The organism is Enterobacter sp. ENT03 (assembly GCF_019218745.1).
Classification (GTDB): domain Bacteria; phylum Pseudomonadota; class Gammaproteobacteria; order Enterobacterales; family Enterobacteriaceae; genus Enterobacter_D.
Genome location: NZ_JAHUXA010000007.1, coordinates 56,251 through 171,593 on the forward strand (window position 1 = coordinate 56,251; position 115,343 = coordinate 171,593).

Sequence of the window (115,343 nt, forward strand, 5' to 3'; positions counted from 1 at the left end):
GTATGGTGCAAACCGTTCGCGGCACGGGTTACCGTTTTTCGACCCGTTTCTAACATATGAAGGGAGTGTGACGCGTGCTGGAACGGCTGTCATGGAAAAGGCTGGTGCTGGAGCTGGTGCTCTGTTGCCTCCCGGCGTTGATTCTCGGTGCCCTGTTTGGTTATCTGCCGTGGTTTTTACTGGCGGCCGTTACCGGATTGCTGGTCTGGCATTTCTGGAACTTACTGCAACTCTCCTGGTGGCTGTGGGTGGACAGAAGCATGACGCCACCGCCGGGACACGGTAGCTGGGAGCCGCTGTTATACGGCCTGCACCAGATGCAGATGCGCAATAAAAAGCGCCGTCGTGAACTGGGCAGTCTGATCAAACGCTTTCGCAGCGGGGCAGAGTCACTGCCGGATGCGGTGGTGCTGACCACCGCGGAAGGTATGATCTTCTGGTGTAACGGGCTGGCCCAGCAACTGCTCGGCTTGCGCTGGCCGGACGATAACGGCCAGAACATCCTTAACCTGCTGCGTTATCCCGAATTTACCCAGTACCTGAAAGGTCAGGAGTTTCTTAAGCCCCTCAATCTGGTGCTCAATAATGGCCGTCATCTGGAAATTCGCGTCATGCCCTACAGCGAGCAGCAACTGCTGATGGTGGCGCGCGATGTGACCCAGATGCACCAGCTGGAGGGCGCGCGCCGTAACTTCTTTGCCAACGTCAGCCATGAACTGCGCACGCCGTTAACGGTGTTGCAGGGCTATCTGGAAATGATGCAGGAGCAGGCGCTGGAAGGCGCGCTGCGTGAAAAGGCGCTGCACACCATGCGCGAGCAGACCTCACGTATGGAAGGGCTGGTGCGCCAGCTGTTGACGCTGTCAAAAATCGAAGCCTCGCCGGTGCAACTGCTGAACGAAACCATTGATGTGCCGATGATGCTGCGGGTGGTAGAGCGGGAAGCGCAAACCCTCAGCCAGCAAAAACAGACTATCGAATTCCATATCGACAGCTCGCTAAAAGTGCTGGGTAGCGAAGATCAGCTGCGCAGCGCGATTTCTAACCTGGTCTATAACGCGGTCAACCATACGCCGCCCGCCACGCATATTGTGGTGAGCTGGAAGCGCGTGCCTCACGGCGCAGAATTTAGCGTCGAGGATAACGGGCCGGGTATTGCGGCGGAGCATATTCCGCGTCTGACGGAGCGTTTCTACCGGGTGGATAAAGCGCGCTCCCGGCAGACGGGCGGCAGCGGGCTGGGGCTGGCGATCGTCAAGCATGCGGTCAATCACCATGACAGCCGCCTGAACATTACCAGCACGCCAGGGCAGGGTACGCGTTTTAGCTTTATTCTCCCGGAACGTTTGATCGCCAAAAGCAGCGCCTGAATCCGGCGCTGTCAGCTTATCTTTCCGCAGGCCAGCATTCGCTGGCCTGTTTACGTTCCGGTTCACGCTTTTCCGACCGATTATTGTACGGCTGATTATTTTTTGTTCGCATGATAAGCGGGGTGTTTTTCTTATACATAGATTTTTGCGCTAGTAAATTTATTTGGGCTAGCATAACCATCTGGTTTTACGATCCCGTCTTGCCTTTAAACGTTATAAGCGTTTAAATTGCGCCCCTGATACTGTCATACCGACTGTATTTGCGTGGTAAATCGAAAAACTATTCTTCGCCACGTCATGCGGGAAGCATATCCCGCTGAAATTGAGAGAAATTGCCGTCGTATTGTTCCAAAGGCATTGTTCCAAAGGCACTGGCGAACATTTCATCGTTTCCAACACCACATCCACAGGCAGCACACGTTTATGACCTATCGTTTAAAACCACGAGACATCATGGCTCTGGGCTTTATGACTTTCGCCCTTTTTGTCGGCGCAGGTAACATCATTTTCCCGCCAATGGTCGGTTTGCAGGCCGGTGAACATGTCTGGACGGCCGCGTTCGGCTTTCTGATCACCGCCGTTGGCCTGCCGGTGCTGACCGTGGTCGCGCTGGCAAAAGTGGGCGGCGGTATTGACAGTCTCAGCACGCCAATCGGCAAAGGGGCTGGGGTATTACTGGCCACCGTCTGCTATCTGGCAGTCGGACCGCTGTTCGCTATCCCGCGTACTACCACCGTCTCCTTTGAAGTGGGTATCGCCCCGCTGACCGGCGATGGCGCGCTGCCGCTGATGATCTACAGCCTGATCTATTTTGCGCTGGTGATCCTGGTGTCGCTCTATCCGGGCAAACTGCTGGATACCGTGGGTAACTTCCTTGCGCCGATGAAAATTATCGCCCTGACGGTGCTGTCTGTTGCCGCGCTCGTCTGGCCGGCTGGCCCGATCAGCAGTGCGATGGATGCTTATGAGAATGCCGCGTTCTCTAACGGTTTTGTAAACGGCTATCTCACCATGGATACGCTGGGCGCGATGGTCTTCGGTATCGTCATCGTTAACGCCGCCCGTTCGCGCGGTGTGACTGATTCCCGCCTGCTGACCCGCTACACCATCTGGGCGGGTTTGATTGCCGGTGTTGGCCTGACGCTGCTCTATCTGGCGCTGTTCCGCCTCGGCTCTGACAGCAGCATCCTGGTAGAACAGTCTGCCAACGGCGCGGCCATTCTTCACGCTTACGTACAGCACACCTTTGGCGGGGCGGGTAGCCTGCTGCTGGCGGCGCTGATTTTCCTCGCCTGTCTGGTGACGGCGGTCGGCCTGACCTGCGCCTGTGCGGAGTTCTTCGCTCAATATTTGCCGTTCTCTTACCGCACGCTGGCGTTTATCCTCGGCGGCTTCTCCATGCTGGTGTCCAACCTCGGCCTGAGCCACCTGATCCAGATTTCCATTCCGGTGCTGACCGCGATTTATCCGCCCTGTATCGCACTGGTTGTATTAAGCTTTACCCGTTCATGGTGGCATAATTCGTCGCGCATTATTGCCCCCGCGATGTTCATCAGCCTGGCCTTTGGCATTCTGGACGGTATCAAAGCCTCCGCCATTGGCGGTATGTTACCGGCCTGGACCCAGCGTTTACCGCTGGCAGAGCAGGGGCTGGCGTGGCTGATGCCAACCGTCGTGATCGTGGTGCTGGCCGTGGTCTGGGATCGTGCCGCAGGGCGTCAGGTGACTTCCCGCGCACATTGATCAACGGTTGCTTGTCATAACCACGGGGCTTACCATCCCGTGGTTTTTTTATTTTTGTTATGGCACGAGAAACAATGGAAAGTACTAACAAGCTAAAGCGGGGGTTAAGCACCCGGCACATCCGCTTTATGGCGCTCGGCTCGGCGATTGGCACGGGCCTGTTCTATGGTTCGGCGGACGCCATCAAAATGGCCGGGCCGAGCGTGCTGCTGGCCTATATTATCGGCGGCGCGGCAGCCTATATCATCATGCGCGCGTTGGGCGAGATGTCGGTACATAACCCGGCGGCCAGCTCCTTCTCGCGTTATGCCCAGGAAAACCTCGGCCCGCTGGCAGGTTACATCACCGGCTGGACCTACTGTTTTGAGATCCTGATTGTCGCCATTGCCGATGTCACCGCATTCGGCATCTATATGGGCGTCTGGTTCCCGACGGTGCCGCACTGGATCTGGGTGCTGAGCGTGGTGATGATCATCTGCGCCGTGAACCTGATGAGCGTCAAGGTGTTCGGCGAGCTGGAGTTCTGGTTCTCGTTCTTCAAAGTCGCCACCATTATCGTGATGATCGCGGCGGGCTTCGGCATCATCATCTGGGGCATTGGTAATGGCGGCGAACCGACTGGCATCCATAATTTGTGGAGCAACGGCGGCTTCTTCAGCAACGGCTGGCTCGGCATGGTGATGTCATTGCAGATGGTGATGTTTGCCTACGGCGGCATCGAAATCATCGGCATTACCGCCGGGGAAGCGAAAGATCCGCAGACCTCAATTCCGCGCGCCATCAACTCCGTGCCGATGCGAATCCTGGTGTTTTATGTCGGCACGCTGTTTGTGATCATGTCCATCTACCCGTGGAACCAGGTGGGCACCAATGGCAGCCCGTTCGTGCTGACCTTCCAGCATCTGGGCATCACTTTTGCTGCCAGCATCCTTAATTTTGTGGTGCTGACCGCGTCGCTGTCAGCGATTAACAGCGACGTGTTTGGCGTCGGGCGTATGCTGCACGGCATGGCCGAGCAGGGCAGTGCGCCGAAGATGTTTGCGAAAACCTCGCGCAACGGCATTCCGTGGGTGACGGTGGTGGTGATGACGGTGGCGCTGCTGTTTGCCGCCTGGCTGAACTACATCATGCCGGAAAACGTCTTCCTGGTGATCGCCTCGCTGGCGACCTTCGCCACCGTGTGGGTGTGGATAATGATTTTGCTGTCGCAGATCGCTTTCCGTCGCCGCCTGCCGCCGGAAGAGGTCGCGGCGCTGAAGTTTAAAGTACCGGGCGGCGTGCCGACCACGGTGGCCGGTCTGATCTTCCTGGTGTTTATCATTGCGCTGATTGGCTGGCACCCGGAAACCCGCATTTCGCTGTACGTCGGTTTTGCGTGGATCGCGCTGCTGCTGGTGGGCTGGATGTTCAAACGCCGTTACGATCGCAAAACGGCCTGATCTCCTGCACCTTTGCCGGGTGAGCATCACGCCGCCCGGCACTGCGTTGATTTTCCTCCTCCCCCATGCTCCTCCCCCAATTATCAGCAGTATGATGAGTGAACTTTCACCTTGCTGTGGCAAGGTGGCGTCATTTTTCAGCAAGGGGTAAAACGATGTTGAACGCCTGGCATCTTCCGGTAGCGCCGTTTGTAAAACTCAATAAAGATCAGCTTTTTATAACCTTGTGGCTGGCGGGCAACGATCTGCCTGCGCAGGTTAAACTGCGCACGGAAAAGGACAACGAAGAGACGTCTATTACGATGCACCCGCTGCGTCGCGCGCCCTGTCCTGGCGTGACCGCCTGGCGCGTCGCAATCGACGTCTCTGAAGGGCAACCGCGCCGTCGCTACAGCTTTAAACTGCTGTGGGCGGATCGCCAGCGCTGGTTTACGCCGCAGGGCTTTAGCGATTTTCCACCTGCACGGCTGGAACAGTTTGCCATCGACTGCCCGGATAGCGGCCCGCAGTGGGTGGCGGATCAGGTGTTTTATCAGATCTTCCCCGATCGCTTTGCCCGCAGCCAGCCGCGCACCCCGCAGCAGGACAACGTTTATTACCATCACGCCGCCGGGCAGGAGATCGTGCTGCGCGACTGGAATGAACCCCTCACCGGCGAGGCGGGGGGATCGACCTTTTACGGCGGCGATCTGGACGGCATCAGCGAAAAGCTGCCCTACCTGAAAAAGCTTGGCGTCACGGCGCTCTACCTGAATCCGGTATTTGTCGCCCCCAGCGTACACAAATACGACACCGAAGATTATCGCCACGTCGATCCGCAGTTTGGCGGCGATCAGGCGCTTTTGCGGCTGCGCGCGAACACGCAGCGCGAGGGGATCCGGCTGGTGCTCGACGGCGTGTTCAACCACAGCGGCGACTCCCATGCCTGGTTTGACCGGCATAATCGCGGCACCACCGGCGCGTGCCATAACCCGGCGTCCGACTGGCGGGAATGGTACAGCTTTTCCGATGACGGCCACGCCCTCGACTGGCTTGGCTACGCCAGCCTGCCGAAGCTGGATTATCAGTCTGCCTCGCTGGTCGAGGAGATTTATAAGGGGGAAGACAGCATTGTGCGCCACTGGCTGAAAGCGCCGTGGAATATGGACGGCTGGCGGCTGGATGTGGTGCATATGCTGGGCGAGGCAGGCGGCGCGCGTAATAACCTGCTGCACATCAGTGGCATCAGTCAGGCGGCGAAAGAGACGCAGCCGGAAGCCTATATCGTGGGCGAGCATTTTGGCGATGCGCGGCAGTGGTTGCAGGCGGATGCCGAAGACGCGGCGATGAACTATCGGGGCTTTACCATTCCGCTGTGGGGCTTCCTCGCCAACACCGATATTTCCTACGATCCGCAGCATATCGATGCCGCCACCTGCATGGCGTGGATGGATAACTACCGTGCCGGGCTGTCGCATCAACAACAGCTGCGCATGTTTAACCAGCTCGACAGCCACGACACTTCGCGTTTTAAAACGTTGCTTGGCAAGGACATTGCGCGAATGCCGCTGGCGGTGGTCTGGCTGTTCAGCTGGCCCGGTGTGCCCTGTATCTATTACGGCGATGAAGTGGGGCTGGATGGCAACAACGATCCCTTCTGCCGTAAGCCATTCCCTTGGGACAAAGAAAAACAGGATGCCACGCTGTTCGCGCTTTATCAGCAGATGGCGACGCTGCGCAAGAAAAGCCGCGCTTTGCGTCACGGCGGCTGTCAGGTACTGCATGCGGAAGGCGATGTGGTGGTGTTTGTGCGCGTTTTCCAGCATGAACGCGTGCTGGTGGCGATCAACCGCGGCAGAGCCTGCGAGGTGGTGCTGACCGATTTGCCGCTGGTGGATGTTCCGGCCTGGCAGTGCAAAGTGGGTACCGGCACCATCGAGGACAATGTGCTGTCGCTGCCGGCGATCTCCGCCACGTTGTGGCGCAACCGCTGAATCTTTCGCAACATTTTTATCAGGGTTGAAAAGAAATGTAATATCCTTTCGGGAGTGATCACCGAACCGAAGGTAAAACCATGGATGAGCTTTTGCTGGTTGCCGGTCTTGTTCTCTTTTTCGCGATGATTGTCGCCCCTGCGCTGGCGATCAGAGCGTGGCGAAAAAGCAGCGATACGCAGCGGGAACTGGGCATACTGCGTGAACGGCTGACGGCGCTGGAGCAGCAGCTGGCGGGACAGGCAAATGTGCCTGTGCCGCAACCGCTGCCTGAACGGATAGCGGAGCCGGAGCCGGAACCTGTTCCTGCGCCGGTCATTGTGCCGGCGTCCCCCCCTCCAACCATCGATCCCTGGGCTGCGCAACCGGCGTTGCCTGAGCCGGTCGCCGTCACGCCGCTGGCGGCCAGCAAACCCGTATCCGATGAACCGCAAGGCGGCATGATCACCTCGCTGGTGAGCTGGTTTATGCGCGGCAACCCGCTGGCAAAACTCGGCATTCTGCTGCTGTTCTTCGGACTGGCGTTTTTATTCCGCTATTCCGTCGAGCGCGATCTGTTCCCCCTGGAACTGCGCCTGTGCGTGGCGGCGCTGGCGGCCGTGGTGCTGCTGGCGCTCGGCTGGCGACTGCGTCACAAACAACCGGTCTATGCGCTGATTTTGCAGGGCGGTGCCACCGGCGTGCTCTACCTGACGGTATTCGGCGCGTTCCGCCTCTGGCAGATGCTGCCTGTGACGCTGGCGTTTGCTTTGCTGCTGCTGATCTGCGCGGTGAGCGTCGGGCTGGCGGTGTTGCAGCGCGCGTTAAGTCTGGCGATGCTCGCCAGCCTCGGCGGGTATCTCGCGCCGCTGCTGCTCTCTACTGGCGGCGGCAGCCATATCGGGCTGTTCTCGTTCTATCTGCTGCTCTCCTGCGGCATTCTTGCTATCAGCGTCTGGCAGCACTGGCGGGTGCTCAATCTGCTTGGTCTGCTGTTTACCTTTGGCGTGAGCGGCGTGTGGGGACTGTATGGCTACCGACCTGAGTTTTACTTCAGCTGCCAGCTTTTCCTGATCGCCAATATTGTGCTGTTCGGCGTGCTGAGCGTCGGGCTGTCGCTGCGTGCGCAGGGCGGCGGTAAACGTATCATTGACGGCGTGCTGCTGTTCGCGCCGCCGCTGATCGGTTTTGGCATGCAGTACGCGCTTACTCAGGATTTCACCTTTGGTCCGGCGTTTTCTGCGCTCGGGTTTGGCGCGTTTTATCTGCTGCTGGCGTGGCTGGTGCTGCGGCGTAAACCTGAACTTGGGCGACCGCTGGTGCTGGCGGCGCTGGCGCTGGGCGGCGCGTTTGTCACACTGGCGATCCCGCTGGCGCTTTCTGCGCGCTGGACGTCGATGGCCTGGGCGCTGGAAGGGCTGGGCATTCTGTGGCTGGGCGTTCAGCAACAGCAGCGGCGAATGAGTTACAGCGGCACCGGTTTACTGCTGCTGGCCGTAGGCAGCGCGCTGTGGGCGGTGCAGGATCTGCTTCCGGCGCTGTCGCAACTGATGATTTTTGCGGTGCTGAGCCTGACGTGGATCGCCGCTGCCTGGCTGTGGCGCGGCCTGAACACGCAGGGCAGCTATGGCCTGCTGGCAGGAGGCATTATCTTCTGGCTGCTGGCCCTGCACGGGCTGTCGGCGTTGACCTTAAGCCGCTGGATGAACGATCTGCCGGGTCTGCTGGCGCTCATCGCCCTGAGCGTTCATGGCTGGCGGTGGGCCGCGCAACGGCTGCGCTGGCGCGCGCTCAGCTATAGCGTCTGGCTGCTGTGGCCTTTGATGCTGGCGACGCTGATCTGGCAGATCGCCGCCCAGGGCGCGATCTTCAGCGCTGGCTGGCAGAATCTCGCCTGGTGCATCGCGCTACCGTCCGCGTTCTGGCTGTTGCATCAACAGCGCACGCCGCCTGTGCCTTATCTTTCACAGGGACTGCACCTGTCGCTGTTCTGGATGATTATCACCGCGCTGGCGGCAGAGTTGTGGTGGTATCTGGATGCGCTGTCGTGGGGGATGTTCCCGTGGCAGGCGGGGCTGGCGATGACCGCGGCGGCAGCGGTCATCCTGCTGGTGCGCGCCGGTCTGAAACGCTCGCTGTGGCCGCTGCGCGTCTGGCCGCAGTGGTACGGCACGCTGGCGCTGGCCCCTATGGGCTTCTTCCTGCTGGTGATGCTGCTGCTGACCAATATTGATGATGGCGTGGTGATGGCGCAGGGCTACCGGCCATTGCTCAATCCGCTGGAAGAGGGCGCGGCTTTTGCCTTGCTGGCGCTACTCGCGCTGGCGCAACTGTGCGCCCGCTATTTCCCGGAGCAGGGACGAGAAATCCACAAACGTGTGCCGCTGCTGCTGGCGGGGCTTGCCTTCTGGTGGCTGAACGGCCTGCTGTTGCGCAGCCTGGCGTGGTACGGCGCGATCGACTGGTCGGTAAGCGCGCTGTGGTCGTCCCGCCTGGTGCAGACCTGCTTCGCGCTGTTCTGGATGCTGGTGGCGCTGCTGGTGATGCTGCGCGCCGCCCGGCAGGCATCGCGGCGTGAATGGCTGTGCGGTGCGGCGCTGCTTGGCGTGGTGATTGTGAAACTGATGCTGGTGGACAGCGCAGGCGGCGGCGGGCTGGCCCGTGCGGTCGCCTTTATCGGCGTGGCGGTACTGGTGCTGATCGTGGGCTATTTCTCACCGTTGCCGCCCCGGGTACAACAGACGCATAACGAGGAACAAGGATAATGACGATCATCAGACGGATACTTTTTTGTGCGTTGCTCGGCGCGGCGCTGCCGGGCTGGAGTCAGGACGCCACGCCGGAAACGCCGCAGGATTATGCCTGGGGCGCGGCGCTGGAGACAACGCCACCCTCACCGCTGTATCAGGTGACGCTGCCGGGGCGTATTTATACCGACAGCGTTGCGCCCGATCTGCGCGATGTGCGCGTCTTCAACCAGCAGGGGCACGCGGTGCCCTTTACGCTGATCCCGGCGGTGCAGAAACAGACGCCGCCGCGCACGCTACCGCTGCGCCTGTTCGCGCTCGATCCGGTGCCTGAAAACAAGGCCGCGTCAGAAACGCTGTGGCTGCGCTCGCAGGACGGCATTGAAATCCGCCTCGAGGGCGAAGGCAAAAAGACAGCGGGCAAAAGCTACCTGTTAACCCTGCCTGAAACACAAAAGGACGAATTTCCGTTATCGCAGCTGAAGCTGTCATGGAACGCTGCCCCCGCGAACTGGCAAGGGCAGGTGGATGTGTATGTCAGCAGCGATCTGAAAAACTGGACGCTGTATGGACGCGAGATGCCACTGATGGATCTGGCCTCCGGCAACGATCGTCTGTTGCTGGATACGCTGGATTTCACCAGCACGGTGTATCCGACGGAGATGCGGTATGTGCTGGTGGTGTTCAATGACGCCGCGCGTGCGCCGACGCTGACCGGCGCGACAGCAGTGGAGCAGATTTACAGTGATACCGCGGTAAACATCCCCCTTAACGCGGTGGCGAAAACCGTCTCCTCGTCGGTGCAGGAGTTCTCCTGGCAACGGCCACAGCCGCTGGTGTCAGTGATGATCGAGGCCCGTGAAGGGCGCGTACTGCCGCTGGCGATCGAGTATCGCAGTGAGGCAAAGGCCGCGTGGCAACCGCTGGCGAAAAGCGTGGTTTATCAGCTGAACGGTAAGGCTTCGGAACCGCTGATGACCAGCGGGCTGGTGCAGGCGATCCGTGTGACGGCGGTGAACGGCCAACTGGAGGACGGTATCGCCCAGGTGACCGGCGAGCGCGCCAGCCAGACGGTGATTTTTAACGCGCAGGGCAAAGGGCCGTTTTTACTGGCGTGGGGTAATGGTGCCGCGCAGCCGCAGGCTATGGAAGTTGATATGCTGGTGCCCGCCGCGCTGCGTCAGGAGAATGCGCAGATCCCGGAAGCGCAGGTGATGGATCGTATTGTGCTGGGTGGTGACGCACGGCTGACGGCGGTGGATCCGGCGCAGCAGGAAAGCCAGTGGAAGAAGATGCTGGTGTGGGCGGCGCTGGTGCTGGGCGTGCTGGTGCTGGTCTGGGTAGGGCTGGGCATCTGGCGCGAGGTACGGCAGAAGTCGGTATAAAAATGCCGGGTGGCGCTGACGCTTACCCGGCCTACGATCTGTGGAGCAATTGCAGGGCCGTGTAGGCCCGGCAAGCAAAGCGCCGCCGGGCATTACGTCATCAGAACCCTGTAGGCCCGGTAAACTCAGCGCCACCGGGCAAAACCGCTTACAGGCTGGTGAGGTTTTCGCTCAGGTATTTCGCCACGCCGTCCGGAGACGCGTTCATACCTTCTTTGCCTTTTTCCCACTGCGCCGGGCACACTTCGCCGTGCTCTTCGTGGAATTGCAGGGCATCCACCATACGCAGCATTTCGTCGATGTTACGTCCCAGCGGCAGATCGTTCACGACCTGGTGGCGCACGATACCGTTAGCGTCGATCAGGAAGGAGCCGCGCAGCGCCACGCCTGCGTCCGGATGTTCAATGCCGTACGCTTTCTGCACTTCGCGCTTGATGTCAGCCACCATCGCGTATTTCACCGGGCCAATGCCGCCTTTGTCGACCGGGGTGTTACGCCAGGCGTTGTGAACAAATTCAGAGTCAAAAGAAACGCCGACCACTTCCACGCCGCGCTTCTGGAATTCTTCGTAACGCTTGTCAAAGGCGATCAGCTCTGACGGGCAGACGAAGGTGAAGTCCATCGGCCAGAAAAACAGAACGGTCGCTTTGCCCTGGGTATGCTGTTTGAAGTTGAAATTCTCAACAATTTCACCACTGCCAAGCACGGCTGCGGCGGTAAAGTCTGGAGCCGGACGAGTGACCAGTACCATAATATTTCTCCTGTGTAATTGTAGGGATAGCGTCGCTAACAAGATAATCACCTGCCACTAAAGCGCAAGCATTAAAGTTCTTTGTTTTTCGCCTGCGCCATCATGCGGGGATAGAACTGAAAGAACCGCTTTTCCAGCGCGGTATAGTGCGTATCCAGATCCTGCCATGAGTCGCGCAGCGCATCGAGTTTAGGGCGGCGTGTCGCCATGCCGTTGAGTACCTGCTGAATAAAATCCATATCCCGATAGCGCTCCAGCCATTTCTCTGACCACAAATAGTCATTCAGATTGACGAAGCGCGCCGGCGATGAGGGCAAAATGGTGGCGACCTGCGCGTGGGCATAGCTGACAAACGCGGTCAGCGGCATCTCGGGCGACATCTGCGCCCAGTGGCGCGACAGGAAATGATCCCACATCACGTCGAGCGTAATCGGCGCGACCCGGCGTGTCTGCGGGCGAAACCACTCCCGCGCCTCGCGGACTTCCGGCAGATTATCGGTCAGCACGTCGATACGACGGTGCATGCGAATGCCATCAACGATCTCGGTCGGATACGCATCCTGCGGGTTGCCGCGAACAAAATCCCCCAGCAAATTACCGGGAAGCGAGCTTTCTGCGAGGTGTGCAAGATGCAGGTGTGCGAGGAAGTTCATTGTTTAGTTAATCCATAAAAGAGGCGTAGCTGTTGCAGCGGAAGCACCGTAGCACTAGACTATCCCGCCTGTTTTTCAGTCTGAGTGTAAGTCATGCGCGTTGCCGATTTTTCCTTTGAATTACCCGAATCCCTGATCGCCCATTATCCTGTGCCTGCGCGTAGCAGCTGCCGCCTGTTATCGCTGGACGGGCCGACGGGCGCGCTGACGCATGGTACTTTCACCGATCTGCTCGATAAGCTCAACCCTGGCGATCTGCTGGTCTTTAACAATACCCGCGTGATCCCGGCGCGCCTGTTTGGCCGTAAAGCCAGCGGCGGCAAGATCGAAGTGCTGGTTGAGCGCATGCTGGATGATAAACGTATTCTGGCACATATTCGCGCCTCTAAAGCGCCGAAGCCGGGTGCCGAGCTGCTGTTAGGCGACGATGACAGTGTTAAAGCCACCATGGTGGCGCGTCACGATGCGCTGTTTGAAGTGGAGTTCAACGATGAACGCCCGGTGCTGGATATTCTTAACGCCATCGGCCATATGCCGCTGCCGCCGTATATCGATCGCCCGGATGAAGATGCCGACCGTGAACTCTACCAGACCGTCTACAGCCAGAAGCCAGGTGCCGTAGCCGCGCCGACCGCGGGCCTGCACTTTGATGAGCCGCTGCTGGCGCGCCTGCGTGAAAAAGGCGTGGAGATGGCGTTCGTAACGCTGCACGTTGGCGCGGGGACTTTCCAGCCGGTGCGCGTGGACAGCATTGAAGATCACATCATGCACTCTGAATACGCCGAAGTGCCGCAGGAGGTGGTTGACGCGGTGCTGGCGGCGAAAGCGCGCGGTAATCGCGTGGTGGCGGTCGGCACGACCTCGGTACGCTCGCTCGAAAGCGCGGCGAAAGCGGCGAAAAACGATCTTATCGAACCCTTCTTTGGCGATACGCAGATCTTTATTTACCCCGGCTATCAATACAGCGTGATCGACGCGCTGGTGACCAATTTCCACCTGCCGGAATCGACGCTGATCATGCTGGTATCAGCCTTTGCCGGTTATAAAGCCACCATGCACGCCTATGAAGAAGCGGTAAAAGCGGAATATCGCTTTTTTAGTTACGGGGATGCGATGTTTATCACGTACAATCCGCAGGCAATTTCTGAGCGCGTCGGGGAATAGTTCCGCGGCGCTGTGATTGACGCGTTGGACTGTTTTTCCGGCGTATGGAGAAAAAATGAAATTCGAATTAGATACGACAGACGGACGCGCCCGCCGCGGCCGCCTGGTGTTTGATCGCGGCGTCGTTGAAACGCCCGCCTTTATGCCCGTGGGTACTTACGGCACCGTAAAAGGCATGACGCCGGAAGAAGTGCAGGACACTGGCGCGCAGATTATCCTCGGCAACACTTTCCACCTGTGGCTGCGTCCGGGCCAGGAGATCATGAAGCTGCACGGCGATCTGCATGACTTTATGCAGTGGAAAGGCCCAATCCTCACCGACTCCGGTGGTTTCCAGGTCTTCAGCCTCGGGGATATTCGTAAGATCACCGAAGCGGGCGTGCATTTCCGCAACCCAATCAACGGCGATCCGATTTTCCTCGATCCGGAAAAATCCATGGAGATCCAGTACGATCTCGGTTCCGACATCGTGATGATCTTCGACGAATGTACGCCGTATCCGGCAGACTGGGACTACGCTAAGCGTTCCATGGAGATGTCCTTACGCTGGGCTAAGCGCAGCCGCGACCGTTTTGACTCGCTGCAAAACAAAAATGCGCTGTTCGGTATTATCCAGGGCAGCGTTTACGAAGATTTACGTGATATCTCCGTCAAAGGTCTGGTAGAGATTGGCTTTGATGGCTACGCTGTCGGCGGTCTGGCTGTGGGTGAACCTAAAGCAGACATGCACCGTATTCTTGAGCATGTGTGCCCGCAGATCCCGGCAGACAAACCACGATACCTGATGGGTGTGGGTAAACCAGAAGACCTGGTTGAAGGCGTTCGTCGCGGCATTGATATGTTTGACTGCGTGATGCCGACGCGTAATGCGCGTAACGGCCATCTGTTTGTCACCAATGGCGTGGTGAAAATTCGTAACGCGAAGTACAAAAGTGACACCAGCCCGCTTGATGAAGAGTGTGATTGCTATACATGTCGCAATTATTCACTCGCTTACTTGCATCATCTCGATCGTTGCAACGAAATACTGGGCGCGCGTCTCAATACCATTCATAACCTGCGTTATTACCAGCGCTTAATGGCTGGTTTACGCAAGGCTATCGAAGAGGGTAAATTAGAGAGCTTCGTGACCGATTTTTACCAGCGTCAGGGTCGTGATGTTCCACCTTTGAACGTTGACTAATTTTAATAATGAGGGAATTTGAATGAGCTTTTTTATTTCTGATGCTGTAGCAGCAACGGGCGCACCGGCGCAGGGCAGCCCGATGTCTTTGATCCTGATGCTGGTTGTGTTTGGCCTGATCTTCTATTTCATGATCCTGCGCCCACAGCAGAAACGCACCAAAGAGCACAAAAATCTGATGAGCTCTATCGCCAAAGGTGATGAAGTGCTGACCAACGGTGGCCTGGTGGGTCGCGTGACCAAAGTAGCGGAAACTGGCTACATTGCTATCGCCCTGAATGACACCACTGAAGTGGTTATCAAACGTGACTTCGTAGCTGCCGTTCTGCCGAAAGGCACGATGAAGGCGCTGTAATCTTTCGTTTTCCCAAAGGGAAGTGCCGTGTTAAACCGTTATCCTTTGTGGAAGTACATTATGTTGGTCGTCGTGATTATCGTCGGCCTGCTTTACGCACTTCCCAACCTGTATGGTGAGGATCCGGCAGTTCAGATCACTGGTGCGCGCGGCGTCGCCGCCAGTGAGCAAACGCTGATCCAGGTCCAGAACACCTTAAAACAAGAAAAAATCATCGCTAAGTCTGTGGCACTGGAAGAGGGCGCTATTCTTGCGCGTTTCGACTCCACCGATACGCAGCTGCGCGCGCGTGAAGCGCTGCTCAGCCTGTTGGGTGACAAATATGTCGTGGCGCTGAACCTCGCACCTGCTACACCACGCTGGTTATCCTCCATCAAAGCAGAGCCGATGAAACTCGGTCTTGATCTGCGTGGTGGTGTGCACTTCCTGATGGAAGTGGATATGGATACCGCGCTCGGCAAACTGCAGGAACAAAATACCGACAGCCTGCGCAGCGATTTGCGCGAAAAAGGCATTCCTTACACCAACGTGCGTAAGGAAGATAACTATGGCGTGAGCATTGTGTTCCGCGACAGCGCAGCGCGCGATCAGGCGATCACTTACCTGACTGCCCGTCACCGCGACATGGTGATCACCAGCCAAAGCGGCAACGCTCTGCGTGCGGTGATGACCGATGCGCGTCTGAGCGAAGCACGTGAATACGCGGTACAGCAGAACATCAACATCCTGCGTAACCGTGTCAACCAACTGGGTGTTGCCGAGCCGCTGGTACAGCGTCAGGGTGCAGACCGCATCGTGGTTGAACTGCCGGGTATTCAGGATACTGCGCGTGCGAAGGAAATCCTTGGCGCAACCGCCACGCTGGAATTCCGTCTGGTGAACACTAATGTCGATCAGTCGGCTGCGGCTTCTGGCCGTGTACCGGGTGATTCGGAAGTGAAACAGATGCGCGAAGGCCAGCCGGTTGTGCTGTACAAACGTGTGATCCTGACCGGTGACCATATCACCGACTCCACTTCCAGCCAGGATGAGTACAACCAGCCGCAGGTTAACATCTCGCTCGACAGCGCAGGTGGCAACATCATGTCTAACTTCACCAAGGACAACATCGGCAAACCGATGGCGACCCTGTTTGTGGAGTACAAAGACAGCGGTAAAAAAGATGCGAATGGCCGTTCCGTACTGGTGAAACAGGAAGAGGTGATTAACGTCGCGAATATCCAGTCTCGCCTTGGCAACAGCTTCCGTATCACTGGGATTAATAATCCGAACGAAGCGCGTCAGCTGTCGCTGCTGCTGCGTGCGGGTGCGTTGATCGCGCCGATTCAGATCGTGGAAGAACGTACCATTGGCCCAACCTTAGGGATGCAGAACATCACTCAGGGTCTGGAAGCCTGTCTGGCCGGTCTGGCGGTGTCCATCATCTTCATGCTGTTCTTCTATAAGAAGTTTGGCCTGATTGCCACCACAGCGCTGATTGCCAACCTGGTGCTGATTGTCGGCATTATGTCCCTGCTGCCAGGGGCGACGCTGACTATGCCGGGTATCGCGGGGATCGTCTTAACCCTTGCGGTGGCGGTGGATGCGAACGTGCTGATAAACGAACGTATCAAAGAAGAGCTGAGTAACGGGCGTAGTGTCCAGCAGGCGATTGACGAAGGTTATCGCGGCGCGTTCAGTTCCATTTTTGACGCCAACGTTACGACGCTTATTAAGGTCATCATCCTGTATGCCGTAGGCACCGGGGCCATTAAAGGCTTCGCCATTACCACCGGTATCGGTGTGGCGACGTCAATGTTTACCGCGATCGTCGGCACCCGTGCCATCGTAAACCTGTTGTACGGCGGCAAACGCATCAACAAGCTGTCTATCTGAGGAGTGCGTTGTGGCACAGGAATATACTGTTGAACAATTGAACCACGGCCGTAGAGTCTATGACTTTATGCGCTGGGATTACTGGGCTTTCGGCATCTCCGGTTTTCTGCTGATCCTGTCACTGATTGTTATTGGCGTGAAAGGCTTTAACTGGGGTCTGGATTTTACCGGCGGTACGGTCATCGAAATCTCGCTGGAAAAACCAGCCGATATGGATCTGATGCGTGAAGCGCTGGAAAAAGCGGGCTTTGCCGATCCGTTGTTGCAGAACTTTGGCAGCAGCCGCGACATCATGGTGCGTATGCCGCCTGCCGAAGGGGAAACCGGTGGTCAGGTGCTGGGCAGCAAGGTCGTGAACGTGATTAACGAAGCGACCAGTCAGAATGCTGCGGTAAAACGTATCGAGTTTGTCGGACCAAGCGTGGGCGCAGACCTGGCGCAGACCGGTGCGATGGCGCTGATGGTGGCGCTGATTTCCATTCTGGTTTACGTCGGATTCCGCTTTGAGTGGCGTCTGGCGGCTGGTGTGGTTATCTCGCTGGCACACGACGTTATCATCACCATGGGCGTATTGTCGCTGTTCCATATTGAAGTGGACCTGACGATTGTCGCCTCGCTGATGTCGGTAATCGGCTATTCGCTTAACGACAGCATCGTGGTATCGGACCGTATTCGTGAAAACTTCCGCAAGATCCGCCGCGGAACGCCGTACGAAATCTTTAACGTGTCCCTGACCCAGACGCTGCACAGGACGTTGATCACCTCGGGAACCACCTTAGTGGTGATCCTGATGCTCTACCTCTTTGGCGGTGCCATGCTCCAGGGCTTCTCGCTGACCATGCTGATCGGTGTTTCCATCGGTACCGCATCGTCGATTTATGTCGCATCAGCGCTGGCGCTGAAACTGGGCATGAAGCGTGAACACCTGCTGGTGCAGAAAGTCGAGAAAGAAGGCGCGGATCAACCGTCAATCCTTCCGTAACGTCTGCTCTGCTGTAAATAAGATCCCGGTCATCTGATCGGGATTTTTTTATTTCACCTGCCGCTATATTTCGCTTTTTAAATAAAAGTAATATGCTGACCGATGTGTACATTGGATAGTTACACTTATTTATTTAATGAATTAATAAAAGGAGTAATTCAGTGCGTATAATTTATCGGTTGGCTTTTATATTTTTAATGCCCGCGGCGCTGAGTGGATGCAGTGCCGCGGCTGATGCTTTTTTTAAGGCGGGTGATTCATTGTTCCAGCCCGGCGCAACTGAGACAGCATCAATGCGGACCTATTCAGTAAGTGAATTTATTAAGCCTTACAGCGAAAACCCGGTCAAAGCGAATAAAGCATTACTGGGTAAGTGGGTGAAGGTGAAAGGGGTTGTGACCGACATCAGCAAGGTTAGCGGGGTCGCAGAAAGCTACTCTTTTATCGTCAGCCTTAAAGATGAAAGTAAGAATAATGTCATCATGTTCCAGTTTGGCTCGCATAATACGGCAGATGTCGAACAGCTAAGGATCGGCAGTAGCGCGACAATAGTAGGTCAGGTTCATAATTCAAATAATGCAATGTTGCCCGTACTTCAGAATCCCTCGGTCGTTAAATAATTCACGCGTTGGCTTCTGTTATTAATCCCTTGAGTAGGGAAAGGCATAAGGTATAAAAAAGCCAGTCGGATGACTGGCTTTACTGTTCTGACGTTCATCCGTCAGAAGCTGACCTTCTTGAGAAACGAAGGATCAGAAGTTATAACCTGCCACCAGGTAACCACCCCAGCCGGTAGAACGGACGCTAAAGTCGCCGTTGCCAAAGTTCAGGCTGGCATCATCATTCCACTGACCACCGTTGTGCCAGTAACGCGCCACCACTGAGTAGTGCCAGTGATCGTAGCTCAGAGACAGAATGTGACTGGACGCGATGGAATCGTTGGTACGTGCTTTACGACCATTGTTATCGCGGAAGCCGTTGTCGCCAAGATCGGAACCCCAGTCAAAGTTGGTGAAGCCGATGTAGCTCAGATTACCGCCCCACAGTTCAGTGATCGGTACAAAGTATTTCACTTTGAAACGGTAGCCATCCCACTCGTTTTCGTTCTCCGCCAGGTAGTTCTGCCACTGGTATTTCGCATACACGTTCAGTGACAGGCTCATCGGCAGGCCGGTATCAATGTCGGTACCCAGACCCATGTACCAGGTGCTCTGACGACCGGACTTGTTACGGCCCATGTCGTAGATGTAGTTGTTTGCGACGTACCACTCTTTGAACGGACCAAAGCTCAGGTCAGCACCGGTCAGCTTATCGATAGAGAAGCGCGGTTCGATTTCCATAAACAGCGGGGAACCGTGGTTCCAGATACCCTTGGCGTCGGTGTTACCGCCGAAGAATACTGGTGCATCCAGGTAACCATAAAAATCAAACCAGTCTTTTTTGGCAAACGCTTCATATTCCAGATAGGTATCGTTACGGATCTGCGGTCCAAAACGCGTGTGGTAACTGCCTACCACGTTCACGCTCTGGTGCCACCAGTCGGAAACGAACTCCGGCTTGTCATTTTCTGCCGCGTTGACGGCGAATGAAGAGGAGAGAGCCAGTGCAGCACCGGCGACGAGTAATGTTTTTTTCATAGTTTAGCCACTGATTAAGTTCCCCTGCGGGAGCGAAAGAACGCGCGTATTGAGTTTCTAAATGTTTCGTATTTCAGCGAGCCTATTATAAGTATCCATGCTCACAAAAATATGTGTTGTTTCACATATCTATTACGCACGTAATCGATTGCGTTCACGTTTGCGTATATAAAACGCAGGGATTGTACTGAGATTCATCTGTCTTGCAAATATTTCGCAGAAAAAGGGGTAGGGGAATGAAAAGGGCGAGAGGCTCGCCCTGGGGCCGGTTACGGGTTGGTGGCTGGCTGAATATCGTGCACGCGAACAAAGCCCAGCTGATCTGGCGTAATGCCGTTAAGCTGCAACGGCAGGTCAACGTCGCTCGGTGCCAGGGTACTGGCCGGGGCGTTAATCAACTGATTTTGCACGTTAACTTCCTGGTAGTTATCGGTGGTGCCCTGGATCTGACCCCATTCTACCGTACCGCTGAAAGCGGGAAGGGGATCGTTCGATTCACCCTGAATGCGCAGCGTTACGCGCGTGCCGTCGGCATTCGGCGCAATGTTCACCAGCGACATTTTCAGCATACCGATCTGACTGTGCAGAAGGGCAGGGGTATTCGCGCCAGGTAACAGATACACGCCGCTGCTGGATTTAGCATTCAGCGAATTTTGCTGGGTGATTTTCACCGTCTCCTGATTCAGTTTGCTCATCTCTTTATTGAGCGTACTGACGCTTTGATGCAGCTGTCGGACTTCGCTTTGCGGTGCGCAGGCGCTGAGGGGGAACAGGCTGCCGACCAGCAAAACCTTCAGGTAACGTCTTGTCATTGTTTTGGTTTCCTTGCAACGAACATTGCCTGTAATAGTAGCGCGCGCAACGCGGGTTGCCATCGATCCTTTATCTCAAAAGCGGTCTTACCTTTGTTGTCTCGGCAGATCAGGTTAAAATAGATTTCAGCTAATTTTAACGTCAGGACGCCGTATGCATTGCCCATTCTGTTTAGCCGTGGATACCAAAGTAATTGACTCCCGCCTGGTCGGTGAAGGGTCGTCCGTGCGCCGCCGTCGTCAGTGTCTGGTATGTAATGAACGCTTCACCACCTTTGAGGTGGCAGAGCTGGTGATGCCGCGCGTGGTGAAAAGCAACGAGATCCGCGAGCCGTTTAACGAAGAAAAACTGCGTAACGGCATGCTGCGCGCGCTGGAAAAACGTCCGGTGAGCGCCGATGACGTTGAAATGGCGCTGAATCATATCAAATCCCAGCTGCGCGCTACTGGCGAGCGTGAAGTGCCGAGCAAAATGATCGGCAATCTGGTGATGGAACAGCTGAAAAAGCTCGATAAAGTTGCCTATATCCGCTTCGCCTCGGTTTACCGCAGCTTTGAAGACATCCGCGAATTTGGCGAAGAGATCGCCCGCTTACAGGATTAAGCTCATGCACGACGAGAAGTACATGGCACGAGCGCTGAAACTGGCGCAACGCGGGCGTTTTACCACCCATCCTAATCCCAACGTTGGCTGTGTGATCGTCAAAGACGGCAAGATCGTTGGCGAAGGCTATCACCAGCGGGCCGGTGAGCCGCACGCCGAAGTCCATGCCCTGCGCATGGCGGGTGAAAAGGCACGTGGTGCGACCGCCTATGTCACCCTTGAACCCTGTAGTCATCACGGACGCACACCACCGTGCTGTGAAGCGTTGATTAACGCGGGCGTGTCTCGTGTGGTGGCGGCGATGCAGGATCCCAATCCGCAGGTTGCCGGGCGCGGGTTGTACCGCCTGCAACAGGAAGGTATTGAAGTCAGCCACGGGCTGATGATGAGCGAGGCGGAAAACCTCAATAAAGGTTTCCTGAAACGGATGCGCACCGGCTTTCCCTGGGTGCAGCTAAAACTGGGCGCGTCACTGGATGGCCGTACCGCCATGGCCAGCGGTGAAAGCCAGTGGATCACCTCACCTCAGGCAAGGCGCGATGTGCAACGTCTGCGCGCGCAGAGTCATGCTATTCTCACCAGCAGCGCGACGGTGCTGGCCGATGATCCGCAGCTTAACGTCCGTTGGAACGAGCTGTCTGCAGACGTGCAGGCGCAGTATCCGCAGGCGCAGTTACGCCAGCCGCTGCGTATTGTGGTCGACAGCCAGAACCGCGTGACGCCGGAACATCGCCTGATCCAGCAAGCGGGCGAAACCTGGTTTGCCCGCATACAGCCGGACGCGCGGACCTGGCCGGATAACGTGCGTCACATTCAGGTGCCTGAGCACAACGGCCATCTCGATCTGGTGTCGATGATGATGCTGCTGGGTCGCCAGCAGGTCAACAGCATCTGGGTGGAAGCCGGGGCATCCCTGGCGGGGGCGCTGATCCAGGCGGGGCTGGTGGATGAGCTGGTGGTTTATCTTGCGCCAAAACTATTAGGCAGCGATGCACGCGGGTTGTGCGTTCTGCCGGGCCTTGAGTCGTTAGCCGACGCGCCGCAATTTGCATTCAACGAAATACGGCAGGTTGGCCCTGATATTTGCCTGCATTTGACCACTGCGTAATGTCCTCGTAAAAGGGAAGCAGTGCGTGAAGTATTATGATAAAATCCGCCCCCCTGCGGGGCTAAATGAACCCGTAAAGGAAGAGTATGAACATTATTGAAGCTACCGTTGCTGCCCCGGACGCTCGCGTCGCCATCACCATTGCGCGTTTCAACAACTTCATCAATGACAGCCTGCTGGACGGTGCTATCGACGCACTGAAACGTATCGGTCAGGTTAAAGATGAAAACATCACCGTGGTTTGGGTTCCAGGTGCTTATGAGCTGCCTCTGGCGGCTGGCGCACTGGCAAAAACCGGTAAATATGATGCGATTATCGCGCTCGGCACGGTTATCCGTGGCGGTACCGCCCATTTCGAATATGTGGCGGGTGGCGCAAGCAATGGTCTGGCACACGTCGCTGAACAGAGCGAAATCCCGGTAGCCTTTGGTGTGCTGACTACTGAAAGTATTGAACAAGCCATCGAACGCGCCGGTACTAAAGCCGGTAACAAAGGTGCAGAAGCTGCCCTGACCGCGCTTGAGATGATTAATGTATTGAAGGCCATTAAAGCCTGATTTTTTTGTAAGGGGAATTTCCGTGAAACCTGCTGCTCGTCGCCGCGCCCGTGAGTGTGCCGTCCAGGCGCTTTACTCCTGGCAGTTGTCCCAGAACGACATCGCCGATGTTGAATACCAGTTCCTGTCTGAACAGGATGTCAAAGATGTCGACATCGCGTATTTCCGCGAACTGCTGTCCGGGGTGGCGACTAACAGCGCATATCTCGATGGACTGATGAAGCCCTACCTGTCTCGTCTGCTCGAAGAGCTGGGCCAGGTCGAGAAAGCGGTACTGCGTATCGCGCTGTTTGAACTGTCTAAACGTGCTGATGTGCCGTATAAAGTGGCCATCAACGAAGCTATTGAACTGGCAAAAACGTTTGGCGCAGAAGACAGCCACAAATTTGTTAACGGCGTGCTGGATAAAGCCGCACCCGCGATCCGCCCCCACAAAAAGTAATCTGCTGGTCCGCGCGGCGAAGTGCAGTTGCCATTTCGCCGCCTTCCCAGTCTCCTGTTTATCATTCTGCTGAGGCATAGCGTATGGCATGCGGCGAGTTTTCCCTTATTGCCCGTTATTTTGACCGCGTACGACGCGCGCGTCTGGATGTCGAAACCGGCATTGGTGACGATTGCGCACTGCTCAATATTCCTGACAAGCAAACGCTGGCAATCAGCACCGATACCCTGGTTTCGGGCAACCATTTTCTTCCTGATATTTCACCTGTCGATCTGGCGCACAAAGCGCTGGCTTCCAACCTGAGCGATCTCGCCGCCATGGGCGCAGATCCGGCGTGGCTGACGCTGGCGATCACGCTGCCGGAGGTGGATGAGTCCTGGCTTGAAGCCTTTAGCGACAGCCTGTTCGAACAGATTAATTACTACGATATGCAGTTGATTGGCGGCGACACCACCCGTGGGCCGTTGTCGATGACACTGGGTATTTACGGCTATGTGCCTGTGGGCCGCGCCCTTAAACGCTCCGGCGCGAAGCCTGGCGACTGGATCTACGTTACCGGCACGCCAGGCGACAGCGCTGCGGGGCTGGCGATCCTGCAAAACCGCCTGCGGGTTGAGAATGAGCAGGACGCGCAAGGGTTGCTGAAACGCCATCTGCGTCCGACGGCGCGCATTCTGCATGGCCAGGCGCTGCGCGATCTGGCGAGCGCGGCGATCGATTTATCCGACGGACTGAGTTCCGATCTCGGGCATATCGTGAAGGCCAGCAACTGCGGCGCAATACTGGACATGGACGCCATGCCGTTCTCCGACGCCATGCGCCGTCACGTTGAGCCAGAGCAGGCGCTACGCTGGGCGCTGGCGGGTGGCGAAGATTATGAACTCTGCTTTACCGTGCCTGAACGTAATCGGGGGGCGCTGGACGTGGCCATCGGTCATCTCGGCGTGCCCTTCACCTGCGTCGGGCAGATGAGCGCCGATGTCGAAGGCATCCAGTTTTCCCGCGACGGAAAACCGGTATCGTTTGATTTAAAAGGATACGATCACTTTGCAAACTCGTAAGGATAGTGCGAAAAGCCGCCTGAGCATGCGCAATCCCTGGCATCTGCTGGCCACCGGTTTTGGCAGTGGCTTAAGTCCGATTATGCCAGGCACGGCGGGATCGATTGCCGCGATCCCGTTCTGGTATCTGATGACGTTTCTGCCGTGGCAGCTCTATTCGCTGGTGATCATGCTGTCGATCAGCATTGGCGTTTACCTGTGCCACCAGACGGCGAAAGACATGGGCGTGCACGATCACGGCAGCATCGTCTGGGATGAGTTTATCGGTATGTGGATCACGCTGATGGCGCTGCCGACCCATGACTGGCAGTGGGTGGTGGCCGGTTTTGTGCTGTTCCGCTTTTTCGATATCTGGAAGCCGTGGCCGATCCGCTGGTTTGACCGCAACGTGCACGGCGGGATGGGGATCATCGTCGACGATATTATTGCCGGCATCATCGCGGCGGCGGTGCTGTATGTGATCGGCCATCACTGGCCGATTGGCATTATTTAACGGTTCGCCCTCTCCCTGGGGAGAGGGCGGGGCAGTGGGATTACTTAAATCCCACCACCGCATGCTGTTTATACGGCATTTCCATTTCGGCGATCTGTTCCGGCGTCAGTTCCAGATCGACCGCCTGCAATAACTCATCCAGTTGCTCTTCCCGTGAGGTGCCGATAATCGGCGCGGCCACGCCAGGCTTACTCAGCAACCATGCCAGCGCCACCTGCGCCCGTGTTGCGCCCACTTCTTCAGCGACCGCAGCCAGACGTTCCGCGATCTGCGCATCACTCTGCTCACTGTCGTCATACAGCTTTTTACCCACCTCATCGGACACCAGGCGCGCGGTGGTTTCACCCCAGGGGCGCGTCAGACGGCCTCGTGCCAGCGGGCTCCACGGGATCACCGCAATGCCTTCCTGATAACACAGCGGCAGCATGGTGCGCTCTTCTTCGCGATAAATCATATTGTAATGGTTCTGCATGGTGGTGAAACGCGCCCAGCCGTGCTGCTTTTGCAGTTCCAGCGCCTGAGCGAACTGTTCGGTGTGCATCGACGACGCGCCGATGTAGCGTGCTTTACCGGCCTTCACCACATCGTTCAGCGCTTCCAGCGTTTCTTCAATCGGTGTGTTGTAATCCCAGCGGTGGATTTGCAGCAGATCGACATATTCCATGCCGAGGCGGCGCAGGCTGTCATCAATGGAACGCAGGATCTGCGCGCGGGACAGGCCTTCGGTGAGATCGCCGGACGGGTAATACACTTTGGTGGCGACCACCACCTCATCGCGACGGGCGAAATCTTTCAGCGCGCGGCCAACAATTTCCTCGCTGCTGCCATCGGAGTAGCTGTTTGCCGTATCGAAAAAGTTGATGCCGCCTTCCAGGGCGCGCTGAATAATCGGGCGGCTGCTCTCTTCGGGCAGGGTCCAGGCGTGATTGCCCCGATCCGGCTCGCCAAAGGTCATACAGCCCAGACAAAGACGGGAAACCTTAAGGTCCGTTTTTCCTAATGTATTGTATTGCATGGTTCCACTCCTGCTACGGGTACGAGATTACCTAAGCATAGCAGGAGCGGAAGGGGGAGTTAGGCCAGCCAGCGTTTGATGCTGGCTTCGATACCGGCAGCATCCAGACCGATGGCGGCGCGCGCCTCGTCCTGCGTGCCCTGTGGAATGAAATGATCCGGCAGGCCGAGATTAAGTACCGGCACCAGCGTGCGGTTTGCCATCAGCACCTCGTTCACACCGCTGCCTGCACCGCCAATGATGGCGTTCTCTTCCAGCGTCACCAGTACCTCATGACTGCGGGCCATCGACAGGATCAGCGACTCGTCCAGCGGCTTCACAAAACGCATATCCACCAGTGTGGCATTGAGCGATTCCGCGACTTTTGCCGCATCCGCCAGCAGGGTGCCGAAGTTTAAAATCGCCACTTTTTCGCCCTGACGTTTCACCACGCCTTTACCCAGCGGCAGCTTTTGCAGCGGCGTCAGCTCGACGCCCAGCGCATTACCGCGCGGATAACGCACCGCGCTTGGGCCATCGTTGTAGTGGTAGCCGGTAAACAACATCTGGCGACATTCGTTTTCATCGCTCGGCGTCATGATCACCATTTCCGGGATGCAGCGCAGGAACGAGATGTCGAAGGCACCCTGATGCGTCTGCCCGTCAGCCCCGACGATGCCCGCGCGGTCAATGGCGAACAGCACCGGCAGCTTCTGGATGGCGACGTCGTGGATCACCTGATCGTAAGCGCGTTGCAGGAAGGTGGAGTAGATCGCCACCACCGGCTTATAGCCGCCAATCGCCAGACCCGCCGCAAACGTCACGGCGTGCTGCTCGGCGATAGCCACGTCAAAATAGCGATCCGGGAACTTACGGGAAAATTCCACCATCCCGGAACCTTCGCGCATCGCCGGGGTGATCGCCATCAGTTTGCTGTCTTTCGCCGCTGTTTCGCACAGCCAGTCGCCAAAGATTTTCGAGTAGGACGGCATTCCTCCGACGCTTTTCGGCAGCGTCCCTTTTGCCGGATCAAATTTCGGGACCGCGTGGAAGGTAATGGGATCTTTTTCCGCCGGTTCATAGCCACGGCCTTTTTTGGTCATGATATGCAGGAACTGCGGGCCTTTCAGATCGCGCATGTTTTTCAGCGTTGTGACCAGGCCCAGCACATCGTGACCGTCTACCGGGCCGATATAGTTAAAGCCCAGCTCTTCAAACAACGTGCCCGGCACCACCATGCCTTTGATGTGCTCTTCAGTACGTTTAAGCAGCTCTTTGATAGGCGGTACGCCGGAGAAGACTTTTTTACCGCCTTCGCGCAGCGTGGAATAGAGTTTGCCGGAAAGCAGCTGTGCCAGATGATTGTTCAGCGCGCCGACGTTTTCGGAAATCGACATTTCGTTGTCGTTGAGCACCACCAGCATATCCGGCCGGATGTCGCCCGCGTGGTTCATCGCCTCAAAAGCCATGCCCGCGGTGATCGCGCCATCACCGATCACACAGACGGTGCGACGCTGCTTGCCTTCTTTTGCTGCCGCAACAGCGATGCCGATCCCGGCACTGATCGAGGTGGACGAATGGCCGACGCTCAGCACGTCATATTCGCTCTCACCGCGCCACGGGAAGGGATGCAGCCCGTCTTTCTGGCGGATGGTATCGATCCGATCACGGCGTCCGGTGAGGATTTTATGCGGATAAGCCTGGTGGCCCACGTCCCAGATCAGCTGATCGAAAGGCGTGTTATAGACGTAATGCAGCGCCACGGTCAGCTCAATGGTGCCAAGCCCGGAGGCAAAGTGCCCGCTGGAGCGGCTCACGCTGTCGAGCAGGTAGCGACGCAGTTCGTCACACAGCTTCGGCAGGCTCTCTTTAGGCAGCAGGCGTAACTCAGGGGTAGAGTCAACCAGTGCCAGTGTCGGGTATTTGGCTATATCAAAACTCATCGGACACTCGTCTTACTCGTCATAATTCAGGGGGCAGTACGCCGCCTCTGGGTTATCAGGAGCTTATAAAAAGTTTATTTATCACGCTGGATTATGTAATTCGCCAGTGCTTCCAGTGCCGTGGTATCCAGTGACTGGGCGGCCAGCGCATCGAGCGCATGGCGGGCATCGTCAATCAGGTCACGGGCTTTTGTCTGGGCCTGCTCTAAGCCCAGGAGTGCGGGGTAGGTGCTTTTGCCTAAATGCTGATCGGCACCCTGGCGTTTGCCAAGGGTCGCAGTATCACCCACCACATCCAGAATGTCATCCTGTACCTGGAACGCCAGACCGATGCTTTCGGCATAGCGATCGAGGATCGGCAGCGCGGCGCGTCCTTTATCACCAGCGCTTAATGCGCCCAGCCGCACCGCGGCACGGATCAGCGCACCGGTTTTATGCCGGTGAATACGTTCAAGCTCCGCCAGGCCGACCTGCTTGCCTTCCGCTTCAAGATCCAGCGCCTGACCGCCGCACATGCCTGCAACGCCGCTGGCCTGCGCCAGTTCGGACACCATCGCCAGTCGGTCGCGTACCGCCACTTCCGGCATGGGGGTATCCGCCAGTATAGAGAAGGCCAGCGTTTGCAGCGCATCGCCCGCGAGGATCGCGTTCGCTTCGCCGAATTTAATATGGCAGGTCGGCTGACCGCGACGCAGATCGTCATCATCCATCGCCGGGAGATCGTCATGGATCAGCGAATAGGCATGTATACATTCAATGGCCGCAGCAGGGGCATCAAGCGTGGATGTGCTCACGCCAAACATCTGTCCGGTGGCGTACACCAGGAAAGGCCGCAGCCGTTTGCCGCCTAACAGTGTGCCATAGTGCATGGCCTCAACCAGTGGAGTGTTCTGAAAGGGCTGCGGAGAAATAAAGCGGCGCAGGGCGTCATTTGCCTGCTGCACACACATTTCAAGTTGTTGTGCGAAATCCATGTTTACTCGGCGTCCGGAGTGAAGGGCGTCAGCGGGGCGTCGTCGTTATCAGAGAGCAGGATCTGCACGCGCTGCTCTGCCTGTTGCAGTTTTACCTGTCCCTGACGGGCCAGCTGCACGCCGCGCTCGAATTCATTTAAGGCTTCTTCCAGCGGTAAATTGCCGCTTTCAAGGCGGGTGACAATCTGTTCCAGCTCATTGAGCTCCGTTTCGAAACTGGCCGGTGCGTCATTTTTCTTTGGCATGTGAATGTCTGGCTCTCTCATTTATTCGGCTCCGCTATGGTAGCGGAGTGGCGCATCTTAGCAAATAAGGCGTAATGGTCATGCAATATGCACAGGTTGACCACGAAGGTGGTATACTTCCGCGCCTGGATGCAGCCGCAGGTATGGGCTGCTGTATATTTCCCTCAACAGATCGCTTGTCCGATCTGCCAACGAACCATTGCCGCCATGAAGTTTATCATTAAATTGTTCCCGGAAATCACCATCAAAAGCCAATCTGTGCGTTTGCGCTTCATTAAAATGCTGACCGGAAATATTCGTAACGTCCTTAAGCAGTACGCCGACACCATTGCCATTGTTCGTCACTGGGATCATATCGAAGTTCGCGCCAAAGACGAGAACGAGCGTCTGGCTATTCGCGATGCCCTGACCCGCATTCCCGGTATTCACCACATTCTGGAAGTGGAAGATGTGCCTTTCACCTCCCTGCACGATATCTTTGAGAAAGCGCTGGTTCAGTTCCGCGACCAACTGGAAGGCAAAACCTTCTGCGTACGCGTTAAACGCCGCGGTAAACATGAGTTTAGCTCGATTGAAGTAGAGCGCTATGTTGGCGGCGGTTTAAATCAGCACATCGAAACGGCGCGCGTGAAGCTGACGCACCCCGATGTGACCGTTAATCTGGAAATCGAAAACGATCGCCTGCTGCTGGTAAAAGGCCGCTATGAAGGTATCGGCGGTTATCCAATCGGCACCCAGGAAGATGTGCTGTCGTTGATCTCCGGCGGTTTCGACTCCGGTGTGTCCAGCTATATGCTGATGCGTCGCGGCTGCCGCGTACACTACTGCTTCTTTAACCTGGGCGGCGCGGCGCACGAAATCGGCGTGCGTCAGGTGGCGTACTACCTGTGGAAACGCTTTGGCAGCTCGCACCGCGTGCGCTTTGTGGCCATTAACTTTGAGCCGGTAGTGGGCGAAATCCTCGAAAAAGTAGAAGACGGCCAGATGGGCGTGGTCCTTAAACGCATGATGGTGCGTGCGGCATCAAAAGTGGCCGAACGCTATGGCGTGCAGGCGCTGGTGACCGGCGAAGCGCTGGGCCAGGTGTCGAGCCAGACGCTGACCAACCTGCGTCTTATCGACAACGTTTCTGATACGCTGATCCTGCGTCCGCTGATCTCTCACGATAAAGAGCACATTATCGATTTGGCGCGTGAAATCGGTACTGCTGACTTTGCCCGGACCATGCCGGAATACTGCGGTGTGATCTCGAAAAGCCCGACCGTGAAAGCGGTGAAGGCGAAAATCGAAGCGGAAGAAGAGAACTTTAACTTCGACATCCTCGACGAAGTGGTCGCGGCGGCGAGCAATATCGACATCCGCGAAATCGCCGAGCAAACCGAGCAGGCCGTTGTGGAAGTGGAAACCGTCACCGGTTTCGGTCCGAACGACGCGATCCTCGATATTCGTTCCATTGACGAGCAGGATGATAAGCCGTTGCAGGTTGAGGGCGTGGAAGTGGTGTCTCTGCCATTCTACAAACTCAGCACCAAATTCGGCGATCTCGACCAGAGCAAAACCTGGCTGCTGTGGTGTGAACGCGGCGTGATGAGCCGACTGCAGGCGCTGTATCTGCGCGAGCAGGGCTTTGAAAACGTCAAGGTTTACCGCCCGTAACGAAAAAGCGCCGCAAGGCGCTTTTTTTATTCGTAATAATTATAAATCCCTGCCGGCATCACCAGTTGTGACGCCACTTCATAGGCTTTTTCACGCCCGACCAGCAGATCGATAATTTTCAAACCAAAATCAATGGCGGTGCCCGGCCCCTGGCTGGTGATCAGATTGACGCGCGGATCCCAGACCACCCGTTTATCCTGCCACTGCTCCGCCGGGATACGCTCTTTCAGCGCAGGAAAGCCGGTCATGTTGCCGATGGGAAACAGATCGTGAGGAACCAGCACGGTGGCTGCGGCGGCGCAGATGGTGGCAACGATACGGCCTGAAAGATGGAACTGCCGCACCGTCTCTACCAGCAGCGGGCTGTCACGGAAACATTCGGCACCTTTAATACCGCCCGGCAGGACGATGATGTCATAGTCGCCGTCCGCCACTTCCACCAGCGGCGCATCGGCAAGTAGCTTCACGCCGCGCGAGCAGACGATCCGCAGATCACCGTCGCTGGCAACGCTGGCGGTGGTGACGTTGATGCCGCCACGCACCAGCAGATCGAGCGTAGTGACGGCTTCCATTTCTTCACTACCAGGGGCGAGGCATATCAGTGCTGACGGGCTCATATTCACTTTCCTTACGCTTAACAAGTTCATACAGGCGGGTATTTTCCGGTACCGCAATACCGTGCGCGCGGGCGCGTTTGAGTAAATACCCGGTAATGTAATCAATTTCAGTGTGGCGCAGGGCGCGCACGTCCTGCAACATCGACGATATGTTCTCTTTGGTGCTGGCGATGATCTGGTTCACGTACACCAGTAAATCCTCGACGGAGGTATGATGACCTTCTCGCTCCATCACCGCCGCGACTTCGTGGCACAACGTCTGGATCAGCGCCGAATGCGCCTGTAACTCGCCGTTCGGACAGTTCCACAGCGCGGTCAGCGGATTTATCACGCAGTTCACCGCCAGCTTGCGCCACAGCTCCGGACGGATGGTGTTATGCCAGGCGACGTCGGGCAGCACATCCTGGAGAATATCCGCCAGATAGCTGTAATCTCCGTCCTGCTGGCGCGCCGGGCCGATATGCGTGGTGCCGCTGGCGACGTGCAGAATAATGTTGCCATCGCGCCGGGCGGCGTGGGTCGTTGTGCCCATCAGCAGAGGCTGAGGAATGCTTTTCAGCTCATCCACCGTACCCATGCCGTTATGGATCAGTAAAATCGGCGTGGTAGCAGGCATTCTGGCGGAGAGGTTTCGCACCGGCTCTGACACCTGCCATGCTTTAAGACTTACCAGCAGCAGATCGCTTTGCGCCAGAAAATCGGGATCGTTCGCCGTAAGAGACTCATTAAAAATGGTGCCGTCTTCTTCGATCAGGTTGACGCTGCAATAAGGCTGCGGCACACGAAGCCAGCCCTGCACCTCATGCCCATGCTTACACAGCGCGGTCAGCCATAGCTGACCTAATGCCCCGCATCCGAGCACGGTAATTTTCATTGTTCCTCCTGGCCTGCAACACTTACGGGCATAACAAGTTGAGTTATGCTTCTTAGCAGGTATTATGCATCGCAATATATAGAGAGGGAGAAGAAAAGATGCCATCTTTCGATATTGTCTCTGAAGTTGATCTTCAGGAAGTCCGCAATGCGGTCGACAATGCCAGCCGTGAAGTGGAGTCGCGTTTCGATTTTCGCGGCGTAGAAGCCACTTTCGAGCTGAAGGAGGCGAATAAAACCATTAAAGTGCTGAGTGAATCTGATTTCCAGGTTAACCAGTTGCTGGATATTCTGCGCGCCAAGCTGCTGAAGCGCGGTATTGAAGGCGCGTCGCTGGACGTACCGGAAACCTTCGTGCACAGCGGTAAAACCTGGTTTGTTGAAGCGAAGCTGAAACAAGGGATTGAAAGCGCGACGCAGAAGAAACTCGTCAAACTGATCAAAGACAGCAAGCTGAAAGTGCAGTCGCAGATCCAGGGTGAAGAAGTGCGCGTGACCGGTAAATCACGCGACGATTTGCAGGCGGCGATGGCGCTGGTACGCGGCGGCGATCTGGGGCAGCCGTTCCAGTTCAAAAACTTCCGCGATTAAGAAAAAGCGGGGAGACCCGCTTTTTTTACGCCTGTTTTATAGCCTGTTCGATCTCAAAGCGATTAGTGACTTTGCTGTCGATTTTGATGTATACGCTTCGCTCATCCTGCACCACCAAAACCTCGCTCACCCCTGGCAACGCCCGTAACTGCTCGCCCAGCGCGTCGTCTGCCGGAACATCCGCCGGAATTTCCACACGCAGACTGCTGACGTAAGCTGGTTCGCTCATGGTCAGCGACACCAGCAGCCAGATGGTTGCCAGCAGCGCGCCAGCCAGAAATACTGTCTGCGAATCAAACATACCGTCCACCCAGCCTGCCATCGAGCCGCCAATGGCCACCCCCAGGAACTGACTGGTGGAATAGATACCCATCGCCGTGCCTTTATATCCCGCCGGGGCTTCTTTGCTGATCAGAGACGGCAGCAGCGCTTCCATCAGGTTGAAGGCGAGGAAGAAGATCTGTACACCCAGCACCTGCTCCCAGAAATGCGGCCCGGCACCCCACAGCACGATCTCCGCGATCAAAAGCAGCGCCACGCAAAAGACAAATACCCGCTTCATACGGCGTTTCACTTCGGCGTAAATAATAAAAGGCACGACGCAGACAAACGAAATCAGCATGGTCACCAGATAGATTTTCCAGTGATCCGCGGTGGCAAACCCCGCCGCTTCCAGCTGGCCGGGCAGGGCGACAAAGGTCGACATCAGCAAAATGTGCAGGCACATGATGCCAAAGTTAAGCTTCAGCAGCTTCGGACTGGCAATAACTTTGCTAAAACAGCCTTTTACCATGCCCGATTCGCGGTTCAGCACGTGGTTTTTGCTGTCCGGTACCACCCATAGCGTCAGGGCAATACCGGCGGTTGCCAGCGCGGCGATCATCCAGAACAGCGCATGTAGCCCCAACTTATGGGTGATGATAGGGCCAAGCACCATGGCGATGGCGAAGGTAACGCCAAAGCTGACGCCAATAAACGCCATCGCTTTGGTGCGGTTTTGTTCACGGGTTAAATCGGAGAGCAGGGCCATGACGGCGGCGGCAATGGCACCAGAGCCTTGCAGCGCACGGCCAAGAATAATGCCCCAGATCGAGTCAGAAAGCGCGGCCACCACGCTGCCAATGACAAAAATAGCCAACCCGCCGACAATCAGGGGTTTGCGTCCGATACGATCGGATAATAATCCAAAGGGGATCTGAAAAACGGCCTGTGCCAGTCCATAAATACCAATGGCGAAACCAATCAGCGCTTCGCTTGCGCCCTGCAAAGCCATACCGTAAGTGGTGAGAACGGGCAGGACCATAAACATGCCAAGCATACGCAACGAGAACACCGTCCCTAAACCCCAGGTGGCGCGTAACTCGCCTGGTGTCATCTTATAATCGTTCATTTCCACCTCAAATTCTAAAGCCGGGCATAGTGTAGTGCGGGGGCAGGGTAGGGTAAATAGCGGGGTATTTTACAAATAAAAAAGGGTGCCGTAGCACCCTTTTAGGTATTAATGCGTTACCAGACGTAAGTAAGCAGGCTGTGTGAGTCCGGGACCATAAAGTCGACGGACATCATCACCGACAGCGAGGTAATGGCGACGATAGAAAAGACGAACAGCTTGCGCGCCCAGACCTTATCGTCTTCCACTTTATAACCACGCAGCGCCATGCCGAGCCACCAGACGCTCACCGCCGCAGCCACCACCAGATATTTATATCCGGCATAACCGCCCAGTGTGAGCATCAGCGTCGCGACAGCGAAAGCGATGATATACAGCGTGATATGGTTTTTGGCAACCGAGATGCCTTTCACCACCGGCAGTACCGGGATGTTCGCCGCCTGATAATCCTTAAAGCGGAAAATCGCGATGGCGTAGGAGTGGGGCATCTGCCACAGGCTAAAAATCGCCAGCAGGATCAGCGCACCACTGTCAAAATCACCGGTTACCGCGCAGTAGCCAATCACCGGCGGCGCAGCGCCGGAGAGAGAGCCAATCAGCGTGCCATAAACGGAGTGACGTTTCATGTACAGGCTGTAAATGCCGACATAAACCACAAACCCCATCACGCCCAGCCAGCAGGCCAGCGGGTTAGCACCAAACCACAGCAGCATAAAGCCAGCAATACCCAACAAGGTGGCATACACCAGCGACATTTTCGGCGAAATCAGGCCTTTGACCAGTACCCGGTTCTTCGTGCGCTCCATTTTGCGGTCAATATCGCGGTCGATGTAGTTGTTAAATACACAACCGGATGCGACCACCAGTGACACGCCAATCAGCGTAGCAGCGAAAAGGGGATAGTCGATGCTGCCCTTGGAGGCCAGCAGGAACCCCCCGATCACGGAGATCAGGTTACCGAAAATGATGCCTGGTTTCGTTACTTGCAGGTATTGCTTAATCATACTCGCCGCTCTTAGTGAACCATCATGTTGTTGTTCAGGCTCCACATAATCCAAATGGATCCTGCAACGACTATGGCGATAATCAGCACGGTAAAGACAAAGGCCACCAGGTTCCAGCGATCCTCCGAAGAGGTATTCATATGCAGGAAGCACACCAGATGAACCAGAATCTGTACCACCGCCATACCCACAACGACGCTAACCAGCGTGGCATGAGAAGCAGTGCCGTTCATTACCATCCAGAACGGGATCACCGTCAGGATGATCGACAGGATAAAGCCTGTCATGTACGTTTTTACGGTACCGTGAGAAGCGCCGCTATGATCGGTTGAATGACTCATTACATTGCCCCCATCAGGTAAACAACAGAGAACACACAGATCCATACTACGTCCAGGAAGTGCCAGAACATGCTCAGGCACATCAGACGGGTACGGTTAGTGCTGGTCAGCCCGCGACGGGAAACCTGGAACATCATCAGCGCCATCCACACCAGACCAGAGGTCACGTGCACACCGTGGGTGCCGACCAGGGCGAAGAACCCTGACAGGAAGCCACTGCGATCCGGGCCGAAGCCTTCTGCGATCAGGTGATGGAATTCATAGATTTCCATTCCCACGAAGCCCGCACCAAACAGGAAGGTCAGCGCCAGCCAGGACAGAACCTGGCTTTTGTTCCCTTTATCCATGGCGATAACCGCCATGCCGTAGGTAATGGAGCTAAACAGCAGGAGGAACGTTTCCACCAGCACGAACGGCAGTTCGAAAATATCTTTACCGCTCGGGCCGCCCGCTGTGCCGTTCACCAGAACGGCATAGGTTGCGAACAGACATGCAAAGAGAATGCAGTCGCTCATCAGGTAGATCCAGAAGCCAAAGACTTTATTGGCGCCTGCATCGTGATGCCCATGGTCGTGCGCATGAGCGCCAGAATGTGCCAGAGAATCAGTTGACATTTTTCAGCCCTGCTTTGCTAATTTCATCAAAGTGCTGGTTTTCCAGTTTCTCAACGGTCGCTACCGGAACGTAGTAATCCACGTCTTCATCGAAGCTCTTCACAATCCAGGTGATGATGATACCTGCGAAGCCAACGATGGCGAGCCACCAGATATGCCAGATCATGGCGAAACCGAAAATGGTACTGAACGCGCCGATCACTACGCCTGCAGCGCTGTTTTTCGGCATATGAATTTCTTCATAATGCGTCGGCTGCTGGTACGCTTCGCCTTTCTCTTTCATTTCCCAGAACGCATCACGCTCGTGGATATGCGGAACAACGGCAAAGTTGTAGAACGGCGGCGGGGAAGAGGTTGCCCACTCCAGCGTACGGCCACCCCACGGATCGCCCGTCAGGTCGCGGTTCTGGTCGCGATCGCGTACAGAGGTATAAATCTGCATCACGATGCTGAAGATACCGCAGGCAATCAGCAGTGCACCGATTTCAGCCACAATCATCAGCGGTTCGAACATCGGATCGATGTCCTGGCTAACGCGACGGGTCATACCCATGAAGCCCATAGCGTACAGCGGCATAAAGGTCACGAAGAAGCCGATGATCCAGAACCAGAATGCGCGTTTACCCCAGGCTTCGTTCATGGTGTAACCGAATGCTTTCGGCCACCAGTACGACATACCCGCGAAGCAACCGAACACCACACCACCGATGATAACGTTATGGAAGTGCGCCACCAGGAACAGGCTGTTGTGCAGTACGAAGTCTGCGCCCGGCACCGCCAGCAGCACGCCCGTCATCCCACCGATAGAGAAGGTGACGATGAAACCGATAGTCCACAGCATAGAGGAATGGAACTGGATACGGCCCTGGTACATGGTAAACAGCCAGTTGAAGATCTTCACCCCGGTCGGGATGGCGATAATCATCGTGGTGATACCGAAGAAGGCGTTAACGTTCGCACCGCTGCCCATGGTGAAGAAGTGGTGCAGCCAAACGATGAACGACAGCACGGTGATCGCGATGGTCGCCCATACCAGAGAGGTATAGCCAAACAGACGCTTTCTGGAGAAGGTAGCCGTTACTTCAGAGAACACACCGAATACTGGCAGAACAAGAATGTACACTTCCGGATGGCCCCAGGCCCAAATCAGGTTCACGTACATCATCATGTTGCCACCCATATCATTCGTGAAGAAATGGGTGCCCAGGTAGCGGTCGAGCGTCAGCAGGGCTATCGTCACCGTCAGGATCGGGAAGGAGACGATAATCAGTACGTTAGTACACAGCGACGCCCAGGTGAACACAGGCATTTTGAACATCGTCATGCCCGGCGCACGCATACGCAGGATGGTTACAAAGAAGTTAATACCGGTCAGCGTTGTACCAATACCGGACAGCTGGAGACTCCAGATCCAGTAGTCGACCCCGACCCCCGGACTGTACTCAATGCCCGACAGTGGCGGATAAGCGACCCAGCCAGTCTGTGCGAATTCGCCCACACCCAGCGAAACGTTCACCAGGATAACGCCAACAACGGTGAACCAGAAGCTCAGGTTGTTCAGGAACGGGTAAGCAACATCACGTGCACCGATTTGCAGCGGCACCACAATGTTCATCAGACCGATAACGAACGGCATCGCTACGAAGAAGATCATGATGACGCCGTGGGCGGTAAAGATCTGGTCGTAGTGATGCGGTGGCAAGAAGCCCTGTTCTCCCGCAGACACCAGCAACTGCTGGGTACGCATCATGATGGCGTCGGCAAAGCCGCGCACCAGCATAACGATAGCGACGAGGATATACATAATCCCCAGGCGTTTGTGGTCAACGGAAGTTAACCACTCGTTCCATAAGTAAGACCACTTACCGAAGTAAGTGAGTGCGGCAACCAGCGCCAGACCACCGACGAGGATTGCTGCAACCGTAACCATGATAATGGGTTCATGGTACGGGATTGCATCCAGTGTTAATTTTCCGAACATCGTATTATTCCTCAGCCCCTTAATGAGAGGTTTGGGCGTGACTCATGTCCATGCCTTCCATACCTTCATGAGAACTGTGTTCCCCTTCCGGCTGCGTCACGTCCATGCTTTTCCCGTGAGACATAAATTTGCCAATAACATCTTTAAACAAATTCGGTTTCACGCTGGAGAAGTATTCAACCTTGTTGTATTCGCTCGGAGCCGCAACTTTCTCGTACGTCGCCATATCGTTCATGACTTTCGGAGACTGTTTCGCTTTGGCAACCCAGGCGTCAAAGGTGGCGTTATCCGGCGTAGCAATAGCTTTGAACTTCATGCCGGAGAAACCTGCGCCACTGTAGTTGGAGGAAATACCATCATAGGTGCCGGCTTCGTTGGCAATCAGGTGCAGCTTAGTCTGCATCCCGGCCATTGCATAAATCTGGCTACCCAGACGCGGAATAAAGAAGGAGTTCATCACCGAGTTGGAGGTGATTTTGAATTCCACTGGCGTGTTCGCCGGGAAGGCGATTTCATTCACCGTAGCAATACCTTGCTCCGGATAAATGAAGAACCATTTCCAGTCCATAGCGATAACTTCGATGGTCACCGGCTTAGCATCGTGATCCAGCGGCTTGCCTGGTTCTAATGCGTGCGTGGTTTTCCATGTCAGTACTGCAAGGAAAATAATGATTAAGATGGGGATGGTCCAGACAACAGCTTCAACTTTGTTCGAGTGCGACCAGTTGGGGCTGTATTTGGCATCCTTATTCGACGCCCGATACTTCCAGGCAAAGCCGATAGCCATCACGATAGCCGGGATCACGACAATCAACATCAGCCCAAGAGCTGTCAGTATCAAAGAACGTTGTTCCAGTCCGATCTGTCCTTTGGGGTCCAGCAGCGCAGAATCGCAACCACTGAGTAAAACAGTGCCTGCAATTAACGAAAGCAGTCCCAAACTTTTATTGTATTTCCTGAGTCTCATTTAACGACCTCAATTCCACGGGGATCAGGTGGCGCTTAAAGTGTGCGGGCATTTTACGGGAAGGTTACATTACTGTAAACATGAATGGCGCGGTGTCAGCGAGGTGTAACCGGGTTCTGCCGCGCGCGTCACATAGAATGCAACAATCTGTAAAAATTCGCGATCGCCTAAGTTACACCTATGTTAGAACAAAACTCCGCCCTCCACTTAATAGAATCGGCTAATTGGTATAACCAATCAGCTTTAATTACAAATCATTAACATTAATTCAGCATTTAAAGAACATAATCAGTGAGAAATAATTCATAACGGTGCTGAATCGTTTAAGAGTAGTCATTATTTTAAAGCGCACAAAATAATTAAAGAAATTTAAGTTTGCGCGAACGAATAATAGCGACTAATGGCAATTTTATTGCTCGATAATTAATCAAAAAATAATAACTGGGGTAAATTAAAGGCCCGGTGTTAACCGGTTCAGATGAGACGAGTTTTGCGCAGGGCGAGGTAGTCCAGTACGCCGCCGTAAACGATGCCGCCTATGGCCAGCAGCGCTCCGCACTCAAGCAGTTGCAGCCCGAACGCCCAGTCGGTAAGGCCGGTCGCATTCAAAAGCAGAGTAATCAGCCAGCCAGCAATCAGCGCGCATCCTGTTGCGAGGATCCGTAATGCCAGTCGGTAGGCAGGAGCATATTGGGTACGCGGGATGAAACTGTCCGTTTGCTGAGTAAACTCCAGCGTCTGCTTACACACCAGCAGCAGAAGCAATCCGGGAATGGCGGCAAAAACCGAGAACAGATAAAACGTTGGCCAGCCATGTGCCTCTACAAACCAACCGGCAATGGGACCTACGTATACACGTCCGACCGCAGACAGCGCTGATAGCAGGGCAAACTGCGTGGCAGAGAAAGATTTGTTACACAGGGTCATCAACAGGGCGACAAACGCCGCCGTACCCATGCCGCCGCACAGGTTTTCAAAGAATACCGCCGCGGCCATGCTGTAGAGGTGTTTGTCGGTTACTGACAGCCACCAGTAACCGGCATTGGAGACTCCCTGTAGCACGCCAAAGATCAGCAGCGCGCGGAACAGCGTCAGGCGTTGCATCAGCACGCCGCCATATAACGCCCCGACAATGGTCGCGATCAGTCCCAGCGTTTTGTTCACCACGCCCACCTCACCGGCATCAAAGCCGACGCCACGGATGAGAAAAGTGGTGGTCAGGCTCATGGCAAACGCATCGCCCAGCTTATAAAGGACGATCAGCAGCAAAATCAACCAGGCGTTGTTGCGGCCAAAGAAATCACGTAGCGGCGCGACAACCGCCTGCTCAAGGGATTTCGGTACCGGGATAACATCACTGGGTTCCGGTGCCAGCAGGGTGGCGATGATGCAGGGGATCAGCAGGGCGGCCATCAGCCAGTACATGCCCTGCCAGCCAAGCCATTTATCCGCCAGCCACAAGGCCAGCCCGCCGGAAACCAGCATGCCGAGCCGATAGCCCAGTACGCTGATAGCCGCACCCGCACCGCGTTCCTCTGCGGGCAATACGTCGGTTTTCCAGGCGTCGAAGACAATGTCCTGGGAGGCCGAGCAAAATGCGATCACCACCGCCAGCGCCGCCATCCAGCGTAGCTGGCTGACCGGCTCCAGAAATCCCATCGCAGCAATCGCCACCAGCAGCAATATCTGTGTGGTCAGCAACCAACCGCGACGCCGCCCTAAAAATGACGGTGTATAGCGATCCATCACCGGCGACCACAGGAACTTAAAGACGTAGGCCTGGCCGACCAGTGAAAAGAAACCAATGGTTTTCAGATCGATATTTTCGACGGTCATCCACGCCTGTAGCGTGCCTGACGTCAAGGCAAGCGGTAAACCGGAGGCGAAACCCAGGATTAGCAGGATTGCTGATTTTGGTTGCTGGAAAATGCGCAGGTAGTGATTTGACATAAGAGGAGCGCTGACCCGACGGCTGCCGGGTCAGCGGACAGAATTAACGCGCGTTCTGTTTGATGAATTCGTGGATGCTCACGTCCTGAGACATGTCCGCGATGGTATCGGTCAGTACGCTGTTTACCGCATTAGCAATGTTCTCGTTTTTAGCGGTGAACGCCCCTTCAACGGAGTAGCTTGCGCGATAGTTTTTGGTCATCTTGTTGCCGTTAGCCGCGGTGGCAATAATAGCAATATCGGCTTTGGTGGCGATGTTGTAGCGCACGTTACCCTGCGACACATCGGCATAAAGCTGATTCACGATGATCTGCAGGTTTACCGGACCGTTCGGGCCGACCATATAACCACGTGCGGTCATCTGTTTTTCCAGCACTTCCTGCAGCAGGAAACGTAAATCGCGAGTTGCGGTCAGGGTGACTAGCTGATTGTCGCGCGTAACTTTCGCCAACGCCTGATCCTGACGTTGATCGGCACCGTTAATGCTAACGGTGACGCCCATCAAGCTGGGATCCTGCTGCGGGAGAGTAATTTTTGGTGAAACATCAATCGTATTTGGCGGAGTTGCGCAGCCTGCGAGCATAAACAGGGCGACCAACGGGAAAAGCAGTTTTTTTAACATGTCGGGGGCTCTCGGAAGATCGGATGCTTATTAAGAGAATAATTCTCGCCATCATAACATTGCCAACAGCGGCGGCAACCAGGGAACGCATGTAAATTCATCGCCTTGTCTGTTTTCTGACCATTCATACGTTTTCTGCGCGTCAAACTTGGCCTTGAGGGTTACCTTGCCTGATTGATTAATACCTTTGAATGAGAAAAGCGCGCAAAAGCTAAATATTTGTTTTTTTGATGTTATGAAAGTGGTAAAAGCGGCTAACATTTAAAGGGAAGGGTGAGCTCTGATCGTCGTCGGAGGAATAAAATCATGATGATGCGTGACCAAATCGAATCAAAATTAAGCGCCGCGTTTGAACCCGCGTTTCTCGAAGTTGTTGATGAAAGCTATCGTCACAATGTACCGGCCGGTTCAGAAAGCCATTTCAAAGTCGTTCTGGTAAGTGATCGCTTTGCAGGCGAGCGTTTCCTGACGCGCCATCGTATGATTTACAGTACGTTAGCGGAAGAACTGGCAGGTTCCGTACATGCGTTAGCTCTGCATACTTACACTATAAAAGAGTGGGAAGGATTACAGGATACCGTGCTGGCATCACCACCATGCCGGGGGGCAGGCACCATCGCCTGATAAATCGTATTTGCAACCGCTGGAACTTTTCCAGTATGTTGCGTACAGAATATGTGAAAACGGCCTGCGGGCCGTTTTGTTTTGCCTGAGTTTTGTTCGGTTTGCGCCAAATTCAGACAAAAATTAGCCGGGAATTGTGAAAAATGCCGATCTGGTACGCAATAACCGTTCTCGACTCATAAAAGTGATGCCGCTATAATGCTGCGTCTTATTTTTCGGAATGTCTTCGGGATGATTCTGGTGACAGGGAATGTATATCTGATTCAAGAGAACATCCCGGTACTGTGAAGCCAAACTTACACGAGCTTCCAGAGTTGACCGAGCACTGTGATTTTTTGAGGTAACAAGATGCAAGTTTCAGTTGAGAACACTCAGGGCCTTGGGCGCCGTGTAACGATCACTATCGCTGCTGACAGCATCGAGACCGCTGTGAAGAGCGAGCTGGTTAACGTAGCGAAGAAAGTTCGCATCGACGGCTTCCGCAAGGGCAAAGTACCGATGTCCGTAGTTGCTCAGCGTTATGGCGCATCTGTACGCCAGGACGTGCTGGGCGAACTGATGAGCCGCAACTTTGTTGATGCGATCATTCAGGAAAAAATCAATCCGGCTGGCGCACCTAACTATGTGCCGGGCGAGTACAAACTCGGTGAAGACTTCACTTACTCTGTTGAGTTCGAAGTGTATCCCGAAGTGAAACTCTCTGGTCTGGATACCATCGAAGTTGAGAAGCCGGTTGTTGAAGTGACCGAAGCTGACGTTGATGGCATGCTCGACACCCTGCGCAAGCAGCAGGCGACCTGGAAAGAAAAAGACGGCGCTGTTGAAGCTGAAGACCGCGTGACTGTTGATTTCACCGGTTCTGTAGACGGTGAAGAGTTCGAAGGCGGCAAAGCCACTGATTTCGTACTGGCAATGGGCCAGGGTCGTATGATCCCGGGCTTTGAAGACGGTATCAAAGGCCATAAAGCTGGCGAAGAATTCACTATTGACGTGACCTTCCCGGAAGAATACCACGCTGAAAACCTGAAAGGTAAAGCCGCTAAATTCGTTATCAACCTGAAAAAAGTTGAAGAACGTGAAATGCCGGAACTGACCGAAGAGTTCATCAAACGTTTCGGCGTTGAAGACGGTTCTATTGAAGGTCTGCGTGCAGAAGTGCGTAAAAACATGGATCGCGAGCTGAAAGGCGCCGTGCGTAACCGTGTTAAGACTCAGGCGATCGACGGTCTGGTGAAAGCCAACGAAATCGACGTGCCGGCTGCGCTGATCGACAGCGAAATCGACGTCCTGCGTCGTCAGGCTGCACAGCGTTTTGGTGGCAACGAGAAACAAGCGCTGGAACTGCCGCGTGAACTGTTCGAAGAACAAGCTAAACGTCGCGTAGTTGTTGGCCTGCTGTTGGGTGAAGTGATCCGTACCCACGAGCTGAAAGCTGACGAAGCCCGCGTTAATGCGCTGATCGAAGAAATGGCATCTGCCTACGAAGATCCGAAAGAAGTGGTTGAATTCTACAGCAAAAACAAAGAGCTGATGGAAAACATGCGTAACGTTGCGCTTGAAGAGCAGGCTGTTGAAGCCGTGCTTGAAAAAGCGAAAGTGACTGAGAAAGCCACTTCCTTCAACGAGCTGATGAACCAGCAGGCGTAAGTTTCGCCATTACGTACTACATCTGACCACAAAGCCCGTCACTTCACTGTGCCGGGCTTTTTTATCATCCTGACTTTTTAGGATGAGTGCTAAAAGCGCGTTTCAGTGTTAGCGTTAAGCCAAAAGCTTGTTATGCTTGAAATAAGGCGTAGCCATCCCCATTACAGGGAGACTGACAGAAGTGTTCTTGCTGAATATCCGTCCAGGGCGGTCGTAGTCAGACCAGTCATACTCAAGTAGAATCGGTCCAGCAGGTTTATTTATTTTTTATCCAGGAGACGGACATGTCATACAGCGGCGAACGAGATAACTTTGCACCCCATATGGCGCTGGTGCCAATGGTCATTGAACAGACCTCGCGCGGTGAGCGTTCTTTTGATATCTACTCCCGTCTTCTTAAGGAACGTGTCATTTTCATGACCGGCCAGGTCGAAGACCACATGGCTAATCTGATTGTGGCGCAGATGCTGTTTCTGGAAGCGGAAAACCCGGAAAAAGACATTTACCTGTATATTAACTCTCCAGGTGGTGTGATCACTGCCGGGATGTCGATTTACGACACCATGCAATTTATCAAGCCGGACGTCAGCACCATTTGTATGGGACAGGCTGCCTCTATGGGCGCATTCCTGCTGACTGCGGGCGCCAAAGGCAAGCGTTTCTGCCTGCCGAATTCGCGCGTCATGATTCACCAACCGCTGGGTGGCTATCAGGGCCAGGCCACGGACATTGAAATTCACGCGCGTGAAATCCTGAAAGTTAAAGGGCGCATGAATGAACTTATGGCGCACCATACGGGTCAATCTTTAGAACAAATCGAACGTGATACTGAACGTGACCGCTTCCTCTCTGCTCCGGAAGCAGTCGAGTACGGTCTGGTCGATTCGATTTTGACCCATCGTAATTAATGCTCAGGCCAGACGTGTACCGCTATAATCATTAAGAGCGGCACCCTGCAGGTAGCGTCCTGCGCCTGGATTGGCATTTGCGTCGTCGTGTGCGGCACAAAGAACAGAAAAGAGGTTTTTACTCATGACAGATAAACGCAAAGATGGTTCGGGCAAACTGTTGTATTGCTCTTTTTGCGGCAAAAGCCAGCATGAAGTGCGCAAGCTGATTGCCGGGCCGTCCGTGTATATCTGCGACGAATGTGTTGATCTGTGTAATGACATCATTCGCGAAGAGATCAAAGAAGTTGCGCCGCATCGCGAGCGTAGCGCGCTGCCGACGCCGCATGAAATCCGTCACCATCTGGATGATTATGTCATTGGTCAGGAACAGGCCAAAAAAGTGCTGGCCGTAGCGGTTTACAACCACTACAAACGTCTGCGTAACGGTGATACGAGCAACGGTGTTGAGCTTGGCAAAAGTAACATTCTGCTGATCGGCCCAACCGGTTCCGGTAAAACGCTGCTGGCCGAAACGCTGGCACGCCTGCTGGATGTGCCGTTCACCATGGCGGATGCTACCACCCTAACCGAAGCTGGCTACGTGGGTGAAGATGTGGAAAACATCATCCAGAAGCTGCTGCAAAAATGCGACTACGACGTGCAAAAAGCGCAGCGCGGCATCGTCTATATCGATGAAATCGACAAGATTTCTCGTAAATCTGATAACCCGTCCATCACCCGTGACGTTTCCGGTGAAGGCGTGCAGCAGGCGCTGTTGAAACTGATTGAAGGCACTGTTGCTGCTGTTCCGCCGCAGGGTGGACGCAAGCATCCGCAGCAGGAGTTCCTGCAGGTTGATACCTCCAAGATCCTCTTTATCTGTGGCGGCGCGTTTGCAGGCCTCGATAAAGTGATCTCCCATCGTGTAGAAACCGGCTCCGGCATTGGTTTTGGCGCGACGGTAAAAGGGAAATCTGAAAAACCGCAGGAAGGCGAACTGCTGGCCCAGGTGGAGCCGGAAGATCTGATCAAATTCGGTCTGATCCCTGAATTCATCGGTCGTCTGCCGGTTGTTGCCACGCTGAACGAACTGAGCGAAGACGCACTGATCCAGATCCTGAAAGAACCGAAAAACGCCCTGACCAAGCAGTATCAGGCGCTGTTTAATCTGGAAGGGGTGGATCTTGAATTCCGCGACGAAGCGCTGGATGCCATCGCCAAGAAAGCGATGGCGCGTAAAACCGGTGCACGTGGCCTGCGTTCTATCGTTGAAGCCGCGCTGCTCGACACCATGTACGATTTGCCGTCCATGGAAGATGTCGAGAAAGTGGTCATCGATGAGTCCGTCATTCAGGGTCAATCCAAACCAATGCTGATGTATGGCAAACCGGAAGCGCAGCAAGCTTCTGGTGAATAAATCGCCAAAACATACAGTCAGTTAATAAAAAAGGGGGGATTTTATCTCCCCTTTTATTTTTCCTGTTCCCCGACGTTGAATGTCCGGGAAACATCCCCATATACTGACATACATGTTAATGGTTGCGTGAAGCACAGTCATGCCACCTGATTACCTGGCGGACACTAAACTAAGAGAGAGCTCTATGAATCCTGAGCGTTCTGAACGCATTGAAATCCCCGTATTGCCGCTGCGCGATGTGGTGGTTTATCCGCACATGGTCATACCCTTATTTGTAGGGCGGGAAAAATCTATCCGTTGCCTTGAAGCCGCCATGGATCATGATAAAAAAATCATGCTGGTCGCGCAGAAAGAAGCGTCAACGGATGAGCCGGGTGTAAATGATCTTTTCACCGTCGGGACCGTGGCCTCTATTTTGCAGATGCTCAAACTGCCGGACGGCACCGTAAAAGTGCTGGTCGAAGGTTTGCAGCGCGCGCGCATTTCAGCGCTGTCTGACGACGGGGAACACTTCTCCGCGAAAGCGGAGTACCTGGAATCGCCGGCCATTGACGAGCGCGAGCAGGAAGTGCTGGTACGCACGGCCATCAGCCAGTTCGAAGGCTATATCAAGCTCAACAAAAAAATCCCACCGGAAGTGCTGACGTCGCTGAACAGCATCGACGATCCTGCACGTCTGGCTGATACCATCGCCGCGCATATGCCGCTGAAACTCGCGGACAAACAGTCCGTATTAGAGATGTCCGACGTGAACGAACGTCTGGAATATCTGATGGCGATGATGGAATCGGAAATCGATCTGCTGCAGGTTGAGAAGCGCATTCGTAACCGCGTGAAAAAGCAGATGGAGAAATCCCAGCGCGAGTACTATCTGAACGAGCAAATGAAAGCCATTCAGAAAGAACTCGGCGAAATGGACGACGCGCCGGACGAAAACGAAGCGCTGAAGCGTAAGATCGACGCGGCGAAAATGCCGAAAGAGGCAAAAGAGAAAGCCGAAGCAGAACTGCAGAAGCTGAAAATGATGTCTCCGATGTCGGCTGAAGCGACCGTGGTACGTGGCTACATCGAGTGGATGATCCAGGTACCGTGGAACGCGCGTAGCAAGGTGAAGAAAGACCTGCGTCAGGCGCAGGAAATCCTTGATAGAGACCACTACGGTCTGGAACGCGTGAAAGACCGCATTCTTGAATACCTTGCGGTGCAGAGCCGTGTGAACAAGCTGAAAGGGCCGATCCTGTGCCTGGTCGGGCCGCCGGGGGTGGGTAAAACCTCTCTGGGTCAGTCTATCGCGCAGGCCACCGGACGCAAATATGTGCGTATGGCGCTGGGCGGCGTGCGTGACGAAGCGGAAATCCGCGGGCACCGTCGCACCTATATCGGTTCTATGCCGGGCAAACTGATCCAGAAAATGGCGAAAGTGGGCGTTAAAAACCCGCTGTTCCTGCTTGATGAGATCGACAAAATGTCCTCGGACATGCGTGGCGATCCGGCATCGGCTCTGCTTGAAGTGCTGGATCCGGAACAGAACGTTGCGTTCAGCGATCACTACCTGGAAGTCGATTACGATCTGAGCGATGTAATGTTTGTCGCCACTTCCAACTCGATGAACATTCCGGCACCGCTGCTGGATCGTATGGAAGTGATCCGTCTTTCCGGTTACACCGAAGACGAAAAACTGAACATCGCGAAGCGTCACCTGCTGTCGAAGCAGATTGAGCGTAACGCACTGAAACCGGGCGAAATCACTGTTGATGACAGTGCAATCATCGGCATTATCCGTTACTACACCCGTGAAGCGGGCGTGCGTAGCCTGGAGCGTGAAATCTCCAAGCTGTGCCGTAAAGCAGTGAAGCAACTGCTGCTGGATAAATCCGTGAAGCATATCCACATCACCGGCGATAACCTGCACGAGTTCCTGGGCGTACAACGTTTCGACTATGGTCGTGCCGATGATGAAAACCGTGTCGGCCAGGTGACCGGTCTGGCGTGGACGGAAGTGGGTGGCGATCTGCTGACCATTGAAACCGCCTGCGTGCCGGGCAAAGGTAAGCTGACCTACACCGGCTCTCTGGGTGAAGTAATGCAGGAATCTATTCAGGCAGCGCTGACCGTGGTGCGTGCACGCGCAGAAAAACTGGGCATCAACCCGGATTTCTACGAGAAACGCGACATCCACGTGCACGTACCTGAAGGGGCGACCCCGAAAGACGGTCCGAGCGCCGGTATCGCTATGTGTACCGCGCTGGTCTCCTGTCTGACCGGTAACCCGGTTCGCGCTGATGTGGCGATGACCGGTGAAATCACCCTGCGTGGTCTGGTTCTGCCGATCGGCGGTCTGAAAGAAAAACTGCTGGCGGCACACCGCGGCGGCATCAAAACCGTGCTGATCCCGGACGAAAATAAACGCGATCTGGAAGATATTCCGGACAACGTGATTGCCGATCTGAAGATCCACCCGGTGAAGCGCATTGAGGAAGTTCTGACTCTTGCCCTGCAAAATGAGCCGTCAGGCATGCAGGTCGTTAGCGCAAAATAGTGACCTCGCGCAAAGAGCACTAAGAAAAACAAGGCTGGCAGCGCATTTCGGACTTGCCAGCCTTTTTTTGTATAGCTAATTTAGATTGCTGCCTGGATGTGTCATCATCAACTGATGTTGTAAGGGCATGACAGGCCTGATATAACTGCTGCGCGGTCGCTCTGTGAAGGATTCAGGTGCGATATAAATTATAAAGAGAGGAAGAGAAGAGTGAATAAATCTCAACTGATAGACAAAATTGCTGCAGGGGCTGATATCTCTAAAGCTGCGGCTGGACGTGCGTTAGATGCTTTAATTGCTTCTGTTACTGAATCTCTGCAGGCAGGAGACGACGTGGCACTGGTAGGTTTTGGTACTTTTGCTGTTAAAGAGCGTGCTGCCCGTACTGGTCGCAACCCGCAAACAGGCAAAGAGATCACCATCGCCGCCGCGAAAGTTCCGGGTTTCCGCGCAGGTAAAGCGCTGAAAGACGCGGTAAACTAAGCGCGATCTCCTAAGGGATTGTGACAAAGTACAAGGGCGCATCAACCGATGTGCCTTTTTTATTTGTAATTGCCCAATTAATCGGCCCTGATGGGCTGACATTTACCCCGGTTTCTTGTCACAATACGGGTTTGCGCGCGGCGGCAGGATAAGCAGTGTTGCGTGGGGCCTCAAGTCATCTACAGCGGAGTGTTGCTACACCATGATGGACAATTTACGCACGGCGGCTAATAGCGTTGTGATCAAAATCATTTTCGGGATCATTATCGTGTCGTTCATTCTGACCGGCGTGAGTGGTTATCTGATTGGCGGCAGTGATAATTATGCCGCAAAAGTGAATGGCCAGGAAATTGGTCGCGGACAATTCGAAAATGCCGTTGCCGGTGAACGTAACCGTATGCAGCAACAGCTGGGAGAGCAGTTCTCCGAACTGGCCTCGAACGAAAATTACATGAAAACCATGCGTCAGCAGGTGCTGGATCGTCTTATCGACGAAGCGCTGCTGGACCAGTATGCCCGCCATCTTGGCCTTGGCATCAGCGATGAGCAGGTGAAGAACGCGATTTTCGCCACCAAAGCTTTCCAGAATAACGGCACTTTTGACAATACCCGCTATAACGCGCTGGTGAATCAGATGGGCATGACTGCCGATCAGTATGCGCAAGCCCTGCGTAATCAGATGGTGTCTCAGCAGCTGATCAACGCCATTGCTGGTACCGATTTCATGCTGAAAGGCGAAACCGATGAACTGGCGACCCTGGTCGCGCAACAACGTGTCGTGCGCGAAGCGACTATCGATGTCAATGCGCTGGCCGCGAAGCAGACGGTGACCGAGCAGGAAATCACCAGCTACTACGAGCAGAACAAAAACAACTTCATGTCGCCGGAACAATTCCGCGTCAGCTACATTAAGCTCGATGCCGCCAACATGCAGCAGAATGTGAGCGATGCCGACATTCAGTCGTACTACGATCAGCATCAGGATCAGTTCACCCAGCCGCAGCGTAACCGCTACAGCGTTATCCAGACCAAAACTGAAAACGAGGCGAAAGCCGTTCTCGAAGCACTAAATAAAGGCGCAGACTTCGCCCAACTGGCGAAAGAGAAATCCTCCGACATCATCTCTGCCCGTAACGGCGGCGATATGGGATGGCTGGAAGCGTCTACTACACCGGATGAACTCAAAAACGCCGGTCTGAAAGAAAAAGGCCAGCTGTCTGGCGTGATCAAATCCAGCGTCGGTTTCCTGGTGGTGCGTCTTGATGACGTTGAACCGGCGAAAGTGAAACCGCTGGCTGACGTTCGTGACGAACTGGCTGCAAAAGTGAAGCAGGAAAAAGGCCTTGATGCCTTCTATGCGTTACAGCAGAAAGTGAGCGAAGCGGCGAGCAATGACAACGTCTCCCTTACCGGTGCTGAACAGGCCGCAGGCGTGAAAGCCGTGGAAACCGGCTGGTTTGGTCGTAACAACCTGCCGGAAGAGCTGAACTTCAAACCGGTTGCTGATGCCATCTTCAATGGTGGTCTGGTAGGCGAAAACGGCACGCCGGGCAGCAACTCTGACATCATCACCGTTGATGGCGATCGTGCGTTCGTGATCCGCGTGAGCGAGCACAAGCCGGAGGCCGTGAAATCACTGGATGAAGTGAAAGCCCAGGTCACCGACATCGTTAAGCACACCAAAGCGCAGCAGCAGGCCAAACTGGATGCTGACAAACTGCTGGCGGCCCTGAAAACCGGTAAAGGTGACGAGGCGCTGAAAACGGCAGGTCTGAGCTTCGGCGAAGCGAAAACGCTGTCCCGTACCGGTCAGGATCCGCTGAGCCAGGCAGCCTTTACGCTGCCACTGCCTGCAAAAGATAAACCGTCTTACGGCGTTGCTAATGACATGCAGGGCAATGTGGTGCTGCTGGCGCTGGATGAAGTGAAAGCGGGTACCATGCCGGAAGAGCAGAAAAAAGCGATGGTGCAGGGTATCACCCAGAACAACGCACAAATCGCCTTTGAAGCGCTGATGACCAATCTGCGCAAAGAAGCAAAAATCAAAACGGGTAGCATCGTGGATCCTCAGCAATAACGAGGCGCCTCGCAGCTTTATGTAACCCACTGCAATATTTAAAGGCCGCTTTCGCGGCCTTTTCCATTTCTGCACGTTGCTGTTTGCACCCTGTTAGCCGCCTGTTTATCGTGAGATGGCTGTCAACAAACAAGGAGATAACAGCATGAAACGTGGAATCAACGCCCTCATTATTACCCTTAGCCTTGCCTGTGCAGGCATGACACACAGTGCCGTTGCGGCGACCGCAACCGCTAAACCTGCGGCGACGCAAGCGAAAGCAGAGGCCAGGCCGGACGCGCAAAACGTCACGCAAGTAAAGGAGGCGGCAAAAGCTGGTGATGAGGAAAGTACCAAAGTCAGTATTAACACCGCCTCCGCTGAGGATCTGGCTCGTGTGCTTAACGGTGTAGGGTTGAAAAAAGCGCAGGCGATCGTCAGCTACCGGGAGGAATACGGGCCGTTTAAGACAGTGGAGGATCTCAAACAGGTGCCGGGAATGGGCAATGCGCTGGTGGAACGTAACCTTGAGCGCTTAACCCTGTAGATTTTGGGGTTGCGGAGTCGCTAAATTTTGCCAGGATAAAGAGGTCATACCAGTGATGGCCTCTGTTCCTATAACAAAATAAAAGGTTAAAGCGCTATGCAGACTCAAATCAAAGTTCGTGGATTTCATATCGACGTTTACCAGCATGTCAACAATGCCCGCTATCTGGAGTTTCTGGAAGAAGCCCGCTGGGATGGCCTGGAAAACACCGACAGCTTTCACTGGATGTCCGCCCGCAACATCGCCTTTGTGGTGGTGAACATCAATATCAACTACCGCCGCCCGGCCGTGCTGGGGGATCTGCTGACCATCACCAGCCACATCCAGCAGCTAAACGGCAAGAGCGGCGTATTAAGTCAGGCGGTGACGCTGGAGCCGGAGGGCGAGGTGGTCGCCGATGCGCAAATCACCTTTGTCTGTATCGACCTGAAAACCCAGAAGGCGCTGGCACTGGAAGGGGAGTTGCGTGACAAATTACAGGCGTTGATGGGGTAAAGATATTTGCGTCTGTTGCCGGGTGTCGCTTTGCTTACCCGGCCTACGGTTACAACCTTGCGTATGCGGGCTTGTTGCCGGATGGCACTGCCGTTTACCCGGCCTGGAGGTTCGACGTTGTGTGGATGGGTATGGATGCCGGGTGGCTTTATGATAACGCTTTGCCCAACGTGTAGGCCCGGCAAGCTTGCGCCGCCGGGCAACAGGGACGGACGCAGGCGTTACGCCAGCCCCGTCTTTTTCTTCATCGCCGCCATCACACCGCTTTTATCCGCCAGGTAATGATTGAGGCCGTTGGCGCGCAGATTACAGGCGGCGCACTGGCCGCAACCGTCGCCCTTGATCCCGTTGTAGCAGGTCAGGGTCTCGTTGCGGATCAGCTCCAGTTTGCCCCAGTGATCCGCCAGCGCCCAGGTTTCCGCTTTGTCGAGCCACATCAGCGGCGTCTCGAAGCGAATATCTTTTGCCATGCCGAGGCTGACGGCATGATGCAGCGCTTTCACGAATTCATCGCGGCAGTCCGGGTAGCCGGAAAAATCCGTTTCGCAGACGCCGGTTATGATCGCTTCTGCCTGGACCTGATAAGCATAAATGGCCGTCAGGGTTAAAAACAGAATATTGCGCCCCGGCACAAAGGTGTTCGGAATGCCGCTGGCATCCGGCTCATAGTCCGGCACCGGAATGCTGTCGCGTGTCAGGCTGCTGACCGCCAGTTCATTAAGCAGCGTCACGTCCAGCACTTTGTGGGCGCGCGCACCCAGTTTCAGCGCCAGCTCACGGGCCACGTCAATCTCAGCACGATGACGCTGTCCATAATCAAAGGTCACGCAGTGAACTTCATCATACTGCTGTAACGCCTGTACCAGACAGGTGGTGGAGTCCTGACCTCCGCTAAAGACGACGACGGCACGTTTCATAATTCTTCCCGCTAATAAATAAAACGCTATGGTAGCGTCTGGCGGCGTGCGCGACCAGCCCTCACGCATCCGGCGCGGGCAGCCAGGCCTCGCTGAAATCAAACCAGCCACGGGTATTCAGACGGATCCCCTGGACGCCTGGCGGCGCGCTAATCTGATACTGATAGTTAAACAGCGGCGTCAGTACCGCCTCGTTCATCAATCCGCTGAATACGTCCTGCAGATCGGCACAGCGCGCCTGTTCATCCGGCTGACGTTGTACCGCATCCAGCGTCGCCTGAAGATGGGCAAAGCGGGAAGCGGGTAACAGGTTAGGCCACAGCGGATCGCAACGTAACCACTGTTCGAGGGTATATTCCGGCGCTTCGCCGATCAGCCGATCCCCCATCATTAAATCGGCGGTGGCCAGCCCGTTACAGTTATCCCAGTTTTTCGCATCATGGAAGATCACCGTCAGCTCACAGCCCAGGCCAGCAAGATAGCGTTTTAGCTCCTCTGCCATGGTGTGTAGTTCCACCGGCAGGTGATAAAGCAGCGTCAGTTTCTCCGGCAGCGCCACCGTTTCATCTGTCCACTGCGGCATCGCCCAGCCGGGCAAAAGTTCCCGGCTCGGGGTGATCAGATTTTCATCCAGCGGCAGCGTCTGCAACAGGCCGCTCTGATGGACGATCTGCACCAGCCGCCGCGCCTGCGCCTTGCTCAGCCTGCTGCTGATGCGCTGGGCGAGGTAACAAAATCCGAGGCTGATACCGTTGCTGACCTGCCGTAAATGGATCAACTCATCCGGCTTGCCGATGGTGATCTGCACCGGGTGGCGGCAGCTGCTGCCCAGATCCTGCTCGAACAGCTGCGGGGTGATCCAGTATTCCACCGCTTTTAACAGCGGGTGGCTGAGATGGTAATGCTCGTGGCTTTCAAGACGCACCAGCTCCGGGCTGAAGGAGACGAGGCGGAAGGGGCCGGTGCCGACCAGCGGATGCTGCGGATGCGCCAGACGACTACCATAGCTTGCCAGACGGTGCGCCAGCCAGTGATCCGCCTGATGCAGCGTAAACAGCAAACAGTGCGCATGGGGGACGGCGATCTCCGCCACACTGTTAAACAGCTTGCGCAGATCGGGCAGGGTCAGCAGATGCAGCAAACGCGTCTGTAATTGCCGGGCGTTTACCGCATCGCCGTTATGCCAGTGCAGGGTAGTGCGCAGATGAAAGCGCCAGCGCAGACCATCAGCAGACACCTCCCAGTGGTGCGCCAGATCGCTCTGCGGCTGACGGTTATCGGTAGTAAAGCGCGTTAAGCCGGAAAAGATCTGTCCGGCGAGATGCTGCTCGGCACGGCCCGGCAGAAAACCCGGATGCAATGGCTCCAGGGGGCGATAGTAAGGAATACGCAGCGTCGGTGTGTCGTTTTGCCACAGGCCGCCCAGAAACGGATGCAGCAGATTGCGCAGCGCCTCCGGCGGTAGCTGTGCCAGCGCCAGCGCACTGTGCTGCTGCCCTTCATTCAGGGCCTGTTCCAGCAAGGTGTTGCGCAGCGAACCCGGTGTGACGTGAAAATTCAGCACACCGCGTTTTCCGCGCCCGGACTGCGCCTGCCAGCTGATCCAGCCGGCGGCTTCCATCTGCCGCAGCAGGGTGCGCATATGGCGGTCGCTGCAAAAACAGCGCTCCGCCAGTCCGGCTACGCTGGCATGCTGCGGTTCGCCATCGGAAAACTGCCACAGACGCTGGTACTGATTGAGTCGATTTAACTGGCGCATAAACCCGGAACAAATATCCTGAAGTATTCACTATTACTTCCGTATATCTCAGGCAATACTGGTTCACAAGTTTTCACATCACAAAATCGAGAGGATCATGGCGCGACTGGCTGCATTTGATATGGACGGCACATTATTGATGCCTGACCATCGTTTGGGCGAGCAAACGGTAGATACCCTGCGCCGCCTGCGCGATCGTGATATTACGCTGGCTTTCGCCACCGGGCGTCATGCGCTGGAGATGAGGCATCTGCTGGGGATGATCACCCTGGAGGCGTATCTGATCACCGGTAACGGCACGCGCATTCACTCGCTGGAAGGCGAACTGCTGCACCGTCAGGATCTCAGCCCGGACGTCGCTGAACAGGTGATCCACAATGCATGGGATACCCGCGCGAGCCTGCATGTGTTCAACGACAGCGGCTGGCTTACCGGGAAAGCGATGCCGATGCTGCTCGATTTTCATATCGACAGCGGTTTTAAATACCGGGTGGTGGATCTCAAAGCACTCAGCCCGCACGACGTCACCAAAATCTGTTTTTGTGGCGATCATGAGGATCTCGACCGTTTGCGCGTTCAGTTGCATGAGGCGCTGGGCGAACGGGCGCACATCTGTTTCTCGGCGTTTGACTGTCTGGAAGTTTTGCCTGTCGGCTGTAACAAAGGCGCGGCGCTGACGATCTTAAGCGATCGGCTGGGGATCGCTATGCAGGATTGCATGGCCTTTGGTGACGCAATGAATGACCACGAAATGCTCGCCGCCGTCGGGCGCGGCATGATCATGGGTAACGCCATGCCGCAGTTACGCGCGGCGCTGCCCGATTTACCGGTGATCGGACACTGTCAGAATCAGGCCGTATCGCACTTTTTAACACATTGGCTGACTACGCCACATCTTCCTTATTCCCCCGAATAACGAGCTTTGTCAGCAAGCCGGGTCAGTGTAAACCCGGCTTTTTTTATGCCAGCAGTCGGGCGATTTCCGCTTTCCACGGCGTCACATCGCCGATGTTCGCCTGCACCCAATTCGCATTGTAATAGGTATCGAGATAGCGCTCGCCGCTGTCGCACAGCAGGGTCACGATCGAACCGGTTTTACCCTCATCGCGCATTCTGGCGGCCAGCGTCAGCGCCCCCCACATATTGGTCCCGGTGGAGGCACCCACTTTGCGGCCTAACTGCGTTTCCAGCCATTGTGCGGTGGCAACGCTGGCGGCATCCGTCACGCGCAGCATCTCGTCCACGACATCCGGCACGAAAGACGGCTCAACGCGCGGGCGACCAATCCCTTCGATTTTACTGCCCACCGGGCTGCGCAGGCTGGTGTCGCGGGTTTGCCAGTAATCCAGAAAGACCGAGTTTTGCGGATCCACCACCATCAACTGTGTGTCGTAGCCCTGACAGCGCAGATAGCGGCCAATGGTCGCTGACGTGCCGCCCGTGCCGGCGCTCATCACGATCCACGTCGGTTCCGGGTGCGGTTCGCTCTGCATCTGGCGGAAAATACTGTCGGCAATATTGTTATTGCCACGCCAGTCGGTCGCGCGCTCGGCATAGGTAAACTGATCCATATAATGGCCGCGCAACTCCCGCGCCAGAATTTCGGAGGCGGCGTAGATCTCACAGGCGCTCTCCACGAAGTGACAGCGTCCACCGTAAAATTCAATCTGTTCGATTTTGCGTTTTGCCGTACACGACGGCATCACCGCGATAAACGGCAGGCCCAGCAGACGAGCGAAGTAGGCTTCCGATACCGCCGTGGAGCCGGAAGACGACTCAATAATCGGCGTGCCTTCTTTGATCCAGCCGTTACACAGACCATATAAAAACAGGGATCGCGCCAGGCGATGCTTCAGGCTCCCGGTCGGATGGGTGCTTTCGTCTTTTAAATAGAGCTGGATGCCCGGAAAACCCGGCAGCGCCAGACGGATAAGATGCGTATCCGCCGAGCGTTGATAATCGGCATTAATTTCACTGATGGCATGTTTAACCCAGGTATTTTTCATGGCGCGGATCCGTTTGTCATTTTGTGCCCAGCTTAGCGGAAAGCACGGAAAAAATTGTTGCTTTTTAGCCTTTGAAATAGACTTGAAGGAGAAATAATTTCTCCCGGAGTGAGTAATGCTAGATAAAATTGACAGAAAGCTGCTTTCTTTACTGCAGAACGACTGCACCCTGTCTTTGCAGGCGCTCGCGGATGCCGTTAATCTGACGACCACACCTTGCTGGAAACGGCTGAAACGCCTGGAAGACGACGGCATCATCAAAGCGCGTGTCGCGCTGCTGGATGCTGAAAAGCTGGGCCTTGGGCTGACGGCTTTTGTGCTGATCAAAACCCAGCATCACAGCAGCGACTGGTATAGCCGCTTTGTCTCCGAGGTCAATGCGCTGCCCGAAGTGTTAGGTTTCTGGCGCATGGCCGGCGAATACGACTATCTTTTACGGGTTCAGGTCGCCGATATGAAACGCTATGATGACTTCTATAAGCGACTGGTGAACAGCGTACCGGGGTTGTCCGATGTGACCTCCAGTTTCGCCATGGAACAGATAAAGTTCACTACTGCATTACCCATTGAATAACTCTCCCGGCCCGAAGCACCACCGCCGGAAAATCACGTTCAGGAAGTGACCGCGTGCGATTATTTGCTCAACTAAGCTGGTACTTTCGCCGGGAATGGCGACGCTATCTCGGTGCTGTAGCCCTGCTTATCTTTATTGCGATTTTGCAGCTTATCCCGCCGAAAGTGGTGGGTTACGTCGTCGATGGCGTGACGCTACAACACTACACCACCAGCCGGGTGCTGATGTGGATCGGTATTCTGGTGGTGGTGGCGATTGTCACCTATCTGCTGCGTTACGTCTGGCGTGTGCTGCTGTTCGGCGCGTCCTATCAGCTCGCCGTTGAACTGCGGGAAGATTTTTACCGCCAGCTCAGTCGTCAGCATCCGGAATTTTACCTGCGCCACCGCACTGGCGATTTAATGGCGCGCGCCACAAACGATGTCGATCGCGTGGTGTTTGCCGCCGGGGAAGGGGTACTGACGCTGGTGGACTCGCTGGTGATGGGCTGCGTGGTGCTGGTGGTGATGTCGACGCAAATCAGCTGGCAGCTTACTCTGCTGGCACTGCTGCCGATGCCGATCATGGCGATTGTCATCAAGCGCTACGGCGATCAGCTGCACGAGCGCTTCAAACTGGCGCAGGCGGCGTTCTCCTCCCTCAACGACCGCACCCAGGAGAGCATGACCAGCATCCGCATGATCAAAGCTTTTGGCCTGGAAGATCGCCAGTCGGCGCTGTTCGCGGCAGATGCCGCCGACACCGGCCGCAAGAATATGAAGGTCGCCCGTGTGGATGCACGCTTTGATCCGACGATTTATATCGCCATCGGCATGGCTAACCTGCTGGCCATTGGCGGCGGGAGCTGGATGGTGGTCAACGGCTCGTTAACCCTCGGGCAACTCACCAGCTTTATTATGTATCTGGGTCTGATGATCTGGCCGATGCTGGCACTGGCGTGGATGTTTAACATCGTTGAGCGCGGTAGCGCCGCCTATACCCGTATCCGCGACATGCTGGCGGAAGCGCCGGTGGTCAACGACGGCAGCGAATCCCTGCCGGACGGACGCGGCGAGCTGGCGGTGGCTATTCGTGAGTTCCGCTATCCGCTGACCGACAGTGCCACCCTGAGCGGCGTAAATTTCACGCTCAATCCGGGTCAGATGCTGGGCATTTGCGGGCCGACCGGTGCCGGTAAAAGTACCTTGCTGTCGCTGATCCAGCGCCATTTCGATGTCGATCAGGGCGAGATTTCCTATCACGGCATCCCGCTGCCGCGCCTGAAGCTGGACGTCTGGCGCAGCCGCCTCGCGGTGGTCAATCAGACGCCGTTTTTATTCTCCGACACGGTGGCGAACAATATCGCCCTCGGCAAGCCTGGCGCCACGCAGCAGGAGATCGAACACGCAGCGCGTCTGGCCAGCGTTCATGACGACATTCTGCGTCTGCCGCAGGGCTATGACACCGAAGTGGGCGAGCGCGGCGTCATGCTCTCCGGTGGGCAGAAACAGCGTATTTCTATTGCCCGCGCGCTGCTGCTCAATGCCGAGATCCTTATCCTCGACGATGCGCTCTCCGCCGTGGACGGACGCACCGAGCACGAGATTTTATACAACCTGCGGCAGTGGGGAGAAGGTCGCACGGTGATCATCAGCGCCCACCGCCTGTCGGCGCTGACCGAGGCCAGTGAAATTCTGGTGATGCAGCACGGACATGTTGCCCAGCGCGGTCATCACGACCAGCTGTCGCAGCAGCCCGGCTGGTATCGCGATATGTATCGCTATCAGCAACTGGAAGCGGCGCTGGATGATGCGCCGGACGAAAAAGAGGATCGTGCCAATGCGTAGTTTTGGGCAACTGTGGCCAACGCTCAAACGGCTGTTAGTGTACGGCAAACCCTGGCGCAAACCCCTGACCCGCGCCGTTGTTATGCTGTGGGTGGCGGCGATCGCCGAAGTCTCTGGCCCGGCGCTGATCAGCTATTTCATCGATAACATGGTGGCGAAAAGTTACCTGCCGTGGGGCCTGTTGGCGGGGATGGCGGTCGCCTATATCGGCCTGCAACTGCTGGCGGCGGGGCTGCACTATGCGCAGTCGCTGCTGTTTAACGAGGCGGCGGTCGGTGTGGTGCAGCAGCTGCGTACCGATGTGATGGATGCGGCGCTGCGTCAACCCCTGAGCGCTTTCGATACCCAGCCGGTCGGGCAGCTTATCTCCCGTGTCACTAACGACACCGAAGTGATCCGCGATCTCTATGTCACGGTGGTGGCGACCGTGCTGCGCAGCGCAGCGCTGATCGGCGCGATGCTGGTGGCGATGTTCACCCTTGAGTGGCGGATGGCGCTGGTGGCCGTGACCATTTTCCCGGCGGTGCTGGTGGTGATGGCGCTGTATCAGCGCTACAGCACGCCTATTGTTCGCCGTTTGCGCGCTTATCTGGCTGACATCAACGACGGCTTTAACGAAGTGATCAACGGCATGGGCGTGATCCAGCAATTCCGTCAGCAGGCGCGCTTTGGTGAACGGATGGGAGAAGCCAGCCGCTCGCACTACACCGCGCGCATGCAGACGCTGCGCCTCGACGGCTTTTTGCTGCGTCCTCTGTTGAGCCTGTTTTCGGCGCTGGTGCTCTGCGGTCTGTTAATGCTGTTTGGCTTTACCGCCGTCGGCACGATCCAGGTCGGCGTGCTGTATGCCTTTATCAGCTATCTGGGGCGGCTTAACGAACCGCTGATTGAACTCACCACCCAGCAATCCATGCTGCAACAGGCGGTGGTGGCGGGGGAGCGCGTGTTCGAACTGATGGACCGCCCACGGCAGACCTACGGCGATGACGAACGCCCCCTGACAAGCGGCGCGATTGAAATCGAAAACCTGTCGTTTGCCTATCGCGATGACCAGTTGGTGTTGCAGGATATTAACCTGGCGATCCCGTCGCGCAGTTTTGTGGCGCTGGTCGGGCATACCGGCAGCGGCAAAAGTACGCTCGCCAGCCTGATGATGGGCTATTACCCGTTGACCCAGGGCGAGATCCGCCTTGACGGGCGACCGCTCTCCACCCTCAGCCATGACGCGCTGCGCAATAGCGTGGCGATGGTGCAGCAGGATCCGGTGGTGATGGCAGAATCGTTTTTTGAAAACATCACCCTTGGGCGCGACATCAGTGAAGAGAAAGTCTGGCAGGCGCTGGAAACGGTGCAACTGGCAGATCTGGCGCGCAGCATGAGCGAGGGGATCCACACCCGGCTGGGCGAGCAGGGGAACAATCTCTCCGTCGGGCAAAAACAGCTGCTGGCGCTGGCGCGCGTACTGGTCGCCAGCCCGCAGATCCTGATCCTCGACGAAGCGACGGCGAATATCGACTCCGGCACCGAGCAGGCTATCCAGCAGGCGCTGGCGGCGATCCGCGAACAGACCACGCTGGTGGTGATTGCGCACCGGCTGTCGACGATAGTCGAGGCGGATACCATTCTGGTGCTGCATCGCGGACAGGCCGTAGAGCGCGGCACGCATCAGGAACTGTTAAACGCCCAGGGCCGTTACTGGCAGATGTACCAGTTGCAGCTCGCGGGTGAGGAGCTGGCCGCCGCCACGAAAGAAGAATCGCTTATCGCCTGATGCACCATTATCAGGCAGGCTACTGACAGCCATCGCTGTTGGTGCAAAAATGCAACGCACCCTGCACTGGCATGGTGCGTTTTTCTTTTCCAGGAACAATCTGAATCCCCGTCACACTTTTCACTCTGGCCTTTTCCCCTCGCCACACGGCTTAACCACCTGATCCTCTCCCGCTTTTTATTTCTGGCACAGCGTTTGCAATACCTTACACAAGTTAGCTGCCGCCATTACCGAATTCCGCCTGGAGGAACTTTATGAAGCTGGTTACCGTGGTTATTAAGCCATTCAAACTCGAAGACGTGCGTGAAGCGCTCTCTTCAATTGGTATTCAGGGGCTGACCGTTACCGAAGTGAAAGGCTTCGGACGTCAGAAAGGTCACGCTGAGTTGTACCGTGGTGCCGAGTACAGCGTTAACTTCCTGCCAAAAGTGAAGATTGACGTGGCGATTGCTGACGATCAGCTCGATGAAGTGATCGACGTGATCAGCAAAGCGGCCTACACCGGAAAAATTGGCGACGGCAAAATTTTCGTTGCCGAGCTGCAACGCGTCATTCGCATTCGTACCGGCGAAGCCGACGAAGCGGCGCTGTAACTCCTGCACACAGTGATAGGGATGGGAAAAATGAGCAAAACAACCTTAAAAATCGTACTCGCCGCGCTGGCTCTGCTTCCGGGACTGGCGCTGGCCGCCCCGGCTGTCGCTGACAAAGCGGATAACGCCTTTATGATGATCTGTACCGCGCTGGTGCTGTTTATGACCATTCCGGGGATCGCCCTGTTTTACGGCGGCCTGATCCGCGGTAAGAACGTACTGTCGATGCTGACGCAGGTCACTGTCACCTTCGCGCTGGTCTGTATTTTGTGGGTGGTGTATGGCTACTCGCTGGCGTTCGGCGAAGGCAATAATTTCTTCGGTAACTTCAACTGGGTGATGCTGAAAAACATCGAGCTGACGGCGGTGATGGGCAGCTTCTATCAGTACATTCACGTCGCGTTCCAGGGGTCGTTCGCCTGTATTACCGTCGGGCTGATTGTCGGCGCGCTGGCGGAACGTATCCGTTTCTCTGCGGTGCTGATCTTCGTGGTGGTATGGATGACGCTCTCCTATGTGCCGATTGCGCATATGGTCTGGGGCGGCGGTCTGCTGGCTTCCCACGGTGCGCTGGACTTCGCCGGTGGTACGGTGGTGCATATTAACGCCGCGGTTGCCGGGCTGGTGGGCGCATACCTGGTGGGTAAACGTGTCGGCTTCGGTAAAGAAGCGTTCAAACCGCACAACCTGCCGATGGTATTTATCGGTACCGCGATCCTCTATGTCGGCTGGTTTGGGTTCAACGCCGGTTCGGCAGGTGCAGCGAGCGAGATTGCCGCGCTGGCTTTTGTTAATACCGTGGTAGCGACAGCAGCAGCGATTCTGGCCTGGGTGTTCGGTGAGTGGGCGCTGCGCGGTAAACCGTCCCTGCTGGGCGCATGCTCTGGTGCGATTGCCGGTCTGGTTGGTGTGACTCCAGCGTGCGGTTACATCGGTGTCGGCGGCGCGATGATTGTCGGTCTGGCGGCGGGTCTGGCGGGTCTGTGGGGTGTGACCATGCTGAAACGCTGGTTACGTGTCGATGACCCGTGCGATGTGTTCGGGGTGCATGGCGTCTGCGGTATTGTCGGCTGCGTCCTGACCGGTATCTTTGCTTCCTCTTCACTGGGCGGCGTGGGCTTCGCAGAGGGCGTGACCATGGGGCATCAGGTGCTGGTACAGCTGGAAAGCATCGCCATCACCGTAGTGTGGTCAGGTGTAGTGGCCTTCATCGGCTACAAAGTGGCGGACATGACGGTTGGCCTGCGTGTACCGGAAGAGCAGGAGCGTGAAGGCCTGGACGTGAACAGCCATGGCGAGAATGCTTACAACGCATAATCAGTGATGTTTACACCAGGCCCGGCGGCGCAAGCTTGCCGGGCCTGGTTCATTTTGTAGGCCGGGTAAGGCGAAGCCGCCACCCGGCACAACCTCAATCAGTTACGGTTACGCATCACGCCTTCCTGCACCGTAGACGCCACCAGCACGCCATCCTGAGTATAAAACTCGCCGCGCACAAAGCCGCGCGCGCTGGACGCCGAGGTACTCTCCACGCTGTACAGCAACCACTCGTTAATGTTGAACGGACGGTGGAACCACATGGAATGGTCGATAGTGGCGACCTGCATCCCGCGCTCCAGGAAACCGACACCGTGCGGCTGCAACGCGACTGGCAGGAAATTAAAATCCGACGCATAGCCCAGCAGCGATTGATGTACGCGCGGATCGTCCGGCACGCTACCGTTCGCGCGGATCCACACCTGGCGGGCCGGTTCAGCGACATGGCCTTTCAGCGGGTTGTGGAATTCTACCGGGCGTATCTCCAGCGGTTTATCGCTGAGGAACTTCTCTTTTACCTGCGGTGGCAGCAGATGGGCGAGCGCGCGGGCAATGTCGGTTTCCGATTTCAGCGTATCCGGAGAGGGCGCGTCAGGCATGGTTTTCTGATGCTCGTAACCCGGCTCGGGGGCCTGGAAAGAGGCGGTCATATAGAAAATGGGTTTGCCGTTTTGAATGGCTGCCACGCGACGTGCGCTAAAGCTATTGCCATCGCGCAGCACTTCCACGTCGTAAACAAGGGGTTTTTCACTGTCACCAGGGCGCAGGAAATAGCTGTGAAAGGAGTGCACCAGGCGATCCAGCGGCACGGTTTCTTTGGCGGCGTACAGCGCCTGCCCCACAACCTGCCCGCCAAATACCTGACGAAGCCCTAAATCTTCGCTTTGTCCGCGAAACAGGCCCTCTTCGATTTTTTCCAGATTTAATAATGTCAGCAGATTGTTCAGCGCTTGACTCATATATGTCCTCAATAAAAATAAAATCCGCCAGACCGGAGGGTTCGGCATAAGTATAACGCAGGATCGTCAGTGGTCCGATGGGTGCAATAATCTGAATAACCGGCCATTTCCAGGCAGAAATGAGTGACATGTGCCACACTTATTCCCGTTATCTCAGTATTAACCACTGATTCTGGCAGGAACATATCCTTCTGGTGCATTGAAGATAAGGAGAACTCAATGAAACTCGTGCACATGTTAAGTGGTGTTGCGGTCGCTGTTTCGCTGGCTGCCTGCGCAGATAAGAGCGCAGATATTCAGACACCCGCACCAAATCCCAGTACTTCTATTGCGTCTACCAAATCAACTATTGCGCAACCTAATGTCTCTGGTTCTGTCTGGATCCGTCAGAAAGTGGCGCTGCCACCGGATGCGGTCCTGACTGTCACCCTGGCGGATGCGTCACAGGCCGATGCGCCGTCAAAAGTGATCGCACAGAAAGCGGTGCGTACCGAGGGTAAACAGGCACCGTATAGCTTCGTGCTGCCGTTTAATCCGGCCGACATTCAGCCAAATGCCCGTATCCTGCTGAGTGCGGCAATCACGGTGAACGACAAACTGGTGTTTATCACCGATACGGTGAAACCAGCGGTTAATCAGGGCGGAACCAAAATGGACCTGAACCTGGTGCCGGTACAGCAGACGGCGATCCCGCTGCAACAGAGCGGTGGTTCAACCACAACCGTACCGTCTACGTCACCGACGCAGGTGGTGCCATCGGCTTCAACGCCGGCTCCGACCCAGATGTAATCGCGTTACGGCCCGGCGGCGCTCGCTGCCGGGCCAGCGGCTTTCAGTAGTACACCCACCGATAGCGCTGTAAATCAATCCGCCCGTCTCCTGATACCTGAACCCCTTCCGCCAGTAACGCCTGTCGTTGCCGTTGCAGATCCGGTCCACTGAGTGAAATCACGCCGTGACGATTTACCACACGATGCCAGGGCAGGGTAGAGCCTTCCGGCAGACGCTTGAGCACGCCGCCCACCTGACGCGCGGCGCGGGGCGATCCGGCAAGGCGCGCGACCTCGCCATAAGTGGTGACATAGCCTTCCGGGATCGAGGCGACAATCTGCCATACGCGCTGCGGAAAAGAGTCCTGCGGATCCATAGCATCTCCTGAGTATTGATTCTTCAGGATAAACAGCTCGCCGCAGGCTGTGAAGAGGCGGGTGCGCAATAAACCAGCATACGACCGGCACGCGCTTGCAATTGACGGGGTGTACAGGGATAATGCGCCTGCGCGTTGGTTAACAACGCTCTCAATGGGGGCCCTGTTGGTTCTCCCGCAACGCTACTCTGTTTACCAGGTCAGATCCGGAAGGAAGCAGCCAGAGCAGATGACGTGTGTGCCGGGATGTAGCTGGCAGGGCCCCCACCCATTTCTGCTCCGCAATAACGCCCTGTTTTACCCGCCATTACGTCTTCTTTCTTTCCTGCGCCTGAATTTACCGCTGCGTTATGTGACCGCCGTCAGCCTATTTTTCGCTGTCATGTAAATGAAATGTTATTGTCATTAACGTGTCATAAACGCATGGCAATTTAATCGTGGATATTTCAATCGGTAAGGGATAAGCATGGTTAGCGCAGTTTTGAATGTGAAAATTGACGAGGCAGTGAAAGAGAAACTCCGTCAGTATGCCGAAGAGAATAATGAAAACCTGAGTACCGCCACGGAAAAACTATTATTGCTGGCGCTGGGCTCCGCTGAAGAGTCGGCTATTTCTGAAGAAGACATTGACAGCCAGCATACCGAAGAAGACAACGCTTCACCCTTAACGTCCAAAGAAATCAAAGCCCTGAGAAAAATTCTGAAGAAGAAAAAATGAAAGAACATCTCCAGAAGACCGCGGCCAGCTACGGCGAGGCCTGTCAGTTACTGCGATCCGGCCATGTGAAAACCGTACGCCTGAACTGGAATATCGGCACGGACGAGTTTTTTCGCATTGCATCCGACTGGTGCGATGCAGGCGCTAAAATTAAGAAAGAGGGCGAGCATTTTATTATTTCGATTAAGGGATTCCCTATTCCGCGACAGTAGTCATGCTGACGTCATCTGAATTACATCCGCCTGTGAAAGACTGTCCTTAAAATATAACGTCAGACAACCATCTCCTGTTCATTACGGATGATGATTACGACGAGCCGCGCGGCTCGTCGGTATTTTCTCAGATGACTTTCCGTTGACGTGATAACACGGGTTGAGCGACCAGTGACGACCACATCGGTTGCAACGTGGTAAATGCCTTGCGCAAGACCTCATCCGGCTGAGAAAACGGCATCCGCAAAAAACGGTCAAACGCCCCCTGTAAACCAAAACGTGTTCCGGTCCCGAGACTGATGTCCGTGCTTTCCGCATGGCTGGCGAACAGCGTCGCCAGCGCGTCCGGCAATTCCACCCAGAATGATAAGCCGCCCTGCGGCATTGCCCACTGCCAGCGTGGGAAAAATTCCTGCATCAGCGCCGCGCAGTCGTCGCGGTGCGCCATCAGCTGTTGCCGCCGCGCGGGTAAAAAATCGTCGCCATTTTCAATCAACCAGCGGGTCGCCAGCTGTTCGAGCACCGGCGAGCCCAAATCGAGGGTTTCGCGCATCTGTACCAGCGCGGCAATGGTGCGTGCTGGCGCGCGGATCCAGCCTACCCGCAGCCCACCCCAGAAACTTTTGCTGGCAGACCCCAGAGTAATGATCGGTGCAGCGCTATCAAAGGCGGCCAGCGGTGGTGGTGGCGGGGCGTCCATCCACAGATCGACCATGGTTTCATCCACCACCAGCGTAGTGCGCGTGCGTGCCGCCAGACGGGCGACGCTTTCCCGCGTCGGCGCATCCATACAACGCCCGGTCGGATTGTGGAAATCCGGCATCAGATAAGCGATGCGCGGCGAGGTCTGGGCGATGGTTGCCGCCAGGCCGTCCACATCCCAGCCATGTGAAGGTAAGGCCACGCCCACCGGACGGCAGGATGCGCCCTCGATAGCGGCGATTGCCAGCGGATAGGTGGGATGATCCACCACCACGCGATCGCCAGGCCCGGTCAGCAACCGCAGGATCAGCGCCAGCCCGCTGACGGCACCGTTGACGATCATCACCTCGTCAGGACGTGTCTCCAGCCCCCGCGCGGTGTAACGTCCGGCAATCGCCTCCCGCAGCGCCGGCAAACCCTGCTGATCGTAGCCGGTGCCGGACAACAGCGGCGGCATCGCCGTCAGCGCGTGCTGATAGGCCTGGTGGATCTCCGGTCCGGCGGGCAGCGAGGCGGCAGAGAGATCAAGCGCGGTCGGCTGCGCCATGCGGGTCGGCACCACGCGTTTGCTCTCCGGCAGGATCACCACCGAGCCGCTGCCGTGACGGCTCAGCAGATAACCCTCTTCACGCAGTTGCGCCAGGGCGCTGGCGGTGGTCGTGCGGCTGATGCCCAGCGCGCTGGCTAACTCGCGCTCGCCGGGCAGACGTGTATCCAGTGCCAGCCGGCCATCGAGGATCAGCAAACGTAAAGCCTGCGCCAGCTGCCGCCATAAAGGCGTGCGGGACGAGGGTTGTTGCCACTGGCCGAGCAGGCGTACCAGGGACTGACTTCCGGAGCGACGAGGAGACATAGCGGTCCACTTTTTCAAAACTGGTCATTAATTATAATGCCAGGTATGGCGAAGATGTCATCCTGATTCGAAGTTACCGAGGTGTGCGATGGTCCGGCGTTTGATCCAGTTGTATATCGGCCTGATGTGTTATGGCGTGTCTACCGCGATGTTTGTGCGCGCCAATCTGGGGGCCGATCCGTGGAACGTTTTCCATCTCGGCATCGGCAAACTGCTGTCGCTGGATATTGGGGTGGTGATGATTGCCACTGGCGCGCTGGTGCTGCTGCTGTGGATCCCGCTGCGCCAGCGTCCGGGACTGGGCACCATCAGCAACGTGATTGTTATTGGCCTGGCTGCCGATGCCGCGCTGACGCTGATGCCGCCGCTGGAATCGCTGCTGGCACGCAGTGTTTTGCTGGTGGCGGCCATCGTCGTTAACGCGCTGGCGACCGGCATGTATATTGGCGCAGGCTTCGGCTCCGGGCCGCGCGACGGCCTGATGACCGGCATCAACGCCCGTACCGGCTGGTCAGTACGCAGCGTGCGCACGGCGATTGAAATCAGCGTTCTGCTGCTGGGCTGGGCGATGGGCGGCACCTTTGGCGTCGGTACTGTGCTGTATGCGCTGACCATCGGCCCGCTGATCCAACTCTGTCTGCCGTGGTTTCGTCCACGCCCGCAACCGGTAGCGGCTCCGCTGCCGGAGACGCCGGTTGTCTGATCCGGCGAAGCGCTCACAGCAACGCGCCGCGCATTGCGTTACACTGACGCCATTCTGACTGCTGCGATGTGAGCGATGAAACCGATAACCCTGTACGATGTGGCCCGCCTCGCGGGCGTCTCCTACCAGACCGTCTCCCGCGTGATCAATCAGGCGGAACACGTTTCTGCCCGTACCCGTGAAAAAGTGCAGCAGGCCATGGCAGAGCTGCACTACATTCCCAACCGCGGCGCACAGCAGCTGGCGGGTAAACGCACCCGCACGCTGGGGCTTATCACCACCGATCTGGCGCTCCATGCCCCCTCGCAAATCGCCTCGGCGGTGAAAACCCGTGCCGGGCAGGCGGGGTGTGGCACACTGATTTCAATGGTTGAACGTCACGATCTGACGGCCTGCCAGGCGGCATTGCAGGAGTTACTGTCGCAACGTGTCGACGGTCTGCTGGTGAATATTCCGCTGGACGACGAGGATGCGCAGACGCTGGCGGCGCAGGCGCAGCCCGTACCGGTGCTGTTTCTTGACGTCAGCCCGACGGCGGCGGTCAACAGCCTGGTGTTCGATGCCGCCCAGGGGGCACGTCTGGGCGCGGTGCATCTGCTGTCGCTTGGGCATCAGCATATTGCGCTGCTGGGCGGCCCGGAAAGCTCGGTGTCGGCCCGCGCGCGTTTCGCAGGCTGGCTTGCGGCGCTCAATGAAGCCGGACTGGCCCCGGTTGCCCATGCCCACGGCGACTGGAGCGCGGCGTCCGGCTATGAGAAAACGCACCAGTTACTTGCCCGCGCGCCGCACACCGAAGCGATCCTCGTGGCAAACGATCAGATGGCGCTGGGGGCGATCCGCGCCTGTGCAGAGAAGGGCATTCGCGTGCCGGAGCAGTTATCGCTGGTAGGTTATGACGATACCGCCGACAGCGCCTGGTTTTCGCCGCCGCTAACCACCGTGCGGCAGGCCTTTAAAGAGGCGGGCGAGCGCAGCGTTGACTGGCTGCTGAGTGAAGCGGCCACCGACCGCGCCAGCCTGAGCCAGACCCGCTGCCCGGTAACGCTGGTGGTGCGCGGCTCTACCGCCGCACCTGGCGGGGAGATCATCGACGGAAAAACGCTGGCACAGCGGCTGAGTGAACTGGCCGTACTGGCCGCCCGCCTGGAAACGCGCTGATCCTTTTGTGATCGACGCCGCTTCTGACGGATCCCGCCCTTTACCCGCGACGAAGAAACAGGCATGGTAACTGTAATTGTGAGCGCTTCGCAAAATTCAGAGGTAACTATGTCTGCATCTGCTTTATCCACCTTGATTGCCCGCCGCGACTGGGAGAATCCGGTCGTCACGCAATGGCACCGCCTGCCTGCCCATGCGCCGATGAACAGCTGGCGTGACGCCACTGACGCGGCCCGCGAGGCAGCTTCTCCCTCCCGCCGCCTGTTAAATGGCGACTGGCAGTTCAGCCTGTTTCCTGCGCCGGAAGCGGTGCCGGAACAGTGGCTGACGCAGGATCTGGCAGAGGCGGTCGCTATGCCGGTGCCATCCAACTGGCAAATGCAGGGCTTTGATACGCCGATCTATACCAACGTGACCTACCCGATCCCGGTGACGCCGCCTTTTGTCCCGCAGGAAAACCCTACCGGTTGTTACTCGCTCACATTTGAGGTGGATGCGCACTGGCTGGCGGAGGGGCAGACGCGGATTATTTTTGAAGGCGTCAATTCCGCGTTTTACCTGTGGTGCAACGGCGAATGGGTCGGCTATTCCCAGGACAGTCGTCTGCCGGCGGAGTTTGATCTCAGCGCGCAGCTAAAACCTGGCGCTAACCGACTGGCGGTGATGGTGCTGCGCTGGTGTGATGGCAGCTATCTGGAAGATCAGGATATGTGGCGCATGAGCGGGATTTTCCGCGACGTGGTGCTGCTGCACAAACCGACGACGCACATCGCCGATTACCAGGTTGCCACCCATCTCAATGCCGATTTTAACCACGCGCAGCTGGTGGTGGATGTTGAACTGGCGGGGGACTATGCCGATTGCCTGGTGGCGCTGACCCTGTGGCGCGGCGACGAAACTATCGCTCAGGCCAGCCAGGGACCGGGCAGCGAGATTATTGATGAGCGCGGTGCCTGGGCGGAAAAACTCCGCATCCGCATTCCGGTGGATCAACCGCACTTATGGAGCGCGGAAGATCCGGCGCTCTACCGGCTGGTGGTGTCGCTGCTGGACGCCAATGGCAAACTGCTGGAGACGGAAGCCTGCGATGTGGGTTTCCGTAAGGTCGAGATCAGCAACGGCCTGCTGAAGCTCAACGGGAAACCGCTGCTGTTGCGTGGCGTGAATCGCCATGAGCATCACCCGGAGCGCGGTCAGGCAATTGATGAAGCGACCATGCGCCAGGACATCGAGCTGATGAAGCAGCACAACTTTAACGCCGTGCGCTGCTCGCACTATCCCAACCATCCGCTGTGGTATCGCCTGTGCGATCGCTATGGCCTGTACGTGGTGGACGAAGCCAATATCGAAACGCACGGCATGGTGCCAATGCGCCGTCTGTCTGACGATCCGCGCTGGTTCCCGGCGATGAGCGAGCGCGTGACGCGCATGGTGCAGCGGGATCGCAACCATCCGTCGATTATCATCTGGTCACTGGGCAATGAGTCCGGGCATGGTGCCAGCCATGATGCGCTCTACCGCTGGGTGAAAAGCAGCGATCCGACCCGTCCGGTGCAGTATGAAGGCGGCGGTGCCAACACCGCGGCCACCGATATTATTTGTCCGATGTATGCCCGCGTGGATCAGGATCAACCGTTCCCGGCGGTGCCGAAATGGTCGATCAAAAAATGGCTGAGCATGCCGGATGAGCAGCGCCCGCTGATCCTGTGCGAGTACGCGCACGCCATGGGCAACAGCTTTGGCGGCTTCGCCAAATACTGGCAGGCGTTCCGCGACTACCCGCGTTTACAGGGCGGTTTTGTCTGGGACTGGGTGGATCAGGCGCTGACAAAAACCGGCGACAATGGCGAGCGCTTCTGGGCTTACGGCGGCGATTTTGGCGACACGCCAAACGATCGTCAGTTCTGTATGAACGGCCTGGTGTTTCCGGATCGCACCCCGCATCCGGCGCTGTATGAAGCCCAGCGCGCCCAGCAGTTCTTCCAGTTCCGCCTGGTGAGCACCGCGCCGTTGGCGTTCGACATCACCAGTGAATACCTGTTCCGCACAACGGATAACGAGGTGCTGCGCTGGTCGATTGCCCGCGATGGCGAGGTGCTGGCGTCTGGCGAGCAGGCGCTGGACATTGCGCCGCAGGGCACGCAGCGCATCACGCTTGATGCGCCACTGCTGACCGCCGCACCGGGCGAAGTCTGGCTGAACGTAGATATTTATCAGCCTGAGGCCACCGACTGGTCACCGGCACAGCATCTTTGCGCCTGGGATCAGTGGCGCTTACCGGCACCGCTGTTTGTCGCGCCGCCACAGGCGAACGGCACCGCGCCGGAGCTTACTGTCAGCGAGGATGAGTATGCGATCACCCACCAGACACAACGCTGGCAGTTTTCCCGCCTCAGCGGCGAGCTGACACAGTGGTGGCAGGGCGACACGCCGACGCTGCTTACGCCAGTGCGCGATCAATTTACGCGTGCGCCGCTGGATAATGATATTGGCGTCAGCGAAGTGACGCGCATTGATCCCAATGCCTGGGTGGAGCGCTGGAAAGCCGCGGGCATGTACGCCATGACGCCGCGTCTGCTGCACTGCGCGGCGGAACGCACCGCGTCCGAGGTGTGGATCGCAACCCGTCACTGCTGGGAAGCCAATGGCAAGGTGCTGTTTATCAGCCATAAACGCTGGCGCATCGACAGTTACGGCGTGCTGCATGGCGAAGTGGAGGTTGAGGTGGCGTCCGACGTGCCGCCGCCCGCGCGTATCGGCATCAGCTGTCAGCTGGCGGACGTGGAATCGTCGGTAAGCTGGACGGGACTGGGGCCGCATGAAAACTACCCGGATCGCAAACTGGCGGCGCGGCAGGGGCGCTGGACGCTACCGCTGGCGGCACTGCATACGCCGTACATTTTCCCCGGCGACAACGGCCTGCGCTGCGATACCCGCGAACTGCGCTACGGCGCGCATCAGCTGAACGGGCGTTTCCACTTTGCCCTCAGCCGCTACGGTCAGGCGCAGTTACAGGCGACCACGCATCACCATTCGCTGCGTGAGGAGCCGGGCTGCTGGCTGCATGTGGATGCTTTCCATATGGGCGTTGGCGGAGATGATTCCTGGAGTCCGAGCGTGTCGCCGGAATTTATTCTGACGCAGGATCGCGTGCACTATCGGTTTAGCTGGCAGCAACGCCGGTAATAACCCATGACGCGGGCAGCACCACTGCCCGCGTTGTTTTATGCGGAGGGGGTCGTGCGCAGATTCGCTTCGGCCCAAAGAATAAACGCCGCTTTCGGCAACGCTTTGCTGTACAGCCACCCCTGACCAAACTGCACACCGTGCTCACGCAGCCATGCCTGTTGGCTGTCGGTTTCAATGCCTTCCGCCACCATCGCCAGATCCAGCGCTTTCGCCATCGCAATAATCTGCGGGGTGACGTTTTTATACGCCAGCGCATCGACGAAGGATTTGTCGATCTTGAGAATATCGACGTGCAGGTTTTGCAGATAACTGAGGCTGGAATAGCCGGTGCCGAAATCGTCGATGTAAATAGCGTGTCCGGCCTTGCGCAGCGCGTCGATGGCCGGGGCGCTGATCTCCGGATCGGCAAAACCGCGCTCGGTAAGTTCAAGGGCAATTTGCGCAGGCGATAACTGCCAGCGGGTCAGCTGCTCATGCAGTAATGCGGGCAGGGTGCCGGACGTGAGATCACCCGGATCGAGGTTCACGGAAATATGTATCTCCGGGTGCTGTTGCAGCCAGATGCCCAGATCCTCAAACACGGTTTCGATGATCAGCTGCGTCAGGCGCGGCATCAGTCCGGTTTTTTCCGCCAGCGGAATGAACACATCGGGGGTAAGAAAGCTGCCGTCAATCTGCGGCCAGCGGGCAAGGGCTTCTGCGCCGACGATTTTACCTGTGCTGAGCGCCACGATGGGCTGGTAGTTAACGACGATGTCACGCGCGTTGATAGCATCCAGCATACGCTGGCGCGGCGACTGCAGGCGATGCAGATAGCGTAACAGGAACGCCGCCAGCAGAAAGCTCATCAGCAGACCGAAAGGCAGCCAGATGATCAGCTGGCGATGCCAGGTCTTTTCCAGTGGCGCAAGGGAGGCGACGGTAACGATCGCCACACCCAGCTGCGGATAATGCTTCACGTTGTACATCGCGCCCTGAGATTTCAGTTGTTCATCGCCGAGGGACTTCAGTTTCTGCCAGAGGGCAGGGGTTAAATCAAAACTGCTGGCGATCACCCGCTCGCTTTCGGTGCCGATCAGGGCGGTTTCAATCGACCAGTTACCAAACGGCAGCACGTCAATCAGCGACTGCGGATCGATCATCACCACATGGCGCTGACTGCCCAGCGCCAGCATGGTGCGGTGCAGGCCAATGTCATTCGCGGTGGTTAGCCAGACGCGGTAGCCGTCGCGGGTGGTTTTGCCTGCGCCCGAAAAAATACCCTCACGACTCTGGTTTTCAAGGGAGGAGCAGAGCGGCCTGAGGCCGTCGAGGTAGATCACTTCCTGAAGATAGCGATTGATGTAGGAGACGTGGCGCATCGCCAGTAAATGTTCCGGGCTGCACGGTTGACCGTGGAAGGATTCGATTTCATTCAGTGCATTTTTACCCTGCTCGATCACCTTTTCCGTGCGCATCACCACCCGCGAGGCGTAGTTGTCCATTTCACTGGCAAAATTGTCTTCCGCCTGATGATAGGCCAGCCAGATGCTCAGCCCGACGGGAAGCAATACCGCCAGGCTCAGTACACCCGTGATGACGCTGATAAGCCGTCGGTTGTTCATAATCAAAAATCCCTGTTTTGATGTTCGGCACGCCTTGTGGATGATAGCCTTATATCACAGCCAATTAACAGTAATGCAGGATGCGTCAGATGAAGAAAAAAGAGTTTGTGACGCAGGATTTGCTGAGCAAAATTTATCAAAATCGTGAGCCGGGTCCACGTAAGCTTCCACCGGAGCGTCAGCTGGCCTCAGAATACGGCGTCTCACGTTTTACTATCCGTCAGGCGCTGGAAAAACTCGCCAGCATTGGCGTGGTGCGCATCGTGCAGGGATCGGGGATCTGGATCAACGAGCAGTCGCGCAACAATCCGCTGGTGTACAACTCGATCACCGAAAAGCGCTTTGATCAGATCCGTTTTCGCATGATCAGCCTGCATAAAAAACGGCCCGACCGCGATGAGCAGCAGATTTTCGGCCTGCCGGAAGAGAGCTTTATCTGGCAGTTTTGCCGCCTGCGCTTTGTGGATGAAGAAGCGGTGCAGATCGAAGTGTCGCGGATGCCGGTGGCGGATTTTCCGGATCTGAATCAGCAGGTGATCGAGCGTTCATTGCAGCAATATGTGCTGAGCAAGGGCTATCAGGTGTCGCATCTGCTGACCACCTATCGCGCAGTCAGCGTCAGCCGGGAACAGGCGGTGCTGCTGGGCTGCAAAAAGGGCAGCCCGGCGATGCACATCAGCAACCGCGGTATTCTGGAGGGCGGCCAGGTGTATGAGATCAGCGATATTATCGACATCAATTACACCTGTACCTACATCATTCCTTACAACCGCGACAATCTGACCTTCCGCCAGGGCGGCGGTTAAGGCGTGTGGATGCTGCCGTCGGGCAGGCGGCTTTGCGTCCACTCATGCGGGCGGTAGACCAGCGGGCTGGCGAGGGCTTTCTCTTCGTCAAAACCGACGCCGATACCCGGCGCGTCCGACGCATACACAAAGCCATTTTTCGCCACCGGCGCGCCAGGGAACACCGCATCGGTACTGGCGGAGCGGGGAATAAACTCCTGGATCGCCGCATTGTGCAGGTGAATATTGAGATGGGTATTCACTGCCACGCCAATCGGCGTCATATCGCCAGGGCCGTGCCAGGCCAGGCGAACACCGAAGGCCTGGCACAGCACCGCCAGCTTCAGCGCCGGGGTGATGCCGCCAATCTGCGAGATATGGCAGCGGATAAAGTCGATGCGGCGGTTGACGATCAGATCGTGCCACTCCGCCGGGTTGTTAAACAGCTCGCCCATCGCCAGCGGCGCGGTACTGTGCGCCCGCACCTGTTCCAGCCACGCGCTTTGCGTCGGCGGCAAAATATCTTCAATAAAGTAAGGCTGATACGGCTCCAGTTGCCTGGACAGTTGTACCGCCTGTTGCGGGAACAGCCGCTCGTGAACGTCATGCAGGATATGCAGCTGATAGCCGTATTTTTCACGCAGCGCGGCAAACATCGCCACCGTGTTGCTCATGTACTCCTGCTGATCGAAATAGGCCCCCGGCGTGGGGTTGTCGGGAGTGTGCAGATTCGCCGGCGTGCCGCCGTAAAAACCGAGCTGGCAGCGCACGTGGCGGTAGCCCTGGGCTACCAGTTTGTCGACGGCGGCAAAGAGTTCGTCCAGCGTTTCGCCGCTGGCGTGGGAATAGGCGGGGATCGCATCGCGGGATTTACCGCCGAGCAGCTGATAGAGCGGCATCCCGGCGAGCTGGCCTTTGATGTCCCACAGCGCCATATCGACGCCGGAAATCGCATTGTTCATCGCCGGACCGTTACGCCAGTAGGCGTTAACGTTCATCATCTGCCAGGCGTCTTCGATGTGGTTGGCGTCGCGCCCGACCATCAGCGGTTTCAGGTATTCGTCGACCAGCGTTTTCACCGCCAGTGGACGTTGCTGAAAAGTGGCGCATCCGAGTCCTGTGATGCCTTTATCGGTGGTGACCCGCACGGTAACCAGATTATGCCGGTCGGGGCGGGTAATAAAACATTCGATATTTTGAATAATCGTTGGCGTCACAGGGAATACTCCTTTTCAGGCCAGATAAATCGTTATGGCTATTATCATCCCCTGAATTTCCAGAAAAGGTAAACCGTTTTTTTTATAAATTTTTTGGTCAGATAATTTGATTGTTTTTAATTAAAAACCAGACCAATTATTGCAATGTTTCGTTTTTAAAGGCTTTAGGGTGGCGAAATGTGACGTGATTCATATTTTATTGGTTTGTTTTGTTGTGGTGATTTACCTACCATGAGTAACACATATTAAAACGACAACACTTCCGGCAGGAGCTTTTATGGGAACGCAAGACGCCATCAATAATATTATCCGTCTGGTGGGCGGCGAGGGTAATATTAACAAAGTGTGGCACTGTATGACGCGCTTACGCTTTGATCTCATTGACGATAATAAAGTCGATCAGGGCGAAATCAAAAAGCTGCCGGGCGTGCTCGGCGCACAGTTACAGAGCGACCAGTTTCAGATCATCATCGGCCCGAAAGTGAACAGCTGGTACGAGCAAATGCTGACCACGCTCGGCGGCGACACCCGAACTACCGATGCAGCACCGACACAGAAAGGTCGCAAAAGCCTGGTGTCGATGTTTATGGATACCGTCTCGGGTGTGTTCGGGCCGATAGTGCCGGCGATCGCCGGTGCCGGGATGATCAAAGGCCTGCTGGCGGGACTGATCGCCCTCAAGCTGGTGTCTGCGAAAAGCGATACCGTGGTGGTGATCGATCTGATTGCCAGCGGCGTGTTCTATTTTCTGCCATTCTTCCTCGCCGTTTCAGCGGCGAAAATTTTCAAAACCAATGAATATCTGGCGGCGGCGGTGGCGGCCTGTCTGATGTATCCGTCGCTGATTGAAGCGGCGAAAGCGCTGGCGGCGCATCAGCCGGAGGCGGTGACGGCGTTCTGGTTGCTCAACGCCATTCCGGTATCGGTCTTTAACTATTCTGCCAGCGTGATCCCGGTGATTTTCTCGGTGCTGGCGCTCAGCTATATCCACCGCTGGGTGGACAGCATCATGCCGGACGTGCTGAAAACGGTGTTTACGCCGACGCTGACGCTGTTCCTCGGCGCGCTGGCGGCGCTGGTGGTGATTGGCCCCATCGGTATTTACCTGGGGAAAGGGCTGGCGCTGTTTATCGAAGGGCTGTTCAGCGTGTCGTCGAGCTTTGCGGGTCTGGTGGTTGGGGCGATCCGTCCGGTGGCGATCCTCACCGGCATGCACCACGCGATGACGCCGATTGCGCTGCAAAACTTCAGCGACCGCGGTTACGACATGCTGATGCCGATGATGTTTATGGCTAACATGGCGATCGCCGGTTCGACCTTTGCTATCTGGCGGCTCAGTAAAAATCGCCAGGATCGCACGGTGACCTTGTCGGCGGGCATCTCCGCGCTGCTGGGGATCACCGAACCGGCGCTGTTTGGCGTGCTGACGCGCTACAAAAAAGCCTTTATCGCCGCGACCATCGCCAGTTCGCTGGCCTCGGCGTTTATCGCTTTCTTTGGTGTGCGGCTGTACGGCTATATTCTGTCGAGCATTTTCAGTCTGCCCGCTTATATCGGCCCGTACTTTATGTTCGCGCTCGCCGGGGTGGTGATCGCGCTGGTGCTCTCCTTTGTCTTAACGACGATCCTTGTCGGTAAAGATCAGCAGGACGCCTGAGTTAACGTCGGTGCGCCAGACGGCGCACCAGACGATCCCCCGCCATTTGTACACCCTGGACCATCGCCACCAGAATGATCACGGTGCCGACCATCACCTGATCGTTAAAGCGCTGATAGCCGTAGCGGATCGCCAGATCCCCCAGCCCGCCGCCGCCAATAACGCCTGCCATCGACGAAAAGCCAATCAGCATCACTACCGTCAGGGTGATCCCCGCCAGCAGCGCGGGCAGCGCCTCCGGCAGCAGTGCTTTGGCGATGACGTGCCAGACGTTACCGCCCATCGACAGAATGGCTTCAATACGGCCATGATCCACTTCATCCAGCGCGTTTTCCGTCAGACGGGCAAAAAACGGAAAGGCGCCAATGGTGATGGGCACCACCGCCGCGGTACTGCCGAGCGTGGTGCCGATCAGCAAACGGGTGAAGGGGATCAGCGCAATGAGCAGCACAATAAACGGCAGCGAACGGCCCACGTTGATCACCGCCCCAAGCAGGGCGTTCAGTTTCGGCAGCGGCAGCAGGCCATTGGCGCGGGAGATATAGAGCAGGATCCCGGCGGGCAGCCCCATCAGCACGGTAAAAAATGCCGCGAGCGCCACCATGTACAGCGTGTCCAGCGTGCCATCCAGCAGCAGCGGCCAGAGATCCTCCCAGCTCATGCTACGCATAATGACCTCCCGTCAATGCCATGGCGGGCAAGGAATTGCCGCTCCGCCTGCCGGTCATGCAGCAGCGCTTTACGCAGCCGCGACCAGGGCGTCGCCAGCAGATCGGCGATTTTGCCGCCTTCGACCAGCTGGCCGTTTTCCAGCAGCGCTGCGTGATCGCAAAGATGTTTCACGACCTCAAGCTGATGGGTGATCAGCACGATGGTCAGACCCAGTTGCTGATTAATCTCCGCCAGCAGCGCCAGAATAGACGCGGTAGTGTCGGGATCGAGGGCGCTGGTGGCTTCATCGCACAGCAGCACGTCCGGTTTTGACGCCAGCGCGCGGGCAATGCCGACGCGCTGCTTTTGGCCGCCGGAGAGCTGCGACGGAAAGGCTGCGGCTTTATCCGCCAGATCCACCAGCGACAGCAGTTCATTGACCCGCGCCTCACGCTGCGCTTTGGGGACGCCGGCGATCTCCAGCGGCACGGCGATGTTATCGGCGACTGAGCGCGCATGCAGTAAATTGAAGTGCTGGAAAATCATGCCGGTGCGCAGGCGATGCGCGCGCAACTGTGCTTTATCAAAACGCGTAATGTCCCGGCCATTCACCAGAATGCGGCCCGCTGTGGGCCGCTCCAGTAAATTCAGACAGCGGATCAGCGTGCTCTTACCCGCGCCGCTGCGCCCGAGGATGCCGTAGATCGCCCCTTGCGGGACGGTCAGCGAAACGTCGTTCAGTGCCGGTTGGCCGGTTCCGGCGTAGGTTTTACTCAGCCCTTCAATGACGATCATGACTGCGGCGCAACCGGAATAACCGAGCCGTTGTACTGCTTACGAATAAAGTCCGCCACCTGCGGCGAATTCAGATCTTTCGCCAGTTCTTTAATGCGCGGATCGTTCGCCAGCTGCGGATTCGTCACCAGAATATTGGCATACGGATTATGCACAGCGCTCTCTAATCCGAGCGCATCTTTGGCTGGCGTTAGCCCGGCTTCCAGCGCGTAGTTGCCGTTGATCACCGCCAGATCGACATCATCCAGCGAGCGCGGGATCTGTGGCGATTCAATTTCGAGGATCTTCAGATGTTTCGGGTTCTCGGCGATGTCTTTCGGCGTGGCGAGCGTGGAGGCCGGATCGGTAAATTTCGCGTTGAGCGTGATCAGCCCCTGGCTTTGCAGCAGGAACAGCGCCCGGCTGAGGTTGGTGGTGTTATTCGGCACCGCCACCGTGGCGTTATCCGGCACCGATTTAAAATCTTTGTATTTATGCGAATAGATGCCGAGCGGTTCAATGTGCACGGTAGCGGCCACGGCAAAAGTTTTACCGAGCGCTTTCTCCTGATCTTTCAAATAGGGCACATGCTGGAAGTAGTTGGCATCGACATCGCCATTGGCTAACAGCTCATTGGCGTTAACCCCGCTGGTCAGCTCCACCACTTTCAGATCCAGCTTTGGATCGAGTTTTTTGATGTAGTTAAGAATTTCAGCGTGCGGCACCGGATCGGCGGCAATACGCAGCGGAGCGGCATGCGCTGAAGTCCACGCCAGTGAAAGAGACAGTGTAACGCCTGCCAGTTTAAATGCGGCATGTTTCATGATGTTGGCCTTTTGAGTTATTGATCAGACGATGAATTGTTCGCTGCGTTCGCGCAGCACATCCCGGTAATAACGCTCTGCGACATCCGGGTGCGATCGCAGTCTGCCTTTCAGGTAGTTCCAGCCCACGTCGCGCAGCAGGGGGTTCTGCGGATCGCTTTCCGGCCCGCAGGCTTCCTGCGCCAGCGCCTCTGGCAGGGCGTAAACCGGCACTACGGCGTCGAGCTGTGCGCCGAGGAAAAAGGCGATCGACAGGCGCTCCTGCCCGGCTGGCGGTGACACTACGCGGTGTACCGTGGCACGCAGATAGCCGTTGGTCGCAAGCTCAAGTAATTCACCGATATTGACCACAAAACTGCCGGGCAGCGGTTCGGCATCGATCCAGCGATCCGCTGCGACTTCAACCTGTAAGCCTTTTTGCGCGTCCTGCAACAGGAAGCTCAGGAAACCGGAATCTTTATGTGCGCCGACGCCCTGATCGCTTTGCGTTTCCTGCTGGCCTGGATAGCGGATCAGCTTGATGTGTTCGTTGGGCTGCTCGCCGTAGAGACTGTCGAAGGCGTCAGCAGGCAGATGCAGCGCTTCGGCGAACGCGCGCAGCAGACTGAGCGCCATGGCGGTCATCGCATCCTGCCAGGCGAGCAGCGCAGGGCGCAGCGTCGGTAAGGTGTGCGGCCACAGGTTCGGTCCCTGCAAACGCCGCCAGCGCGGGCTGTTTTCCGTGAGTTCAAGGGCAGGGCGTTCGGCGCCAATATCAAACTGTTCGCGCCAGTCAGGCCGGCCGCGCGTCAGCTCGGAAGCCGCGCGGTTGTAGCCACGAAAATGCGGGGAGTGGATCATCGCCACCTGCTGCTTTTGCGCATCGGGCAGGGCAAAGAATTTACGGGCTTCGGCCTGCACCGCGTCCTGCAGGGTGCGCTCCACACCGTGATTGATCAGATAGAAGAAGCCGACGTCACGGGCGGCGTGGCGCAGCTGTGCAAGAAAAGCGTCGCGGTTAGCGGGATCGGTAAACTGTGAAAAATCCAGTACGGGTAAGGTGGTCATCGTTGTCTCCGTCTATCGCAAAATGGGGGGCGTCATTCCTGTTCCGGGAGCGGGTACAACAACAGTGCAGGTGCATGATTTCGTCCTCTCATTGGGTGTTCAGGCAGAGTGCCTGAAGCCGATAAAGGCGACCAATAACGTTATTTTCTAATTTATACACGCGGGGGATCATGTGCTTTTGCGGAAAACGCATAACGCGGTGCGGCTTGTATTCGGCGGATAACTTCGATAGACTTTTGTTATGTTATAACAAGTCAATTAACAGCGAAAAGGATCCCATCATGCAGGTCGTCAACTCGTTACGCAGTGTAAAGCAACGTCACCCGGACTGTCAGCTGGTTCGCCGCAAAGGGCGGGTGTACGTGATTTGCAAATCAAACCCGCGCTTTAAAGCGGTGCAGGGCAAGAAGAAAAGACGTTAAGGGCGGAGAAAACGGGCGGCAGTTATTTTGCCGCCTCTTTGCGCGTCAGGGTGTAAATATCATAAAACGACAGCGCGCCTTTGCGGGCGACCATTTGCTGGAGCTGTAATTTCTCTTTCTCACTGACGGCAGGCGAATTAAGAATATCGTCAATCAGCGTTTGCGGTACAAAACGGGTGTTGTACCACTCGCCGTTGTAGCAGACGCGGAAATCCAGCACATCAATATCTTCGTAGCGATAGCGCGGATAGACATCAAAAAAGAAGAAGCCGTTAAGCAGCGCAAACAGCACGACCAGCAGCCAGACGGAGCCTGCCAGAGTTTCGGATTGCAGCATTACGGCCAGCGTGGCAAACCAGGCGATGTACATACCGACAAATAACCCAGGATGATTGCGGATGAAGCTAATGCTAAAACGCGGTCGGTTGTCGCGTTTCTCGCGGATATTAAGCTCATCAATAGTTTGCATGAGCAGCCGCTGGATCTCGGTCATTTATTTCCCTTGTATTCTGACGACGTGCAGGTGAAACCGCCTATTTTACGCGCCCGTAGGGTGTGAAAAAAAGTAACAGTCGCACCGCAAAAAACAATAACAGTCAGACGATGGCAGGCGTCAACGTTTTGATAATACGCGCCGGGTTTCCGGCGATCACCACATCAGACGGGACATCGCGGATCACCACGCTGCCTGCGCCTATTACCACGTTATCGCCAATGGTGACGCCAGGGTTTATGACCGCGCGTCCGCCAATCCACACGTTATGACCGATACTGACGGGCGCGCCAAACTCTACACCGCTGTTACGTTCGGTGGCATCCAGCGGGTGCGTGGCAGTATAGATATGTACGCCGGGAGCGAGCATGCAGTTATCGCCGATATGGATCGGGCAGACGTCGAGCAACACGCAGTCAAAATTGGCGTAGAAATTATTGCCCAGAGAAATGTTGTAGCCGTAGTCGCAGCGGAAATTCGGCTCGATATACGCGTTACCGCTGTTGCCCAGCAGTTCTGCCAGCATGGCGCTGCGCGCGGCTTTTTCATCCGGGGCGGAGTGGTTATAACGGTAGAGGATTTCCCGGGCACGCTGACGATCGGCGCGCAGGGTATCATCGGACGGCCGGTAGGGCAGGCCGGCAATCATTTTCTGTTTCTCGTCGCTCATTGCTATCTCACCAGTAAACGTAACAGTGGACACCGTAAAGTGAGATAGCCGGAAAGGGTAATACCTTCGCGAGGGCTTGTGATCGTGATCACATGTGCACGACCTGTTCATCGCCGGAATAAGCCGTCAGATAACGGCGCTGGAGAAGCGTTGCGATATAACCTCAGAAAAAACATGACAAGGATTAACGGACAAATTTCCAGACTGATGACGGGATTTTGTCATACAGCTTATTCATGGTCAGTTCTGCCAGACGGTGATCGGCCGCTGAATAAAATACCGTCAATTCCGGGTCCGAAAGCTCATATTTATTTTTCTCAATGACGCGCTCCAGGGTGTCAATTGTCTGACAGCGCCTCAGACGCATCAAATAATCAGTCTTGGTTAATGGTTTATCCGACATAAATTCACCTTTGTGATTGTAATAGTTCTAACAGGAGAGGCTAACAGGATTAGCCTTGCTCACATTGAGGAAACAGCGAAACAAGCGATTCCCTGATTTGCGCCATTTCTGTAAGTCTTCTGTGTTAATGCCGTAGCTGCTGAACAACATAAACGTGTCATCGAGGTATTCATCGATTTGGGCAATCAGCTTATTATCTTCATTATACTTAATTTTATAATTAAGTGCGAAGGTTGCAATATGCTCAACAAGTTCGTTTAACTGCAAATTGATCGCTGAAGTTGGATCATTAACCCAACCATGATGGCTTTCTTCCAGATTGGCGAGGCAATCACGGTAGAGGGTTTCACAAAGAAATTTCAGCTGCGCAATATCATGCCTTTTTGGCGAGTATTCGTCCATAACGCATCCCCTTCTGAGTGGCTTTTTTTTTCTAACCGAACACCGTATCGGGATGGATACAACACTGTGACCTGCCGCGTAAGCTGCTCTTACGCCTCAATTTAACTATAAGCCAGAGCGAATAGGATTTCATGGCCCTATTACGAAAAATTACAATTATTACCGTTTGGGTTACCCATCGTCGTTATTTTGGCTGACTAACCTGCCGACGTTTTACGCGTTAAATCTTCAGTTATCTTAATGGATCCTTTGATTTCATCATGTTAACCGCAACCAACTGGTCGGATGTTATTGTGGCTGGTCTGGCTCAGAAAAATACTTAGGATTATTCTTACGGATTAATAAAATTCACAATAATTAAGAATTTTACCAATACTTTTAAGAGTGGACTTAAGCCTTGAGAATTATATGTCCTATTTTAACAGCACAATATAAATGCACAGACAATAAGACGGTTTTATCATTTTTCTCTGAAAAGAAAAAGGCCGCTTACGCGGCCTTTACTCAAACATCATGGCTTAATGATGCTCAACCTTATGGGAATGCTCAATATCTTCCGACTTGCGGCTGAAGCGGCGGCGAACCACCACAAAGAACACCGGTACAAAGAAGATAGCCAGCACGGTCGCCGTGACCATCCCGCCCATTACGCCTGTACCTACGGCGTTCTGCGCGCCGGAACCGGCACCAGTACTGATCACCAGCGGCATAACGCCGAGGATGAACGCCAGCGAGGTCATCAGGATAGGACGCAGACGCATACGCACCGCTTCCATCGTTGACTCAATCAGGCCCTTACCTTCTTTTTCCATCAGATCTTTGGCGAATTCGACGATTAATATCGCGTTCTTCGCCGACAAGCCAATGGTTGTCAGCAGGCCCACCTGGAAGTAAACGTCGTTACCCAGACCACGCAGGGTCGCCGCCAGCAGTGCACCCAGCACACCCAGGGGAACAACCAGCATAACCGAGAACGGAATCGACCAGCTCTCATACAGCGCAGCCAGACAGAGGAAGACCACGATCAGCGAGATAGCGTACAGGGCAGGGGCCTGGTTACCGGAGAGGCGTTCCTGATAGGACATGCCCGTCCAGTCGTAACCGATACCCGCCGGGAGCTTGCTCGCCAGTTCTTCCATCATCGCCATGGCTTCACCGGTACTCTTACCCGGTGCTGCCTGACCCAGCAGTTCCATTGACGGTAAACCGTTATAGCGTTCCAGACGTGGTGAACCGTATTCCCAGTGCGTGGTAGCGAAGGCGTTCAGCGGCACCATCTGGCCCTGACTGCCGCGCACGTACCAGTTGCCAATATCTTCCGGCAACATACGGAACTGGGCATCAGACATCACGTAGACTTTCTTCACACGACCGCGGTCAATGAAGTCGTTCACGTAACTTCCGCCCCATGCTGCGCCGAGGGTGGTATTAATATCGCTAATGGATACACCCAGTGCCTGGGCTTTTTCCTGGTCAACGTCAATTTTAAACTGCGGCGTATCTTCCAGACCGTTAGGACGAACACCGACCAGCACATCGCCTTTCTGCGCGATTTCGCCGAGCAGCTGGTTACGCGCCTGGGTCAGTTTATCGTGGCCAAGACCGCCCTGGTCGATCAGCTGGAAGTCGAAGCCGGTGGCAGTACCGAGTTCCACAATCGCCGGCAGGTTAAACGCGAAGACCATCGCATCTTTGATCTGCGAGAAGGTCCCCATGGCGCGACCGGTGATCGCTTCCACTTTGTTCTCATCCCCCGGACGTTCGCCCCAGTCTTTCAGGGAGACGAACGCGATACCGGTGTTCTGACCACGACCTGCAAAACCGAAGCCGTTAACCGCAAACACGGAGTTCACGTTCGCTTTTTCGTTTTTCAGGTAGTAATCAGTGACTTCATCCAGCACCTTCTGTGTACGCTCTTGCGTTGCACCCGCTGGCAACTGAACCATTGTCAGGAACACGCCCTGATCTTCGTCCGGCAGGAACGAGCTTGGCAGACGCACGAACAGATAGGCCATGCCGACCACGATGATGATATAGAGCAGCAGATAACGACCGGTACTGCGCAGGATGTTCCCTATGCTGTCGGTGTAATGGTTGGTGCTCTTATCAAACATGCGGTTGAACCAGCCGAAGAAGCCTTTTTTGCCTTCACCGTGATCGCCTTTGGCGACCGGTTTCAGCATCGTGGCACACAGGGCCGGGGTCAGGATCAAGGCCACCAGTACGGACAGCGCCATCGCGGAAACGATAGTGATGGAGAACTGACGGTAGATCGCACCGGTAGAGCCGCCGAAGAAGGCCATCGGAATAAATACCGCCGACAGCACCATCGCGATACCGACCAGTGCGCCCTGTATCTGGCCCATGGACTTACGCGTGGCTTCTTTGGGCGGTAAGCCCTCTTCGGTCATAACACGTTCGACGTTTTCCACCACCACGATGGCGTCATCCACCAACAGGCCTATCGCCAGCACCATGCCGAACATCGTCAGGGTATTGATCGAATAGCCGAAGGCGGAGAGGACCGCGAAGGTCCCCAACAATACAACCGGTACAGCGATGGTCGGGATCAATGTGGCACGGAAGTTCTGCAGGAACAGATACATCACGATGAACACCAGCACGATCGCTTCGACCAGCGTTTTCACCACTTCGTTAATAGAGATTTTTACGAACGGCGTGGTGTCGTACGGATAAACAATTTCCAGACCCGCCGGGAACGTCTCTTTCATGCGTTCCAGTTCAGCACGCACCGCGTTTGCCGTATCCAGCGCGTTCGCACCGGTGGCAAGCTTGATCCCAAGGCCCGCTGCGGGCTGGTTGTTATAGCGCGCGACAACGTCGTAGTTTTCACCGCCCAGCTCAATACGGGAGACGTCTTTCAGACGCACCTGCGAGCCATCCGGGTTCACTTTCAACAGGATCTTACCGAACTCATCCGTCGAGGTCAGACGGGTCTGCGCAATGATCGAGGCGTTCAGTTGCTGCCCTTTCACCGGCGGGGTACCGCCTAACTGACCGGCTGCGACCTGGGCGTTTTGCGCTTTGATCGCGGTGATGACATCCACCGGCGTCAGCTGGAAGTTATTCAGTTTGTTCGGATCCATCCAGATACGCATCGCATATTGCGAGCCGAAGAGCTGAACGTCGCCGACACCGTTGGTACGGCTGATCGGATCCTGCATGTTGGCGGCAACATAGTCAGAAATATCTTCCTGCGTCATGGAGCCGTCGGTGTTGATCACCCCGACCACCATCAGGAAGCTACTGGATGACTTCTGGACGCTAACGCCCTGTTGCTGCACTTCCTGCGGCAGCAGCGGCATCGCCAGCTGCAGTTTGTTCTGCACCTGTACCTGTGCAATGTCTGCGTCAGTACCGGATTCGAAGGTCAGCGTGATCTGCACCGAACCGGTGGAGTCACTGTTTGAGGACATGTACATCAGGCCATCGATACCGTTCATGTTCTGTTCGATAACCTGAGTGACGGTATCCTGCACCGTTTTAGCATCAGCACCGGGATAGTTTGCGTTAACCGTTACAGCAGGCGGCGCAATCGTTGGATATTGCGCTACCGGCAACTGCATAATCGCAAGTCCCCCGGCCAGCATGATGATGATCGCTAATACCCATGCAAATATGGGGCGATCGATAAAGAAATTAGGCATGTCTTAACGGCTCCTGTTTAAGTTAAGACTTAGGCTGTTCTGACTGGGCGCCGCCTGCGGCTTGCTCTTTCGTCTCAGCCTTTACTTCCTGCACTTTTACCTGAGCGCCAGGACGAACTTTTTGTAATCCGGTAACAATCACGCGATCGCCGGTTTTCAAACCATCCGTAACCAGCCATTTATCACCAATTGCTTGCGTGGCGGTGATCTGACGCTGTTCAACTTTGTCGCCTTCGCCAACCACCATCACGCTCGCATCGCCGCGCGGCGTACGGGTCACGCCCTGCTGAGGTACCAGCAGCGCATTCGGGTTTACGCCTTCTTCAAGGCGTGCACGCACGAACATGCCCGGCAGCAGAGACTGATTCGGGTTCGGGAAAATCGCACGTAGCGTAATAGAGCCGGTGGTTTGATCGACGGTAACGTCTGAGAATTCCAGGGTTCCGGTTTGCGGCAGTTTTTCACCGTTGCTGGCAATCAGCTCAACTTTCGCTTTGCCGTTTTCCTGTTTCAGTTGGCCGTTTTCCAGTTCTTGCTTCAGACGCAGGAAATCGTTGCTGGACTGGGTGACATCCACGTAAATCGGATCTAACTGCTGCACGGTGGCCAGCGCGTTGGTTTGACCATTCTGTACCAGAGCACCTTCGGTAACGGCGGATTTACCAATGCGGCCGCTAATCGGGGAGGTTACTTTGGTGTACGCGAGGTTAATACGCGCGGTTTCAACAGCGGCTTTCGCTGCGACCACGGCGGCATTGGCCTGCATCGCATCGGCCTGCGCGGTATCCAGATCTTGTTGACTGATATAGTTGGTGCCGATCAGTTTCTGATAACGGTTAAGGGTGACCTGCGCAATTTTTGCCGCAGCCTGGGCTTTCGCCAGATCGCCTTTGGCGCTCTCGTAAGAGGCCTGGTAAGTGGCGGGATCAATCTGATAAAGCGAGTCGCCCGCTTTAATATCGCTACCTTCGGTGAAGTTACGTTTTAAAATAATGCCGCTGACCTGAGGTCTGACTTCTGCAATGCGATACGCGCTGGTACGGCCAGGCAATTCTGTCGTGATTTGCAGGGGTTCAGATTTGAGTGTCACAATCCCAACTTCTGGCGCTTGCTGTCCTGCTCCTTGTTGCTGAGCCGATTTATCATCACATCCTGTAAGCGCTAAGCTGCCTGAAAGCATCAGAACGACCGCCAGAGGCGTGAACCCTCTGTTTTTGTTCATAGGTAAACCTCGAGTATCCGATTTCAAATTGATCAATGGATCAAGCGTCCACAAACCCATTGCTGCGTTTATATTCTGGTCATGCTATGTTACATACATCCATAAATGTATGTAAATCTGACTCCTGTAAAATCACCTACATATGGCACGAAAAACCAAACAACAAGCCTTAGAAACACGTCAGCACATTCTCGACGTGGCAATGCGATTGTTCTCTCAGCAGGGGGTTTCTTCAACCTCGCTGGCTGAAATTGCGCAGGCGGCGGGTGTAACTCGCGGCGCGATTTACTGGCACTTCAAAAATAAGTCAGACTTATTTGGTGAAATTTGGGAGCTATCAGAGTCCAGCATTAGCGATCTTGAGCTTGAGTATCAGGCAAAATTCCCCGACGATCCACTTTCCGTTTTACGGGAACTTCTGGTCTATATACTTGAAGCGACGGTTATTGAAGAACGCCGTCGGCTAATGATGGAAATAATTTATCACAAGTGTGAGTTTGTCGGTGAAATGGCAATTGTGCAACAGGCACAACGCAGTTTATGTCTTGAAAGTTACGACAGAATTGAGCTAACGCTCAAACGCTGTATGCAATCAAACAGGTTACCCGCGAATTTGCTCACCCGCCGGGCAGCGATCCTGATGCGCAGCTATATATCCGGCATTATGGAAAACTGGCTGCTGGCACCACAATCCTTTGATCTCAAGAAAGAAGCGCGAGATTACGTGACGATTTTACTGGAGATGTTCCAGTTCTGCCCGACGATGTGCGCACCTTCAGAGGCACAGCCTGCTTAAGACAAAATCCCACTCTCCAGGATTTATCCTGGAGGCGTCGTGCGCTGCTAGGTAGTCGCGGACGGGCGTGATATTCTGCGTGCCAGGCTATTTCCGGCCACTTTCCTGTAAAGAACACACTCACGCTAAAATTATGCTGCACACTATACGCCCGCAAAACCCGATTTCAGCGTTTGCCTTTGCGCTGTGCTTATTCGTCGCGTCATGTTGCGCGACGGTCAACGCTGCGCAGGCGGCATCCGACTTGCCAACCCGCGCCGAAACGCAAAGCCAGCTTGATGCGCTGAACAAGCAAAAAACGCACAGCCCGCAGGATAAACTGGTCATTGACGATCTGAGCGAGACCCTGGATACGATCGATAAAATAGAGCGTGTCAAACAGGAAACGGCGCTGCTCAAACAGAAAGTGGCCCAGGCGCCGGAAAAACTGCGCGAGGCCACGGAAAGGCTGAATGCGTTAAGTGATAAAGATAACGACGACGAAACGCGTAAAACCTTGGCCGCGCTCTCACTGCGTCAGCTGGAATCCCGCGTCGCTCAGGTGCTGGACGATTTGCAGGCGGCGCAGAACGATCTCTCCAGCTATAACAGCCAGCTGGTGTCCCTGCAGACGCAGCCGGAGCGTGTGCAGAACGCCATGTATACGGCGTCTCAGCAGTTGCAACAAATTCGCAACCGGCTGAACGGCACTATGGCCGGCGAAGGCTCGCTACGTCCCACGCAGCAGACATTATTGATGACGCAGCAGGCGTTGTTGCATGCGCAAATCGATCAGCAGCGCAAAAGCCTCGAAGGCAATACCACGTTGCAGGATACCCTGCAAAAACAGCGGGATTACGTCACCGCCAACAGCAATTTGCTGGAGCATCAACTGCAGCTATTGCAGGATGCGGTCAATAACAAGCGCCTGACGCTCACCGAGAAAACCGCGCAGGAAGCGGTCAATCCAGACGAAACCACGCGTATCCAGGCAAATCCGCTGGTGAAGCAGGAGCTGGATGTTAACCATCAGCTCAGCCAGCGGCTGATCAGCGCCACCGAGAACAGCAATGCGCTGGTGCAGCAAAATATTAAAGTCAAAAACTGGCTCGATCGTGCGCTGCAATCCGAGCGCAACGTCAAAGAACAGATTGCGGTATTGAAAGGTAGCCTGCTGCTATCGCGTATTCTCTACCAGCAGCAGCAGACGCTGCCGTCGGCAGACGAGCTGGAAGACATGACCAACCGCATCGCGGATTTGCGGCTGGAGCAATTTGAAATCAACCAGCAGCGCGACGCGCTGTTCCAGAACGAAGCGTTCGTGACGAAGCTCGAAGAGGGCCACCAGAAAGACGTGAATGATGAAGTGCATGACGCCCTGTTGCAGGTGGTGGATATGCGCCGCGAACTACTGGATCAGCTGAACAAACAGCTGGGTAATCAGCTGATGATGGCGATTAACCTGCAGGTGAATCAGCAGCAGCTGATGAGCGTGTCCAAAAGCTTACAGGAGATCCTCACCCAGCAAATCTTCTGGATCAACAGCAACAAACCCATGGACTGGGAGTGGCTAAAAGCCTTCCCGCAGGCGTTAAAAGATCAGATCAAATCGACGAAAATCACCGTTAACTGGGAAAAGGCCTGGCCCGCCGTTGCTGTCGCTTTTCTTGCCGGATTGCCGCTGCTACTGATTGCCGGTCTGATCCGCTGGCGTCTGCGCTGGCTGAAGCAGTATCAGGCAAAACTGGCCGACGAAGTAGGGCAACTGCGCAACGACAGCCAACTGCACACGCCAAAAGCCATTCTTATCGATCTGATCCGTGCGCTGCCGGTGTGCCTGCTGATCCTTGCCGTTGGTCTGATCCTGCTCACCATGCAGCTTAATGTCAGCGAACTCCTGTGGGCGTTCAGTAAAAAACTGGCGCTTTACTGGCTGGTATTCGGCCTGTGCTGGAAAGTGCTGGAAAAAGACGGCGTGGCGGTGATGCATTTCAATATGCCAGCGACGCTCACCAGCCACTGGCGTCGGCAGATTGTGCGCTTAAGCCTGGCGCTGTTGCCGCTGCACTTCTGGTCGGTGGTGTCGGAGCTGTCGCCGCTGCACCTGATGGATGATGTTATCGGCCAGGTGGTGATCCTGCTTAATCTGCTGGCGATCACGGCGCTAATCTGGCCGATGTTCCGTGAAAGCTGGCACGATAAAGAGTCCCATAGCATTCGGCTGATCACCATTACCGTGCTGTCGATTGTGCCGGTGGCGCTGATGGTGCTGACGGCGACGGGCTACTTCTATACCACGCTGCGTCTGTCCGGTCGCTGGATCGAAACCGTCTATCTGGTGATTATCTGGAACCTCCTGTACCAGACCGTGCTGCGCGGCTTAAGCGTGGCGGCACGGCGTATCGCCTATCGCCGCGCGCTGGCGCGTCGACAGAATCTGGTGAAAGAGGGGGCGGAAGGGGCCGAGCCGCAGGAAGAGCCGACCATGGCGCTGGAGCAGATCAACCAGCAAACTCTGCGCATCACCATGCTGGTGATGATCGCGCTGTTCGGCGTCGTGTTCTGGGCGATCTGGTCAGATTTGATCACCGTTTTCGCCTATCTCGACAGCATTACCCTGTGGCATTACAACGGCAGTGAAGCGGGCGTCAACGTGGTGAAAAACGTCACCATGGGCAGCTTGCTGTTTGCGGTGATTGCGCTGGTGGTCGCCTGGGCGCTGATCCGCAACCTGCCAGGTCTGCTGGAAGTGCTGGTGCTCTCCCGACTGAAAATGCGCCAGGGCGCGTCCTACGCCATTACGCAGATCCTCAACTACCTGATCATTGCTGCCGGTGCAATGACGGTCTTCGGCTCGCTGGGCGTGTCATGGGATAAACTGCAATGGCTTGCCGCCGCGCTTTCGGTCGGTCTGGGTTTTGGTCTGCAGGAGATCTTCGGTAACTTCGTTTCCGGCCTGATAATTCTCTTCGAACGCCCGGTGCGTATTGGCGATACCGTCACCATTGGTACGTTCTCCGGCACGGTCAGTAAGATCCGTATCCGCGCCACCACCATTACCGATTTTGATCGTAAAGAAGTGATCATCCCGAACAAAGCCTTTGTAACCGAGCGGCTGATCAACTGGTCACTGTCCGACACCATCACCCGCGTGGTGGTGCGTCTCGGTGTGGCTTACGGTTCAGATCTGGACAAGGTCAAAGAGGTGCTGCTGAAAGCGGCGATGGAACATCCGAAAGTGATGCACGATCCGGAACCGGCGGTGTTCTTTACCACCTTCGGACCGAGCACGCTGGATCACGAACTGCGCCTGTACGTGCGCGAACTGCGTGACCGCAGCTACACCGTCGATGAACTGAACCGCACCATCGACCGTCTGTGTCGTGAAAACGGCATCGACATCGCCTTCAACCAGCTGGAAGTGCATCTGCGCAATGCCAGTGGTGAGGAGTTCACGGAAGTTAAGCGTGATCTGAACGGCGATAACTCAGCGCCAGGCATCGCCTGATGTGATGGGATTGCCTCGACCCTCTCCCCGGCGGAGAGGGTCACTCTGCGGCTGAATTTGCCGCCACTTTCTTCTCAAAATCCCGCCGCACGATCGCCAGCGCTTTCAGCACCGTTTCCGGCGGAATAGCATGTTCTTCCAGCAGCATAATCAAATCTACCGCCAGTTTGACGTCGTCCGGGGCGTTCTCTAATGACATGGATTTCTTCCTTAGCGAGTCATCCGTGCCAGCACGGATTCAATACGTTGTAATGCCGTCTGGCAGCGGGACAACCGGCCTTCCAGCGCCACGATCTCCTGGTGCAGTTTCTGCTGCGCTTCCGGCTCGCTGGTCGCACGGCATCGCGCTTCCCGCGTCTGTTTCATTTCGATCAGACGGCGCTCAAATTCCTGGTGCTGCAAACGGCGACGCTGCCACTTTGCGATCCCCGGTGACGCATGATCCCACTGCCGGAGCGACCAGGTGGCGGTTTCACGCATCAAGGCGGCAATCTGCGCGCTGAGATGTTCCGCCAGCCAGGCCACCTGCGCCAGTTGCGCCTTTTCAACCGCCTGGCGCAGGGCGGCAAGATTGCCCTCCGCTTCCTCAAGACACGCAGACATCCGCGTGCTGCGGGTGCGGAAAAGCTGGCGATCGAAGCGCGCGCTGACGGTGGCATGCCCGGCAAGGGGGGCGACCTGCGCTCGTAAGGTCGCCAGCTGCTCAGATAACGCCTGTAAAAGTCGATCCGTTTTCACACGTCTCTCCGCTCAATATTTGAAAAGCCTGTGGTACAGTGGCTGTAACATCCGCTAACGATCCCTATCATGCAACGCACTATTCTAATCATCATCGGCTGGCTGGCGGTAGTCCTCGGTACGCTGGGTGTTGTGCTGCCGCTGTTACCCACGACGCCGTTTATTCTGCTTGCGGCCTGGTGCTTTGCCCGCTCATCGCCACGATTTCACCAGTGGTTGCTGTATCGCTCGTGGTTTGGCGGTTATCTGCGTCACTGGCAGCAGTACCGCGCCATGCCGCCGGGGGCGAAGCCTCGCGCCGTTGCGGTGATCCTCATCACCTTTGCGCTGTCATTATGGCTGGTAAAGATGATGTGGGTACGCATTTTGTTGCTGGTTATTCTTGCCTGCCTGCTGATTTTTATGTGGCGCATCCCGGTGGTTGACGAAAAACAACAAAATCAGTGACGCGAACGGAAGTGTGTTGCAATTGTCGCGTACAGCCAGTAAATTCGAGCGTTTTCGAGCACGGGCACACCCGGTTAAATGTTAAACAGTCGTTGCATTTGATCCTTAATCAGCGTGCCGTGAGTAACACCGTTTCTATCAGGCAAAAAATCCATGACCGCGACTGCGCAGCAGCTTGAATATTTAAAAGACAGCATCAAAAGCATCCAGGATTATCCGAAACCGGGCATCCTGTTCCGTGATGTCACCAGTTTGCTGGAAGACCCGAAAGCCTACGCCCTCAGCATTGAATTGCTGGTTGAGCGTTTTAAAGATGCCTGTATCACCAAAGTGGTCGGTACTGAAGCCCGTGGCTTCCTGTTCGGCGCACCGGTAGCGCTGGCGCTGGGCGTTGGTTTCGTCCCGGTGCGTAAGCCGCGTAAACTGCCGCGGGAAACCATTGCGGAAAGCTATGAGCTGGAATACGGCACCGATCAGTTAGAGATCCACGTCGATGCCATCAAGCCTGGCGACAAAGTGCTGGTGGTTGACGATCTGCTGGCGACCGGCGGCACCATCGAAGCCACCGTGAAGCTGATCCGCCGTCTGGGCGGCGAGGTAACCGACGCGGCCTTTATCATTAACCTGTTTGATATTGGTGGTGAAGAACGCCTTGAAAAACAGGGTATTAAGTGCTTCAGTCTGGTCCCTTTCCCCGGCCACTAATAGCCGTCATCAACATTCATCATGCGGGCCTGCTGGCTTGCATGATGAAGTGTATTCAGCCTGTTGCTGTGTTAGCATGACCCCCTCGTAAATCACCTTTCAGCGTTGCAGAGCCTGCCAATGAGCTATCAGGTCTTAGCCCGTAAGTGGCGACCACAAACTTTTGCTAACGTTGTCGGCCAGGAACATGTGCTGACCGCCCTGGCGAACGGCTTATCCTTAGGACGCATTCACCACGCGTATCTTTTTTCCGGCACCCGCGGGGTCGGGAAGACGTCCATCGCCCGCTTGCTGGCGAAAGGACTGAACTGCGAAACCGGGATCACCGCCACGCCGTGCGGCGTCTGCGATAACTGCCGTGAAATCGAGCAGGGGCGCTTTGTCGATCTTATCGAGATCGATGCCGCCTCCCGCACCAAAGTTGAAGATACCCGCGACCTGCTGGATAACGTGCAGTACGCGCCAGCCCGTGGCCGCTTCAAGGTCTACCTGATCGATGAAGTGCACATGCTGTCGCGCCACAGCTTCAACGCGTTACTGAAAACGCTGGAAGAGCCGCCCGCGCACGTTAAATTCCTGCTGGCGACCACCGATCCGCAAAAACTGCCGGTGACGATCTTATCCCGCTGCCTGCAGTTTCACCTCAAAGCGCTGGACGTCGATCAGATCCGCCAGCAGCTTGAGCACATTCTCGACGAAGAAAAGATCGCCCACGAGCCGCGCGCCCTGCAACTGCTGGCGCGTGCCGCCGACGGCAGCCTGCGCGATGCGCTGAGCCTCACTGATCAGGCGATCGCCAGCGGCGACGGTCAGTTGACCGCCCAGGCCGTCAGCCAGATGCTCGGCACGCTGGACGACGATCAGGCGCTGTCGCTGATTGAAGCGGTGGTGGAGGCGAATGGTGAGCGCGTAATGGCGCTGATTAACGACGCCGCCGCCCGCGGTGTGGAGTGGGAAGCGCTGCTGGTGGAGATGCAAACGCTGCTGCACCGCATCGCCATGGTGCAGCTGTCGCCTGCCGCATTGAGCAGCGACATGGCCGCCATTGAACATCGCATGCGTGAACTGGCCCGCACCGTGCCGCCCACCGACGTACAGCTCTACTATCAGGCGATGCTGATTGGCCGCAAAGAACTGCCGTATGCGCCGGATCGCCGCATGGGTGTCGAAATGACGCTGCTGCGCGCGCTGGCCTTCCACCCGCGCCAGCCGCTGCCGGAACCGCAGGTTTCGCAGCAATCTTTTGCGCCGGTGGCCCCGACGGCGGTACTGACGCCGACGCAGGTCGCCCCGCAGCAACACGCGGTTGCCCCAACACCCGTAAACAGTGACGTGCCGTTACCGGATACCACCAGTCAGGTACTGGCGGCGCGTAACCAACTGCGTGCGCAGGGAGCAACCAAAGCAAAAAAGAGTGAACCGGCAGCCACAACCCGTGCGCGGCCGGTGAATAACGCTGCGCTGGAACGCCTGGCCACCATGAGTGAACGCGTGCAAGCGCGTCCCGCCTCATCGGCCCAGGAGGCTCCGCCTGCTAAGAAAGAAGCCTATCGCTGGAAAACGACCACGGTCACCGAAGCGGTAAAAGAAGAAGTCGCCACGCCGAAGGCGCTGAAAAAAGCGCTGGAGCATGAAAGAACGCCGGAGCTGGCGAAAAAACTGGCGGAAGAAGCCATCGCCCGCGATCCGTGGGCGGCGCAGGTCAGCCAGCTTAATCTGCCGAAACTGGTGGAGCAGGTGGCGCTTAACGCGTGGAAAGAGCAGGACGGCAATCGCATCTGCCTGCATCTGCGTCCGACCCAACGGCATCTTAATTCTGCCGGTGCGGCCAAAGTGCTGACGGAGGCGCTGTCGGGCTTATGCGGCGAAGCAGTTGAACTGACTATCATTGAAGATGATAATCCGTCGGTGCTCACGCCGCTGGAATGGCGGCAGACGATTTATGAAGAAAAACTCGCGCAGGCGCGTGAGTCGATTGTCGCGGATAATAATATCCAGACGCTGCGCCGCTTTTTTGACGCGGAGCTGGATGACGAAAGTATTCGCCCCATTTGACAGGCAGCGGTGCTGACTGTCGTCAACCCTGAATGTGACTTATCTGACCGGTAAATCACCCCTAGCCTAAGAGAGAAGCCTATGTTTGGTAAAGGTGGTCTGGGTAACCTGATGAAACAGGCCCAGCAGATGCAAGAAAAAATGCAGCAGATGCAGGAAGAGATCGCGAAGCTGGAAGTGACCGGCGAATCCGGCGCAGGCCTCGTTAAAGTCACCATCAACGGCGCGCATAACTGCCGTCGCGTGGAAATCGATCCGAGCCTGCTCGAAGACGATAAAGACATGCTGGAAGATCTGGTTGCGGCGGCCTTCAACGATGCGGCGCGTCGCATTGAAGAAACCCAGAAAGAAAAAATGGCGGGCGTGTCCTCCGGCATGCAGTTGCCGCCAGGCTTTAAGATGCCGTTCTGATGCAAGCCAGCCCGCTGTTAAATCAGCTAATGGAAGCACTGCGCAGTCTGCCGGGCGTTGGCCCGAAGTCTGCGCAGCGTATGGCGTTTTCGCTGCTCCAGCGCGATCGCAGCGGCGGTATGCGACTGGCTCAGGCGTTAACGCGCGCGATGTCCGAAATCGGCCATTGCGCCCAGTGTCGCACCTTCACTGAACAGGACGTGTGCAACATTTGCGCGAACCCGCGCCGTCAGGAAAGTGGTCAAATCTGCGTGGTGGAAAGTCCGGCGGACATTTACGCCATTGAGCAGACCGGGCAGTTTTCCGGCCGTTACTTTGTGCTGATGGGGCATTTGTCGCCGCTCGATGGTATCGGGCCGAACGACATCGGCCTTGATAAGCTTGAGCAGCGGCTGTCGTCTGAGCAAATGAAAGAGGTGATCCTCGCCACCAACCCGACGGTGGAAGGGGAGGCGACCGCCAACTATATTGCGGAGCTGTGCGCGCAGTATGGCGTCGATGCCAGCCGTATCGCCCACGGCGTGCCGGTTGGCGGCGAGCTGGAGATGGTCGACGGCACCACGCTGTCACACTCGTTGGCCGGGCGTCACAAGATCAACCTTTAGTAAAAATCAGTAAAAAAAGTCGGGGCATTTATGTGCCCCCGCTTGAAATCTCCCCCGCATATCCCCATCTCCCCCTCAACACCAAATGGCATTGTTGAGGTATTTTTTCGATGAAAGGACAAGAAACACGCGGTTTCCAGTCAGAGGTTAAACAGCTTCTGCATCTGATGATCCACTCGCTGTATTCCAACAAAGAAATTTTCCTGCGTGAGCTTATCTCTAACGCCTCGGATGCGGCAGACAAACTGCGCTTTCGCGCGTTGTCGAATCCCGATCTTTATGAAGGCGACGGTGAGCTGCGCGTGCGCGTCTCCTTCGACAAAGATAAGCGCACACTGACCATTGCCGACAACGGTATTGGGATGAACCGCGATGAGGTTATCGACCATCTGGGGACGATTGCCAAATCCGGCACCAAATCTTTCCTCGAAGCGATGGGTTCTGACCAGGCGAAAGACAGCCAGCTGATCGGTCAATTCGGCGTCGGCTTCTACTCGGCGTTTATTGTGGCCGACAAAGTGACCGTGCGCACCCGCGCAGCAGGCGAAAGCGCGGAAAACGGCGTGTTCTGGGAATCCGCCGGTGAAGGCGACTACACCGTGGCTGACATCACCAAAGAAGATCGCGGCACCGAGATCACCCTGCACCTGCGCGAAGGGGAAGACGACTTCCTTAACGACTGGCGCGTGCGCTCTATCATCAGCAAATATTCCGATCACATTGCGCTGCCGGTGGAAATCGAAAAACAGGAAGAGAAAGACGGTGAAACCATCGTCAGCTGGGAAAAAATCAACAAAGCTCAGGCCCTGTGGACCCGTAACAAGTCGGAAATCAAAGACGACGAGTACAACGAGTTTTATAAACACATCGCCCACGACTTTACCGATCCGCTGACCTGGAGCCACAACCGCGTTGAAGGTAAGCAGGAATACACCAGTCTGCTGTATATTCCGTCCCGCGCGCCTTTTGATATGTGGAACCGCGATCACAAGCACGGTCTGAAACTCTACGTGCAGCGCGTGTTCATCATGGACGACGCAGAACAGTTCATGCCGAACTACCTGCGCTTCGTGCGTGGCCTGATCGATTCCAACGATCTGCCGCTGAACGTGTCCCGTGAGATCCTGCAAGACAGCAACGTCACCCGCAACCTGCGCAGCGCACTGAGCAAGCGCGTCCTGCAAATGCTGGAAAAACTGGCGAAAGACGACGCTGAAAAATACCTTACTTTCTGGAAACAGTTCGGTCTGGTGCTGAAAGAAGGCCCGGCGGAAGACACCGCCAACCAGGAAACGATCGCCAGACTGCTGCGCTTTGCCTCCACGCACACCGATTCGTCCGAGCAGACCGTGTCGCTCACCGATTACGTGTCGCGCATGAAAGAAGGCCAGGAGAAGATCTACTACATCACCGCCGACAGCTATGCGGCCGCGAAGAGCAGTCCGCACCTCGAGCTGCTGCGTAAGAAGGGCATCGAAGTACTGCTGCTCTCTGACCGCATCGACGAGTGGATGATGAGCTACCTGACCGAGTTCGACGGCAAGCCGTTCCAGTCTGTCGCCAAAGCCGACGAGTCTCTCGACAAGCTGAACGACGAAGTGGACGAAAGCGCGAAAGAAGCGGAAAAAGCCCTGGAGCCGTTTGTTGAGCGCGTGAAAACCCTGCTGGGCGACCGTGTGAAAGAGGTGCGTCTGACGCATCGTCTGACCGATACTCCGGCGATTGTCACCACCGACAACGACGAAATGAGCACCCAGATGGCGAAGCTGTTTGCCGCTGCGGGCCAGGCCGTCCCGGAGGTGAAATACATCTTTGAACTGAATCCGGATCACCAACTGGTGAAACGCGCCGCGGATACTCAGGACGACGCGCAGTTTAAAGAGTGGGTTGAACTGTTAATGGATCAGGCGCTGCTCGCTGAACGTGGCACGCTGGAAGATCCGAACCAGTTTATCCGCCGTATGAACCAGCTGCTGGTTTCCTGATAAGCCTCATTTCCTGCCGGATAAGCGATGGCGCTTATCCGGTCGGATGATCACCCTGTAGGCCGGATGAGCGTCACCGCCCTCCGGCATTTCCCCCGCCAGACTTACCGTTTTTCCTGGAATTTCCCATTAACCGTTTCAGCGCCCGGTGCCTTTCTTGAGGCGACGGCGTGATAATGGTATCTTTTAGCGCTTTTTAAAAAAATTTTGATAACCTTTGAGGGGATTTTCGCAATGCGTATCATTCTGCTTGGCGCTCCAGGCGCGGGGAAAGGAACTCAGGCACAGTTCATCATGGAGAAATATGGCATTCCGCAAATTTCCACAGGTGACATGCTGCGCGCCGCCGTTAAATCCGGTAGCGAACTGGGCAAACAGGCAAAAGACATCATGGACGCCGGTAAACTGGTAACCGATGAACTGGTCATTGCGCTGGTTAAAGAACGTATTTCTCAGGAAGATTGCCGCAACGGTTTTCTGTTAGACGGCTTCCCGCGTACCATTCCGCAGGCTGATGCTATGAAAGACGCCGGCATCAACGTGGATTACGTGCTGGAATTCGATGTGCCTGACGAACTGATCGTTGACCGTATCGTTGGCCGTCGCGTTCACGCGGCGTCTGGCCGTGTGTACCACATCAAATTCAATCCGCCGAAAGTGGAAGGGAAAGACGATGTGACCGGCGAAGAGCTGACCACCCGTAAAGACGACCAGGAAGAAACCGTGCGTAAACGTCTGGTGGAATACCATCAGCTGACCGCACCGCTGATCGGCTACTACCAGAAAGAAGCCGAAGCTGGTAACACCAAGTACGTGAAAGTCGACGGCACCAAAGCCGTGAGCGACGTTCGCGCAGAGCTGGCCAACATCCTCGGCTAATGCTTTTCCCCGGTGGTTTCACCGGGGATCTCCCTTCAGTTTTCCCCTTTCACTACAATTGGTTTCGTTTACCTGCAATTCAGCTACAATTATCGCCCGTTTAAAAGGATAAGAGGCGCGAATGAGTCAGGCGAAAACCGGCATCCTGCTGGCGAATCTGGGAACCCCGGATGCACCCACATCCAAAGCCGTTAAACGCTATCTGCGACAGTTTTTAAGCGACCGACGGGTTGTCGATGCCCCGCGTCTGCTGTGGTGGCCGCTGTTACGCGGCGTGATCCTGCCGATCCGCTCACCGCGCGTCGCCAAACTTTATCAGTCCGTATGGATGGAAGAGGGCTCGCCGCTGATGGTTTACAGCCGTCGCCAGCAGCGCGCGCTGGCCGCCCGTCTGCCGGAGATGCCGGTGGCGCTCGGCATGAGCTACGGGTCGCCGTCGCTGGAAAGCGCTGTGGACGACCTGCTCTCCCAGGGCGTACAGCATCTGGTGGTGCTGCCGCTCTATCCGCAATATTCCTGCTCCACTGTGGCTGCTGTCTGGGATGAACTGGCGCGCATTCTCGCCAAAAAACGCCGCATTTCCGGTGTCTCCTTTATTCGCGATTACGCCGATAACACGGCCTATGTGGATGCGCTGGTGAACAGTATTCGTGCGTCCTTCGCCGTTCACGGCGAGCCGGATCTGCTGCTGCTCTCCTACCACGGGATCCCGCAGCGCTATGCAGATGAAGGGGATGATTATCCGCAGCGCTGCCGCGATACCACCCGCGAAGTGGTTTCTGCCCTTGGCCTGCCGCCGGAAAAAGTGATGATGACCTTCCAGTCGCGCTTTGGCCGTGAACCGTGGCTGACGCCGTACACCGACGAAACGCTGAAAATGCTCGGTGAAAAGGGCATTAAGCATATCCAGGTGCTCTGTCCGGGCTTTGCCGCCGACTGCCTGGAAACGCTGGAGGAAATCGCCGTGCAGAACCGGGAATTCTTCCTCGAAGCGGGTGGCGAAAAATATGAATACATTCCTGCGCTTAATGATTCAGCCGATCATATTGAGATGATGGTGAGCCTTACTGCCCCTTATCGTTGATCGCGAAGCGGGCCGCGAATGTGCTACCATTTCCGGCCCAATTCCTCACTGTAACTGACTATGAAATTTCCCGGCAAACGCAAATCCAAACACTACTTCCCCGTCAACGCCCGCGATCCGCTGTTGCAGCAAATCCAGCCGGTCAGCGACACCAGCAATTCCTGGGTGGTGGGCATCGATCAGACGCTGGTGGATATTGAAGCGAAAGTGGATGACGCGTTTGTTGAACGTTACGGGCTGAGCGCCGGACATTCGCTGGTGATCAGCGATGAAGTGGCGGAAGCGCTGTATCAGGAACTGATGCGCGACAACCTGATCACGCACCAGTTTGCCGGCGGCACCATCGGCAACACCATGCACAACTATTCGGTACTGGCGGATGACCGCTCGGTACTGTTAGGCGTAATGTGCAGCAACGTCGAGATTGGCGGCTACGCCTATCGCTATCTGTGCAACACCTCCAGCCGTACCGATTTGAACTACCTGCAGGGCGTCGACGGGCCGATAGGGCGCTGCTTTACGCTGGTAAGTGATTCCGGCGAGCGTACCTTTGCAATAAGCCCTGGCGCCATGAACCAGCTGCGCCCGGAGAGCATTCCCGAAGCCGTGATTGCCGGCGCTTCTGCGCTGGTGCTGACCTCCTATCTGGTGCGCTGCAAACCGGACGAGCCGATGCGCGACGCCACCATGAAAGCCGTGGAATACGCCAAAAAGCACAACGTGCCGGTGGTACTGACGCTGGGTACCAAATACGTTATCGCCGATAACCCGCAGTGGTGGCGCGATTTCCTGAAAGAAAACGTCTCGATCCTTGCAATGAACGAAGAGGAAGCCGAAGCGCTGACCGGCGAGAGCGATCCGCTGCTGGCCTGTAACAGTGCGCTGGACTGGGTGGATCTGGTGCTGTGCACCGCCGGTCCGGTCGGTTTATATATGGCTGGCTTTACCGAAGAGCAGGCGAAACGCAAAACGCAGCACCCGTTGCTGCCGGGCGCGATCCCGGAATTCAACCAGTATGAGTTCAGCCGCGCGATGCGCCATCAGGACTGCCAGCAGCCGCTGCGTATTTTCTCCCACATCGCGCCTTACATGGGCGGCCCGGAGAAAATCATGAACACCAACGGCGCAGGCGACGGCGCGCTGGCGGCGCTGCTGCACGATATTACCGCCAACAATTTCCACCGCACTAACGTGCCGAACTCCAGCAAACATACCTATACCTGGCTCAGCTACTCGTCGCTGGCGCAGATGTGCAAATACGCCAATCGCGTCAGCTATCAGGTTCTGAACCAGCACTCTCCCCGCCTGACCCGCGGCCTGCCAGAGCGCGAAGACAGCCTCGAAGAGGCGTACTGGGAGCGTTGATGGCTGCTCTTTTTTACCGGTACACGCTTTTACACGCCAGTGCCGGTAAAATTGATTTTACACGCGACTGCCGTTAAGATAGGTTTTACACGCCAGCGGCGTTAAAACCACTTCTACACGCTGGTACCGTTAATTAACGTTATCTGAGTCGTCGCCAATGAAAATCACCTCTCCTGAACACCTCGCCATTTATCTCAAAGATGTCCGTAAGGGGCAGGAGCAGTCGCAAACGGCAATAGCGCAGCGCGTTGGCTTACGCCAGGACACTGTCTCAAAATTCGAAAATTCCCCCGCTAAAACGCAGATCGAAACCCTGTTCAGGATCTTATCGGCCATGGAGCTGGAGTTACATGTTCAGCCCAAAGGCACTGATGAGCAGGCGGCAAAATGGGGAGAAGAGTGGTAATGAAAAGCCTGTCCGTTTATATGAATGGATTTCTGGTCGGTGCATTGCTACAGGAAGCCAGCGGTGCCAATACCTTCCAGTATGATCCTGCATGGTTAAAAACGGACGGTGCGCGTCCCATTTCGCTTTCAATGCCGCTGCGAGCCAGCAAATATGAAGGTGAAGTGGTGTTTAACTTCTTTGATAATCTGCTGCCTGATAACCGCGAGATCCGCGAGCGGATCGCCAGTCGTTTTCAGGCCGCCTCTCTGCAACCCTTCGATCTGCTGTACGAGATTGGCCGCGACTGCGTGGGCGCTCTCATTCTTCAGCCTCCGGGAGAGCCCATGTCCGATCTGCGGGCTATTCGTGGCGAAACCCTGGATAAAGCCTCGCTGGATGCAGTACTCAGGGGCTATCTGAGCGCCTCACCCTATCTCCGCCACGAGAGCGCCGATTTTCGTATCTCTATTGCTGGCGCACAGGAAAAAACAGCGCTGTTGCATCATGACGGGCAGTGGCAGTTACCGAAGGGCGTCACGCCGACGACACATATTTTTAAACTGCCGGTGGGTAAGATTCAGGGGCATAGCTTCACCCTTGATTTGCAGGAAAGCGTGGAAAACGAATGGCTGAGTATGCTTATTGCACGGCTATACGGTCTGAACGTTCCCCGCTGCGATATTATTCATACCGCGCGTACCAGGGCGCTATGCGTTGAACGTTTTGATCGCCGTTATGTGGCGGACGGGAGCTGGATCGCGCGTCTGCCGCAGGAGGATATGTGCCAGGCGTTGGGTCTTTCTTCCGTCAAAAAATATGAGAGCGATGGCGGGCCAGGTATCAGCGAAATTATGAAGTTCTTACTGGGCTCAGATAACGCGCAGCAGGATCGTGAAAATTTTATGCGCAGCCATATTCTCTTCTGGCTGCTGGCCGCGAGTGATGGCCACGCAAAAAATTATTCCGTTGCCCTGTTGCCCGGCGGTGGATACCGTCTGACGCCGTTGTACGACATTATGTCGTGTTATCCGTTGATCGGCGGACGAGGCCTGGCGAGGCAGGATCTCAAAATGGCGATGTCGTTAAGCTCAACCGGCAAAGGGAAAAAGTATGCCTGGCAGCAAATTTATCCGCGTCATTTTCTGGCAACCGCCAGAAAATGCGGCTTCAGTGAAGCGCGGATGGGGGAGTTGTTAAAGGAATTCTACGCTAAAACACCGCAGGTATTGTCTGCCGCCCGGCAGCAACTGCCAGAGAACTTTCCTCCCCATATCAGCGATGCCATCTTCACTGGTCTTGCACAGGCTGCACGACGACTGGGGGCCTGATAGCCCCTCCCACAGGGGAGAGGGGCCGCGATACTTTACCCGGTCACCACTTCGCCCGCAGGCGGCGTTTCCAGCAGTTCCAGCATGGTGCGGGCAATTTCACGCTCGCCCATCACCACCTGATTCGCACCCCGTTCAGTGATGTAATCCACCTCATCGTCATAATGCGCCCGGGCGATGATCTCAATGTTCGGGCACTTCTCACGCGCCGTCGCCACAATTTCCCCGGCTTCGTAGCCGTTCGGGATGGTCAGCAGCAGCCAGCGTGCGCAGTCCAGATGCGCCAGATTCATGATCTCTTCATTGGCGGCGTTGCCGAGCACCGCGCGGATGCCGCGCTCGCGCAGTTCATCGACGCGGGAGCGGGAGGTTTCGATCACCACCAGCGGAATACCCTGGGCCATCAGCTTCTCACCCAGCAGGCTGCCAACACGACCAAAGCCCACCAGCAGCGCGTGGTTACAAATATCGACGGGGATCTGCTTCTCTTCCTCGATAGCTTCTTCCAGCGTCTGCTCTTCCAGCGTTTCGGTTTTATCGAGGTATTTTTCCAGGATAGCGAAAAGGATCGGGTTCAGCATAATCGACAGGATCGCCCCGGCCAGCACCAGGTTCTGTCCGGTCTGCGGCAGCAGATCCAGCGCCATTCCCAGACCCGCGAGGATAAAGGCGAATTCACCGATCTGTGCAAGGCTGGCGGCGATGGTCAATGCCGTGCGCGGCGAGTGACCAAACATCCGCACCAGAAAGTAAGCGGCAACGGACTTACCAAAAATAATAATCGCCAGCGTCGCCACGACGGCCAGCGGCTCATCAATCAGGATCAGCGGATCGAACAGCATCCCGACCGAGACAAAGAACAGCACCGCGAACGCATCGCGCAGCGGCAGCGTATCATGGGCCGCCCGGTGGCTGAGTTCGGATTCGTTGAGCACCATACCGGCGAAGAACGCGCCGAGGGCAAAGGAGACGTCGAACAGTTCCACCGCGCCAAAGGCGATGCCGAGCGCCAGCGCCAGCACAGCGAGCGTGAACAGCTCACGCGAACCGGTCGCCGCGCTGCGGGCGAGGATCCACGGCACCAGGCGGCGGCCCACCAGCATCATAATGGCGATAAACGCCACCACCTTACCGATGGTGATACTCATATCCAGCGCCAGCGTGGCGAGGCCGACATTGCCTTTTTCCATCATGCCCGCCACCGCAGGCAGCAGCACCAGCGTCAGCACCATCACTAAATCTTCAACGATCAGCCAGCCAATGGCGATTTGCCCGCGCTGACTGTCAATAAGCTGCCGTTCCTCAAGGGCGCGCAGCAGCACCACCGTACTGGCGGTAGAGAGACACAAACCAAACACAATACCGGTCATCAGTGACCAGCCCATCAGAGACGAGAGCGCCATGCCCAGCAGGGTTGCTACCGCGATTTGTGCGATAGCGCCGGGTATGGCGATGGACTTTACCGCCATCAGATCCTTGAGCGAGAAATGCAGTCCCACGCCAAACATCAGCAGGATCACGCCCAGTTCGGCCAGTTCAGGTGCCAGTTTAGTATCGGCAACAAAGCCTGGGGTAAACGGCCCGGCTAAAACACCCGCTAGCAAATAGCCCACCAGAGGCGAAATGCGTAATTTGTTGGCAAGCATGCCGAGGATAAAAGCGAGCACAAGGCCGCCGACAATGGTGGTGATAAGCGGTGTGGCGTGATGCATCCCATCTCCTTTCGTGAAGGTGTGTATCCATTTGGTTAAAAAAACCAAAAGCCCGGATTACAGTTTATGACAATTTTAACCATTATGTTGATGAATAATTGTTGAATTTTGGTAAAAAGAGCCATCTGTGTTAAAAAACGGGGGATGAGACAGGATCTGAGCCTCACGAGCGTGGCAGGCTGATGGGATGGGAGTGTCGGGCGACCAACCTTACGGTTTGGTCGCCCGTAAACTACGCTTTATGCCGGTTATCGGGCAGGAATATCGTTAAGATCCCCAGTAGCGGCAGGAAAGCACAGATTTTATAGACCAAAAAAATACTCGTATGGTCGGCAACCAGCCCCAGCACGGCTGCCCCAAGGCCCCCCATGCCGAAAGCAAAGCCAAAGAACAGCCCCGAAACCATGCCGATCCGCCCCGGAAGCAGCTCCTGGGCATAGACCAGAATGGCGGAAAACGCCGAGGCGAGAATAAACCCAATGATCACCGTCAAAATACCGGTCCAGTAGAGGGATGCATAAGGTAAAACGAGGGTAAAGGGGGCAACACCAAGAATAGAGCCCCAAATCACATATTTACGCCCAATCTTATCCCCCAGAGGCCCGCCAATCATGGTGCCAGCGGCGACGGCGAACAGAAACGCAAACAGATGAAACTGCGCGTTTTGCACCGATAAGCCAAATTTTTCCATCAGATAAAAGGTGTAATAGCTACTGATGCTCGCCATATAGAAGTATTTCGAGAAAATCAGCATCAGCAGGATGGAAACGGCGAGGATCACCTTGTTGCGCGGCAGCGGATTGATAATTTTCACCGCCGGTTTGCCCTTGTTGACCCGGTGCTGCGCGGCGTACCAGCGGCTCACCTGCGCCAGCACGACGATGGCCAGCAGCGCGGCTAACACGAACCAGGCCACGTTCCCTTTGCGATAAGGGGCGATCACTACCGCCGCCAGCAAAGGCCCGAGCGAGCTGCCAAAGTTGCCACCCACCTGAAACAGGGATTGGGCGAGGCCATGACGTCCACCAGAAGCCATACGCGCCACGCGGGAAGACTCCGGATGGAACACCGAGGAGCCAGTGCCCACCAGCGCTGCCGCCAGCAGCACCATGCCGAAGCTACCCGCCAGCGCCAGCAGCACCAGCCCGCTCAGCGTAAAGCACATGCCAATCGGCAGCGACCACGGCATCGGGTGCTTGTCAGTATAAGCGCCAACTATGGGTTGCAGCAGCGACGAGGCCATCTGGAAGGTCAGGGTGATCAGACCGATCTGCACGAAAGTCAGCGAGAATTCAGACTGCAACAGCGGGTAAATCGCGAGGATCAGCGACTGCAGCATATCGTTAAGCAAATGGGAGACGCTGATCGCGCCCAGAATGCGGAACGAGGTACGCGCCTGCGGCGACGCAGGCGATCCCGACAAGGCCGGAGCTGGTTCACTTATTGCCATAACATTCACTTCTTGTTTGAGTGGTGGAAGGGGCAGGTGTTTATCATAAAGATGACTAATAATTATCTGCCTAACATACCTGTCCGAAAGGTTTGAAGGAAGTCGCAATTCTGAAAACTTATTTGTCTAATATCGTCGGGCACGCTACTTTTTGCGTCTGTTAATGATCAGGGAGAGAAGCATGAAATTTGTAAAGCAGGGCGTTGCGCTGGCGATGCTGGCAGCACTGGGGCTGGCGACGTTGCCGGCTCAGGCTTATGAAAAAGATAAAACCTACAAAATCACCATTCTGCATACCAACGATCACCACGGCCATTTCTGGCGTAATGACTACCGTGAATATGGTCTGGCAGCGCAAAAAACGCTGGTGGACGGTATTCGTAAAGAGGTCGCGGCAGAGGGCGGCAGCGTACTGTTGCTCTCCGGCGGCGATATTAACACCGGGGTGCCGGAATCCGATTTACAGGATGCCGAGCCCGATTTCCGCGGCATGAATCTGATTGGCTATGACGCGATGGCCGTCGGCAATCACGAATTTGATAATCCGCTCAGCGTGCTGCGCCAGCAGGAGAAGTGGGCGAAATTCCCGTTCCTGTCTGCCAATATTTATCAGAAAAGCACCAATGAACGGCTGTTCAAACCCTGGGCCATTTTCAAACGCCAGGACTTAAAAATTGCGGTTATCGGCCTGACCACAGATGACACGGCAAAAATCGGCAATCCTGAGTATTTCACCGACATTGAATTCCGCAAACCGGCAGAAGAAGCGAAGCTGGTGATCCAGGAGCTGAATGCCAGTGAGAAGCCGGATGTGTTGATCGCCACCACTCACATGGGGCACTACGACAACGGCGAGCACGGCTCCAATGCGGCGGGCGATGTGGAGATGGCGCGCAGCCTGCCAGCCGGGGCGCTGGCAATGATTGTGGGTGGTCACTCACAAAATCCGGTGTGCATGGCCTCGGAAAACAAAAAACAGGTGGATTACGTGCCGGGGACGCCGTGCGCGCCGGATCGCCAGAACGGTATCTGGATCGTGCAGGCGCACGAGTGGGGCAAATACGTCGGCCGGGCCGATTTTGAATTCCGCAACGGCGAAATGAAAATGGTGCGTTACCAGCTGATCCCGGTCAACCTGAAGAAAAAAGTGACCTACGATAACGGCGAGAGCGAACGCGTGCTGTACACCCCGGAGATCCCGGAAAACGCACAGATGCTCTCCCTGCTGACGCCGTTCCAGAATAAAGGCAAAGCGCAGCTGGGGGTGAAAATTGGTAATGTGAATGCCCGTCTGGAAGGCGATCGCAGCAAAGTGCGTTTTGTGCAGACCAACATGGCGCGTCTGATCCTGGCGGCGCAAATGGCGCGCACTACGGCAGATTTTGCAGTGATGAGCGGCGGCGGCGTGCGTGATTCCATTGAAGCTGGCGACATTACTTACAAAGACGTGCTGAAAGTGCAGCCGTTTGGCAACCTGGTGGTGTATGTCGATATGAGCGGAAAAGAGGTGAAAGACTATCTCACTGCCGTGGCGAAGATGAAGCCGGATTCCGGTGCCTATCCGCAGTTTGCCAATGTCAGCTTCACGTCAGCCAACGGCCAGCTTAACGATCTTAAAATCAAGGGCGAACCGATAGATGACGCCAAAACCTACCGCATGGCGACGCTGAGCTTTAACGCCACCGGCGGCGATGGCTATCCGCGCATTGACGAGAAGCCTGGCTACGTAAATACCGGCTTTATTGATGCGGAAGTGCTCAAGCAGTTTATCCAGCAGAACTCCCCGCTGGATGCCGCGACCTTTGAGCCGAAAGGCGAAGTGGTCTGGCAGTAATCCTTTCTCTTGCCCTCTCCCGGAGGGCTGAGGGAACGGCTCTTTCTCCCTCTCCCTGGGGAGAGGGCCGGGGTGAGGGGCCTACTCGCGGCGGGCAATATCGGCGAATTTCGCATTAAGGATCCTCGCCAGATCCACCGCCGCCAGTTCTATATCCAGCCCGCGTTTGCCACCAGAAACATAAATGGTGGCAAACTGCTGCGCCGGGGCATCGATCAACGTCGGCAGGCGTTTTTTCTGCCCTAACGGACTGATACCGCCCACCAGATAACCCGTGGTGCGCTGCGCCACCATCGGATCGGCCATATCCACTTTTTTCGCGCCCAGCGCTTTCGCTACTTTCTTCAGATCCAGCTGTCCGGCCACCGGCGTGACGGCAACGGCTAAGTGCTTCATGTCGCCATTTATCGCCACCAGCAGCGTTTTATAAACCTGATCGGCATTCAGGCCGAGCTTGCGCACCACTTCATCGCCAAAATTCGTTTCACTGGGATCGTGATCGTATGCATGAAGCTGAAAAGTAATGTTGTTTTTTTCCAGTAATTTAACGGCGGGGGTCATAAAAATCCTTCTTACCACTGAGGTTTCATGCGGCCAGCATACGCCTGGCCGCATGCGCAAAAATAGTACCATCTTGCGCAATAGTGTTGGCAGTAGCGCTAACTTTGAGCGACAATTAGCGCTCACTGGCGTTAACGCCAGAACTACAATAATGATGAAATTCCTCTTTGACGGGCCAATATAATTATTGGCCATTTTTTTGCCGCAACAACGCCGGCAAATTTCCCTCTCCATACAGATGCAGCGCGCCCGCCGCCACCACATAATGCCCCGGCGGCAACGCCAGCAAATGCTCACACCACGCTTGATTACGCTGATGCATCAAGATTTCATACAGCGGTTCGCTGAAGGTCGAGGGCAGGGCCACATCCCGTTCTTCCGGCGGGGCATTCATCCACCAGCCGATCATCACCTGCAATAGCCTGGCATTGGTATGCCAGTGCTGGAGCGTATCCAGCAGCAGGGCTTTGCCGTCATCAGGCAACTGGCTCAGCAGATCGATTTGATTTTGCGTGCCTTCCAGTTCCATCACCGGCAAGGCGGCCTGTTTTGCCACCTGTAACAGCTGATAATCGATGCCGAAATCCGGGCGCAGGCCCAGCCGCTGTGCCTGGGTAGCCTGCAGGACCAGCGCAATTTTCCAGGCCGGTTGATCGTCAAACATCGTGGGGGAGAGGGATAACGTCTGTAATAGCGTCTCCAGATCGTGCTGTTCCGCCTCCGTCAGCCGTTCAGCCAGCGGTGCGCAGGGCGGAAGATCGTTAAACGGCGACGCCTGACCGGAGACATCGGCTTCGACAATCAGCGCCCTGGCCTGCCGAAGCTTTTTTAGCAAGCCGATGGGCAGGGGAGCCATGTCGCGCGTTCCCATGTGGATGCTGCCGACCAGATGCAGATAACGCCCGCCGGGCAGCGTCACGTCAAGCGCGGGCCACGGGTAGCGGGGTTCCCGCAGTGCGTCAAACCAAACTTTTAACCGGCTAAACAGGCCCATACACGCTCCCGCAAAAGAAAGGACCATGCTAGCGCGCAGGGGAGATGGGTGCAAATCGTGTAATGGCTGCCCTCTCAGCGAGAGGGCAGGGAGGGCGGATCAGGCTTTCGGTTTATAGCGCAACAGACGGTTGGCGTTGCTGACCACGGTAATGGACGACAGCGCCATCGCCGCGCCCGCAACGACCGGGCTTAACAGCGAGCCGGTAAGCGGCCACAGCACCCCGGCGGCAATGGGAATGCCCAACGAGTTATAGATAAACGCCCCCAGCAGGTTTTGCTTCATATTGCGCAGCGTCGCGCGGGAGATATCCAGTGCATCCGCCACGCCCGTCAGGCTGTGACGCATCAGCGTGATAGCCGCCGTTTCGATAGCGACATCGCTGCCGCCGCCCATGGCGATCCCCACTTCCGCCTGCGCCAGCGCCGGGGCATCGTTAATGCCGTCGCCGATCATCGCGACCTGGCGGCCTTCCTGCTGCAATTTTTTAATCGCATCGGCTTTACCGTCCGGCAGCACGCCGGCGATCACCTCGTCGATCCCGGCTTCCTGCGCAATGGCTTTAGCGGTGATCGGGTTATCGCCGGTGAGCATCACCAGTCGGTAACCGGCCTGGCGCAGACGAGCCAGTGCGCTTACGCTGTCGGCGCGCAGCGGATCGCGGATCGCCAATAGCGCCACCGCGTTACCATCCACCGCCAGCAGCACCGGCGTGGCCCCCTGCGACGCCTGAGCCGCCATCGCTTCATCAAGTGCGGCGGTATCAATATGCTGCTGAGTAAGCAGCGCCTGATTACCGAGCAGCAGCGCATGATCTTCCACCGTACCGCTGACGCCCAGCCCGCCGAGGGTACGGAAATCGCGCACTTCAGGCAGCGCCTCATCACCGGCTTTTTCCACAATCGCGCGGGCCAGCGGATGACCGGAGCCTTGCTCCAGCGCTGCCGCCAGGCGCAGCACCTCGCGCTCTTCATACGCGCCGCTCAGGGTAACGGCGACCACCTGCGGTTTACCTTCTGTCAGCGTACCGGTTTTATCGAATACCAGCGTATCCACCTGGCTGCCGCGTTGCAGCGCATCGGCATCGCGCACCAGCACGCCATATTCAGCGGCGCGACCGACGCCAGCGATAATCGACATCGGCGTGGCCAGCCCCAGCGCGCACGGACAGGCGATGATCAGCACCGTGGTGGCGATCACCAGCGTATAAACGATTTGCGGCGCAGGGCCGAAGACATACCAGATCGCGCCGCTGAACAGCGCAATGGCGACCACCACCGGCACGAAAATAGCGGAGATTTTATCCGCCAGTTGGCCGATTTCCGGCTTGCTGCTCTGCGCCTGGCGTACCATACGAATAATGCGCGACAGCGTGGTGTGGCTGCCGACGGCACTGGCTTTAAACAGCACGCTGCCATCGGTCATCACCGTCCCGGCGTGCACCGCATCGCCCTGACTTTTTTGCAGCGGCACCGGCTCGCCGGTGAGCATCGCCTCATCCAGCCAGGCTTCGCCCTGGGTGATCTCGCCGTCCACCGGCACGCGATCGCCGGTGGTCAGCCGCAGGATCATGCCGGGTTGCACCTCCGCCAGCGGCAGCGTTTTCTCTCCTGCTTCAGTGACTACCCGCGCGGACGGCGGCGTTAAGTCGAGCAGGCGTTCCAGCGCTTTTGACGAGCGCGCCCGCGCCCTGGCTTCCAGCATATGGCCGAGGTTAATCAGGCCGATGATCATCGCGCTGGCTTCATAGTAGAGGTGGCGGGCTTCCATCGGGAAGGCATGCGGCCAGAGGTTGACGGTCATCGAATAGAGCCACGCCACGCCCGTGCCGAGCGCCACCAGCGTGTCCATGGTGGCGGTACGGTTTAACAGGCTTTTCCAGGCGCTGCGGTAAAAATGCCCGCCCGCGAATACCATCACGGCGAGGGTGATGACGCCAATGACCAGCCACAGGGTGCGGTTGGCATCGGTGACCATCATGTTGTCACCCATCATGCCCCACACCATCACCGGGATACCCACCAGCAGCGCGACAACGGCCTGCCAGCGAAAACGTTTTAAGGTCGCAAGGGCGGTTTCCTGCTGGCGTTCCCGACGTTTAACATCATCTTCGATGATCTCCGCGCCGTAGCCGGCATTTTCCACCGCGCTCACTAATTCAGCGGCGGACGCGCTGCCCATCACCAGCGCAGAGCGCTCCGCCAGATTGACCCGTGCCTGGGTGACGCCCGGTACCGCCTGTAAGGCTTTTTGCACGCGGGAGACACAGCTGGCGCAGCTCATGCCGCTTAACAGCAACTGCTGGCTGTCTTGCAGGTCATCTGCTGCCGGAAGCTCAGGTTGCGCCGCTGTCAGTGCTTCCGACGGGAGTGATGACTCTGCCAGCGGTTTAGCCTTTGGGTGGTCGAGCGTCGCCCCGTATCCGGCTTGTTTAATGGTGTCGATAAGCTCCGCCGCGCTGGCGCTGCTAGTCACCTCGGCATGGGTGATGGTCACTTCCGCCTGTTCAACGTCAGGGCGCTGCTCCAGACTTTCTTTGACCCGTTTTACGCAGTGGCCGCAGGAGAGGCCCTCCAGCGTTAAAGCGATAGTTTGCGACATAATTAAACTCCTGTAATTTCGGTTGAATCAATAATGACATTGATTACAGTTATAAAGGTTAAACCTTCCATCAAGGGGAAGGTCAAGGGGGAACGATGAATATCAGCGATGTGGCGAAAAAAACCGGCTTAACCAGCAAAGCGATCCGTTTTTATGAGGAAAAAGGGCTGGTGACAGCGCCGCTGCGCGCTGATAACGGTTACCGGCACTACACGCAAAAACATCTCGATGAACTGACGCTGCTGCGCCAGGCGCGGCAGGTCGGGTTTAATCTTGAAGAGTGTGGGGAACTGGTGGGGCTGTTTAACGATCCGGCGCGGCACAGTGCCGATGTGAAAGCCCGCACGCTGCAAAAAGTGGCGGAAATTGAGCGCCACATTGTTGAGCTGCAATCGATGCGCGAACAGCTGCTGACGCTGGCAGCCTCCTGTCCGGGCGATGACAGCGCCGACTGCCCGATTATTGATAATCTCTCCGGCTGCTGCCATCGCAAAGCACAGGCATAATTAGCGGGCGCGAACCCGCAGCGTGATCCCTTCAACGGCGATCACCACCACCGGCGTGCCGGCAGGCAGATCCTCATCGGCGCTGACTGGCCAGGAGCTGTCGCCGACGCGCATATGCCCGCGACCATTCACCAGGTCGGTTTCCAGCGTAAAGTGGCGACCCACCAGCTGCACGCCCCGCTGATTCAGCGCGGCATCGGCGGGTTTCTGATCTTTCACCCGCCGCGCCAGCCAGCGCCACCACAGCCAGGCGGCCAGCATGGTCAGCAGGGAAAACATCACCCCCTGCCACTCCCAGCCAAAGGGCACCAGCCAGACCACAAGGCCGGTCACCACCGCGGCCACGCCGCTCCACAGCAGATAACCGTTGCCGCCGAGCATCTCAGCGGCCAGCAAAATGCCGCCGAGGCTTAACCAAAAGATGTGCGGGTGCGCGAGCAGGATGTCCATGGCTATTTTTTCCGTGCGGTGGCGCTGTCGCTGAGCAACTCGGAAATCCCGGCAATGGATCCCATCAGGCTGCTGGCGTCCAGCGGCATCATGATCACTTTGCTGTTATTTGACGAGCCGATGTGTTGCAGCGCTTCGGTATATTTCTGTGCGACGAAGTAATTCACCGCCTGAATATCACCAGCAGCAATGGCCTGGGATACCATTTTGGTCGCCTCCGCTTCCGCTTCCGCCGAACGTTCACGCGCTTCCGCCTGCAGGAAGGCAGACTGACGCTCACCTTCCGCTTTGAGGATCTTCGACTGCTTCTCACCTTCGGCTTTCACAATCTCCGCCTGACGAATACCTTCCGCTTCCAGAATATAGGCGCGCTTGGTACGTTCCGCTTTCATCTGCGCGTTCATGGCGTCGATCAGTTCTGCCGGTGGGCGCACGTCGCGGATCTCAATACGGGTAATTTTGATGCCCCACGGATTGGTCGCTTCATCGACGATATGCAACAGGCGGGTGTTAATGTTATCGCGCTGCGACAGCATTTCATCCAGCTCCATGGAACCCAGCACGGTACGGATGTTGGTCATGGTCAGGTTGATGATCGCCAGCTCCAGATTGCTCACCTCATAGGCGGCTTTTGGCGCGTCGATCACCTGAATAAAGCAGACCGCATCAATAGAGACGTTAGCGTTATCTTTGGAGATCACTTCCTGAGACGGAATATCCAGCACCTGTTCCATCATATTGATTTTACGGCCAATACGGTCCATAAACGGCACCACCAGGCTCAGGCCCGGTTGCAGGGTGTGGGTGTAACGCCCGAAGCGCTCCACGGTCCACTGATACCCCTGCGGCACGATTTTCACACCTGCGCCGACGACCACCAGGGCAACAAAAATCAAAATTGGGATAACGATAAGCATAAAACCTCCTGTTATTAAATCCGTGGGTA

At 56.2% G+C, this 115,343-nt stretch carries 105 protein-coding genes, 1 other RNA gene and 1 other annotated feature (1 of these 107 running past the window's edge); of the genes, 61 read left to right on the top strand and 45 right to left on the bottom strand.

Features of this window, described 5'->3' with window-relative positions; all coding sequences use genetic code 11:
• The 7 genes from phoB to KW828_RS11320 all read left to right on the top strand — a co-directional run.
• A protein-coding gene (phoB, locus tag KW828_RS11290; protein WP_088220268.1) for a phosphate response regulator transcription factor PhoB crosses the window boundary here: on the top strand, positions 1–53 show its final stretch. 637 nt of this gene lie to the left of the window's left edge; the window shows 53 of its 690 coding nt (coding positions 638–690); the start codon falls outside the window, past its left edge; its stop codon occupies positions 51–53.
• A gap of 21 nt (positions 54–74) precedes the next feature.
• Positions 75–1,370, top strand: a complete 1,296-nt coding sequence (gene phoR / locus KW828_RS11295) for a phosphate regulon sensor histidine kinase PhoR (protein WP_218336452.1) — start codon at positions 75–77, stop codon at positions 1,368–1,370.
• Between the two features lie 423 nt (positions 1,371–1,793).
• Complete coding sequence (gene brnQ / locus KW828_RS11300; RefSeq protein WP_218336453.1) at positions 1,794–3,113, top strand: branched-chain amino acid transporter carrier protein BrnQ; 1,320 nt, start codon at positions 1,794–1,796, stop codon at positions 3,111–3,113.
• Between the two features lie 74 nt (positions 3,114–3,187).
• Positions 3,188–4,552 (top strand): proline-specific permease ProY, encoded by a 1,365-nt coding sequence (gene proY, locus KW828_RS11305; protein ID WP_218336454.1) that lies wholly within the window; start codon positions 3,188–3,190, stop codon positions 4,550–4,552.
• Between the two features lie 155 nt (positions 4,553–4,707).
• Positions 4,708–6,525, top strand: coding sequence for a maltodextrin glucosidase (gene malZ, locus KW828_RS11310; protein ID WP_218336455.1), 1,818 nt, complete (start codon positions 4,708–4,710; stop codon positions 6,523–6,525).
• Between the two features lie 80 nt (positions 6,526–6,605).
• Positions 6,606–9,269, top strand: coding sequence for a DUF2339 domain-containing protein (locus KW828_RS11315; RefSeq protein ID WP_218336456.1), 2,664 nt, complete (start codon positions 6,606–6,608; stop codon positions 9,267–9,269).
• Entirely contained in the window at positions 9,269–10,636 is a 1,368-nt protein-coding gene (locus tag KW828_RS11320; protein WP_218336457.1) for a DUF3999 family protein, read from the top strand. The genes KW828_RS11315 and KW828_RS11320 overlap by 1 nt, the downstream gene beginning before the upstream one ends.
• A gap of 148 nt (positions 10,637–10,784) precedes the next feature.
• Here the strand turns inward: KW828_RS11320 and KW828_RS11325 are convergent, their stop codons facing one another.
• Both KW828_RS11325 and acpH read right to left on the bottom strand, forming a co-directional pair.
• Positions 10,785–11,387, bottom strand: a complete 603-nt coding sequence (locus KW828_RS11325) for a peroxiredoxin C (RefSeq protein ID WP_088220261.1) — start codon at positions 11,385–11,387, stop codon at positions 10,785–10,787.
• A gap of 71 nt (positions 11,388–11,458) precedes the next feature.
• Positions 11,459–12,040: an ACP phosphodiesterase gene (gene acpH / locus KW828_RS11330; protein WP_218336458.1), complete on the bottom strand. Its 582-nt coding sequence runs from the start codon at positions 12,038–12,040 to the stop codon at positions 11,459–11,461.
• Between the two features lie 93 nt (positions 12,041–12,133).
• Here acpH and queA point away from each other — a divergent pair, with 93 nt between their 5' ends.
• From queA to KW828_RS11360, 6 genes are all read left to right on the top strand, one after another.
• Entirely contained in the window at positions 12,134–13,204 is a 1,071-nt protein-coding gene (queA, locus tag KW828_RS11335; protein WP_088220259.1) for a tRNA preQ1(34) S-adenosylmethionine ribosyltransferase-isomerase QueA, read from the top strand.
• Positions 13,205–13,259: 55 nt separating this feature from the next.
• A complete protein-coding gene (tgt, locus tag KW828_RS11340; RefSeq protein WP_218336459.1) occupies positions 13,260–14,387 on the top strand; it encodes a tRNA guanosine(34) transglycosylase Tgt in 1,128 nt (375 codons plus the stop codon).
• Between the two features lie 22 nt (positions 14,388–14,409).
• Complete coding sequence (gene yajC, locus KW828_RS11345) at positions 14,410–14,742, top strand: preprotein translocase subunit YajC (RefSeq protein ID WP_061155582.1); 333 nt, start codon at positions 14,410–14,412, stop codon at positions 14,740–14,742.
• Between the two features lie 27 nt (positions 14,743–14,769).
• Complete coding sequence (gene secD, locus KW828_RS11350) at positions 14,770–16,617, top strand: protein translocase subunit SecD (protein WP_218336460.1); 1,848 nt, start codon at positions 14,770–14,772, stop codon at positions 16,615–16,617.
• 10 nt (positions 16,618–16,627) lie between these two features.
• Positions 16,628–17,599 carry a protein translocase subunit SecF gene (gene secF, locus KW828_RS11355; RefSeq protein WP_218336461.1) on the top strand — a complete coding sequence of 324 codons (972 nt, stop codon included), beginning with the start codon at positions 16,628–16,630 and terminating at the stop codon, positions 17,597–17,599.
• Positions 17,600–17,760: 161 nt separating this feature from the next.
• On the top strand, positions 17,761–18,219 hold the full coding sequence (locus KW828_RS11360) for an OB-fold putative lipoprotein (RefSeq protein WP_218336462.1): 459 nt from the start codon (positions 17,761–17,763) through the stop codon (positions 18,217–18,219).
• Positions 18,220–18,351: 132 nt separating this feature from the next.
• On the opposite strand, the gene KW828_RS11365 is transcribed toward KW828_RS11360, so the two are convergent.
• Positions 18,352–19,236: a nucleoside-specific channel-forming protein Tsx gene (locus tag KW828_RS11365; RefSeq protein WP_129362433.1), complete on the bottom strand. Its 885-nt coding sequence runs from the start codon at positions 19,234–19,236 to the stop codon at positions 18,352–18,354.
• A gap of 269 nt (positions 19,237–19,505) precedes the next feature.
• Entirely contained in the window at positions 19,506–20,048 is a 543-nt protein-coding gene (locus tag KW828_RS11370) for a DUF3251 domain-containing protein (protein ID WP_218336463.1), read from the bottom strand.
• Between the two features lie 154 nt (positions 20,049–20,202).
• Here KW828_RS11370 and nrdR point away from each other — a divergent pair, with 154 nt between their 5' ends.
• From nrdR to pgpA, 6 genes are all read left to right on the top strand, one after another.
• Complete coding sequence (gene nrdR, locus KW828_RS11375) at positions 20,203–20,652, top strand: transcriptional regulator NrdR (protein ID WP_072567520.1); 450 nt, start codon at positions 20,203–20,205, stop codon at positions 20,650–20,652.
• A gap of 4 nt (positions 20,653–20,656) precedes the next feature.
• Positions 20,657–21,760 (top strand): bifunctional diaminohydroxyphosphoribosylaminopyrimidine deaminase/5-amino-6-(5-phosphoribosylamino)uracil reductase RibD, encoded by a 1,104-nt coding sequence (gene ribD, locus KW828_RS11380; RefSeq protein WP_218336464.1) that lies wholly within the window; start codon positions 20,657–20,659, stop codon positions 21,758–21,760.
• Between the two features lie 86 nt (positions 21,761–21,846).
• Complete coding sequence (gene ribE, locus KW828_RS11385; RefSeq protein WP_072567522.1) at positions 21,847–22,317, top strand: 6,7-dimethyl-8-ribityllumazine synthase; 471 nt, start codon at positions 21,847–21,849, stop codon at positions 22,315–22,317.
• A gap of 22 nt (positions 22,318–22,339) precedes the next feature.
• Complete coding sequence (gene nusB, locus KW828_RS11390) at positions 22,340–22,759, top strand: transcription antitermination factor NusB (protein WP_072567523.1); 420 nt, start codon at positions 22,340–22,342, stop codon at positions 22,757–22,759.
• An 83-nt stretch (positions 22,760–22,842) separates the two neighbouring features.
• Positions 22,843–23,820: a thiamine-phosphate kinase gene (thiL, locus tag KW828_RS11395; RefSeq protein WP_218336465.1), complete on the top strand. Its 978-nt coding sequence runs from the start codon at positions 22,843–22,845 to the stop codon at positions 23,818–23,820.
• Positions 23,801–24,313: a phosphatidylglycerophosphatase A gene (gene pgpA / locus KW828_RS11400; protein WP_088220250.1), complete on the top strand. Its 513-nt coding sequence runs from the start codon at positions 23,801–23,803 to the stop codon at positions 24,311–24,313. Before thiL ends, pgpA begins: the two co-directional genes overlap by 20 nt.
• Positions 24,314–24,353: 40 nt before the next feature.
• Here pgpA and KW828_RS11405 read toward each other — a convergent pair whose 3' ends face one another.
• The 4 genes from KW828_RS11405 to xseB form a co-directional block, all read right to left on the bottom strand.
• Positions 24,354–25,328 carry an aldo/keto reductase gene (locus KW828_RS11405; RefSeq protein WP_218336466.1) on the bottom strand — a complete coding sequence of 325 codons (975 nt, stop codon included), beginning with the start codon at positions 25,326–25,328 and terminating at the stop codon, positions 24,354–24,356.
• Between the two features lie 59 nt (positions 25,329–25,387).
• Positions 25,388–27,250 (bottom strand): 1-deoxy-D-xylulose-5-phosphate synthase, encoded by a 1,863-nt coding sequence (gene dxs / locus KW828_RS11410; RefSeq protein WP_218336467.1) that lies wholly within the window; start codon positions 27,248–27,250, stop codon positions 25,388–25,390.
• Between the two features lie 74 nt (positions 27,251–27,324).
• Positions 27,325–28,224: a (2E,6E)-farnesyl diphosphate synthase gene (gene ispA, locus KW828_RS11415; RefSeq protein WP_218336468.1), complete on the bottom strand. Its 900-nt coding sequence runs from the start codon at positions 28,222–28,224 to the stop codon at positions 27,325–27,327.
• A gap of 2 nt (positions 28,225–28,226) precedes the next feature.
• Entirely contained in the window at positions 28,227–28,469 is a 243-nt protein-coding gene (gene xseB / locus KW828_RS11420; protein ID WP_072567529.1) for an exodeoxyribonuclease VII small subunit, read from the bottom strand.
• 207 nt (positions 28,470–28,676) lie between these two features.
• Here xseB and thiI point away from each other — a divergent pair, with 207 nt between their 5' ends.
• Positions 28,677–30,125: a tRNA uracil 4-sulfurtransferase ThiI gene (gene thiI, locus KW828_RS11425; protein WP_218336469.1), complete on the top strand. Its 1,449-nt coding sequence runs from the start codon at positions 28,677–28,679 to the stop codon at positions 30,123–30,125.
• Positions 30,126–30,151: 26 nt separating this feature from the next.
• Here thiI and yajL read toward each other — a convergent pair whose 3' ends face one another.
• Together yajL and panE are read right to left on the bottom strand one after the other, a co-directional pair.
• On the bottom strand, positions 30,152–30,742 hold the full coding sequence (gene yajL, locus KW828_RS11430) for a protein deglycase YajL (RefSeq protein ID WP_218336470.1): 591 nt from the start codon (positions 30,740–30,742) through the stop codon (positions 30,152–30,154).
• Positions 30,705–31,616 carry a 2-dehydropantoate 2-reductase gene (gene panE, locus KW828_RS11435; RefSeq protein WP_218336471.1) on the bottom strand — a complete coding sequence of 304 codons (912 nt, stop codon included), beginning with the start codon at positions 31,614–31,616 and terminating at the stop codon, positions 30,705–30,707. The genes yajL and panE overlap by 38 nt, the downstream gene beginning before the upstream one ends.
• Positions 31,617–31,714: 98 nt before the next feature.
• Here panE and KW828_RS11440 point away from each other — a divergent pair, with 98 nt between their 5' ends.
• A complete protein-coding gene (locus KW828_RS11440; RefSeq protein ID WP_218336472.1) occupies positions 31,715–32,206 on the top strand; it encodes a YajQ family cyclic di-GMP-binding protein in 492 nt (163 codons plus the stop codon).
• Positions 32,207–32,231: 25 nt separating this feature from the next.
• Here KW828_RS11440 and KW828_RS11445 read toward each other — a convergent pair whose 3' ends face one another.
• From KW828_RS11445 to KW828_RS11480, 8 genes are all read right to left on the bottom strand, one after another.
• Entirely contained in the window at positions 32,232–33,596 is a 1,365-nt protein-coding gene (locus tag KW828_RS11445; RefSeq protein ID WP_218336473.1) for an MFS transporter, read from the bottom strand.
• A gap of 116 nt (positions 33,597–33,712) precedes the next feature.
• Entirely contained in the window at positions 33,713–34,600 is an 888-nt protein-coding gene (cyoE, locus tag KW828_RS11450; RefSeq protein ID WP_088220237.1) for a heme o synthase, read from the bottom strand.
• 11 nt (positions 34,601–34,611) lie between these two features.
• Positions 34,612–34,941, bottom strand: a complete 330-nt coding sequence (locus KW828_RS11455; RefSeq protein ID WP_088220236.1) for a cytochrome o ubiquinol oxidase subunit IV — start codon at positions 34,939–34,941, stop codon at positions 34,612–34,614.
• A complete protein-coding gene (locus KW828_RS11460; RefSeq protein ID WP_072567541.1) occupies positions 34,941–35,555 on the bottom strand; it encodes a cytochrome o ubiquinol oxidase subunit III in 615 nt (204 codons plus the stop codon). Before KW828_RS11460 ends, KW828_RS11455 begins: the two co-directional genes overlap by 1 nt.
• Positions 35,545–37,536, bottom strand: a complete 1,992-nt coding sequence (gene cyoB / locus KW828_RS11465; RefSeq protein WP_218336474.1) for a cytochrome o ubiquinol oxidase subunit I — start codon at positions 37,534–37,536, stop codon at positions 35,545–35,547. Before cyoB ends, KW828_RS11460 begins: the two co-directional genes overlap by 11 nt.
• A gap of 19 nt (positions 37,537–37,555) precedes the next feature.
• On the bottom strand, positions 37,556–38,503 hold the full coding sequence (gene cyoA / locus KW828_RS11470) for a cytochrome o ubiquinol oxidase subunit II (protein ID WP_088220234.1): 948 nt from the start codon (positions 38,501–38,503) through the stop codon (positions 37,556–37,558).
• A 474-nt stretch (positions 38,504–38,977) separates the two neighbouring features.
• The gene (gene ampG, locus KW828_RS11475) at positions 38,978–40,453 is read right to left on the bottom strand and encodes a muropeptide MFS transporter AmpG (RefSeq protein ID WP_218336475.1); all 1,476 of its coding nucleotides are present in this window, start codon (positions 40,451–40,453) and stop codon (positions 38,978–38,980) included.
• Positions 40,454–40,496: 43 nt separating this feature from the next.
• Positions 40,497–41,075: a lipoprotein gene (locus tag KW828_RS11480; protein ID WP_218336476.1), complete on the bottom strand. Its 579-nt coding sequence runs from the start codon at positions 41,073–41,075 to the stop codon at positions 40,497–40,499.
• A gap of 306 nt (positions 41,076–41,381) precedes the next feature.
• On the opposite strand from KW828_RS11480, the gene bolA reads away from it, so the two are divergent.
• From bolA to KW828_RS11525, 9 genes are all read left to right on the top strand, one after another.
• On the top strand, positions 41,382–41,699 hold the full coding sequence (gene bolA, locus KW828_RS11485; protein ID WP_218336477.1) for a transcriptional regulator BolA: 318 nt from the start codon (positions 41,382–41,384) through the stop codon (positions 41,697–41,699).
• A 348-nt stretch (positions 41,700–42,047) separates the two neighbouring features.
• Complete coding sequence (gene tig / locus KW828_RS11490; RefSeq protein ID WP_218336478.1) at positions 42,048–43,346, top strand: trigger factor; 1,299 nt, start codon at positions 42,048–42,050, stop codon at positions 43,344–43,346.
• Between the two features lie 284 nt (positions 43,347–43,630).
• The gene (clpP, locus tag KW828_RS11495) at positions 43,631–44,254 is read left to right on the top strand and encodes an ATP-dependent Clp endopeptidase proteolytic subunit ClpP (RefSeq protein WP_032616835.1); all 624 of its coding nucleotides are present in this window, start codon (positions 43,631–43,633) and stop codon (positions 44,252–44,254) included.
• A gap of 124 nt (positions 44,255–44,378) precedes the next feature.
• Positions 44,379–45,653: an ATP-dependent protease ATP-binding subunit ClpX gene (clpX, locus tag KW828_RS11500; RefSeq protein ID WP_088220229.1), complete on the top strand. Its 1,275-nt coding sequence runs from the start codon at positions 44,379–44,381 to the stop codon at positions 45,651–45,653.
• A gap of 184 nt (positions 45,654–45,837) precedes the next feature.
• The gene (gene lon / locus KW828_RS11505; protein ID WP_088220228.1) at positions 45,838–48,192 is read left to right on the top strand and encodes an endopeptidase La; all 2,355 of its coding nucleotides are present in this window, start codon (positions 45,838–45,840) and stop codon (positions 48,190–48,192) included.
• A 210-nt stretch (positions 48,193–48,402) separates the two neighbouring features.
• Positions 48,403–48,675: a nucleoid-associated protein HU-beta gene (hupB, locus tag KW828_RS11510; RefSeq protein WP_002444653.1), complete on the top strand. Its 273-nt coding sequence runs from the start codon at positions 48,403–48,405 to the stop codon at positions 48,673–48,675.
• Between the two features lie 202 nt (positions 48,676–48,877).
• Positions 48,878–50,752: a peptidylprolyl isomerase gene (gene ppiD / locus KW828_RS11515; RefSeq protein WP_218336479.1), complete on the top strand. Its 1,875-nt coding sequence runs from the start codon at positions 48,878–48,880 to the stop codon at positions 50,750–50,752.
• 145 nt (positions 50,753–50,897) lie between these two features.
• Positions 50,898–51,278, top strand: a complete 381-nt coding sequence (locus KW828_RS11520) for a helix-hairpin-helix domain-containing protein (RefSeq protein ID WP_218336480.1) — start codon at positions 50,898–50,900, stop codon at positions 51,276–51,278.
• A gap of 96 nt (positions 51,279–51,374) precedes the next feature.
• Complete coding sequence (locus tag KW828_RS11525) at positions 51,375–51,773, top strand: YbgC/FadM family acyl-CoA thioesterase (protein WP_218336481.1); 399 nt, start codon at positions 51,375–51,377, stop codon at positions 51,771–51,773.
• Between the two features lie 221 nt (positions 51,774–51,994).
• On the opposite strand, the gene queC is transcribed toward KW828_RS11525, so the two are convergent.
• Positions 51,995–52,690, bottom strand: a complete 696-nt coding sequence (queC, locus tag KW828_RS11530) for a 7-cyano-7-deazaguanine synthase QueC (protein WP_218336482.1) — start codon at positions 52,688–52,690, stop codon at positions 51,995–51,997.
• A 61-nt stretch (positions 52,691–52,751) separates the two neighbouring features.
• Positions 52,752–54,449 carry an SgrR family transcriptional regulator gene (locus KW828_RS11535; protein ID WP_218336483.1) on the bottom strand — a complete coding sequence of 566 codons (1,698 nt, stop codon included), beginning with the start codon at positions 54,447–54,449 and terminating at the stop codon, positions 52,752–52,754.
• 97 nt (positions 54,450–54,546) lie between these two features.
• Here KW828_RS11535 and cof point away from each other — a divergent pair, with 97 nt between their 5' ends.
• Positions 54,547–55,365, top strand: a complete 819-nt coding sequence (gene cof, locus KW828_RS11540) for an HMP-PP phosphatase (RefSeq protein WP_218336484.1) — start codon at positions 54,547–54,549, stop codon at positions 55,363–55,365.
• Between the two features lie 43 nt (positions 55,366–55,408).
• On the opposite strand, the gene KW828_RS11545 is transcribed toward cof, so the two are convergent.
• Entirely contained in the window at positions 55,409–56,455 is a 1,047-nt protein-coding gene (locus tag KW828_RS11545) for a PLP-dependent cysteine synthase family protein (protein ID WP_218336485.1), read from the bottom strand.
• A gap of 115 nt (positions 56,456–56,570) precedes the next feature.
• Between KW828_RS11545 and KW828_RS11550 the strand changes: the two genes are divergently transcribed.
• The 5 genes from KW828_RS11550 to amtB all read left to right on the top strand — a co-directional run bounded on the left by KW828_RS11550 (position 56,571) and on the right by amtB (position 62,536).
• The gene (locus KW828_RS11550; RefSeq protein WP_218336486.1) at positions 56,571–57,029 is read left to right on the top strand and encodes an Lrp/AsnC family transcriptional regulator; all 459 of its coding nucleotides are present in this window, start codon (positions 56,571–56,573) and stop codon (positions 57,027–57,029) included.
• Between the two features lie 53 nt (positions 57,030–57,082).
• Positions 57,083–58,855 (top strand): SmdA family multidrug ABC transporter permease/ATP-binding protein, encoded by a 1,773-nt coding sequence (locus KW828_RS11555; RefSeq protein ID WP_218336487.1) that lies wholly within the window; start codon positions 57,083–57,085, stop codon positions 58,853–58,855.
• A complete protein-coding gene (locus tag KW828_RS11560) occupies positions 58,848–60,626 on the top strand; it encodes a SmdB family multidrug efflux ABC transporter permease/ATP-binding protein (RefSeq protein ID WP_218336488.1) in 1,779 nt (592 codons plus the stop codon). The genes KW828_RS11555 and KW828_RS11560 overlap by 8 nt, the downstream gene beginning before the upstream one ends.
• Before the next feature lie 254 nt (positions 60,627–60,880).
• The gene (gene glnK / locus KW828_RS11565; protein WP_002891893.1) at positions 60,881–61,219 is read left to right on the top strand and encodes a P-II family nitrogen regulator; all 339 of its coding nucleotides are present in this window, start codon (positions 60,881–60,883) and stop codon (positions 61,217–61,219) included.
• 30 nt (positions 61,220–61,249) lie between these two features.
• Complete coding sequence (gene amtB, locus KW828_RS11570; protein WP_218336489.1) at positions 61,250–62,536, top strand: ammonium transporter AmtB; 1,287 nt, start codon at positions 61,250–61,252, stop codon at positions 62,534–62,536.
• 98 nt (positions 62,537–62,634) lie between these two features.
• Here the strand turns inward: amtB and tesB are convergent, their stop codons facing one another.
• Positions 62,635–63,495 (bottom strand): acyl-CoA thioesterase II, encoded by an 861-nt coding sequence (tesB, locus tag KW828_RS11575; protein ID WP_218336490.1) that lies wholly within the window; start codon positions 63,493–63,495, stop codon positions 62,635–62,637.
• A 219-nt stretch (positions 63,496–63,714) separates the two neighbouring features.
• Between tesB and KW828_RS11580 the strand changes: the two genes are divergently transcribed.
• Positions 63,715–64,284 (top strand): YbaY family lipoprotein, encoded by a 570-nt coding sequence (locus KW828_RS11580; protein ID WP_218336491.1) that lies wholly within the window; start codon positions 63,715–63,717, stop codon positions 64,282–64,284.
• Positions 64,285–64,327: 43 nt separating this feature from the next.
• Here the strand turns inward: KW828_RS11580 and KW828_RS11585 are convergent, their stop codons facing one another.
• On the bottom strand, positions 64,328–64,642 hold the full coding sequence (locus tag KW828_RS11585; protein ID WP_218336492.1) for an MGMT family protein: 315 nt from the start codon (positions 64,640–64,642) through the stop codon (positions 64,328–64,330).
• Positions 64,643–64,806: 164 nt separating this feature from the next.
• On the opposite strand from KW828_RS11585, the gene ffs reads away from it, so the two are divergent.
• From ffs to KW828_RS11600, 3 genes are all read left to right on the top strand, one after another.
• Positions 64,807–64,903, top strand: an RNA gene (gene ffs, locus KW828_RS11590) — signal recognition particle sRNA small type.
• A gap of 205 nt (positions 64,904–65,108) precedes the next feature.
• Entirely contained in the window at positions 65,109–65,360 is a 252-nt protein-coding gene (locus KW828_RS11595) for a hypothetical protein (RefSeq protein ID WP_218336493.1), read from the top strand.
• Positions 65,357–65,572 (top strand): hypothetical protein, encoded by a 216-nt coding sequence (locus tag KW828_RS11600; protein ID WP_218336494.1) that lies wholly within the window; start codon positions 65,357–65,359, stop codon positions 65,570–65,572. Before KW828_RS11595 ends, KW828_RS11600 begins: the two co-directional genes overlap by 4 nt.
• Positions 65,573–65,699: 127 nt before the next feature.
• On the opposite strand, the gene KW828_RS11605 is transcribed toward KW828_RS11600, so the two are convergent.
• Positions 65,700–67,127 carry a PLP-dependent aminotransferase family protein gene (locus tag KW828_RS11605; protein ID WP_218336495.1) on the bottom strand — a complete coding sequence of 476 codons (1,428 nt, stop codon included), beginning with the start codon at positions 67,125–67,127 and terminating at the stop codon, positions 65,700–65,702.
• An 88-nt stretch (positions 67,128–67,215) separates the two neighbouring features.
• Between KW828_RS11605 and KW828_RS11610 the strand changes: the two genes are divergently transcribed.
• The 3 genes from KW828_RS11610 (at position 67,216) to KW828_RS11620 (ending at position 72,174) form a co-directional block, all read left to right on the top strand.
• Complete coding sequence (locus KW828_RS11610; RefSeq protein WP_218336496.1) at positions 67,216–67,830, top strand: YitT family protein; 615 nt, start codon at positions 67,216–67,218, stop codon at positions 67,828–67,830.
• A gap of 75 nt (positions 67,831–67,905) precedes the next feature.
• Positions 67,906–68,988: a LacI family DNA-binding transcriptional regulator gene (locus KW828_RS11615; RefSeq protein ID WP_218336497.1), complete on the top strand. Its 1,083-nt coding sequence runs from the start codon at positions 67,906–67,908 to the stop codon at positions 68,986–68,988.
• A gap of 108 nt (positions 68,989–69,096) precedes the next feature.
• Positions 69,097–72,174, top strand: coding sequence for a beta-galactosidase (locus KW828_RS11620; RefSeq protein ID WP_218336498.1), 3,078 nt, complete (start codon positions 69,097–69,099; stop codon positions 72,172–72,174).
• A 38-nt stretch (positions 72,175–72,212) separates the two neighbouring features.
• Here the strand turns inward: KW828_RS11620 and KW828_RS11625 are convergent, their stop codons facing one another.
• The gene (locus KW828_RS11625; protein WP_218336499.1) at positions 72,213–73,781 is read right to left on the bottom strand and encodes an EAL domain-containing protein; all 1,569 of its coding nucleotides are present in this window, start codon (positions 73,779–73,781) and stop codon (positions 72,213–72,215) included.
• A gap of 89 nt (positions 73,782–73,870) precedes the next feature.
• Between KW828_RS11625 and KW828_RS11630 the strand changes: the two genes are divergently transcribed.
• The gene (locus KW828_RS11630) at positions 73,871–74,587 is read left to right on the top strand and encodes a GntR family transcriptional regulator (protein ID WP_218336500.1); all 717 of its coding nucleotides are present in this window, start codon (positions 73,871–73,873) and stop codon (positions 74,585–74,587) included.
• On the opposite strand, the gene KW828_RS11635 is transcribed toward KW828_RS11630, so the two are convergent.
• Positions 74,584–75,783, bottom strand: a complete 1,200-nt coding sequence (locus KW828_RS11635) for an enolase C-terminal domain-like protein (RefSeq protein ID WP_218336501.1) — start codon at positions 75,781–75,783, stop codon at positions 74,584–74,586. The two genes, KW828_RS11630 and KW828_RS11635, sit on opposite strands and share 4 nt — an antisense overlap.
• A 277-nt stretch (positions 75,784–76,060) precedes the next feature.
• Between KW828_RS11635 and KW828_RS11640 the strand changes: the two genes are divergently transcribed.
• Positions 76,061–77,440, top strand: a complete 1,380-nt coding sequence (locus KW828_RS11640) for a PTS transporter subunit EIIC (protein ID WP_218336502.1) — start codon at positions 76,061–76,063, stop codon at positions 77,438–77,440.
• Between the two features lies 1 nt (position 77,441).
• Here KW828_RS11640 and KW828_RS11645 read toward each other — a convergent pair whose 3' ends face one another.
• The 4 genes from KW828_RS11645 to KW828_RS11660 are packed head-to-tail and all read right to left on the bottom strand — an operon-like array spanning position 77,442 to position 80,736.
• Complete coding sequence (locus KW828_RS11645; RefSeq protein ID WP_218336556.1) at positions 77,442–78,101, bottom strand: methionine ABC transporter permease; 660 nt, start codon at positions 78,099–78,101, stop codon at positions 77,442–77,444.
• Complete coding sequence (locus KW828_RS11650) at positions 78,098–78,886, bottom strand: methionine ABC transporter ATP-binding protein (protein WP_218336503.1); 789 nt, start codon at positions 78,884–78,886, stop codon at positions 78,098–78,100. Before KW828_RS11650 ends, KW828_RS11645 begins: the two co-directional genes overlap by 4 nt.
• Entirely contained in the window at positions 78,883–79,689 is an 807-nt protein-coding gene (locus tag KW828_RS11655; protein WP_218336504.1) for a MetQ/NlpA family ABC transporter substrate-binding protein, read from the bottom strand. The genes KW828_RS11650 and KW828_RS11655 overlap by 4 nt, the downstream gene beginning before the upstream one ends.
• A 24-nt stretch (positions 79,690–79,713) precedes the next feature.
• Positions 79,714–80,736: an isopenicillin N synthase family oxygenase gene (locus KW828_RS11660; protein WP_218336505.1), complete on the bottom strand. Its 1,023-nt coding sequence runs from the start codon at positions 80,734–80,736 to the stop codon at positions 79,714–79,716.
• Positions 80,737–81,017: 281 nt separating this feature from the next.
• Here KW828_RS11660 and ykgO point away from each other — a divergent pair, with 281 nt between their 5' ends.
• The gene (gene ykgO, locus KW828_RS11665) at positions 81,018–81,158 is read left to right on the top strand and encodes a type B 50S ribosomal protein L36 (RefSeq protein WP_218336506.1); all 141 of its coding nucleotides are present in this window, start codon (positions 81,018–81,020) and stop codon (positions 81,156–81,158) included.
• Positions 81,159–81,180: 22 nt separating this feature from the next.
• Here ykgO and KW828_RS11670 read toward each other — a convergent pair whose 3' ends face one another.
• The 6 genes from KW828_RS11670 to acrA all read right to left on the bottom strand — a co-directional run bounded on the left by KW828_RS11670 (position 81,181) and on the right by acrA (position 88,016).
• Positions 81,181–81,651 carry a YlaC family protein gene (locus tag KW828_RS11670; protein ID WP_218336507.1) on the bottom strand — a complete coding sequence of 157 codons (471 nt, stop codon included), beginning with the start codon at positions 81,649–81,651 and terminating at the stop codon, positions 81,181–81,183.
• A 103-nt stretch (positions 81,652–81,754) separates the two neighbouring features.
• The gene (gene maa / locus KW828_RS11675) at positions 81,755–82,321 is read right to left on the bottom strand and encodes a maltose O-acetyltransferase (protein WP_218336508.1); all 567 of its coding nucleotides are present in this window, start codon (positions 82,319–82,321) and stop codon (positions 81,755–81,757) included.
• Between the two features lie 184 nt (positions 82,322–82,505).
• On the bottom strand, positions 82,506–82,724 hold the full coding sequence (locus tag KW828_RS11680) for an HHA domain-containing protein (RefSeq protein ID WP_072567578.1): 219 nt from the start codon (positions 82,722–82,724) through the stop codon (positions 82,506–82,508).
• Between the two features lie 27 nt (positions 82,725–82,751).
• Positions 82,752–83,126: an Hha toxicity modulator TomB gene (tomB, locus tag KW828_RS11685; protein WP_088220195.1), complete on the bottom strand. Its 375-nt coding sequence runs from the start codon at positions 83,124–83,126 to the stop codon at positions 82,752–82,754.
• Between the two features lie 518 nt (positions 83,127–83,644).
• The gene (gene acrB / locus KW828_RS11690; protein ID WP_218336509.1) at positions 83,645–86,794 is read right to left on the bottom strand and encodes a multidrug efflux RND transporter permease subunit AcrB; all 3,150 of its coding nucleotides are present in this window, start codon (positions 86,792–86,794) and stop codon (positions 83,645–83,647) included.
• 22 nt (positions 86,795–86,816) lie between these two features.
• The gene (acrA, locus tag KW828_RS11695) at positions 86,817–88,016 is read right to left on the bottom strand and encodes a multidrug efflux RND transporter periplasmic adaptor subunit AcrA (protein ID WP_218336510.1); all 1,200 of its coding nucleotides are present in this window, start codon (positions 88,014–88,016) and stop codon (positions 86,817–86,819) included.
• A 142-nt stretch (positions 88,017–88,158) separates the two neighbouring features.
• Between acrA and acrR the strand changes: the two genes are divergently transcribed.
• Positions 88,159–88,812, top strand: coding sequence for a multidrug efflux transporter transcriptional repressor AcrR (gene acrR / locus KW828_RS11700; RefSeq protein WP_218336511.1), 654 nt, complete (start codon positions 88,159–88,161; stop codon positions 88,810–88,812).
• A gap of 133 nt (positions 88,813–88,945) precedes the next feature.
• A complete protein-coding gene (gene mscK / locus KW828_RS11705) occupies positions 88,946–92,299 on the top strand; it encodes a mechanosensitive channel MscK (protein WP_218336512.1) in 3,354 nt (1,117 codons plus the stop codon).
• A gap of 40 nt (positions 92,300–92,339) precedes the next feature.
• On the opposite strand, the gene rsmS is transcribed toward mscK, so the two are convergent.
• Positions 92,340–92,498: a pleiotropic regulatory protein RsmS gene (gene rsmS / locus KW828_RS11710; RefSeq protein ID WP_218336513.1), complete on the bottom strand. Its 159-nt coding sequence runs from the start codon at positions 92,496–92,498 to the stop codon at positions 92,340–92,342.
• A gap of 11 nt (positions 92,499–92,509) precedes the next feature.
• The gene (gene priC, locus KW828_RS11715) at positions 92,510–93,037 is read right to left on the bottom strand and encodes a primosomal replication protein N'' (protein WP_218336514.1); all 528 of its coding nucleotides are present in this window, start codon (positions 93,035–93,037) and stop codon (positions 92,510–92,512) included.
• Positions 93,038–93,106: 69 nt separating this feature from the next.
• Here priC and KW828_RS11720 point away from each other — a divergent pair, with 69 nt between their 5' ends.
• The 11 genes from KW828_RS11720 to KW828_RS11770 all read left to right on the top strand — a co-directional run bounded on the left by KW828_RS11720 (position 93,107) and on the right by KW828_RS11770 (position 104,289).
• Positions 93,107–93,484 (top strand): DUF454 family protein, encoded by a 378-nt coding sequence (locus KW828_RS11720; protein WP_218336515.1) that lies wholly within the window; start codon positions 93,107–93,109, stop codon positions 93,482–93,484.
• Between the two features lie 153 nt (positions 93,485–93,637).
• On the top strand, positions 93,638–94,189 hold the full coding sequence (apt, locus tag KW828_RS11725; RefSeq protein ID WP_218336516.1) for an adenine phosphoribosyltransferase: 552 nt from the start codon (positions 93,638–93,640) through the stop codon (positions 94,187–94,189).
• A gap of 120 nt (positions 94,190–94,309) precedes the next feature.
• Positions 94,310–96,244 (top strand): DNA polymerase III subunit gamma/tau, encoded by a 1,935-nt coding sequence (dnaX, locus tag KW828_RS11730; RefSeq protein WP_218336517.1) that lies wholly within the window; start codon positions 94,310–94,312, stop codon positions 96,242–96,244.
• Positions 95,577–95,641, top strand: a sequence feature (DnaX frameshifting element). (Overlaps the previous gene by 65 nt.)
• Positions 96,245–96,325: 81 nt before the next feature.
• Entirely contained in the window at positions 96,326–96,655 is a 330-nt protein-coding gene (locus KW828_RS11735) for a YbaB/EbfC family nucleoid-associated protein (protein WP_072567589.1), read from the top strand.
• Positions 96,655–97,260: a recombination mediator RecR gene (gene recR / locus KW828_RS11740; RefSeq protein WP_218336518.1), complete on the top strand. Its 606-nt coding sequence runs from the start codon at positions 96,655–96,657 to the stop codon at positions 97,258–97,260. The genes KW828_RS11735 and recR overlap by 1 nt, the downstream gene beginning before the upstream one ends.
• A gap of 110 nt (positions 97,261–97,370) precedes the next feature.
• Positions 97,371–99,245, top strand: coding sequence for a molecular chaperone HtpG (gene htpG / locus KW828_RS11745; RefSeq protein ID WP_218336519.1), 1,875 nt, complete (start codon positions 97,371–97,373; stop codon positions 99,243–99,245).
• Between the two features lie 234 nt (positions 99,246–99,479).
• The gene (gene adk, locus KW828_RS11750; protein ID WP_218336520.1) at positions 99,480–100,124 is read left to right on the top strand and encodes an adenylate kinase; all 645 of its coding nucleotides are present in this window, start codon (positions 99,480–99,482) and stop codon (positions 100,122–100,124) included.
• 121 nt (positions 100,125–100,245) lie between these two features.
• Positions 100,246–101,208, top strand: a complete 963-nt coding sequence (gene hemH, locus KW828_RS11755; protein WP_218336521.1) for a ferrochelatase — start codon at positions 100,246–100,248, stop codon at positions 101,206–101,208.
• Positions 101,209–101,268: 60 nt separating this feature from the next.
• On the top strand, positions 101,269–102,573 hold the full coding sequence (locus tag KW828_RS11760; protein ID WP_129362391.1) for an inosine/guanosine kinase: 1,305 nt from the start codon (positions 101,269–101,271) through the stop codon (positions 102,571–102,573).
• Positions 102,574–102,730: 157 nt separating this feature from the next.
• The gene (locus tag KW828_RS11765) at positions 102,731–102,979 is read left to right on the top strand and encodes a helix-turn-helix domain-containing protein (protein ID WP_218336522.1); all 249 of its coding nucleotides are present in this window, start codon (positions 102,731–102,733) and stop codon (positions 102,977–102,979) included.
• Positions 102,979–104,289: a type II toxin-antitoxin system HipA family toxin gene (locus KW828_RS11770; RefSeq protein ID WP_218336523.1), complete on the top strand. Its 1,311-nt coding sequence runs from the start codon at positions 102,979–102,981 to the stop codon at positions 104,287–104,289. Before KW828_RS11765 ends, KW828_RS11770 begins: the two co-directional genes overlap by 1 nt.
• Before the next feature lie 35 nt (positions 104,290–104,324).
• Here the strand turns inward: KW828_RS11770 and ybaL are convergent, their stop codons facing one another.
• The gene (gene ybaL, locus KW828_RS11775) at positions 104,325–106,001 is read right to left on the bottom strand and encodes a YbaL family putative K(+) efflux transporter (protein ID WP_218336524.1); all 1,677 of its coding nucleotides are present in this window, start codon (positions 105,999–106,001) and stop codon (positions 104,325–104,327) included.
• Between the two features lie 232 nt (positions 106,002–106,233).
• Positions 106,234–107,451: an MFS transporter gene (locus KW828_RS11780; protein WP_218336525.1), complete on the bottom strand. Its 1,218-nt coding sequence runs from the start codon at positions 107,449–107,451 to the stop codon at positions 106,234–106,236.
• A gap of 181 nt (positions 107,452–107,632) precedes the next feature.
• Between KW828_RS11780 and ushA the strand changes: the two genes are divergently transcribed.
• Complete coding sequence (gene ushA / locus KW828_RS11785; protein ID WP_218336526.1) at positions 107,633–109,285, top strand: bifunctional UDP-sugar hydrolase/5'-nucleotidase UshA; 1,653 nt, start codon at positions 107,633–107,635, stop codon at positions 109,283–109,285.
• A gap of 81 nt (positions 109,286–109,366) precedes the next feature.
• Here the strand turns inward: ushA and ybaK are convergent, their stop codons facing one another.
• From ybaK to copA, 3 genes are all read right to left on the bottom strand, one after another.
• Positions 109,367–109,846 (bottom strand): Cys-tRNA(Pro)/Cys-tRNA(Cys) deacylase YbaK, encoded by a 480-nt coding sequence (gene ybaK / locus KW828_RS11790; protein ID WP_218336527.1) that lies wholly within the window; start codon positions 109,844–109,846, stop codon positions 109,367–109,369.
• A 184-nt stretch (positions 109,847–110,030) separates the two neighbouring features.
• Positions 110,031–110,840 carry a TraB/GumN family protein gene (locus KW828_RS11795; protein ID WP_218336528.1) on the bottom strand — a complete coding sequence of 270 codons (810 nt, stop codon included), beginning with the start codon at positions 110,838–110,840 and terminating at the stop codon, positions 110,031–110,033.
• Between the two features lie 99 nt (positions 110,841–110,939).
• Positions 110,940–113,441, bottom strand: a complete 2,502-nt coding sequence (gene copA, locus KW828_RS11800; RefSeq protein WP_218336529.1) for a copper-exporting P-type ATPase CopA — start codon at positions 113,439–113,441, stop codon at positions 110,940–110,942.
• Positions 113,442–113,536: 95 nt separating this feature from the next.
• Between copA and cueR the strand changes: the two genes are divergently transcribed.
• Positions 113,537–113,947, top strand: a complete 411-nt coding sequence (gene cueR, locus KW828_RS11805) for a Cu(I)-responsive transcriptional regulator (protein ID WP_218336530.1) — start codon at positions 113,537–113,539, stop codon at positions 113,945–113,947.
• Here the strand turns inward: cueR and KW828_RS11810 are convergent, their stop codons facing one another.
• Both KW828_RS11810 and KW828_RS11815 read right to left on the bottom strand, forming a co-directional pair.
• Positions 113,948–114,397, bottom strand: coding sequence for an NfeD family protein (locus tag KW828_RS11810; RefSeq protein WP_218336531.1), 450 nt, complete (start codon positions 114,395–114,397; stop codon positions 113,948–113,950).
• A 2-nt stretch (positions 114,398–114,399) separates the two neighbouring features.
• Complete coding sequence (locus KW828_RS11815; RefSeq protein WP_072567605.1) at positions 114,400–115,314, bottom strand: SPFH domain-containing protein; 915 nt, start codon at positions 115,312–115,314, stop codon at positions 114,400–114,402.
• Between the last annotated feature and the right edge of the window lie 29 nt (positions 115,315–115,343).

Excerpts from the sequence above, each read along its gene's own strand:
- brnQ (WP_218336453.1), top strand. The coding sequence starts at position 1,794 with ATGACCTATCGTTTAAAACCACGAGACATCATGGCTCTGGGCTTTATG.
- proY (WP_218336454.1), top strand. The coding sequence starts at position 3,188 with ATGGAAAGTACTAACAAGCTAAAGCGGGGGTTAAGCACCCGGCACATC.
- malZ (WP_218336455.1), top strand. The coding sequence starts at position 4,708 with ATGTTGAACGCCTGGCATCTTCCGGTAGCGCCGTTTGTAAAACTCAAT.
- KW828_RS11315 (WP_218336456.1), top strand. The coding sequence starts at position 6,606 with ATGGATGAGCTTTTGCTGGTTGCCGGTCTTGTTCTCTTTTTCGCGATG.
- KW828_RS11320 (WP_218336457.1), top strand. The coding sequence starts at position 9,269 with ATGACGATCATCAGACGGATACTTTTTTGTGCGTTGCTCGGCGCGGCG.
- KW828_RS11325 (WP_088220261.1), bottom strand. The coding sequence starts at position 11,387 with ATGGTACTGGTCACTCGTCCGGCTCCAGACTTTACCGCCGCAGCCGTG.
- acpH (WP_218336458.1), bottom strand. The coding sequence starts at position 12,040 with ATGAACTTCCTCGCACACCTGCATCTTGCACACCTCGCAGAAAGCTCG.
- queA (WP_088220259.1), top strand. The coding sequence starts at position 12,134 with ATGCGCGTTGCCGATTTTTCCTTTGAATTACCCGAATCCCTGATCGCC.
- tgt (WP_218336459.1), top strand. The coding sequence starts at position 13,260 with ATGAAATTCGAATTAGATACGACAGACGGACGCGCCCGCCGCGGCCGC.
- yajC (WP_061155582.1), top strand. The coding sequence starts at position 14,410 with ATGAGCTTTTTTATTTCTGATGCTGTAGCAGCAACGGGCGCACCGGCG.
- KW828_RS11365 (WP_129362433.1), bottom strand. The coding sequence starts at position 19,236 with ATGAAAAAAACATTACTCGTCGCCGGTGCTGCACTGGCTCTCTCCTCT.
- KW828_RS11370 (WP_218336463.1), bottom strand. The coding sequence starts at position 20,048 with ATGACAAGACGTTACCTGAAGGTTTTGCTGGTCGGCAGCCTGTTCCCC.
- nrdR (WP_072567520.1), top strand. The coding sequence starts at position 20,203 with ATGCATTGCCCATTCTGTTTAGCCGTGGATACCAAAGTAATTGACTCC.
- ribD (WP_218336464.1), top strand. The coding sequence starts at position 20,657 with ATGCACGACGAGAAGTACATGGCACGAGCGCTGAAACTGGCGCAACGC.
- ribE (WP_072567522.1), top strand. The coding sequence starts at position 21,847 with ATGAACATTATTGAAGCTACCGTTGCTGCCCCGGACGCTCGCGTCGCC.
- thiL (WP_218336465.1), top strand. The coding sequence starts at position 22,843 with ATGGCATGCGGCGAGTTTTCCCTTATTGCCCGTTATTTTGACCGCGTA.
- KW828_RS11405 (WP_218336466.1), bottom strand. The coding sequence starts at position 25,328 with ATGCAATACAATACATTAGGAAAAACGGACCTTAAGGTTTCCCGTCTT.
- dxs (WP_218336467.1), bottom strand. The coding sequence starts at position 27,250 with ATGAGTTTTGATATAGCCAAATACCCGACACTGGCACTGGTTGACTCT.
- ispA (WP_218336468.1), bottom strand. The coding sequence starts at position 28,224 with ATGGATTTCGCACAACAACTTGAAATGTGTGTGCAGCAGGCAAATGAC.
- xseB (WP_072567529.1), bottom strand. The coding sequence starts at position 28,469 with ATGCCAAAGAAAAATGACGCACCGGCCAGTTTCGAAACGGAGCTCAAT.
- thiI (WP_218336469.1), top strand. The coding sequence starts at position 28,677 with ATGAAGTTTATCATTAAATTGTTCCCGGAAATCACCATCAAAAGCCAA.
- yajL (WP_218336470.1), bottom strand. The coding sequence starts at position 30,742 with ATGAGCCCGTCAGCACTGATATGCCTCGCCCCTGGTAGTGAAGAAATG.
- panE (WP_218336471.1), bottom strand. The coding sequence starts at position 31,616 with ATGAAAATTACCGTGCTCGGATGCGGGGCATTAGGTCAGCTATGGCTG.
- KW828_RS11440 (WP_218336472.1), top strand. The coding sequence starts at position 31,715 with ATGCCATCTTTCGATATTGTCTCTGAAGTTGATCTTCAGGAAGTCCGC.
- KW828_RS11445 (WP_218336473.1), bottom strand. The coding sequence starts at position 33,596 with ATGAACGATTATAAGATGACACCAGGCGAGTTACGCGCCACCTGGGGT.
- cyoE (WP_088220237.1), bottom strand. The coding sequence starts at position 34,600 with ATGATTAAGCAATACCTGCAAGTAACGAAACCAGGCATCATTTTCGGT.
- KW828_RS11455 (WP_088220236.1), bottom strand. The coding sequence starts at position 34,941 with ATGAGTCATTCAACCGATCATAGCGGCGCTTCTCACGGTACCGTAAAA.
- KW828_RS11460 (WP_072567541.1), bottom strand. The coding sequence starts at position 35,555 with ATGTCAACTGATTCTCTGGCACATTCTGGCGCTCATGCGCACGACCAT.
- cyoB (WP_218336474.1), bottom strand. The coding sequence starts at position 37,536 with ATGTTCGGAAAATTAACACTGGATGCAATCCCGTACCATGAACCCATT.
- cyoA (WP_088220234.1), bottom strand. The coding sequence starts at position 38,503 with ATGAGACTCAGGAAATACAATAAAAGTTTGGGACTGCTTTCGTTAATT.
- ampG (WP_218336475.1), bottom strand. The coding sequence starts at position 40,453 with ATGTCAAATCACTACCTGCGCATTTTCCAGCAACCAAAATCAGCAATC.
- KW828_RS11480 (WP_218336476.1), bottom strand. The coding sequence starts at position 41,075 with ATGTTAAAAAAACTGCTTTTCCCGTTGGTCGCCCTGTTTATGCTCGCA.
- bolA (WP_218336477.1), top strand. The coding sequence starts at position 41,382 with ATGATGATGCGTGACCAAATCGAATCAAAATTAAGCGCCGCGTTTGAA.
- tig (WP_218336478.1), top strand. The coding sequence starts at position 42,048 with ATGCAAGTTTCAGTTGAGAACACTCAGGGCCTTGGGCGCCGTGTAACG.
- clpP (WP_032616835.1), top strand. The coding sequence starts at position 43,631 with ATGTCATACAGCGGCGAACGAGATAACTTTGCACCCCATATGGCGCTG.
- clpX (WP_088220229.1), top strand. The coding sequence starts at position 44,379 with ATGACAGATAAACGCAAAGATGGTTCGGGCAAACTGTTGTATTGCTCT.
- lon (WP_088220228.1), top strand. The coding sequence starts at position 45,838 with ATGAATCCTGAGCGTTCTGAACGCATTGAAATCCCCGTATTGCCGCTG.
- ppiD (WP_218336479.1), top strand. The coding sequence starts at position 48,878 with ATGATGGACAATTTACGCACGGCGGCTAATAGCGTTGTGATCAAAATC.
- KW828_RS11520 (WP_218336480.1), top strand. The coding sequence starts at position 50,898 with ATGAAACGTGGAATCAACGCCCTCATTATTACCCTTAGCCTTGCCTGT.
- KW828_RS11525 (WP_218336481.1), top strand. The coding sequence starts at position 51,375 with ATGCAGACTCAAATCAAAGTTCGTGGATTTCATATCGACGTTTACCAG.
- queC (WP_218336482.1), bottom strand. The coding sequence starts at position 52,690 with ATGAAACGTGCCGTCGTCGTCTTTAGCGGAGGTCAGGACTCCACCACC.
- KW828_RS11535 (WP_218336483.1), bottom strand. The coding sequence starts at position 54,449 with ATGCGCCAGTTAAATCGACTCAATCAGTACCAGCGTCTGTGGCAGTTT.
- cof (WP_218336484.1), top strand. The coding sequence starts at position 54,547 with ATGGCGCGACTGGCTGCATTTGATATGGACGGCACATTATTGATGCCT.
- KW828_RS11545 (WP_218336485.1), bottom strand. The coding sequence starts at position 56,455 with ATGAAAAATACCTGGGTTAAACATGCCATCAGTGAAATTAATGCCGAT.
- KW828_RS11550 (WP_218336486.1), top strand. The coding sequence starts at position 56,571 with ATGCTAGATAAAATTGACAGAAAGCTGCTTTCTTTACTGCAGAACGAC.
- KW828_RS11560 (WP_218336488.1), top strand. The coding sequence starts at position 58,848 with ATGCGTAGTTTTGGGCAACTGTGGCCAACGCTCAAACGGCTGTTAGTG.
- glnK (WP_002891893.1), top strand. The coding sequence starts at position 60,881 with ATGAAGCTGGTTACCGTGGTTATTAAGCCATTCAAACTCGAAGACGTG.
- amtB (WP_218336489.1), top strand. The coding sequence starts at position 61,250 with ATGAGCAAAACAACCTTAAAAATCGTACTCGCCGCGCTGGCTCTGCTT.
- tesB (WP_218336490.1), bottom strand. The coding sequence starts at position 63,495 with ATGAGTCAAGCGCTGAACAATCTGCTGACATTATTAAATCTGGAAAAA.
- KW828_RS11580 (WP_218336491.1), top strand. The coding sequence starts at position 63,715 with ATGAAACTCGTGCACATGTTAAGTGGTGTTGCGGTCGCTGTTTCGCTG.
- KW828_RS11585 (WP_218336492.1), bottom strand. The coding sequence starts at position 64,642 with ATGGATCCGCAGGACTCTTTTCCGCAGCGCGTATGGCAGATTGTCGCC.
- KW828_RS11595 (WP_218336493.1), top strand. The coding sequence starts at position 65,109 with ATGGTTAGCGCAGTTTTGAATGTGAAAATTGACGAGGCAGTGAAAGAG.
- KW828_RS11600 (WP_218336494.1), top strand. The coding sequence starts at position 65,357 with ATGAAAGAACATCTCCAGAAGACCGCGGCCAGCTACGGCGAGGCCTGT.
- KW828_RS11605 (WP_218336495.1), bottom strand. The coding sequence starts at position 67,127 with ATGTCTCCTCGTCGCTCCGGAAGTCAGTCCCTGGTACGCCTGCTCGGC.
- KW828_RS11610 (WP_218336496.1), top strand. The coding sequence starts at position 67,216 with ATGGTCCGGCGTTTGATCCAGTTGTATATCGGCCTGATGTGTTATGGC.
- KW828_RS11615 (WP_218336497.1), top strand. The coding sequence starts at position 67,906 with ATGAAACCGATAACCCTGTACGATGTGGCCCGCCTCGCGGGCGTCTCC.
- KW828_RS11620 (WP_218336498.1), top strand. The coding sequence starts at position 69,097 with ATGTCTGCATCTGCTTTATCCACCTTGATTGCCCGCCGCGACTGGGAG.
- KW828_RS11625 (WP_218336499.1), bottom strand. The coding sequence starts at position 73,781 with ATGAACAACCGACGGCTTATCAGCGTCATCACGGGTGTACTGAGCCTG.
- KW828_RS11630 (WP_218336500.1), top strand. The coding sequence starts at position 73,871 with ATGAAGAAAAAAGAGTTTGTGACGCAGGATTTGCTGAGCAAAATTTAT.
- KW828_RS11640 (WP_218336502.1), top strand. The coding sequence starts at position 76,061 with ATGGGAACGCAAGACGCCATCAATAATATTATCCGTCTGGTGGGCGGC.
- KW828_RS11645 (WP_218336556.1), bottom strand. The coding sequence starts at position 78,101 with ATGAGCTGGGAGGATCTCTGGCCGCTGCTGCTGGATGGCACGCTGGAC.
- KW828_RS11650 (WP_218336503.1), bottom strand. The coding sequence starts at position 78,886 with ATGATCGTCATTGAAGGGCTGAGTAAAACCTACGCCGGAACCGGCCAA.
- KW828_RS11655 (WP_218336504.1), bottom strand. The coding sequence starts at position 79,689 with ATGAAACATGCCGCATTTAAACTGGCAGGCGTTACACTGTCTCTTTCA.
- KW828_RS11660 (WP_218336505.1), bottom strand. The coding sequence starts at position 80,736 with ATGACCACCTTACCCGTACTGGATTTTTCACAGTTTACCGATCCCGCT.
- ykgO (WP_218336506.1), top strand. The coding sequence starts at position 81,018 with ATGCAGGTCGTCAACTCGTTACGCAGTGTAAAGCAACGTCACCCGGAC.
- KW828_RS11670 (WP_218336507.1), bottom strand. The coding sequence starts at position 81,651 with ATGACCGAGATCCAGCGGCTGCTCATGCAAACTATTGATGAGCTTAAT.
- maa (WP_218336508.1), bottom strand. The coding sequence starts at position 82,321 with ATGAGCGACGAGAAACAGAAAATGATTGCCGGCCTGCCCTACCGGCCG.
- KW828_RS11680 (WP_072567578.1), bottom strand. The coding sequence starts at position 82,724 with ATGTCGGATAAACCATTAACCAAGACTGATTATTTGATGCGTCTGAGG.
- tomB (WP_088220195.1), bottom strand. The coding sequence starts at position 83,126 with ATGGACGAATACTCGCCAAAAAGGCATGATATTGCGCAGCTGAAATTT.
- acrB (WP_218336509.1), bottom strand. The coding sequence starts at position 86,794 with ATGCCTAATTTCTTTATCGATCGCCCCATATTTGCATGGGTATTAGCG.
- acrA (WP_218336510.1), bottom strand. The coding sequence starts at position 88,016 with ATGAACAAAAACAGAGGGTTCACGCCTCTGGCGGTCGTTCTGATGCTT.
- acrR (WP_218336511.1), top strand. The coding sequence starts at position 88,159 with ATGGCACGAAAAACCAAACAACAAGCCTTAGAAACACGTCAGCACATT.
- mscK (WP_218336512.1), top strand. The coding sequence starts at position 88,946 with ATGCTGCACACTATACGCCCGCAAAACCCGATTTCAGCGTTTGCCTTT.
- rsmS (WP_218336513.1), bottom strand. The coding sequence starts at position 92,498 with ATGTCATTAGAGAACGCCCCGGACGACGTCAAACTGGCGGTAGATTTG.
- KW828_RS11720 (WP_218336515.1), top strand. The coding sequence starts at position 93,107 with ATGCAACGCACTATTCTAATCATCATCGGCTGGCTGGCGGTAGTCCTC.
- apt (WP_218336516.1), top strand. The coding sequence starts at position 93,638 with ATGACCGCGACTGCGCAGCAGCTTGAATATTTAAAAGACAGCATCAAA.
- dnaX (WP_218336517.1), top strand. The coding sequence starts at position 94,310 with ATGAGCTATCAGGTCTTAGCCCGTAAGTGGCGACCACAAACTTTTGCT.
- KW828_RS11735 (WP_072567589.1), top strand. The coding sequence starts at position 96,326 with ATGTTTGGTAAAGGTGGTCTGGGTAACCTGATGAAACAGGCCCAGCAG.
- recR (WP_218336518.1), top strand. The coding sequence starts at position 96,655 with ATGCAAGCCAGCCCGCTGTTAAATCAGCTAATGGAAGCACTGCGCAGT.
- htpG (WP_218336519.1), top strand. The coding sequence starts at position 97,371 with ATGAAAGGACAAGAAACACGCGGTTTCCAGTCAGAGGTTAAACAGCTT.
- adk (WP_218336520.1), top strand. The coding sequence starts at position 99,480 with ATGCGTATCATTCTGCTTGGCGCTCCAGGCGCGGGGAAAGGAACTCAG.
- hemH (WP_218336521.1), top strand. The coding sequence starts at position 100,246 with ATGAGTCAGGCGAAAACCGGCATCCTGCTGGCGAATCTGGGAACCCCG.
- KW828_RS11760 (WP_129362391.1), top strand. The coding sequence starts at position 101,269 with ATGAAATTTCCCGGCAAACGCAAATCCAAACACTACTTCCCCGTCAAC.
- KW828_RS11765 (WP_218336522.1), top strand. The coding sequence starts at position 102,731 with ATGAAAATCACCTCTCCTGAACACCTCGCCATTTATCTCAAAGATGTC.
- KW828_RS11770 (WP_218336523.1), top strand. The coding sequence starts at position 102,979 with ATGAAAAGCCTGTCCGTTTATATGAATGGATTTCTGGTCGGTGCATTG.
- ybaL (WP_218336524.1), bottom strand. The coding sequence starts at position 106,001 with ATGCATCACGCCACACCGCTTATCACCACCATTGTCGGCGGCCTTGTG.
- KW828_RS11780 (WP_218336525.1), bottom strand. The coding sequence starts at position 107,451 with ATGGCAATAAGTGAACCAGCTCCGGCCTTGTCGGGATCGCCTGCGTCG.
- ushA (WP_218336526.1), top strand. The coding sequence starts at position 107,633 with ATGAAATTTGTAAAGCAGGGCGTTGCGCTGGCGATGCTGGCAGCACTG.
- ybaK (WP_218336527.1), bottom strand. The coding sequence starts at position 109,846 with ATGACCCCCGCCGTTAAATTACTGGAAAAAAACAACATTACTTTTCAG.
- KW828_RS11795 (WP_218336528.1), bottom strand. The coding sequence starts at position 110,840 with ATGGGCCTGTTTAGCCGGTTAAAAGTTTGGTTTGACGCACTGCGGGAA.
- copA (WP_218336529.1), bottom strand. The coding sequence starts at position 113,441 with ATGTCGCAAACTATCGCTTTAACGCTGGAGGGCCTCTCCTGCGGCCAC.
- cueR (WP_218336530.1), top strand. The coding sequence starts at position 113,537 with ATGAATATCAGCGATGTGGCGAAAAAAACCGGCTTAACCAGCAAAGCG.
- KW828_RS11810 (WP_218336531.1), bottom strand. The coding sequence starts at position 114,397 with ATGGACATCCTGCTCGCGCACCCGCACATCTTTTGGTTAAGCCTCGGC.
- KW828_RS11815 (WP_072567605.1), bottom strand. The coding sequence starts at position 115,314 with ATGCTTATCGTTATCCCAATTTTGATTTTTGTTGCCCTGGTGGTCGTC.